The organism is Rhodovulum sp. ES.010 (assembly GCF_900142935.1).
Classification (GTDB): Bacteria; Pseudomonadota; Alphaproteobacteria; order Rhodobacterales; family Rhodobacteraceae; genus Rhodovulum.
Genome location: NZ_FSRS01000001.1, coordinates 783,873 through 892,764 on the forward strand (window position 1 = coordinate 783,873; position 108,892 = coordinate 892,764).

Sequence of the window (108,892 nt, forward strand, 5' to 3'; positions counted from 1 at the left end):
CCATCGCTTTCCGTGACATCTCGGTCCGGGCGAAAGGAGCGATCGGCCTCGTCGCGCGCCCCGGGCTCGACCAAGAGGCTGTGGACTCGGTTTGGGCCGAGCACGGGCGGGACTTGCTGTTGATGAACGAGTTGATGCACCTGAAGGTTCAGAACCTCCCCTATGCCTCGACCCGGCCGCCGCTGACCCCCCGCCAGCGCGAGGTCCTCGAATGGGTTGGCGACGGGAAGACGACGCAGGACATCGCGACAATTCTCGGCGTGACACCCGCCACCGTTGAAAAGCACCTGCGCCTTGCTCGCGAAACGCTAGATGTCGAAACGACCGCTCAAGCCGTCCTTAAGGCATGGTTTCAAAACCAGATTTTCAGCGCCCCGCCATGATGCACACGCGAATCGCGACGCGGACGGCTCGGCGCCTTAGGGGCGAGTAAGGATTCCCTGACTTTCTTTACCAAGCGTTAACCGGCAACAATCCGCTTGTTCCGTGAGTGGTGGCCTTGAGGCCAGGAACCGCGACCGGGAGGGAACTCGCCGCATTCTGCGAGCCTCCCGGTCGCCCGGGAAACCGGACGCGTCGCGGGCGGTCTATAGTCGGCCGTTCGTGGCGTCGCTTCTTGCACGCATGGCCTCAGGTTGGGGAAGCGGGAAGCGGAGGCGGTGCGGCGAAGGGGTGTCGCACCGCCTTTGCGTGCGGGCGGTCGCGCAGTTCGCAAAACGCGTTGGGCGGCGCGATGCCCGCGCCGCCCCGGATACTCAGATCGAGCCCTTAGTCAGCCTTGCGCAGCCTTGGCGACCTCGGCGGCGAAATCTTCCGCCTCCTTCTCGATCCCCTCGCCGACCTCGAGCCGGACAAAACCGGTGATCGTGGCGCCGGCTTCTTTGGCGGCGGCCTCGACCGTCAGGTCGGGGTTGACCACAAAAGCCTGGCCCAGCAGCGTGATCTCAGACAGGAACTTCTTCATCCGGCCTTCGATTATCTTCTCGATGACCTGCTCGGGCTTGCCGCTCTCGCGCGCGATGTCGACCTGAACCTGGCGCTCCTTCTCAAGCACCGCCGGATCAAGATCGTCCGCACCCAGCGACGCGGGGTTCGCGGCGGCGACATGCATCGCAATCTGGCGCCCGAATGCCTCGTCGCCGCCGGTCATTGCGACCAGCACGCCGATCTTTCCCATGCCGGGCACAGCAGCGTTGTGCATGTAGGACACGACCGTTTCGCCCTCGACCTTGGCCATCCGGCGCAGCGTCATGTTCTCGCCGATGGTCGCGATCTTGTCGGTCAAGGTGTCTTCGACCGACTTGCCGCCCAGATCGGCCGCCTTGAGCGCATCGATATCGTCGGCTTCCAGCGCCGCCTTCGCGATGCCGGCCACCATCTCTTGGAATTCGGCGTTCTTCGCGACGAAATCGGTTTCCGAGTTCACCTCGACGGCGACGCCTTTTCCGCCCGCGACCTCGACGGCCACGAGGCCCTCGGCAGCAGTACGGCCCGATTTCTTGGCCGCCTTGGCCAAGCCCTTGGTGCGCAGCCAGTCGACCGCGGCCTCCATGTCGCCGCCGGTCTCGGTCAGCGCCTTCTTGGCATCCATCATGCCCGCGCCGGTCTTGTCGCGCAACTCTTTCACCAGTGCAGCGGTGATTGCCATGGCTCGGCTCTCCTCGATTGTCCTTATCGCATACATGTGCCCGGCGCGGCCTTATCCGCGCCGGGTGTCAAACCCGTGACAGGCCGCCGGGTCAGGCGTCGGCCTTTTCCTCGGTGGTCTTCTCGCCTTCGCCGGCCTCCGCCAGCAGCTCCTCGGCCGGGGAGTCCTCCAGCGCGCCGATATCGACGCCCGCGGTCTCCATCTGCGCGCTCATACCATCAAGCGCAGCACGGCTGGCCAGATCGCAGTAGAGCCCGATGGCGCGGGCGGCGTCGTCGTTGCCCGGAATGATATAGTCCACCCCCTCGGGCGAGCAGTTGGTGTCGACCACCGCCACGACTGGGATGCCCAGTTTACGGGCCTCGGCGATGGCAAGGTCCTCCTTGTTCACGTCGATCACGAACAGAAGGTCCGGCAGCCCGCCCATCTCGCGGATGCCGCCGAGGCTCGCCTGAAGCTTGGCCTGCTCGCGCTCCATGCCGAGGCGTTCCTTCTTGGTCAGGCCCTCGGCGCCAGCGGCCATCTGCTCGTCGATGTCGTTCAGCCGCTTGATCGACTGGGACACGGTCTTCCAGTTGGTCAGCGTGCCGCCCAGCCAGCGGTGGTTCATGTAGTACTGGGCGCATTTCTCGGCCGCCTCGGCGATCGGTTTCTGCGCCTGGCGCTTGGTGCCGACGAACAGCACACGGCCGCCCTTGGCTACAGTTTCGCGGATGACGTTCAGCGCGGCGTCCAGCATTGGGACGGTTTGCGTCAGGTCGATGATGTGGATGCCGTTGCGGTCGCCATAGATGAACTCGCCCATGCGGGGGTTCCACCGCTGGGTCTGGTGACCGAAATGCACGCCAGCTTCCAGAAGCTGACGCATCGAGAACTCGGGAAGCGCCATAATCCTATCCTTTCCGGTTTGCGCCTGGGCGGGGCATTAAGGGCATCTGCCCAACCGGCGGACCGCAAGCGGGATGTCTCCCCGCAAGGGCCCAGCCCCGCCTGTCGAAGTGGCGCGCGGATAACGCGTTTGGCGCGCGAATGCAAGCCCCTGTGCGGACATACGGCGTGCTCAGACTGTTTCGGCCGAGACCAGCGACGCGAACACGCGTACGAAAAAAGAGCCGGTCCACCGACGCGACGCGCGAACTTTGTCCAGAAGCCCGTGCATGCACACGGTATCTCCGGCCCCACTGAGGACGGTCGAGCGCGAGCCTCTCGCGCCGCTCTGACCGGCAGGCCGACGACGGGCTGCACAGCAGGCGGGCCGCCGGACGGAAAGCGCGTCACGCGGCATGTTAACGAAGCTTGCGCTATTGTAGACGGGCCTGCCGCATCCTAGCTTTAAGGGGCAGACAGGATTGGGCCAATGTTCGAGACTCCCGACCCCCACCACGACGAGCCCCAGGACGGCCAGACCCGGCATTTCGGGCGCTCGATCCTAGCCAAGTTCAGGAACAACTTCCTGGCAGGGCTGGTCGTGATCGCGCCGGTCGGCCTGACCGTCTGGCTGATCTGGACGGTGACCGGTTGGATCGACGGGTTCGTGCTGCCACTGGTGCCCAACAAGTTCCAACCCGAGCAGTACATCGGCATCGACATCCGCGGGCTGGGTGTGATCTTCTTCTTGCTGTTCACCCTGCTGGTCGGCTGGACGGCCAAGGGCATGGTCGGCCGGTCCTTTATCCACTGGGGCGAGCGGGTGGTCGACAGGATGCCGGTGATCCGCTCGGTCTACAATGGGCTCAAGCAGATATCCGAAACAGTCTTCGCCCAGTCGGAGACGAGCTTCGACCGAGCTTGCCTGGTGGAATACCCGCGCAAGGGAATATGGGCGATGGCCTTCATCTCGACCCGGGCCAAGGGCGAGGTGAACCGGAAGATCCCGCGCGATGAAAAGATGATCTCGGTCTTCCTGCCGACGACGCCGAACCCGACCTCGGGCTTTCTGCTCTTCGTGCCGGAAAGCGACGTGATCGAACTCGACATGACCGTCGAAGAGGCCGCGAAGCTGGTGATCTCGGCCGGGCTTGTCGCCCCCGAGGACAAGGTGATCCCGGCGCCCGGGCCGCTGCAGGAAGTCGCGCGGCAGAAGATCGGCGCCTGATCTTTCGGTGCTTGCCGCCGCCGTCACCGGCTTTGCCACATCGCTTTCGCTGATCCTTGCGATCGGTGCCCAGAACGCCTTCGTGCTCCGTCAGGGATTGCTGCGCGCCCATGTGTTCGGGCTGTGCCTGTTCTGCGCGGCCTCCGACGCTGTGCTGATCGCCGCAGGGGTGGCCGGGTTCAGCGCGCTTTCGGGCACCCTGCCCTGGCTACCAGCGGCGCTGACCTTGGGCGGCGCGGCGTTCCTTCTCATCTACGGCGCGGTCAGGTTCCGTGCCGCCTGGGCGGGCGCACACGCGCTGGCAGCCGCCGGGCGGGCCGGATCGCAGTGGGCAGTACTGGGAACCGCGGCGGCACTGACCTGGCTCAACCCCCATGTCTACCTCGACACGCTGGGCTTGATCGGCGCAGTGTCGACCCGCTTTGGGGACGCGTCCGAGCGGCTTGCCTTTGGCAGCGGCGCGGTCGCCGCCTCTTTCGTGTTCTTCTTTGCGCTCGGCTACGGTGCCCGGCTTCTGGCGCCGGCGATGGCCGACCCGCGGGCGTGGCGGCTGCTCGATTTCGGCATCGGTGTTACGATGTGGACGATTGCCGGCGGGTTGATCGCGGGGTTTTGAACGGATCGGCCGGGCGCGGCCTGCGGCCGCGTGCCTCCGGCGGGAGTATTTCGGTCAAGACGCAGGCCGGGCGCGTCAGTCGCAAAGCCGATGCAGGTCCACAGTGCCGGCCCGGCCGAGGCGCGGCTTGACATCGGCGATGAAGCGGTCGGCCGCCGCCCGGCCCGCGGCCTTGAGCTCGGACAGGACGACCGGGCTGGGCACGAGTTTGGTCGCCACGTTCAGCTCGCGCATAACCCCGTCATCGGCGATCATGTGGATCCGCACGTCCTTCATCGAGCCGCCGGCGAGCTGGCCCTCGGCGATCATGTCCCGGACCATCTGGATCGCCCGCAACTCCCGCAGGAGCGAGGCGTTGAAGCTGATCTCGTTGATCCGGTTCTGGATCTCCTGACTGCTGACCGGAACCTCGTTGCGTTCAAGCGGGTTGATCGAGACCACCACGATGTCTTCGGGCAGGTCGGCCGCGAAAAGCGGGAAGAGCGCCGGGTTGCCGGTATAGCCACCGTCCCAGTAAGCGTCCGCCTCGCCGGTCTCGGGATCGGTCACTTCTACCGCTTGGAACAGCGTGGGTAGGCAGGCGGAGGCGAGGATTGCCTCCGTCGAGATCGCGTCGCCCTCGAAGATCTTGACCTTGCCGGTGCGCACGTTGGTGGCGCCGACGAAAAGCGCGGGCGCGATGTGTGCGCAAACCCGGCCGAAATCGAATCGCTCGACCACGCGCTCCAGCGGGTTGCGGTAGAACGGGCCGTAGACATAGGGGCTGACAATCCGGCTTGCGGCATCGGTCAGCGACCAGGGCAGGGCGAATTCCAGCATCCGGGCGACCGCGCCGGCCCCTGGCGTGAAAGCGGCCATCCAGTGGGTCAGGCGCAGATCGCCGACTGCGCCGACCTGGCCCCAGAGCCAATCGAGATTTTCGCGCGCGGCTTCTGCGCCCCCGGAGACCATCCCCGCCTTGAGCGCCGCGCCGTTGAGCGCCCCGGCCGAGGTGCCCGAGATGCCGGCGATCTCGATTTCGGGGTCTTCCAGCAGCCGGTCGAGCACCCCCCAGGTAAAGGCGCCATGGGCGCCGCCGCCCTGAAGCGCAAGGTTGATCGGCGTCACGCTCATGGCCAGCCCCCGGGGACGGATCGATCCGGCGCGCGCTTACAGCGCGGTCCAGCCGCCGTCGACGCTGATCGTGGTGCCGGTGATCTGGGTCGCGGCGTCGGAGCAAAGGAACACGGCGGTCCCGCCCAATTCTTCGACAGTGGCGAATTCCTTGGAGGGCTGACGCTCCAAGAGGACCTTCTCGATCACCTCGTCGCGCTCCATGCCGTACTCTTTCATCGTATCGGGGATTTGCGCCTCGACCAGCTGGGTCAACACGTAGCCCGGGCAAATCGCGTTGGCGGTGATCGGCTCGCGCGCGGTCTCAAGCGCGGTCACCTTGGTCAGGCCTACGATCCCGTGCTTGGCCGCGACATAGGCGGACTTGAAGGGCGAGGCGGTCAGGCCGTGCGCCGAGGCGATGTTGATCACCCGGCCCCAGCCCGCCTTGCGCATCAGCGGCAGCGCAGCGGCGGTGGTGTGGAAGGCCGAGGACAGGTTGATCGCGATGATGGCGTCCCACTTCTCGACCGGGAAGGCGTCGATCGCGGCGACATGCTGAATGCCCGCGTTATTCACCAGGATGTCGCAGACGCCCGCGCGCTCCACCAGCGAGCGGCATTCGTCCGGCTTGGACATGTCGGCCTTGATGTAGCGCGCCGACACGCCGTGCTCCTGGCTCAGATCATGGGCGAGTTTGTGGTCCTCATCACTGTCAGTGAAGGAATTCAGAACGACATCGGCGCCCGCGCGGGCGAGTTCATGGGCCACGCCGAGCCCGATGCCCGAATTTGAGCCGGTTACGATGGCAGTCTTGCCGGAAAGCGACATGGCGGAGTCCTTTTTGTTACAGAGGTCCAGACAGTGGCGAGCCTACATGCTGCACCTGCGGCGTGAAAGCGTGATGACGGGGGCGGGCTGCAGGGCCGGTTCCGACTCCTTGGCATCAACTTCGCCCCGAACTCCCGCGTCGAAGACCCCGCCCACTTCCCTGCGAATCGCCCAAACAACGGGGCAGCGGCGCGCCGGCCGCACACCCGTCGCCGCTCCGTCGCACCCAGTACTACCATGATCCCGCCAGCCGGCCCTGCATCGGACCGGATGGGTTTTGTGCTGGTCCTGCGACTCCGGTGGCGCCGACACGGGCCGTGATCGCGGAGCGTAGCGGCCCCGGAAGGCGGCAAAAAAAACGCCCGCACGAGGCGGGCGTTAAGTTATTGAGGCAGGTTTCATACAGGCAAGAAACCTATCGAGCAGTGAATTCTTTATACGCAATCCGGCGCGGAGGTCCAAGCTAAAAGTTTGAAAAACCTGGGCTGGGCGCCTAGGCTGACAGCCAGAAAAACAAGGCCCGAGCAGGATTGTCCCCCAGATGAGATCGGTGTTTTTCACTCGTTCGCCCGTGGCGTGTGTGGTGGCCATCTTACTCGCCTTCGCGCCCCATCTGCGTGCCGAGCCGAGCCATGGCATCGCTATGTATGGGGAGCCGGCGCTTCCACCTGATTTTGTGTCCCTGCCCTACGTGAACCCCGACGCCCCCCGCGGCGGGCGCCTCGTGTTGGGCGAGACGGGCGGCTTCGACAGCCTCAATCCGTTCATCCTGAAAGGCAACGCCCCATGGCCGCTGCGGATGCTCGGCTACGAAAGCCTGATGGGCCGGTCCTGGGACGAACCCTTCACGCTTTACGGCCTGCTCGCCGAATCGGTGGAGACCGGGCCGGATCGGACATGGGTGGAATTCACCCTCCGCGAAGAGGCGCGATTCTCCGACGGCAGCCCGGTCACGGTCGAGGACGTGCTGTGGTCGTTCGAGACGCTGGGCCGCGAGGGCCACCCCCGCTACCGCGGCGCCTGGGACAAGGTCGCGCGGGGCTACGCGACCGGCCCACGCAGCGTCCGCTTCACCTTCAACACCGAGGACCGCGAACTGCCGCTCATCCTCGGGTTGCGGCCCGTCCTGAAAAAGGCCCAATGGGCGGGGCGCGATTTCGGCGAAAGCGGGCTCGAAGCGCCGATCGGCACGGGGCCTTACGTCATTGCCGACCACGAACCGGGACGGTATCTCGTTTTGAAGCAGGACCAGGACTGGTGGGGGCGCGCGCTACCCTTCAACCGCGGCCAGCACAATTTCGCGGAAATCCGCTACGAGTATTTCGGAGATGGCGACGTGGTGTTCGAGGCGTTCCGCGGCGGCGCGATCGATGTCTTTCGCGAGTCGAGCGCGGCCAAGTGGGACAGCGCCTACGACTTCCCCGCCATCGCGTCGGGCGAGATCGTGGAGGCCGAGATCCCGCACGAGCGGCCCTCGGGCATCGCAGGGCTGGTGATGAACACGCGGCGCGCGATCTTCGCCGACTGGCGAGTGCGCGACGCGATGCTGCACGCCTTCAACTTCGAGTTCATCAGCGACACCCTGACCGGCGGCGAGCAGCCGCGCATCGCCTCGTTTTTCTCGAACTCGACCCTTGGCATGCGCGAGGGGCCGGCCGAGGGCCGCGTGCGCGCCTTGCTGGAGCCTTATGACGATCACCTGTTGCCCGGCGCGCTCGACGGCTACGCGCTGCCCGTCTCGGACGGCCGACCGTCGAACCGCAACAACCTGCGCACGGCCTTCGGGCAACTGGAGGCGGCCGGCTGGACCGTCGGCGACGGCGGCGTGCTGCGCGATGCGGACGGCGCGCCTTTCACCTTCGAGATCCTCCTGCGCCAAGGCGCGACCGAGACGGAGAAGATCGTGGACATCTTCGTCGAGGGCCTGAAACGGCTGGGCATCGCGGTGCGCGTCACCGCCGTGGACAGCGCGCAATATACCGAGCGCACTGACGCCTACGATTTCGACATGACCTTCTACACTCGCGCGCTTTCGCTCTCGCCCGGAAACGAGCAGCGGCTCTACTGGGGCGTCGAAGGTGTCGACCGTCCCGGCACGCGCAACTGGATGGGCATGGACAGCCCGGCGGCGGACGCGATGATCGACGCGCTGCTGACGGCCGAGACGCGCGAAGAGTTCGTCGCCGCGACCCGTGCACTCGACCGCGTGCTGACCACCGGGCGCTACGTGATTCCGATCTGGTATGCGCGGCACTCGCGCATTGCCCACGGTGCCGACCTGCACTATCCGGAAACGATCCCGATCTACGGCGACTGGATCGGATTCCTGCCCGACATCTGGTGGACCGAGGAGAACTGAGAGATGGGCCGTACCCTTCTTATCCTCATCGCGCTGACGCTGGCCGCCTGTGGCACCGTCGAGGGCATGGGTGAGGACATATCGGCCGGGGCACGGGCGGTGCGCAACGCGCTCTGAGGCGCGCGGGCGCCCGCGCTCGCGGCGTGTCAACGACCGAGCCGGTCGCCGAGGAAGTCGGTGAAAGCATCCCAACTTTCACGGTCGGCCGTCTCTCGGTAGCGGTCCGAGCCGAATACGGTGAAGGCGTGCGGTGCGCCGGAATAGACCTGCACTTCGTAGCGGGTTCCGGCAGCCTCCAATTCGTTCACCAGCGACACCAAGTCGGACATGGTAATCGAGGTGTCCGCGCCCCCGTGCAGGATCAACAGCGGCGGTTCGTCGCCCGTCCAGCCCTGCCCCTCGGGCGTCGACAGCCCACCATGGAAACTGGCGTAGCCCGCTGCCTCGCCGGCCAAGTCGCTGCGGGCCATTTCCAGCGTGACGGCGCCGCCGAAGCAATACCCCATCACCGCCATGCTGCCGGCGTCCGATAGCGCCCGCGCCTGCGCCACGCCCGCCTGGATCAGCGCGCGCATCTTCTCGCGGTCCTGGTAGAGCGCCCCGGTCGCGGCGCGGCGGTGGTCGACGGTTTCGGTCGGCGTGCCCGCGCCGAACATGTCCAGCGCGAAGGCGTCGTAGCCCATCTCGGCCAGCATGTCGGCGCGCTGCCGCTCGTAGTCGGTCAGCCCGTCCCAGTCATGCACGATCAGGACGAGTCCCGCCGCATCTTCGGCAGCGGCAAAATAGCCGGTATAGGCGGCGCCATCGACCTCGTAGCTTAGCTCCTCGGCCAGGGCGGGCAGCGCGGCCCCCGCGATGGCGCCGGTCAGAATGGAAATTCGCATTATGTTGTCCTCCCGCTGACAGAAGGTGCGCCGGCGCCTCGCGCCGACAGCGAGTGTTTCTACCCTGGTCGGAGCGCCCTCCTCTGGGCGAGAAGATGGCGCGGCCCGGCGCCGCGGCAAGTCTGGCCGTCAGTCCAGCGACGTGACCCAGAGGATCGTCGCATCCTCCTGGCTGACCGAAATCACGTTGTGTCCCATCGTCGCGTCGTAATAGGCGCTGTCTCCCCGGCGCATCTCGACCGGCGCGTAAAGTTCGGTATAGAGCCGGATCACCCCGGTCAGCACGTAGAGGAACTCTTCCCCCTCGTGGCGTACCCAGCCCTCGAACTCCGCGACGTCTCGTGCCCGCACCCGTGTACGATAGGGAAGCATCCGCTTGCGCGACAGCGCCCCGGCCAACAGCTCGTGCTCATAGGTGGCGGTGGCTTGCGCAGCGCCCTCGCCAGTGCGCGTCACCGCCATGCGTCCGCCCGTGCGCGGCCCGCGCATCGGTGTGAACAGCTGCGGCACCGACACGCCCAGGCCCGTGGCCAGCTTCTTTAACGCCTCGTAGGTGGGCGACATCTGGTCGTTCTCGATCTTCGAGAGGGTCGAGCGCGCAAGCCCGGCCCGGCGCGCGGCCTGTTCCAGCGTCCAGCCCCGCGCCGTCCGCAATTCGCGTACCCGCTGGCCCAGGTCCAGCGGCTCGGGCGTTTCCGCCTCGCCCTCCGCCCGGTCTATGCGGATGAGCCGGTGGTCGCGCGGCCGTCCCATGCCTTTGTGTGATAGAGCTTGGCCCTTGCAACCGCAAGGCACGGGGGCTAGCACCGCGTCCATGCACGCGATTTTCGACGAGGGCGCCCCGCCCCCCTGCCCCACGCCGTTCAACCTGGCGGCCTACGTCCTGTCCCCGGCATCCACCACGCCGGAAAAGGTGGCGCTTGCCGTCGTCGGGCCGCATGGCGCGGAGCGGTGGAGCTATGGCCGGCTGGAGGCTGCGGTGCGCGGGCTGGCGGGCGGCTTTTCCGCGATGGGGCTGGCGCCCGGGGCGCGGGTTCTCCTGCGGCTGGGCAACGGGGTGGAGTTTCCCATCGGCTATCTCGGCGCGATCGCCGCGGGGCTGGTGCCGGTGCCGACCTCGGCCCTGCTGACCGCGCCCGAGATCACCAAGCTTGCCCGTGAGATCGAGCCCGCGGCGATCCTTGCCGGCCCGAATGTCCCGCTGCCCGAAGACTGCCCCGCGCCTGTGCTCGACATCGACGCGCAGCGCGCCCGTTACGAAGGCGCACCAGCCGATTACGCGATGGGCGACCCACACCGGCCCGCCTATATCGTCTACACCTCGGGCACCTCGGGCAACCCGCGCGGGGTGATCCACGCCCATCGCGCGGTCTGGGCGCGGCGGATGATGTGGGAGGGTTGGTATGCTCTGCAGGAGGATGATCGCCTGCTGCATGCTGGCGCGTTCAACTGGACCTACACGCTGGGCACCGGGCTGCTCGATCCCTGGTCGGCCGGCGCGACCGCGCTGATCCCGGCCCCTGGGGTCCGGCCCGGGCAGCTTCCGCTGCTGCTAAAGCGGTTCGATGCCACGATCTTCGCCGCCGCGCCGGGCGTCTACCGCCAGATGCTGCGCGAGCACCCGCATCTGGTTCTGCCGAAGCTGCGCCACGGGCTGTCGGCGGGCGAAAAGATGCCCGAGGCGACCCGCGCAGCCTGGACCGAGACCACGGGCACCGCGGTCTACGAGGCGCTGGGCATGTCCGAATGCTCGACCTTCATTTCCGGCAGTCCCGCGCACCCCGCGCCGCCGCCCGCCTCGGGCTATCCGCAAACCGGCCGCCGCGTCGCGGTGCTTGGACCAGACCTTGCGCCGGTCGGCCGCGGCGAGGCAGGGCAACTAGCGGTGTCCAACCGCGATCCAGGCCTGATGCTCGGCTACCTCAAGGCCGAGGCCGAGACCGCCGAGCGCTTCCACGGCGAATGGTTCCTGACCGGCGACGTGGTCGACATGGCCGATGACGGGGCGATCACCTATCTCGGGCGATCCGACGACATGCTGAACGCCGGCGGGGTCAGGGTCTCGCCGCTGGAGGTCGAACGCGCGCTGCACGACCACCCCGCCATCCACGAGGTCGCGGCGACGGAAATCGCGGTAAAAGCCGACACCACCGTCATCGCCGCGTTCTATACCGGCGAGGCGGTTGCCGAAGACGACTTGCGGGCCTTCGCCGCCGAACGTCTGGCACGTTACAAGCAGCCGCGCCTTTACGTGCACATGGACCAGTTGCCCAAGAACCCGAACGGCAAGCTCAACCGCCGCCGTATCCGGGCGAACTACGAGGCCGCATATGGTGCCGCTTGACATCCTCGCCGACCCGATCTGTCCGTGGTGCCTTATCGGCAAGCGGCTGCTGAAAAATGCTCTGGCCAAACGCCCCGACCACCCTTTCGTAATCGCCTGGCACCCGTTCCAACTGAATCCCGACATGCCCGCGGGCGGCATGGACCGGCGCGCCTATCTCGAAGCCAAGTTCGGCGGTCGGGAAGCGGCCGCGAAGACCTATGCCGAGATCGACGAAAAGGCGCGGGCGGCGGGGCTGGACCTGAACCTTGCCGCGATAAGGCGCACGCCGAACACGCTGGACGCGCACCGGCTCATCCATTGGGCCGGCGTTGAGCATCGGCAGTCGGCCTTGGTCGATGCGCTGTTTGCGGCCTATTTCTTCGAGGGCCATGATATCGGTGACGTGGGCGTGCTGACAGACATCGCTGCGGCTGCGGGCATGGATCCGGACATGGTCGCGCGCCTGCTCGCCTCGGAGGCGGACGTGGAGGAGGTTCGCAGCCGCGACGCCCATGCCCGCGCACGCGGCGTTACCGGCGTGCCCACCTTCGTCGTGGCCGAGCGCCACGTGCTGGTCGGCGCCCAGCCCACCGCGCTGTGGGAGAAGGTGATCGCGGAACTGGCGGGCGATCCGGGGGCCGGACCGCTGCAATAGCCTCTGGACGCGGATCGCCGCCCGGCCCGGGCAGCGCGGGAAAAACCGCTGGCGCCTGCGCCGGTTCTCGCGCAAGAGGGGGCGATGTCTGAACTGCCGATCGACCAGCGCCCGATGACCGAGGCGCGCCGCCTGTCCCGCCCGGAATTCGTGGCGATGATGGCGCTTCTGTTCGCAACCGTCGCGTTCTCGATCGACGCGATGCTGCCCGCCCTGCCTCAGATCGGCCGCGAACTCACGCCCGAGAGCCTGAACCACGCCCAATACGTCATCACCGTCTTCGTCGCGGGTATGGGCCTGGGAACGCTGTTTGCCGGGCCGTTGTCAGACTCCTTCGGGCGCAAGCGCGTGATATTGGGTGGTGCGGCGCTCTATCTCGCGGGGGCGGTCCTGGCGGGCCTCGGCCAGTCGCTGGAACTGATGCTGCTTGGCCGAGCGGTGCAGGGTCTGGGTGCCGCGGCGCCCCGCGTGGTGGCGCTGGCGGTTGTGCGCGATCTCTATGCGGGCCGGGACATGGCGCGGATCGTCTCTTTCGTGATGACGATCTTCACGCTGCTGCCGGCCATCGCGCCGCTGATCGGTGCCGGCATCATCGCGCTGGCGGGCTGGCGCGCGATCTTCGGCGCCTTCCTCGTCTTCTCTCTGCTGTCCATAGGCTGGTACGCGCTGCGCCAGCCCGAGACCTTGCCCGTTGCCGGCCGCCGCCCACTGCGGGCTGCACCGCTCATCGAGGCCGCTCGCGAGGTGTTTGCCGACCCGGTGGCGCGTATCGCGGTGCTGGTGCAGACGCTGGTTTTCTCGGTGCTGTTCATGACCCTTACATCAATCCAACAGGTCTTTGACATACATTTCGAACGCGGCGACGGCTTCCCCCTATGGTTCGGGCTGATCGCGGTGATCGCAGGCAGCGCGAGCTTCACCAACGCGATGCTCGTCGGCAAGCTGGGGATGCGGTTCCTGATCCGCACGACGCTCATCGCGCAGATGGGCATTTCCGGCGTCATGGCGGTGATGTTCTGGGCCGGGCTGTGGCCGGACTGGGCGGCATTCCCGGCCTTCGTGCTCTGGGCCATCACGCTGTTCGGCATGCTGGGGCTGACGATCGGCAACCTGAACGCGCTGGCGATGGAACCGCTCGGCCATATCGCCGGGATGGCCGCCTCGATCATGGGGGCGCTTGCCACAGTCTTTTCCGCGATCCTCGCCGCGCCCGTCGGCCAGGCCTTCGATGGCACGCCGCGCCCGCTCGCGCTAGGCGTGTTTCTCGCCGTGACGGCGGCAGTGGCGCTCATGACCCGCTTGCCCGAGCGCTAATGCGCCGGTCAGAACGCCTCAGGCCGCGATAGGCCCCATCGCAGGCAGCACCGGGCTGTCGAACTCAAGAAGCCGCATGAGGAAGCCCGCCTGCGCGTATAGCACCTCCATCCGGTGCGATACCGCCTCGGGCGAGCCGGGGTGCTCGGCCAGAAGCCGGAGATTGGCGGCAAGCGCGGGCGCGAGCGGTTGGCCATCGCTCTGGCGCACCGCAATGTCGGTCTGCCAGTCGGCGGTGCGAAGCAGGTGCACTTGCGGGCCAAGTATGAGTTCGAGATGGCGCGGCGCGGCATCCGGCGCGTGAAACCCGGAAACATGCGGCGCGAGCGCGCCGAAGGCCAGGCAGCCCGGAGCGGCAACCAGTTGCTCCAAGCGCGCGAGTTCGCTTCGGCCCTCGGTTCCGAGCGCCGCGCCCGACAGTTGTACGGGCCGTCCATCGTATCCCATGACGATCATGGCATCGGCCTTGTGCCCCGTGATCGACCGGCGGCCATAGGCCACGAACCGTTTTACGATGCCCACGCATTCACCGGGCTGCGCCTCGGAAGCCGGGGCGAAGAGATCGGCCATGAGAGCGCCGGCGCGCTCGCTGACCAGACCGCGCGTCCAGGCAAAAGGGACCGGCGCGATTTCCGCGATGTTTTTCATGATTGCTGTCCTGCTCGACGTTTCTTTTTGTCTTGTGTCTCGACGGTAGAATCGCCTTTGCGCCCCCGGCAAGCCTGCGATTCAAGGCCCGAACACATATGCGCAGATGTGTTGCGGCGCGGTCCTGTCCGTCCCGGTGCCCCCAAATTCCGGCCCCGGACGGGGCACCCACCATAGTTTGTGTGCGTTGGCGATTGACGAATCGTATTCTGCGGCGACCCGGGAGGTACGCCCGCCAGTGGCCGCGCGCCTAGCTGTCTCCAGCCTGCGCGCGCTGCGCCCGCCGTTTGAATCTCGGCGTATTCGGCAGCGACACCGTCGCGCCGGAGCCTGGCGAATCGCGGACGCGGCCTGCGCCCTTTACGCCACCGCCTTGACCTTCTCAGCCAGATCGCGCGCTATGGCGAAGGCACCCTTTATCCGGTCGCTGTCCTTCGCCCAGTCGCGGCGGATGACGATCTTGTTGTCCTTGACCTTGGCCAGGCCGCGCTGGCCATGCACGAACTCGACCAACCCGGCAGGGTTGGCGAACTTGTCATTGTGGAACTGGATCGTCGCGCCCTTGGGGCCCCCGTCCAGCCGGGCGATGCCCGCGCGCTTGCACATCGCCTTGATGCGGACTACCAGCAGAAGCGTGTTGACCTCGCGCGGCAGCTTGCCGAACCGGTCTATAAGCTCGGCGGCGAAACCTTCGAGTTCCACCTTGGTGGTCAGGCCCGAAAGCCGCCGGTAAAGCCCCAGCCGCACGTCGAGATCGGGCACGTAATCGTCGGGGATCAGGACGGGAACGCCGAGGTTGATCTGCGGCGACCAATCCTCGTCGGTCTCGGCCAGCCCCTCCACCGCACCCGAGCGGATCTTGGCAATCGCCTCTTCCAGCATCGACTGGTAAAGTTCGAAGCCCACCTCGCGGACATGGCCCGACTGCTCTTCGCCGATGAGATTCCCGGCGCCGCGAATGTCTAGGTCCTGGCTGGCCAGCGTGAACCCCGCGCCGAGCGTGTCGAGCGAGCCCAGCACACGCAGCCGCTTCTGCGCCTGCGGCGTCAGCGGCGCGCGCGGCTTGGTCGTCATATAGGCATAGGCGCGCGTCTTCGACCGCCCCACCCGGCCGCGGATCTGGTAAAGCTGCGCCAGCCCGAACATGTCGGCGCGGTGGACGATCATCGTGTTCGCGGTCGGGATGTCGAGCCCCGATTCCACGATGGTCGTGGCCAGCAGCACGTCGTATTTCCCGTCGTAGAAGGCGTTCATCCGGTCGTCGAGCTCGCCCGCCGCCATCTGGCCATGCGCGACGACGAAGGAGACCTCCGGGACCTGGTCGCGCAGGAACGCCTCCATCTCGGGAAGGTCCTTGACTCGCGGAACCACGAAGAAGCTCTGGCCGCCGCGGAAATGCTCGCGCAGCAGCGCCTCGCGTACGGTCACCGCGTCGAACTCGCTGACATAGGTGCGGATCGAGAGGCGGTCGACGGGGGGCGTGCCGATGATCGAGAGATCGCGCACGCCTGTCAGGCTCATCTGCAGCGTGCGCGGAATGGGCGTCGCGGTCAGCGTCAGCACATGCACGTCACTGCGCATGGCCTTTAGCCGCTCCTTGTGGGCGACGCCGAAATGCTGCTCCTCGTCGATGATCAGCAGGCCCAGATTGCGGAAACGGATGCCCTTGGCCAGCAGTGCATGGGTGCCGACCACGATGTCCACCGTGCCCTCGGCCAGCCCGGCTCTGGTGGCCGCCGCCTCTTTCTGGCCGACGAAACGCGAAAGCTGGCGCACCTCCAGCGGGAAGCCGCGGAACCGTCCGGAGAAGCTTTTCGCGTGCTGGCGGGCGAGCAGCGTGGTCGGCGCGATCACCGCCACCTGCACGCCCGACATCGCGGCAACGAAGGCCGCGCGCATCGCCACCTCCGTCTTGCCAAACCCAACGTCACCGCAGATCAACCTGTCCATCGGTGTGCCGGAGGCCATGTCGGTCAGCACGTCCTCGATGGCGGCGAGTTGGTCGTCGGTCTCCTGATACGGGAAGCGCGCGGAAAACGCCTCCCACATGTGGTGGTTGGGTTCCAGCATCGGGGCGTTGCGCAGGTGGCGTTCGGCAGCCACCCGGATCAGCCGGTCGGCGATCTCGCGGATGCGTGCCTTCAGCTTGGCCTTCTTGGCCTGCCAGGCCCCGCCGCCCAGCTTATCGAGTAGCCCTTCCTCGTGACCGTAGCGGCTGAGCAGTTCGATATTCTCCACCGGCAGGAACAGCCGATCGCCGCCCGCGTATTCCAGCGCCAGGCATTCATGCGGTGCGCCGGCGGCAGTGATGGTTTCGAGCCCGTTGTAGCGTCCGACGCCGTGCTCGACATGGACGACCAGATCGCCGGGCGAGAGCGACTGCGTCTCGGTCAGGAAGTTCTCGGCCTTGCGGCGCTTCTTCGGGGCGCGGATCAGCCGGTCGCCGAGCACGTCCTGTTCCGAGATCACCGTCAGTTTCGGCCCCTCGAAACCGTGCTCCAGCGCCCACACGGTCAGGTAAAGGCCCCGCCCCTCAGCCACGTCGCGGATATCGGCGGCGAGTTGGGCATCGCTGACGCCCTCGTCCTCCAGAAGCCCCCTGAGCCGTTCGCGCGCACCCTCGGAATAGGAGGCGACGACCACCGGCCCCTCCTCTCGGCGCGCCTGAACATGGTCTTTCAAGGCGCTGAAAAGGCTGACCTGTTCCAGCTTGCGCTCGGGCGCGAAGTTGCGCCCGATGCGCCCGCCCGCGTCGATCACGCCCGGGCCCGTGCCCTGCGCCAGCGGCGAAAGCTGCACCACGCGGTGTCCGGCGATCGCAGCGGTCCAGGCGTCATCGTCCATATACATCAGAGCCGGCGGACATGGCTTGTAGACGCTGTCGATGCGCCCCTTCTGGGTCATCGCCTCGCGCCGGGCCTGGTACTGGTCGTCGATCGTCTCCCACCGCGAGAGCCGCGCGGGCGGCACCTGGTCATCGAGATAGACACTCGCGTCCGGCAGGTAATCGAACAGCGTCTCCAGACGGTCGTGGAAGAACGGCAGCCAGTGTTCGGCGCCCGCATGCTTGCGCCCGGCGCTGACGGCCTCGTAGAGCGGGTCGTCGGTGCCGGCGGCGCCGAACTCGATGCGGTAGTTCTGCCGGAACCGGGTGATCGCCGCGTCATCCAGGATCACCTCGGAGACCGGCGCCAGTTCCACTGTTTGCAGCGGTTCCGTGGTGCGCTGTGTCGCAGGGTCGAAGCGGCGCGCCCCGTCGAGGACGTCGCCGAAGAGATCGAGCCGCACCGGCCCCGACTCGCCCGGCGGGTAGATGTCGATGATCCCGCCCCGCACGGCGTAGTCGCCCGGCTCCAGCACCGTCGGCGCTTGGGTGAAGCCCATACGCACGAGAAACGCCTTAAGCGCCTCTTCGTCCACCTGCGCCCCCACCCGCGCGGTGAAGGACGCCGCGCGCAGGACCTCGCGCGCAGGCACGCGCTGGGTAACTGCGTTCAGGGTGGTCAGAAGGATGAACGGCGCCGGCATCCCGGCGACCAGCCCGGCAAGTGTGGCCATCCGCGCCGCCTCGACATCCGGGTTGGGCGAGACCCGGTCATAGGGCAGGCAATCCCAGGCGGGAAAATCCAGCACCACCGCATCGGGCGCAAAGAAGGCCAGCGCGGCGCGCATCGCAGACAGCCGCTTGTCGTCGCGCGCAACATGCATGACGGACTGCCCGGTGCGGTCCATCTCGCGCACCAGAAGGCGCGCGTCATAGCCCTCGGGGGCGCCGCCGGCGGTAATGTGGAGGAGATCGGCCATGGGCGCCGGAAATAAGGACGCGGGGGGCGGTGTCAACCGCCGAGCGCACCGATCGACATGTTCTGCCACATCCCCCACATCGCGGTAACGAAGATCGAGACGATCCCCAAGAGTTGCACGCCGAGCCGGTGCCAGGTCAACAGCCGGTAAAGCGCCTCGGCCCGGTGGCCGCCGCGCTCGTAGATCCGTGCCGTGCGGATCGACCATAGACCGACCAACGTCATCGGCGCGAACAACAGAAACACCGCCTGGCTGAACTCGTTTCCGTAATGGAACCCTATGATCGCCAACGTGCTGAGCAAGAAGCCCGCGAAACCGGTGATCCACAGCCCCGAGACGCGCGCGATGTACAGGTAGCGGCGCGCATTGATCCGCAGCAGGTCGGCCACGTCCTCGGCCGCCTCGCCGCCCGTACGGCGGGCGCGCCGGATCATGTCGTAGGGCACGCCCAGCACCCAGTGGCTGGAGGTGGACCACAGCACCGCAAGCGCGATCCAGTACCAGAGGTTCGAGAACGACCGCATGTCGATCAACTCGAAGACTTGCTGGTTCCAGTCCAAGGGCGCCGCTGCTCCATCCGGGGCCTCTGGGGCGGGGCGCCGCTGGGACGATTCCCGCTCTTGAGGTGTGCTCCGATCCGTGTAACGCAGTCGCAGGAAATGTTGAAGGAGCCGTTGCCATGCGCCCCACTCTCGCCCCATTCCCGATGACTCGCCTGCGCCGCACCCGCCGCACGCCGGCGCTGCGGGCGCTGACCTGCGAGACGGCGCTGGGCGTGGGCGACCTGATCTGGCCGATCTTCATCCGCGAGGGTGAAGACGTGGAAGAGTCGGTGCCCTCAATGCCGGGCGTGGCGCGCCGCTCGCTCGACCGGGTCGTCGAGGCGGCTCAGGAGGCGGCCGATCTGGGCATTCCGGCCATCTGCCTGTTTCCCTATACCGACCCTGCGCTGAAGACGGAAAAGTGCGAGGAGGCGTGGAACCCGGAAAACCTGTCCAACCGGGCGATCCGGGCGATCAAGCAGGCGGTGCCCGAGATCGCGGTGATGACCGACATCGCGCTCGATCCCTACAACGCCAATGGCCATGACGGGATCGTGCGCGACGGGATCATCGTGAACGACGAGACCGTCGAGGCGCTGGTGAAGATGGCGCTCGCCCAGGCCGAGGCCGGAGCGGATATCCTCGGCCCTTCGGACATGATGGACGGCCGCATCGGCGCGATCCGCAAGGCGCTGGAGGAGACCGGCCATTCGGACGTCACGATCATGTCCTACACCGCGAAGTACGCCAGCGCATTCTACGGGCCGTTCCGCGACGCTGTCGGGGCTTCGGGCGCGCTGAAGGGCGACAAGAAAACCTACCAGATGGACCCGGCCAATTCCGACGAGGCGATCCGGCTGGTCGAACGCGACCTAATGGAGGGCGCGGATATGGTCATGGTGAAACCGGGCATGCCCTATCTGGACATCTGCCGGCGGGTGAAGGACGCGTTCGGCATTCCGACCTATGCCTACCAAGTGTCGGGCGAGTACGCGATGCTGATGGCCGCGGCTCAGAACGGCTGGCTCGACCGCGAGAAGGTGATGATGGAAAGCCTGATGAGTTTCAAACGCGCGGGCTGCGACGGGATTCTCACCTATTTCGCGCCCGAGGCGGCGAAACGGCTGCGCGCGGGCTGACGCCGGTCGCTGGGCGCGCGCGTGTCTTCGCCGCATCTCGCGCCATGGGCCGGCCCGCCGGGCGCGCCGATCAGCGTGCCATGGCGACCTGCAAGGAATTGCCTAGACGGGCGCTCTTGGTGGTGACAGGGCGCGCGCGGACCTCTATAGTTTGTGGCAAGGGTCGAAAAGGCCACAACAAGAGGCACGGAGCAATGCAAGACGGCAAGAACACGAGCCTGTTCTCCCGCAGGGTTTTCCTGGGCGCCATGGGCGCAACAACGGCACTGGCGGCCTGCGGCAACGGCGTGGGCAGCCAGGGCGGCGCCGAGATCGACAGCCGGGTGGACTCGACGCGGAACTATCTCTTCAGCCGATATCCCGGCACGCGGGAACTGGCGGACAAGGCGCAGGGCATTCTCTGGATGCCGCTGATCACCAAGGCGGGCCTCTGGGTTGGTGGCGCCTATGGCCGCGGTGCCCTGCGAGTGAACAATGTCACGGTCGATTACTACTCCGCGACCTCGGCGAGCATCGGGTTCCAGGTTGGCGCGCAGCAATATGCGCATGCGCTGTTCTTCATGACGCCGGAGGCATTGCAGACCTTCCGCGCCGGGGCCGGATGGTCGGCGGGTGCCGATCTCGAATACGCCTTCATGGATGACGCGGGCGCGGTTTCGGCCGACACGATGACCTCGCTCGACCCGGTGATCGCAGTGATCTTCGGCCAGCAGGGGCTGATTGCCGGCGCCTCGCTGCAAGGGACCAAGTACACACGCATCATCCCCTAAGCCGCGCTGCCCGTGGCCTGGACCTCGGCCTCGCCGCCCTAGTCTGTCGCTGGGGCGAGCGAAACCGTTCGAAACGGATAGGAAGGGGTGATCAGGCTACGACGGGCGTCCGTCACACGACACATTCTGCTGGCAGCGGCGTTGCTGTTGGCTTGGCCCTTTTTGCGCTACTCGGTCGAATTCGGCGTTGGTGGACTGGCGGGCAACTTGGCCGAGCCGACCTATCTGTTCCGCGACGGCGCCTGGGCATCGAAAGGCGCGATTTTCCTGCACATGCTGGCCGGCGCGGCCATCACGATCCTGGCGCCGCTGTAACTGCTCGGTGCGCTCCGCCGCAGCTTGCCCGGCGCTCACAGGGCCGGCGGACATCTCCTTGCCGTGGGCGCTCTGATCGCGGGCGTCACGGGAACCGCCTACATCGTGCTGCGCGGCACGATCGGCGGGCCGGTCATGGACGCGGGATTTGCCGGCTATGGCGTCCTGCTCATGGTGGCGGCGGTTCAGACCCTGCGCAGCGGGCGCGCCGGAAACCTGGAACACCACCGCGACTGGGCGCTGCGGCTGTTCTGGCTCGCGCTCGGTTCTTGGCTGTACCGGGTGCATTACGGCGTCTGGTATGCCCTGACTGACGGGCTTTGGAGCAATGACGCCTTCACCGGCGCGGGCGACCCGCCAGGCGCTTATGATCTGTCCTAGGATCGGCCCAGGTGCCGCGGCGCCTCGTCAGCCCATCGCGCGCAGTCGCTTGATCAGGCTCGAGGTGTCCCAGCGGCCGCCGCCCATATTCTGCACGTCCTTGTAGAACTGATCGACCAACGCGGTAACCGGCAGGCTCGCGCCGTTCTCCTCGGCGGTAGCCAGGCAGATCGCAAGGTCCTTGCGCATCCAGTCGACGGCGAAGCCATGGTCGAACTGGTCGTCCAGCATCGTGCCGTGGCGGTTGACCATCTGCCAGCTTCCAGCCGCGCCGCCACCGATGACCTCTACCACCGCGCGCCCGTCAAGCCCAGCCTTCTGCGCGAGATGCAGCCCCTCCGCCAGCCCCTGCAGAAGCCCCGCGATGCAGATCTGGTTGACCATCTTGGTCAGTTGCCCTGCCCCGGTGCCGCCCATCCGCTTGGCGAGCTTTGCATAGGCGGCCATGACAGGCTCGGCCCGGTCGAACGCCTCCTGGGGGCCGCCGCACATTATGACAAGCTGGCCGTTCTCGGCCCCCGCCTGCCCCCCCGAAACCGGCGCGTCGACGAAGGCTACGCCCGACTCGGCTGCGGTTGCCGCCATCTCCTCGGTCACCTTTGACGAAACGGTCGTGTGATCGACGAAGACCGCCCCCTCGCCCATACCTGCCAAGGCGCCCCCCGGCCCCGTGCACACTGCGCGCAGATCGTCGTCATTGCCAACACATGCCATCACGAACTCCGCACCGGCGGCCGCGTCGGCCGGCGTGGGCGCGGCTCGCCCGCCATGTTGGGCCACCCAGGCCTCCGCCTTGGACCCCGTACGGTTATAGACGGTGACATCGCACCCCTTCGCGGCGAGATGCCCCGCCATCGGGTAACCCATCACCCCCAGTCCCAGGAACGCGACTTTCGCCATCGGCCTCTCCCCCCTCGTTGCATGCGCCGGCGTTTGCCCCTAACTAACGGCCCCATCCGGGGCGTCAACAACAGGGCGGACATGGCCGGGCTCTTCCGATGGCTTCTGCGGCTCTTCATGGCCGTCGTCATCCTGGCCGTGCTGGCCGGGGCGACCGTCTATTATCTCGCGTCGCGGTCCCTGCCCGACTACGATGCGACCCATCGCGTCGCGGGGTTGTCGCAGCCGGTGGAGATCGTGCGCGACAACGCCAACGTGCCGCATGTCTTTGGGGCGAGCGATGCCGACGTGTTCTTCGGGCTCGGCTTCGCCCATGCTCAGGACCGGCTGTGGCAGATGACGGTTCTAAGGCGCACCGCGCAGGGCCGGCTGTCAGAACTTTTCGGCGCCCGCACGCTGGAAATCGACAAGCTGATCCGCCGGCTCGACCTCTACGGGCTCGCGGAACGCTCGGTCGCGGTGCAGGATGCCTACACCACCGGCGCGCTGGAAGCGTATGCCCGTGGCGTCAATGCCTGGATCGGCACCGTCAATGCCGAGGCACGCGGCCGGGGCGCGCCGGAATTCTTCCTGTTCACGCCGGAAGTCCCCTACTGGCAACCGGCCGATTCGCTGGCCATCGCCAAGCTTATGGGGCTGACGGTCTCGACCCATCTCGATGCCGAGGTCTTGCGCGCGCGCGTCTCTCTGCTGCTCGATGAGGACCGCGTGCGCGACCTTCTGCCCGACGCCCCGGGCAGCGGGATCGCGGCGTTGCCCGACTACAGCGAGCTTGCACCGGGCGTCTCCCCTTCGACAACGCCACGCCACAAGGCCGCCGCCGGCCCGCTCTCGCCCTTTCCCGAGGGGCGGCCCTTCGCCTCCGCCTCGAATGCCTTTGCCGCCGCGCCTCGCCGCTCGGCGGCCGGCGGCACGCTTCTGGCCAACGACCCGCACCTGGGCTTTTCGGCCCCCTCGATCTGGTATCTCGCCCGGCTCGAGCTTTCCACGGGCGGCGTGATCGGGGGTACGGTGCCGGGGATGCCGGTGGTCCTTGCAGGCCGTTCGGCGCGGCTCGGCTGGGGCCTGACCACGGCCTATCTCGACGACCAGGACGTATTTCTCGAAGCCCTGAACCCCCAAAACCCGAATGAATACCGCACGCCCGAAGGCTACGCGCCTTTCGAGATGCAGCGCACGATCATCCGCGTGGCAGATGCACAGCCGGTGACAATCGAGATGCGCTGGACCGAGAACGGACCGGTGCTGCCCGCCACCCATCACGACCTCGCCTCTATCACACCCGCGGGGCACGTAGCCGCGCTCGGCTGGACGCTGCTGGATGCGGCCGACACCTCGATGAGTGCGGGGCTCAAGCTGATGCGGGCGGCCAGCGTGAACGAGGCGATCGAGGCCGGCCGGCTCCACGTCGCCCCGGCACAGAACCTGATGGTGGTGGACGAGGAGACGATCGCACTGCAGACCATTGGCGCCATGCCCGGGCGGCGTGCGGGCCACCAGAGCCAAGGCCGCCTGCCCGTGGCGGGCTGGAGACCGGAAAACCGCTGGCAAGGCCGATTGAACTATGCCGCGAACCCCCGCTTCGTCGCGCCGGCGAGCGGCATCCTGGGCAACACAAACAACAAGCTCGTCGACCGGCCGTTTCCGCTGCATGTCAGCTTCGACTGGGGCGACAGCCAGCGCATCCAGCGCTGGAAGCGCCTGATGGAAACCCGGGAGGTGCATACCCGCGAGAGCTTCATCGAAGCGCAGCTCGACACCGTGTCGTTCACCGCGCGCGCGCTCTTGCCGCTGATCGGCCGCGATTTGTGGTTCACCGGCGAACCCGCGCCGCTGGGCAGCCCCGAGCGGCGGCGCCAGACGGCGCTCGAACTACTGGCCGAATGGAACGGCGAGATGAACGAGCACCTGCCCGAACCGCTGATCTATGCCGCCTGGCTGCGGCGGTTGCAGGACCGGCTGATCCGCGACGAACTGGGCCCCCTCGCGAACGAGTTCACCCATGTCGAACCGCTTTTCATCGAGCGGGTCTTCCGCGACATCGACGGCGCGGGCGCATGGTGCGACATCCGCCAGTCGAGCGCGGTCGAGACCTGCACCGAGATCGCCCGTCGGTCGCTGGACGAGGCGCTGCTGTGGCTTGCCGAGACCTATGGCGGCTCGCTGGAGTCCCTGCGCTGGGGCGCGGCGCACCAAGCCCGGCACGACCACCCGGTGCTCGGCGACTCGGCGCTGAAGTGGTTCGTGAACATCCGCCAGCCGACCTCGGGGGGCGACAACACGCTCAACCGCGGCCTGACCCGCGGCACCGAGCCCCACCCCTTCGCCAATATCCACGGGGCAGGGTATCGCGGCGTCTACGACTTCGCCGACCCCGACAGTTCGGTCTTCGTCATCTCCACCGGCCAGTCAGGCCACCCGCTGAGCCGCCATTACGACGACCTGGGCGAATTGTGGCGACGCGGCGAGTACATTCCCATGAGCCTCGACCCGGACCTCGCCCGCGCCGCGGCGGTAGGCGTTACACGCCTGCTGCCGGAAGGCGACTGACGCGCCGCGGACCGGTTCGATGCCGGAAGCGATGCGAGCCCAGCACCCCTTGGTTTCGCCTTGCTTGCGCAAGGCGACCAGCCGGGGGCTGCGCCCCCGGGCCCCCGCGAGTATTCTGGCCAAGAAGAAGAACGCCGCAGCCCTGCGCTAGCCCGCGTCCAACGCCCGGAACCGTTGTTCCTGCCGGGCGGTCCAGTTGACCGTAAGGCGGATGCCTTCGTCGACCTGCGTCTCGGCCTCGACCACGCCCTGGTCGTAGAGCCAGGCGCGCTTGCGTCCTTCATCGAAGCCGAGCATCAGCGCGCGCCGCGTCCGGGCGTCATCGAGCGCCCGCGTTACAGCCGACAGAAGCGCCTCAAGCCCGGCGCCGGTCCAGGCCGACAGCGTTAGGACGCCGTCATGGCGCGCGGCGGCCGTTTCAAGCGCGGTACGGGCCGCCGGGTCCAGCAGGTCGGTCTTGTTCCAGACCTCTATCTGCGGCGTCTCGGCGGCAACTCCCAGATCGGCTAGGATAGCGCGCACGTCATCGGCCTGCTCCCCGGTCTCGGGGTGGGCGATGTCGCGCACATGCACGACGAGATCGGCCTCCAGCACCTCTTCCAGCGTCGCGCGGAACGCCGCGACCAGCTGCGTCGGCAGGTCGGAAATGAAGCCCACCGTGTCGGACAGAATGACTTTCAGGCCCGTCGGCAGCGTCACTGCCCGCATCGTTGGGTCGAGCGTGGCGAACAGCATGTCCTTGGCCATCACCTCGGCGCCGGTGAGCCGGTTGAACAGCGTCGACTTGCCGGCATTGGTGTAGCCCACCAGCGCCACCACCGGGAACGGCACCTTGCGCCGCGCGGCGCGGTGCAGGTCGCGGGTCTTGGCGACCTTTTCCAGTTGCCGGCGCAACCGGGTGATCGCCTCGTCTATGGCCCTGCGGTCGGCCTCGATCTGGGTTTCGCCGGGGCCGCCGACGAATCCCAGGCCGCCCCTCTGGCGTTCGAGGTGGGTCCAGGCGCGCACCAGCCGCGTGCGCTGGTAGCTAAGCGCGGCCAGTTCCACCTGCAGCACGCCCTCACGGGTGCGGGCGCGCTCGGCGAAGATCTCGAGGATCAGCCCGGTCCGGTCGAGGATTTTGACCTTCCAGTCGCGTTCCAGGTTGCGCTGCTGGACGGGCGTGACGGGGCCGTCGATCAGAACCAGCTCGATCTCGGCCTCGCCTAGGCGCTCAGCCAGTTCCTCGACTTTGCCCGGACCGAACAGCTGTCCCGGGCGGGCCTTCGACAACGGCACGGTCTCGGCGCCGACGATCTCCATGTCGGGCAGCGCCTGGGCCAGGGCCACCGCTTCCTCCAGCGCCGGGGCGGCCTCGCGCCGCGACCGGTCGCTGGCGATGTCGGGGTGCAGCACAAAGGCCCGGGTGACCCGGCGCGCAGACTCCTCACGCAGTTCGGAGCTCAATCCTCACCGTCGTAGAGGTTGATCGGTTGCGAGGGCATGATTGTGGAGATCGCGTGCTTGTAAACGAGCTGACTTTGCCCGTCGCGGCGCAGGAGCACGCAGAAATTGTCGAACCAAGTGATCACACCCTGCAACTTGACCCCGTTGATCAGAAAGATCGTCACCGGGACCTTGGTCTTGCGAACATGGTTAAGGAATGCGTCCTGCAAATTCTGGTTTTTTTCGGCAGCCATTCGGTTATTGCCCTTTTTTCTGGTTCTGCCCTTCCCCGGACAGCCGTCGTTCCGTGCGGGAGAGTATGTCGCGAGGTTTTCGGAGATTCCAGCCCTCTTAACCGGCCTTTACGCCGAAAATTGGCCGCTGCGCCTCAGGTGCGCCAGAAATCCGGGTTCAGCAACGCGATGATCGCCAGCGTCTCGAGTCGGCCCACCACCATCGCCGCGGCGAGGATCATACGTGCGCCATCCCCGAGCGCGGCGTAGGACAGCGCCGCCTCGCTGCCGGCAGAGGCCAGCGGCCCGGTGGTGGTGAGCGCGGCCACGGTCAGGACCATCGAGGCCTCGAATCCAAGCCCGGTCGCGGCAAGCGCGACCATGGTCACGGCAACCGACAATGCGAACAACATGAAGAACACGAAGGCGATCTGCGCGCCCTGCCGCCGCATGCGTCTGGCGAAGGCGCCCGCACCGCCCACCGAGGAGGGATGGACGAGCTTTTCCATCTCGCGCACGCCATGCTTGTAGAGCGCATAGATCCTGAGCAGCTTGACCCCTCCCGCGGTGGTTGCAACACCCCCGCCGAAGACGGCCAGCCCGACCAGGATCAGCCCCGGAGTCGCCAGCCCCGACCAGCTTTGCGCCGCCGCCCAGTCGGCAGATTCGAACCCGGTGGTGGTCAGATAGGAGGTCACCGTGAAGACCGCGCCCCAAAGCGCACGCAACGCCGCGAAAAGGTTCTCCTCGGCGGCCATGTCATAGGCGCCCAGCCAATGGCGGACGAAAAGGAACAACGTCACCGCCCAGGCGATCGCCACCCCCATCCGGATTTCCAGATCGCTCCTGAGCGCTCGCCAGCTTTCGGCGCGGAAATCAAACATGAAGGTGCGCCGCGAGAAGGCGAAGATGAAAAAGCCCCAGAGAAACAACTCGCCGGCAAAACCGCTCTGCCCGCCGGGCACACCGCCCACGGGCGAGATACCCGAGGTCGAGAGGATTGACATCGCGTGGCAAGCGGCGACCAGCGGTCCCTCGCCGGCGACAAGCATGAGCACCCACAGCGCGGCAGTAAGCCCCAGGTAGACAGGAGCGAGACGGCTTGCGAAACGCACAAGCCGGCCGCGCGGGTCCGCGCCCTTCCCGGTCTCGGCCCCGCCGCCAACCGGGTGCGGCGCCGTCGGCGTGCCCGCGCCGGCCCCGGCGGTCACCTCGAAGCCCCCAAGGTTCATTGGCGCCAGGATCGAGATCGCGGTGACCCAGATGAAGAAACCGCCAAGCCAGCCCACCATCGCCCGCCACAGATGAAGCGCGCCCGATACCTGCCCGGGCACATCGTAGAGCGTGGCCCCGGTCGTCGTCAGGCTCGAAACCATCTCGAAATAGCCGTCCAGGAAGCTTGCCCCCGGCACCGACTCCACAACGGGCACCGCCAGCATCAGCGGCAGCACCGTGTAGAAGCTGAGCATTGCCAAGAGGTGGCTACGGGCCTGGTTCGAGACGCGGTTACGGACAGTAGCCAGACCGATCAGCGCGGCCAGCACCGAGAACAGAAGCCCGGAATAGAGGAAACTGCGCGCCGTCAGCCAGTCGCGCTCTGCCAGCGCCACGCCCACGGGCAGGAACATCGCCCCGGCCCCCACGCCCATGAGGATCACCAGAAGCGGAAGGTCGTAGATCCGCCGCAGCATCGGCGCTCAGAAGAAGTCGATGGAGACCTGCAACAGGCGCTCCACTTCGGGGACGTCAGCCGACAGCGCGAAGATCACCACCACATCGCCCTCCTCTATCCGGGTCGAGCCGGTCGGACGGATCACCTTCTCGCCCTTCATCACCGCCCCGACCAGCGCGCCCTCCGGGAAGTCGATCTCCTGCACGCGCTGGCCGCACATCGGCGAGGTCGAGAGCACCTGCGCCTCCAGCACCTCGGCTTCAGCATCGCCGATCGAGTAGACGCCGCGCACCCGGCCGTGACGGACATGGCGCAGGATCGAGCTGACGGTCGTGGCGCGGGGGTTGATATAGGCGTCGATATCGAGGGGGCCCATCAGCGGCACCAGCGAGGGGTCGTTGACCAGGCAGATGGCCATCGGGCAGCCGGCCAGCTTGGCACGCACCGCGGCAAGCAGGTTGGTCTTGTCGTCGTCGGTAACCGCCAGAACGGCGTCGGCGCGCTCGATATTCGCCTCTTCCAGGAGGTTCACGTCGAGCCCGTCGCCGTTGAGCACGATGGTCCGTTCCAACGCATCCGCGGCAATCTCGGCGCGCGTCCGGTCCTTCTCGATGACCTTGGCGCGGATGCGGTCCTCGCGGTTCTCCAGCGCCTCGGCCACGGCCAGTCCGACATTGCCGCCGCCGATGATGACCACCCGCTCCTGCCGTTTCGTGGGCTTGCCGAAGATCTCCAGCGTGCGGTCGATGTCCTCAATATGGGAGAACACGTAGATCTGGTCTTCGGGAAAAAGCTGGTCGTTCGGCTCCGGCGCGAACAGCGTGCCCTCGCGGCGCACGCCCACGACGAGCGCGCGCAATGTCGAGAACAGGTCGGTCAACTGCCTCAGCGGCGTGTTCACCACCGGACAGTCCTCTTCCAGCGTAATCCCCAGCAGTTGCGCCTTGCCGCCAAGAAAGCTCTCGGTATCGAAGGCCGCGGGCGAGGACAGCCGCTGGAGCGCCGCCTCGGCCACCTCGCGCTCGGGGCTGATGACCACATCGATCGGCATGTGGTCGCGCCGGTAAAGGTCGGAATAGATCGCGGTCAGGTAGGATTGCGAGCGCAGCCGCGCGATCTTGCGCGGAATCGCGAAGACCGAATGAGCCACCTGGCAGGTGACCATGTTGACCTCGTCGGACTGCGTGGCCGCGATGATCATGTCGGCATCGCGCGCGCCCGCCCGTTGCAGGATATCGGGATAGGACGCGTGACCGGTGATGCCTTGCACGTCAAGCGCGTCCGTCGCCCGCCGGATCAGGTCGCCGTTGAGATCGACAACGGTGACGTCGTTCCGCTCGCCCGAGAGGTGGCGGGCGATCTGCCAGCCGACCTGGCCCGCGCCGCAGATGATGATCTTCATTCACGCTATCCGACACTGGGCAAAACGCGCCCCATGCATTGCAGAAGGCGCAAGGGGGGTCAATCTGCGGCGGTGTCGGCCTCTTCCTCGTCGTCGACATGGGCGACCCGAGACCCGGCCCGGGCCGAGGTGACGACGCCCAGCGATTTCAGCTTGCGGTGCAGTGCCGAGCGTTCCATGCCGACGAAATTCGCCGTCCGCGAGATATTGCCGCCGAAGCGGTTGATCTGGGTCAGCAGGTATTCGCGCTCGAACAGCTCGCGCGCCTCGCGCAAGGGCAGTGTTGCCAGCCCCGCCGACAGCACAACGCGGCCGTCCTCGGCCGGGCCGTCATTGCTCGCCGGCAGTTCGGCCGAGGCGATCGGCGCGGTGCCCTCGCCCAGGATCAGCACCCGCTCGATCACGTTCTTCAACTGACGCACGTTGCCGGGCCACCCCATTGTCTGGAGCAGCGCCTCGGCCTCGTCCGACAGCGGGCGCAGCGGCAGACCCTGAGACTTGTTGAAACTGGCGATGAAATGGGCGGCGAGCGCAGGGATGTCCTCGCGGCGGTCATCCAGCGCGGGCACGTCGATCGGCACCACGTTGAGCCGGTGATAAAGCTCTTCGCGGAACGTCCCGGCGGCGATCTCGGCATGCAGATCGCGGGTGGTCGACGAAATCACGCGGATGTCGACGCGCACCTTGTCGGTGCCGCCGGCGCGCTGGAACTGCTGGTCGACCAGCACCCGTAGTATCTTGGACTGGGTGCCAAGCGGCATGTCGGCTACCTCGTCGAAATAGAGAATGCCGCCATGGGCCTGTTCCAGCAGCCCGTGCTCGATCCCGCGGGTCGGGCTCTCGCGGCCGAACAGCACCTCCTCCATCCGTTCGGGCTCGATCGAGGCGGAGTTGACTACAACGAAGGGCCCGTTCGCGCGGTTGGACTGGGCGTGGATGTAGCGTGCGGCCACCTCCTTGCCCGACCCCGGCGGGCCTTTCAGCATCACCCGCCCGTTCGACCGGGTCACCTTGTCGAGCTGCGCCTTCAGCGCCTTGAAGATCGGGCTCGACCCGACCATCTCGGCCTGGCTGACATCCTTGCGCCGCAGCTCCTGGTTTTCGCGCCTGAGCCGCGCGGCCTCCATCGCGCGGCGGATCACCACCAGGAGCTGGTCGATGTTGAACGGCTTCTCGATGAAGTCGTAGGCGCCCTGCTTGATCGCCGCGACCGCGATCTCGATATTGCCGTGGCCCGAGATGATGACGATGGGGATGTCGGGGTTGTCGCGCTTGGCCCTGGACAGGATGTCGATCCCGTCCATGTTGCTGTCCTTAAGCCAGATATCGAGGATCATCAGCGCCGGCGGCTCGGCGTTGATCTCGGCCATGCAGGCATCGGAATTGGCGGCGAGCCGCGTGGTGTAGCCCTCGTCCTTGAGGATGTCCGAGATCAGTTCGCGGATGTCGCGCTCGTCGTCGACGATCAGGATATCGCCCATGGTCTACTCCCCAGTTACCGCTCGTTCTTTTGGTGACGTCGTGTCTTCCGCCGCGCCCGTCGGCCCGACGGGCAGGCGGATCCCGGCCCGCGCGCCGCGATGGGTGCCCGGGGCGAAGGGCTCGGCATCGGTCAGGTCCAGCGTGCCGCCATGCTCCTCGATGATCTTCTTGACGATCGGCAGCCCCAGCCCGGTGCCGGAATCGCGCGTCGTCACGTAGGGTTCGAACAGCCGCGCGCGGTCCTCGGGCAGGCCGATACCGTTGTCCTGGATCTCGATCAGCCCGGTTTCGTCGTCGCGCGAAAGTCGCACGCGGATCTCCGGCACGAACCCCTTGGGTGCACCGCGCTCCATAAATGTTTCAATGGCTTCGCCAGCGTTCTTCATTAAGTTCGTGAGCGCCTGGCTGATCATCGTCGCGTCGAGCTGCGCGGGAATTGCCGCCTCGGGCAGGTCGGCGGCGAAGCGCACGCCGGGCTGGCCGCTCTCCTGCAAGACGACCGCGTCCCGCACCAGCGCGGCAAGGTCGACGGGCTTGCGCTCGGGCTCGGGCATCCGGGCGAACTTCGAAAACTCGTCGACGATGCGGCGCAGATCGGCGGTCTGGCGCACGATCACGTCGGTATACTGGTCGAGCGTCTCGGCCTCGTCGCCCGCGGCCGCGCGGAACTTGCGCTTGATGCGTTCCGCCGAAAGCTGGATCGGCGTCAGCGGGTTCTTGATCTCGTGGGCGATGCGGCGGGCGACGTCGCCCCAAGCGGCCATGCGCTGCGCGGTCACGAGGTCGGTCACGTCGTCGAAGGCGATCACGTAGCCCTCGCGCCGACCGTCCGCGCCGCGCCGCGTGGCCATCCGCACCAGCAGGTTCTCCATCCTGCCGCCGCGGATCAGCCGGATCTCCTCCTGCGCGGTGCCGCGCCGGTCGCGGCGCAACCGGTCGAAAAGCGCTGCGAATTCCGGCACCGCGACCTTGAGCTCCTGCCCGCCGTCGCGCGCGTCGTCCAGTTGCAGATGGGTCAGCGCCGAGCGGTTCATGAATTCCACCCGCCCCTCGGCATCGAGCCCGATCACCCCCGCGGTGACCGAGGAGAGCACCGAATCGAACAGCCGACGCCGGCGCTCGGTCTGGCGGTTGTTCTCCAGAAGCGCCTCGCGCTGGCCCTTCAACTGGTGCGTCATCTGGTTGAAGATGCGCCCCAGCATGGCGATCTCGTCGTCGCCGTCCTCTTCCTTAACGCGCACGTCGAAATCGCCCGCGCCCACCCGCTGCGCCGCGCCCGCCAGCCGGCCGACGGGTCGCGACAGCCGCTCGGCGAACCACAGGCCCAGCCACACTGCCGCGAGGATCAGGATCACGGCGAAGCCGAGGTAGAGCAGGCCAAACTCGAACAGCACCCGCCCTCGCTCGCTTTCGAGCTGACGGTAGAGGCGCGAGGTCTCCTGGGTGTCGTCGAGCAGGCTCAGCAGGTCGCCATCCACGTTGCGCGAGATGTAGAGCAAGCGATCCGCATAGGCGTCGAGCGAGAGCAGAGCGCGGAACTCGTTGTTGTCCCAGTCCTCGAGGATGACGGTCTCGCCCTCGGCGGCGCGGGCGATCTCGGCCGGAGCGGGCTGTTCATAGTCGAAGAGATAGGAACGCTCGCCCCGCGCCTTGATCTCGCCGCCCCCGTCGATGACGTATGCCTCCTTCAGCCCGCGCTGAACCCGCGCCTGGGCCTGGGTCAGAAGCTGGCGCAACTCACCGTCCGACAGGAAGAACATCCCCTGCCGCGCGACGTTCAGATAGCCTGCCAGCGTGCGCGCATCGGCCGCAAGATCGCGGCGGTGTTCGTCCTCATAGGCTTCGGCCGCGGCGAGCGAGGCGCCCACGGCGTTGCGCACGCGCTCGGAAAACCATCCCTCGAGCCCGATATTGATGGTCAGACCGGCAAAGACCGCCACCAGCACCGTGGGCACAAGCGCGACCATGGCGAAGACGCCGGTCAGCCGCAGGTGCAGCCGCGAGCCCGCCGAATGCCGCCGCCGCGCGGCAACCATGCGAGCGATCCGGCGAAATACCAGCGTGGCGACGACCAGCGAATAGACGAGATCGGCCAGCAGCAGTGCGCGCAGCCCGGTAGAGGTCGCGCCCTGGTCGAGCGGGCCGAGCAGGAGGAACGTGCCGACGGCAAGCAGCGGGCCCAGAACGACGAGCCCCAATGTCGCCGCGTTCTGCGCGCGCCGCGACGGCCGCCACTGGAAGAACCGCTCGAGGGCCATCCGGCCCGTGGCGCTTGCCACTTGTCGCCTCTTTCGCTAAGGCCGCGCCTGGCGCGCGGACTGCTCCCCGTTGAGGCGGCGAATCTGCGCTTTCGCCGCCACGTTCTGTTGCGAAATTACATCAATTTGCGGCGACGTGTCACGCGAATATCGAGGTCGGTGATCTTCTTGCGCAGCGTATTCCGGTTGATTCCCAGTAAATCCGCACACTTGGCCTGGTTTCCCCCTGTGGCGTCCAGCGCGATCTCGATCAGCGGAAACTCCACCTCGCGCAGGATCCGGGCGTAAAGGCCCGGTGGCGGCAGCACGCCGCCATGCAGGTCGAAATAGCGCCGCAGATGCTTGGCGACCGAGGCAGACAGCTTTTCGCCGTCGCCGCCGCCCACCAGTGGCTCGATTTCGGGCTGGTTGCCCAGCACCGCCTCGACCTCTGCGCGGGTGATGACCTCTTCCGGGCTGGTGACCACGAGGCGGCGGATCGTGTGCTCCAGCTGGCGCACGTTGCCCGGCCAGCTATAGGCGCGGATCAGGTCCATCGCGTCGGAGGCGAGCACCCGCGGCTGGGCCCCATCACGCTCGCCCCGCGCCAGGAAGTGCTCGGCGAGCAGCGGGATGTCGTCGACCCGCTCGCGGAGGGACGGCACGGCGATGGTCACGCCGCCGAGGCGGTAGAACAGATCCTGCCGGAACTCGCCGGCCTCCATCCGCGCCATCAGGTCCGTCTGGCTGGTGGCCATGGCGCGCGGGGCATTGTCGCCGAACGCGTCCAGCATCCGCACGATGCGCCCCTGCGCCTCTTCGTCCAGATCGGAAACCTCGTCGAACAGGATCGAACCGCCCTTGGCGCGTGAGACCAGTGCCGAGGGGCCGTCGACGCCTTCGAGATCGGCGGCAGCGGCGATCACGAAGGGCAGTGAACGGCGGTCGGAGAAATCGTGGATCGCACGGGCGATCAGCGACTTGCCGGTGCCCGACTCCCCGGTGATCAGCACCGGCAGGTCGGCGTTCATCACCCGCGCCACCAAACGATAAAGCGCCTGCATCTGCGGTGTGCGCCCGACAAGCGGCAGGTCGTCCTGCTCGTCCGGCGGCTCGGGCACCTCGCGGGTCGGACGCACGCGGCGCTTGGTCTCCAGCGCGCGGGCCGCCCGCTTCATGAGGTCGGGCAGGTCGAACGGCTTGGGCAGATAGTCGTAGGCCTCCGCCTCGGCAGCCTGGATCGCGGTCATGATCGTGTTCTGGGCCGAGATCACGATCACGGGCAGGCCGGGGCGTTCCTCGCCGATCTTGGGCAGCATTTCCAGACCGTTGCCGTCGGGCATGACCACGTCCGAGATCACCAGGTCGCCCTTGCCCTCGCCCACCCAGCGCATCAGCGTCGTCAGCGACGAGGTCGCGTGCACCTTGCAGCCCGCGCGGGTCAGCGCTTGCGTCAGCACGGTGCGGATCGTGCGGTCGTCGTCGGCGACAAGAACGGTTCCGTCCATCAGGTCTCATCCTCTCGGGGTTTGGGGGCGACGGGCAAAGAGATGCGGAAGACGGTGCGCCCGGGCACCGAGTCGACCGCAATCCAGCCGCCGTGGTCGGAGACGATCTTGGAGACCAGCGCGAGGCCCAGCCCGGTGCCGTTCTCGCGGCCCGAAACGAAGGGCTCGAAAATGTCGCCGGCGATCTCGGTGGGCAGGCCGGGGCCGTCGTCGATGATCTCGACCTGCAGCGGCACCGGCACGCCCGAGCCGTCCGGGTGACGCAAGCGTAGCGACTGTTCGTAGAAGGTGTGCAGCCGGATCGTGCCGCCATCTGGCCCAGCCGCCTGGGCGGCGTTGCGGATGAGGTTGGAAAACACCTGCATCAGCTGGTCGGGATCCGCCCAGGTGGGCGGCAGCGAGGGGTCGTAATCCTCCTCGATCTTCATATGCGCGGCATAGCTGACCGTCGCCGATTTCCGCGCCCGGTCCAGGACATCGTGGATGTTGACCGCCCGGCACTTGGGCGGGCTGAGGTTGCCGAACTGTTCCACCTGGTCGAGCAGCGCCACGATCCGACGGCTTTCGGCGACGATCAGGTCGGTCAGCTCCAGGTCGCTGCCGCTGAGGTTCATCGACAGGAGTTGCGCCGCCCCGGTGATGCCGGCGAGCGGGTTCTTGATTTCGTGGGCCAGCATCTCGGCCATGCCGATGGCGGATTTCGCCGCCGTCTTCACCGAATGCGCCCGCCCCAGCCGCCCGGCCAGTTCACGCGGCGAAACCAGCAAAAGCACATGCTTGGCCTGGTCGTTCATCGGCGCGATCTGCAGGTTGCACTGCACCGGCGCCCGCGCCCCGGCCGTCACGTCGACATCGTTGATGAACAGCGCCGCGTGGTTTGCGCGAACCCGCGCGAAGGCCTCGTCCAGCGGCGCATCCACGGCGAGCCGGTCGAAGACAGGCATGTCGCGCAGTGTCCTGAGCGTGGCGTTCATGAACAGCTCGGCGGCGGGGTTGATCGCGGCGATGCGGTCCTCGGCGTCCAGAAGGAAGGCCGGGATCGGCAGCGCAGTCCAGATCGCGTCATGGCCAAGGCTCATGCGGCCACCCGCTCGCCGCGCGCGCCGAGCGCCTCCGGCAGGTACGCCAGCACGCAGGCCGGGTCGTGCGCAGTCAGCACCGTGCGGCGCATATCGTTCGGGGTGCCTGCTTCGGCCATGTACCAGCCCAGGTGCTTGCGGATCACCCGCGCGCCCAGCTCCCGACCGTAGAACGCAAGTGCGGACTCGTAATGGCCGCAGACCATGTCGGCGAAGGCTGCGCCTTTCGGAGCGTCGGGGAAAGGACGGCCCTCCAGCGCGGCGGCAATCTGCGCCAGGAGCCACGGCCGCCCCTGCGCGCCGCGGCCGACCATAACGCCATCGGCACCCGATTGCGCGAGCGCACGGCCTGCCGTTGCACCGTCGACGATGTCGCCATTGGCGATGACAGGCACGTCCACCGCCCGTTTCACCGCGCGGATCGCGGCCCAGTCGGCCACCCCCTTGTAGAATTGGCAGCGGGTGCGGCCATGAACGGTGATCATCCGCACGCCGGCCGCCGCCGCACGCCGCGCAAGCTCCGTTGCGTTCCGCATGTCGTCGTCCCAGCCGAGCCGCATCTTGAGCGTGACCGGTACGCGGACCGCGCCCACCACCGCCTCGATCAGCCGAAGCGCCCGGTCTGGGTCGCGCATCAGCGCCGAGCCCGACAGGCCGCCCGTCACCTTCTTGGCCGGGCAGCCCATGTTGATGTCGATGATACGCGCGCCCTGGTCGGCGACCATGGCAGCGGCCCGCGCCATCCAGGCGGGGTCGCGCCCAGCCAGCTGGACCGCGGTCGCCGATCCGTCGAGACCAAGCGCGGCCCGCTCGCGCACGCCGGGCTTGGCCTGCACCATCTCCTGGCTTGCCACCATCTCCGAGACGACCAGGCCGGCGCCGAAGGAGGCCACCAACCGCCGAAATGGCAGATCGGTGATCCCGGCCATCGGAGCCAGCAGCACCGGCGGGGCGAGCGTCATGTTTGCCAACTGAATGGACAAGTGATTAAACCTTGTGCATTTCTCTCGGATGTAGAACGCGCTTGTCGGAAATACAATTCATGGCCTGCCAGTGCGACGCCCGAAACACGAATTGCTTGAAATTTAAGCAGGTCATACCGCCACATTGCCCCATTGCCCCGCAGCGCCGCCCCGCCTAAGAAGCCAGCGACGGTGTGAGAGAGGCAGATGACAGTCACGGCGATCATCGTGGCCGCGGGGCGCGGCACCAGGGCGGGCGGTGACCGTCCCAAGCAATATCAGACGCTTGCGGGGCGCCCAATGCTGGCGCACACCTTGGCCGCCTTTATGGCGCATCCCCGAGTCGACGCGCTGGTGGCGGTGGTTCATCCCGAGGATGACGCGTTTTTCACCGATGTGGCGGGGGTGTTGGCGGCCGAGGTCACCCCGGTTCGAGGCGGCGCCACCCGCGACGCCTCGGTCATGGCCGGGGTCGACGCCGTGCCCGGAGGCACGACGCGGGTTCTGATCCATGACGGCGCGCGGCCTCTGGTGAATGCGGACCTGATCGACCGGGTGATCGACGCGCTGGACACCCATCCCGGCGCCGCCCCCGCGCTGCCGGTGACCGATGCGCTCTGGCGGGGCGCGGAGGGCTTGGTCGAGACCCCCCACCCGCGCGACGGGCTCTATCGCGCGCAGACGCCCCAAGGATTCCGGCTGGATGCAATTCGCGCTGCCCATGGCGCGCATCCGGGCGGCGCAGCCGACGATGTCGAGGTGGCTCTGGCCGCCGGGCTGTCCGTGGCGATCGTCGCGGGCGACGAAGACAACATCAAGATCACCCACGGCCCGGATTTCGCCCGCGCCGAACGGGTCCTCAGGGAGAGGGACATGGATATTCGCACCGGCAACGGTTTCGACGTGCACGCCTTCTGCGAGGGCGACGGAGTGATTCTCTGCGGCGTAAAGGTGCCGCACGACAAGGCGCTCAAGGGCCACTCGGACGCCGATGTCGGCATGCATGCGGTGACCGACGCGATCTACGGGGCGCTGGCCGAGGGCGATATCGGCACGCATTTCCCGCCTTCCGACCCGCAATGGAAGGGCGCGGCTTCCGACATCTTCCTCAAGCATGCCGTTGGCCGGGTGGCCGAGCGCGGCTTCCGCATCGCCAATGCCGATCTCACTCTGATCTGCGAACGGCCCAAGATCGGTCCCGTGGCAGGCGCGATGCGAACCGAGATGGCGCGACTGATGGGACTCGACGAGGACCGGATCAGCGTGAAAGCCACGACCTCGGAACGGCTTGGCTTCACCGGGCGCGAAGAAGGGATCGCGGCGCTTGCCACCGTGACGCTGGTGCGACCGTGATGCTGGCCCGCATGGTCGCAACCCTATTCGGCGTGGGCTTCCTGCGGCCGGCTTCGGGCACCTGGGGGTCGCTGGCCGCGTTGCCGCTGTTCTGGGCGCTCCACGTCCTCGGCGGGCCGTGGCTGGCCCTGGGCGCCACTGCGCTGGTCACGCTAGCGGGCTGGTGGGCGGTGCGCGACGCCTCCCGCGGCACCACCGACCCGGATCGCAGCGAATATGTAATCGACGAAGTGGCAGGCATGTGGCTCGCGCTCATGCCGGTCTCGTTCGGGGCAGCGGTGGCCGGTGTCGGCGTTCTCGACCTCTATCCCGGCTGGATCGCGGCGTTCCTCGGCTTCCGCCTCTTCGACATCTGGAAGCCGGGCCCCATCGGCTGGGCGGATCGCCAGAACACGCCCCTCGGCGTGATGCTGGACGACGTGCTGGCCGGGTTTGCCGCCGGGCTTTTGGTCATTGCGCTGGCGGCCGTGTCGCATATTTTCCTGCTATGACCATTCGACCCGACACCCTCGTTGCCCTCGCCCGCGAGCGCGGCATCACGATCGCCGCCGCCGAAAGCTGTACCGGCGGCATGCTCGCGGCGGCCATCACCGACATACCCGGCGCGTCCAAGATGTTCGACTGCGGGTTCGTCACCTATTCCAACGCGGCCAAGCAGGCGTTGCTGGACGTGCGGGCCGAGACGCTGGCGGCGCATGGCGCGGTGTCGGAGGCGGTCGCCACCGAGATGGCGCAAGGCGCGCTCGATCGCTCGGCGGCGGATTTCGCCGTGGCCATTACCGGCATCGCGGGGCCCGGCGGCTCGGACCACAAGCCCGAAGGCCGGGTCTGCTTTGCCCTTGCCCGCCGCGGCGCGGAGGTCGAGACCGAGATGGTGGATTTCGGCCGGCTCGGGCGGGACCGGGTCCGCGCGGCGAGCCGGGACCACGCGCTCTCGATGCTGACCGAGGCTATCGGCGAGGCCGAATAACCGCGCGGCTTGCCGCGCTTCGGGAGATCGGTGCCCAAAGGCTTCCCCCAGCGCTGCCGGGCGTTCCCCTATGCTCAGGCCTCCTCGGTGAGGCCAAGCCCCGCCAAGGTGGCGCCAAGCGCTTCCGGGTCCGGCCCCTCGCTAGCCATGCAACTCTCCCACAGTCGCGCCGCGCGACCCGGCCCGAGCAGGCTCTCGGCCTTCGCCCGCAGCCTCTGTGCGCGGGTGTCTATCGCCAGCGGCGCATCGAGGTCATGCGACGCCTCCGCAGCACCGGTCGCGGTCTCCACGATCACACGCGCCGCGGTCTCGGGCATGGACTCGTCCACCGCCACCGTCACCCGGTCTCGCAGGGCGACCAACGCGGGGTCAACGCAGGCCGCGTCGGAAAACGTGGCGAGCGCGGCGGTGTCGCGTCCCGCAAGCACCATCGCCGCGATCAGCCGATAACTGAACTTGGCGCCAAGCCCAGTCTGCGGGGCGGGCTGATTACAGACCTTCAGCCAGCGCGGATGAGTTAGAACGGTCACCCCGCGCACGGTCGCCGGATCCAGCGGGGTCAGGGTCTTCAGCGCCTCGATCATCGCTTGCGTGCCATGGCAGCATGCATGGAACTTGTGGCTCACGCCTTCGAACAGCCAGTGGCGGCCCAGACCGTCCAGCGCATCCCGCGCGGCGCTGCCCCCATGGGTTTCACCGAAGCCCTGCGTGCCGTCGAACCCGTCGGGTGTCGAAACGAAGCCGCGGGCCGCCAGTTGCGCCGCCTCGGCGCCATTCGCGGCGGCAATGCCGGCGTTGTAGGGCTTGCCCATGGTACCGAACTGCGATTTCAGTCCAGAGGCGCGGGTGGAGACCAATCCCACAGCCTGCGCCCCGTCGGCGCCCAGAAGCCGCGCACCGGCCAGCGCCGCCCCGAAGGCGCCCGCTGTCGCCGTCTGGTGAAATCCGGCCTGGTAATGACTGCGCCCCAGCCAGATGCCGACACGGATCGACGCTTCGACCCCGACCAGCGCCGCCTCGAGAAAGGCCCGTGCGTCCGCGCCCGTCTTCTGCGCAAGCGCCAGCGCGGCAGGGACCACGGCCACCGACGGGTGGCCGATATGGGCGAAATGGGTGTCGTCGTAGTCGAGCGCGTGGGAGACCGCGCCATTGGCCAGCGCCGCCGCCCGCGCCGGCACCCGCGCCGCGGCGCCGACCAGCCCGGCCTGCGCCGCCCCGCCTTCCTCGCGCACCATGTCGCGCACCAGACGCGCGACGGGTTCGTCGGCACCGGCCAGCGCGCAGGCCGCCCAGTCGAAGACCGACAGACGCATCATCCGCTCGGACGCTTCGGTGCCGCGCGCCGAGTCCGCGAATTCGGCCAGTTCTTCGGTGATCCTGCCCATGCGCCCCTCCTCTCGCGCCAGACTGCCCCGGCCTCGCGGCACCTTCAAGGGCCATGAGCGGAGGTCAGCAGTGTGCTGTGCCGTAAAGCTCTTCGGCGCGCTCCTCGAAGGCGCGCACGATGCGCTGCATCGCCTCGTTGAACACCGCCCCGATCACGCTTTGCAGCACCCGGTTCTTGAACTCGAAATCGACGAAGAAATCGACCTTGCAACGCCGTTCGCCGATATCTTCGAACTTCCAGTGCGACTTGAGGTAGCGGAACGGCCCGTCGAGATACTCGGTGTCGATCCGGTAGAGGTCTGGCCAGAGGGTCACCCGGCTGCCGAAGCGCTCGCGGAACACCTTGAACGAGATCACAAGGTCGGCCTCCATGACCTCGTGATCTCCGAACGGGGTGCGTGAGCGGATGCGCGCCGCTGCCGTCCAGGGGAGGAATTTCGGATAGGAGGCGACATCGGCGACGAGGTCATACATCTCCTGCGCCGAATACGGCATCTCGCGGTTCTCGGAATGTCTCGGCATGATCCCGCTTTGCTGCTGACAGTGGGCTGCCATTTCTGCTAGTGAGCAGCCGAAATCAAGGGGGAAGGCATGGGCAAGCGACCCTATGTCATAGACGAGATGCTCTCGGCCAAGACGATCGCCGCCCGGGTCGAGGCGCTGGCCGCCGAGATCGCCCGGCATTTCGCCGACAGCGACAAGCTCGTGGTCGTCGGACTCCTGCGCGGCTCCTTCGTGTTCATTGCCGATCTCGTGCGCGAGTTGCGCCGGCCTGTGGAGGTCGATTTCATCGAGACCTCGTCCTACGGCAATGCCACCGAAAGCTCGCGCGAAGTGCGCATCCTCAAGGACCTTCGCGGCAAGATCGAGGGGCGCGACGTTCTGGTGGTCGAGGACATCGTCGATACCGGGCACACGCTGTCGCACGTTCTGCACTTGCTGCAGGCGCGCGCGCCGCGTCGGCTTGAATGCTGCGCGCTACTCGACAAGCCCTCGCGGCGCGAGGTGGGCGTTAAGGCGACCTGGGTCGGGTTCGAGATCCCCGACGAGTTCGTGGTTGGCTACGGCATCGACTATGCCCAGCTCAACCGCAATCTGCCCTTCATCGGCGCGGTGCGGTTCACCGGGTAACGCTGCACTGGCTGCAGCGGGCAAGGCGTTGGGTGCACACCCCGCCAAGCGCGCGGCGGGTGGCTTTCATCCTTGCCGTCTTGGCGCTCTGCCTTAGGCTGGCCTTGGTGGACCGGCTGCTTGGCTGGCCCGACTGGCTGACGGTCAGTTCGGGCGGGCGTGGCCGGATCGGGATGTGAGGCTCGCAGCGCCCTTGCCGTCGTCCCGCCCGGCCCTAGCCTTGCCGCCGGGAAAGGAGGCCGTCATCAGTACATTCGCGAACCGCTCGCTTGCGCCCGTCACGGTCGTACAGCTCATTGCCGGCATGGCGCTTTTCGGCTCGGCCACGCCGATGAGCAAGATCATCGGCGACGCGTTTCCGGTCTTCACGGCGTCCTTCGCGCGGATGGTGATCGCGAGCGCGGTACTCGCGCCAATCGTCTGGCTGACAACCGCGCGCTTCACCGAGATGCGGCGGTCGGACCTGTGGGTGATGATGGGGATCGCTGCGGCCGGCATGGTGGGCTTCACCGCGACGATGCTGTTCGGGATGCGCCTGACCACCGGCGTGATCGGCGCGACGATCATGAGCTCGACCCCCGCGGTCACGGCGCTGGCCGCCGTTCTGTTCCTCGGCGCGGCCATGAACTGGCGCAAGGCCGGCGCACTGTCGCTGGCCGTGGCGGGCTGCGTCGCGATCAACCTGCTGCGTGATCCCGGAGCGGGCGACGGTGACGCGGTGGCGCTGGGCGCAATACTCGTGGCACTCGCCGTTTGCCTTGAGACCGCCTTCACGCTTCTCTCGCGCCGTCTGTCGGAGGGGATCACGTCGCTCGAGGCGACGCTTGGCGCCTCGCTCATGGCGATGCCGCTGTTCGTGGCGCTGGCGCTGATATTCGACTCCGCGCCTTTCCAGCCGCTTGACGCAGGGGCCTGGGATTGGGCTGCGCTGGTCTACTGGGGCGCGGCCACCGGGGGCCTGGCGCCGGTTCTATGGTATCGCGGGGTGCGCAGCGCGCCCGGGGCGTTGACCGCCGCCAGCATGGCGGTGATGCCGCTGACCGCCCTCGGGCTGTCCTACCTGCTGCTCGGCGAGGCGTTCCGCTGGGTGCACCTTCTGGGCTTCGGGCTGGTCTTTGCCGGGCTCGCCCTGATGATCCTGGAACAGGCTACGCGGGACTGAGCCCGCCGGCACAACGAAAAAGGGCCGTGCCACGGCACGGCCCCTTTCCATGGATCGAGAAACGCCTCAACGCTTGGAGAACTGGAAGCTGCGGCGAGCCTTCCGGCGGCCGAACTTCTTGCGTTCGACCACGCGGCTGTCGCGGGTCAGGAACCCCGCGGCCTTGAGCGGCGCCCGCAGGCTGGGATCATAAAGCTGCAGCGCCTTGGAGATGCCGTGCTTGACGGCCCCGGCCTGGCCCGACAGCCCGCCGCCCTTGACGGTGGCCTGCACGTCGAACTGGTCTTCCACGCCGGCCACAGTGAAGGGCTGACGCAGGATCATCTGCAGCACCGGGCGCGCGAAGTACTTGTTGATTTCCTTGCCGTTGACCGAGACCTTGCCCGAGCCCGGCTTGATCCAGACGCGGGCCACCGCGTCTTTGCGCTTGCCGGTGGCGTAGGACCGGCCCAACTCGTCGCGGACGGGTTCGCGCGGGGTTTCCGCTTCGGCGACGACCGCGGCCTCGCCCGAGACGACCTCGTTCAACTGATCGAGGGATTTCACTTCTTCGGCCATCATGCGCTCCGGGTATTCTTGGCGTTCAGGGACTTGACGTCCAGCACTTCGGGCTGCTGCGCCTCGTGCGGGTGTTCGGCCCCGGCATAGACGCGCAGGTTGGTCATCTGCTTGCGCGACAGGCGGTTGCCCGGCAGCATCCGCTTCACGGCCTGCATCACCACGCGTTCGGGGTGCTCGCCGTCCAGGATCTGCTCGGCGGTGCGGTGCTTGATGCCACCCGGGTAGCCGGTGTGCCAGTAGTACTTCTTGTCCCAGCGCTTCTTGCCAGTCATCTGCACCTTGTCGGCGTTGATGACAATGACGTTGTCGCCCATGTCCATGTGGGGCGTGAAGGTCGCCTTGTGCTTGCCGCGCAGGCGCATGGCGACGATCGAGGCGAGACGGCCCAGCACGACGCCTTCGGCGTCGATGAGGATCCATTTCTTTTCGATCTCCGCCGGGGTCGCGGTGTAGGTTTTCATGGTGCTGCCCTATCGGCTGAATGGTCCTGGACGGGCGCGGTTGCCCCGTCCCCTCGGATGGCGCAGTTCTAAGGATTTCGCACGTCCAGTCAAGCGCACCAGTCATGAATTTCCCGTGGATTATCAGTGTGCTGCAATTTAGGTATTATACTACCTCATCTTTTCATCCACGACGTGCGGCGCATTCGAATGGTTTGCGCAGACCAGTAACATTTGATTTTTCGGCCGGCCCGCCCCACCACACTCTCGCTGGATGGAGCGCTTTTCGCCGTCGTGATCACCGACGCGGACCCGGACATTCGGAATGTGTCTCGACAGACGAAAGCTTTCCAACAAAAGACAGCTTCCATGAACCTGGCAAGACTTCGACTCGCCGCCCGGATGCTGCTGGGTGCGCCGCCAGCGTTCTGAGTGCATTCTCTGCCGATGAAGACACCGCAACGGCGGTGACGGCAACGGTCGATGGCCTCCGCATGGCGCTTGGCACCCTGAACGCCAATGCCTCTGTCCAAGGCGACCCGAACGGGCGCAGCGAGATCAACTTGAACGCGGCGTCCGATGCGGTCTCGGGCCGCAACGCGTTTCCAGGCAATTCCTTCAATGCGGAGGTCGCTCTAAGCGCCGGCAGCCTCCGACGAGCCCATGCAGCGCGGCTTGTCCGGCGGTTTCTCCGGCGGCTTCGACTTCTTCAGCGCCGAGATCCTGTTCACCCCGATCGGGAACACGGTGTTCCACGTCGTCTTCTTCGCCCTCGCGGACAAGGACACGCCGGCCATGACCCGCGGGCTTTGCATGGCGGTCCACCGATGTGCAAACGGATACCGGGGGCACCCATGTCGTTCTTCGACAGCGCCGACGCGCTGCGTTTCGGGCACTCCATTGCGCCCGGAGGCAACGCGCCCTGTCCTTTCTCGGCGTGACCTTAACCGAGGCCGAGGTCGCTCGGGAGGGGATCGACGCGGGACTGGACGGGTTCGCCTCGATCGGACGGACGGTTCCAACTACGGCGAACCCGTGGCCGCAATCCCCGCGGTGCCGCTACCGGCCTCTCTGGCGGTGCTGCCGCGCGGCCTGGCCGGGGCCTGGGCCTCATGCAACGACGCAAACGCCACTGAACGGATCCGATGAAGGAGAGCCCAAGGCGCGGCAGATCCGCAACGCCGCGCCCGTTCGGGAGAATTCGGGGCCGCGCGACCGAAAATCTCTTGATCGACTCAACCGAAACCCCTAGGTGCGCTCCACACGATCGGAACCGATCCCAACTTCGGATTTCCCGGGGGGGCGCTAAGGGACCGACTGGATTCAATCTGCTGGTCAGAAGGGGAGCGCCATGAAAGACGCCAACCTCTTCCAACTGGGGATCGGTCTGGAGACAGGCGCCCATGCGGAAGACACCCGCAGCCACTCGGCTGCACCCATAACCCGCGACGTGTTCGACGACACCCGCGACGATCACTTCATCCGCCGTGACGGCCGCGTGTTCGCCGGCACCCATCTCATCATCGAGGTGGTGAACGGTCACGGGCTCGACGACGAGACGCGCATCCAGAACGCATTCCGCGACTGCGTGGATGAATGCGGCGCAACGCTGCTGCACATCCATACGCACAAGTTCAGCCCCCAGGGCGTGAGCGGCGTGGCGGTGCTGGCCGAAAGCCACATCTCCGTCCACACCTGGCCCGAAATCGGCTATGGTGCCTTCGACGTGTTCATGTGCGGCGATGCAGAGCCATGGCGGGCTGTCGACGTGCTGGCCCGCGCCTTCGGGACCGAGGATGTCCGCGTGAAGGAACTGCTGCGCGGCGACGGCCTGGTGAGCGAAGAACAGGCGGCATGACCGACTGGGTCCGCGAAACGCTGCACCGCGACTACGCGCAATCCCTGCGCGTGGAGCGCATGCTTTATGACAGCGAAACCGACCATCAGCGGCTGAAAGTGTTCGAGAACGGCACCTTCGGCCGCGTGCTCACGCTGGACGACGTGGTGCAGACTACCGAGGGCGACAATTTCATCTATCACGAGATGATGACCCATGTGCCGATCCTGGCCCATGGCGCGGCACGGCGCGTGCTGATCGTCGGCGGCGGCGATGGCGGCATGGCGCGCGAGGTGTTGCGACACGAGAGCGTCGAGCATGTCACCATGGTCGAGATCGACGGCGGTGTTGTCGAGTTCTCGAAGGACTACCTGCCGATGCTCAGCAAGGGCGCCTTCGACGATCCGCGCCTGACACTGGTGATCGACGACGGCGCGGCCTTCATGAAGAGCACCGGCGACAAGTTCGATGTCATCATCGTCGACTCCACCGACCCGATCGGGCCGGGCGAGGTGCTGTTCACCGACACATTCTACGGCCACGCCAAGCGCGCCCTGACGGAACGCGGTATCCTCGTCACGCAGAACGGCGTGCCCTTCCTGCAAGGCGAAGAACTGACGAACACGATGCGCGCCTTCAAGGCGTTGTTCGCCGACTGGGGCTGCTATCTCGCCACCATTCCTACCTATGCCGGCGGCCCGATGGCCTTCGGCTGGGGCACCGATGGCGATGCGGGGGCCGTTTCGGCAGAGGTTCTCGCCGACCGCTTCGCCGCCGCCAGGATCGAGACTGCGTACTACACCCCCGAGGTACACAAGGGCGCCTTCGCGCTGCCCGGTTACGTCAAGCGGCTGATGCCCTGACAGCCCCGCCTTTCCGTGCGATGATGGGCCAGCCCGACCATCCACGCTGAGGAGGAGCCATGCCCGCACGATCCAAGGCCCAGCAAAAAGCCGCCGGCGCCGCGCTCGCGGCGAAGCGCGGAGAGATGAACCCCTCCGCGCTGCAGGGCGCGTCGAAGGACATGCATGACACCATGAGCGAGGCGGAGCTGGAAGACGTTGCCGCGACCGCGCGCGAGGACTTGCCCGACCGGGTCAAAGGCGACGACTGAGCGCTAGCGCGGCGGGATCGAATACGTCAGCCCAGCCCGCGCCACCGCGCCCTCCATCCCGTCGGAAAAGATCAACGCATCGCCCACGGCAAGCGCCCGGCCCAGCTTCAGCAGCCGCGCCTCGCAGACGAGGTCGCGACCCGCGACGGGCTTGCGCATGAAGTCGATGGAGCAGTTCGTCGTCACCGCCAGCGCCTTCGGCCCGATCATTGCCAGCACCGCAAGGTAGATCCCGACGTCGGCCAGCGCGAACATCGACGGCCCCGACACCGTGCCGCCGGGCCGCAGGTGACGCTCGGCCACCGGCATCCGCATCCGGACCCGCATGGGGGCCACCTCCTCGATCACGAAATCATCGCCGACCTGCGGAAACTCGCGCGCAAGGAACGCCTCGAGTGCATTCCGGTCCATCACCACGTCCATGGGCTTTTCCCTCGTCCCTTTGGCGCGTAGTCTTCGCGGCAAACGGGAGGAGAGACAAGATGACCGAGATCCTGTCACGCAAGGATGCTGGCGGCATTGCCACGCTGACCCTGAACGCGCCCGACCGGCTGAACGCCCTGTCGGATGCCATGCTGGCCGCGCTTCAGACCCAGATCGACGCGCTTGCCGACGACCCTGCGACGCTGGTGGTGATCCTGAAAGGCGCCGGCAAGGCGTTCTGCGCGGGCCACGATCTGAAAGAGATGCAGGCTGGACGGCAGGCCGAGGATGGCGGCCAGGCCTATTTCGCCGACCTCTTCGCGCGCTGCACCAAGGTGATGACCGGCCTCATCCGCCTGCCCCAGCCCGTGATCGCCGCGCCCCACGGCATCGCCACCGCGGCGGGCTGCCAGCTCGTGGCCTCCTGCGACCTTGCAATCGCGGCCGAGGGCACGCGGTTCGGGGTGAACGGGGTGAATATCGGGCTGTTCTGCTCCACGCCAATGGTCGCGCTGTCGCGAAACATCCCACGCAAGCAGGCCTTCGAGATGCTGACGACAGGCGAATTCATCGAATGCGACCGGGCCGAGGCGCTGGGACTGATAAACCGGGCGGTGCCTCATGAGCGGCTTGAGACCGAAAGCCGCGCCCTCGCCGAAACGCTGGCGAAGAAACTCAACCCGGCGGTGCGCATCGGCAAACGGACTTTCTACGAACAACTCGAGATGAGGCTCGATGCCGCCTATGCCCATGCGGGGTCCGTGATGGTGGAGAACATGATGTGGCGCGATACCGACGAGGGAATCAGCGCCTTCCTGGAAAAACGCCCGCCGAACTGGCGGACGTGATGATCGCGATCGGGGCCGGGCAAGAGGTCGCCCGGCCCTGATCCGTGGGCCTGTTACTCGGCGGCAATGGCTTCGCGCGCTGCGGCGGCCTCGGCCTTGCGCTTGCGGCTTTCCGCGAGCTGGTCCTCGGTCTGGCGCATGTTGATGTAGGCGAACACGATGACGAAGCCGATCGTGCCGAGCATAAGGGGGCCGATGATATCCATGTTTCCAGTTCCCTGTATTAACGTTGGTTGTGCATGGAATACGCGCGTTCTTGGAAACCGGATCACCGCCACTGGAAAGATTCTTCGATTTCATGTGCATACATTGGCATACCGCAACGTAAGCGCTTATGCAGACTCAGAAATTCGCGCCGCAGCCCCGGTCTTCACAGGGTCGTGAAGCCGCTTACCGGATCAGGATGATGACGATCAGGAAGAAGATCAGAATGCCGATGACGCCGGCATTGGCGAACAGCAGGCTGGCGAACAGAAGCCCCAGAAGCGTCGCCAGGACGATGACGGTCTGCTCGCCGGGTGAGCGGCGCGAGACGCGCTCTTCGATCTCCTCGGGCGAATAGCGGCGGATCACTCCGGCGAGAATGGCAAACGCCACCCGCCGCGCACTCTGCCACAGCTCGCCAAAGAGTGTGTCGCGCCGCATCATTTCGCCTTGTAACAGCGCGCACGCGCCGATTCTACCCCCGAGACCGGGTGTCACAGACCGTAGAGCGCCTCGAACTTCGCGTCGAGGTAATCGAGCAGCGGGCCTTCGTGCGGAGCGAAGCCGCAGGCCCGCTCGATCACCTCGGCCGGCTCGTAAAGCCCGCCATGCCTTTGCAGACTCTCGCGCAGCCAAGCGGTGGCGCGCTCGGCATGGCCGCGGGCGAGGTCGTCGTCGAGCGTCGGCACTGCGGCGCGCAGCGCGGTATAAAGGCAGCCTGCGTAGATATTGCCCAGGCTGTAGGTCGGGAAATAGCCGAACAGCCCAACCGACCAGTGCACGTCCTGCAGAACGCCGTTCGCGGGCCGGTCGACCTTTACGCCGAAATCCGCTTCGAAGCGCGCGTTCCAAGCCTCCTCCAGGTCGCTCACCTCCAGCCGTCCGGCGATCAGGTCACGCTCCAGGTCGAAGCGCAGCATGATGTGCAGATTGTAATGCACCTCGTCCGCCTCGGTGCGGATATAGCCCGAATGCACGCGGTTAACGGCAGCGTGGAACGCCTCCGCGTCCGGTGCGCCCGCCGCGCCGAAAAGGTCGGTCATCCGACCGAACAGCCAATCGCAGAACGCGCGCGAGCGGCCCAACTGGTTCTCGTAGATGCGGCTCTGGCTCTCGTGGACGCCCATCGAGACGCCGCTGCCCAAGGGCGTCAGCAGATAGGCCGGGTCGATTCGCTGTTCGTAGGCGCCGTGACCGACTTCATGCAGCGTGGAATAGAGACAACCCAGGGGCTCTTGCTCGTCGACCCGCGTGGTGATGCGCACATCGGTGCCCGCACCGCTGGTGAAGGGATGCACCGACCGGTCGAGCCGCCCGTGCCGCCAGTCATAGCCGAAATGGGTGGCGACCTCGCGGGCCAGAGCCCACTGGCCGTCCGCGTCGAACCGCCCCGCCAGCGCCGCAGGGGTGCGCTCGGCCCCCATGATCCGTTCGCGCAGTTCCACCAGGCGCGGGCGCAACCGGTCGAAGATCGCGGCGATTCCCTCGGCGGTCGCCCCCGGCTCGTAATCGTCGAGCAGCGCGTCGTAGGGATCGCCACCCTCGGCAAGCGCAGCCGCCGCTTCGCGCTTCAGCCGCACGACGTCGGTCAGCGCAGGCAGGAAATGGCCCACATCGTCGGCGGCCCGGGCCTCGGCCCAGATGCCCTGGGCACGGCTCGTGACGCGTGCGATCTCGGCCGAGAGGGTTTCGGGCAGGCGCACCGCGCGCGCATAGCTGCGGCGGATGTGGCGCAGTTGCGCACGCCCCACATCGTCCAACGCCGCCGGATCCACCGCCCCAAGCCAGTCGCCGATCCGCGGGTCGGTGCGCCGGGCGTGCAACACCGATTCGAGCGCGCCCAACTCGTCGGCGCGCTGCTGGGCGGCGCCCTTGGGCATGACCGTTTCCTGGTCCCAGTTCAGCCGGCCCATCACCTGTCTCAGCGCTTCCGTCTCGCGCTGGAAGGCCATCAACTCGTCATAGGCGGGCATGCTCATCACCGTATCGTGGAATGCTGGACGGGATATTGTGCAAGGAAACGGGCGCGCAACACCAGCGTCCAGAGGGTGATCGCCCCGATCTGGTGGGCGACAGCGATCGGCCAGGCCGAGGCGAAGAGGATCGTCGAAATCCCCATCGCGGCCTGCGCCAACGCCATCAGCCCGACAAGGTCGAAGGCGCGCCGCGTGCCGCGATAGGCGCTCCTGCGGCCGATGAACCACGCAGTCAGCGCCAGGAACGCCACCAAGTAGCCGTTCATCCGGTGGAGGAATTGCACGAGCCCGTGATTCTCGAAGAAATTGCGCCAGACCGGCTCGATGTAGAAGGGATTGGGGGGCAAGAACCCGCCCGCCATCAACGGCCAGTCGGTATAGGTGCGTCCGGCGTAAAGCCCGGCCACCTGGGAACCCAGCAGGATCTGCAGGAACACCAGCAGCATCAGCACCGTCGCGACGCGGAACGCACCCGCATCGCGTACCCGCCGGGCCTGGATCATGTCGGCCTCGCTGCGGCCCAGCTTGAAGACGAACCACGCCGTCACACCCAGCAGCGAAAAGCCGAATGCCAGGTGCAGCAGCATCCGGTACGGCAGGTAGTCGAACGGCGGCGGCGCGATGCCGCCCCCGCCGAGCAGCCAGTCGGCGCTGCCCAGCAGCAGGATCAGCAGGCCCAGCCATACCAACCGCAGAGTCCAACCCTTCGGCAGCTTGCGTGCGGCGAGGAAGCCCGCAAATCCCACGAGCCACAGGAAGAACGCCGTGGGGGCAAGCTGTTGTGACCCCCAGCCCCACCAGAAGGCCTGCTGGAACTCGGTCAGCCCCATCCCGTGGGTCTCGCCGCGATAGGCAGGGCTTTGCCGAAACCACTCGAACGTCGCCAGCCAGTCGCCTGGGTCCAGCGGCGGCAAGCTGCCGAACAGCGGGTTCCAGTTCGGCATCGGCAGCAACACCTCGGTCAGGCGCGCGAAGGCGCCGAGCACAAGCATTGCCGCGACCAGCAGGAACAGCAGCATCAGCCAAAGGCGCACCGCGCCGCGCGCGCCGCGCCGGGCAGCGCGGTCGATCCCGCCGGGACGGGCGACCGGACGTTCGCGTGGGGCCTCGGTCCCGACCTCTTCGAAGATGTTGCGCTTCTTGGTCATGGGCTGTGATCCTCTTGCCGGGGGCGTCCCGGCCCGTGCGGGATGACGCGAACACTAGGGCCCGCGCCCCCGGCCTTCAAGTCAGGGGCGCGGGCCACGCCCCCGCGTCAATTGCCGCAGCATCCCGTGGAAGACCTGCACGTCGGCCCGCGTCAGCGGCATTCGGCTCCACAGGTTGCGCAGGGTGAGTTTCATGCCCGGCGCCTTGGTTTCCGGGAAGAAGAACCCCGCCGCGTCCAGTCGTGCCTCGTAGTGCTCGGCCAGCTTCTCGACCTCCAGCGCGGTGGCGGGCTCGGCTCCCGCCATCTCCATCCGTTCGGCCACGATTTCGGTGGTCTGCCGGCGCCATTCATAGGCGGTCAGGAGCACGCATTGCGCAAGGTTCAGCGAGAAGAACTCGGGATTCACCGGGACCGAGATGATGGCGTTCGCCCGCGCGATGTCGTCGTTCTCGAGCCCCGCGCGCTCGGGCCCGAACAGCACGGCCACCCGACGGCCCTGCCCGATCAGCCCGCGCGCCTCTTCCATCGCGCGTTCCGGCGTCACCACGGGCTTGGTCAGCCCCCGCGGGCGGGCCGTCGTGGCGTAAACATGGTCGCAATCGCCGATGGCCGCGGCGGTGGTCTCGAATATCCCGGCGTGATCGAGCAACCGCCCCGCCCCGCTGGCCAGCGCAACGGCGCGCGGGTTCGGCCAGCCGTCGCGCGGGTCGACCATGCGCATCCGGTCGAGCCCGAAATTCCACATCGCCCGCGCCGCGGCCCCGATGTTCTCGCCCATCTGCGGGCGGACGAGGACAAAGACGGGCTGGTCTGGCATGCGGGGCTCCCTGTGGATCGCTGGGCCTGATACGCGTGCTGCGCGCGCCGTGCAAGCGATGGTCAACGCCCCCGAAGCCCGCTAAGAGTGGCCGAAACGACGAAGGAGCCCGGACATGGCCGAGATCGAGCGCCCGCAGATCTACCTCGTGACGCCCCCTGCCTTCGAGCTTTCGGAATTTCCCGACCGGCTCGCGGCCGTGCTCGACGCCCATCCCGTTGCCTGCCTGCGGCTCGCCCTTGCGACGGCCGATGCCGATGCGGTATCCCGCGCCGCCGATGCGCTGCGCGAACTGGCCCATGCGCGCGACGTGCCCTTGGTGATCGAGTCGCATGTGGCGCTTGTCGAACGGCTGGGTCTCGACGGCGTCCACCTGACCGACGGCGCGCGCAGCGTGCGCAATACGCGCAAGGCGCTTGGCACGGACGCGATCATCGGCGCCTTCTGCGGTGCCTCGCGCCATGACGGCATGACCGCCGGCGAGGCCGGGGCCGATTACGTATCCTTCGGCCCCGTCGGCGCGACGGCGCTGGGCGACGGCACGGTGGCCGGGCGCGATCTCTTCGAATGGTGGTCGCAGATGATCGAACTCCCGGTGGTGGCCGAAGGTGCGGTAGATGAAGAGGCCGTAAGTACCATCTCGCCGGTCACGGATTTCTTCGCAATCGGCGAGGAAATCTGGCAGGAGGACGACCCGGCCGCGGCACTTGGGCGAATGACCGCGGCGATGGGATAAATCCCGCCCGTACGCCCGGCCGTGCAGACCCTTGCGGTCAGGTTTCGGCCGACACGTCCGCCATACCCGTCCGCACCGCCTCTTCGCAGGCTTTGGCAAGCGCCTTGCGGTCGGGGAAATCCGCGACCCGTAGCGGCGCTTGGTAGACCAGCGTGACCCCGCCCTGCGCCCGCGCCGCCAGCACCTTCAGCAGATGGGCCCCGAATCCCATCTCCGCCCACCAGCCGTAAAAGCCCGGGTGTTCGCCCGGCGGCGCCGAGTAGATCACCGTTACCGGTTGAACATGCAGGATGTCGCGCAGTTCTTCCGTAAAGAACGCCGCAAAAAGCGTTGTCTTGAATGGCAAAACCCTGCACCCATCCGTCGAGGTGCCCTCAGGGAAGAACAACAGCTTGTGGTTCGCCTTCAACCGCTCTTCGAACAGGTCGTTATGCGCTTTCGCCTCGCGCCGGTCGCGGTTGATGAAAACCGTACCGGTGGCCCGCGCCAACCAGCCGATTCCCGGCCAGCCCGCGACCTCGGCCTTCGAAACGAAGTAGACCCGTTTGCGCGCGTTCAGCGCGAAGATGTCGAGCCAGGAGGCATGGTTCGCGACCACCGCGCCCCGCGCGCGCATCAGTTGACCCCGCACCGTATAGCGCATGCCGAGGATCACGAAGGCCATCCGGCAGACGAATTGCGTGATGAAGGGTGTCACCGGACGGTGCCAGCCGAAGAGAGGCCGCTCGATCAGGCGGACCAGCAGCAGCAGACCCAGGCAGCCGAAAGTCACAACCGCCAGCGCCCCTCCGCGCAGCAACGCCCGCGCCCAGGCCGCAGCGGTCATCGGCGGCACGGGCGGCGGCTCCGCCCCGTTCCACGGCGTCATGCGCGCCCCCGCGTATAGCGCGACCGCGCCTGCGCATTCATCCGACCGGTATCCATCAAGAGGCAGACGTCGACCGTGTTGAAGGCCCGGTCGACATAGGCGCCCTCGCCCACGAACCCGCCCAGTCGCACATAGGCCTTGATGAGATGCGGCATCGCGAGCATCGCCCGCTTGCGGTCGATCCGCCCGGCCGGCATCAGGTCCATGCTCTGGAAATGGTCCGGCACGACGCGAACACGCAAATCCTCGGGCGCGAGAAACCGGTGATGCAGGTGGGACAGCGGTTCGGCCAGCGCCACCACATCGGTACCGTGAAAGCTCGCAACGCCGAAGAGGATCTCGATCTCGCGCTCCAGCACGTAGGCGGCAAGCCCGTTCCACAGGTGGAAAAGCGCCGTGCCGCCCCGATAGTCGCGATGCACGCAGGACCGGCCCAGTTCCAGCAGCTTGCGGCCGCTGCGCTTGAGCGGCGCGAGGTCGTATTCGTCCTCGCCGTAGAACCGCCCCACCGCGGCGGCGCGCTCCGAGGTCATCAGCCGATAAACGCCGACGACGTGGTCGAGCGCGGCCGCGTCGCGGCGCCGGTCGACCAGGATCAGGTGGTCGAAATGCGGATCGAACGCATCCCGCTCGAACCGCCCCGCGTGATCGACGAGCGGCCCGTCGCCGCCCAGTTCCGCCACGAAAACCTCGTAACGCAACCGCTGGGCCGCGGCCAGGTCCGCCCCGGTCTCGGCAAGACGCAGCTCGAAATGGTCGTCGGGCGGTTGCACGTCCAAGGCTCCCGCGCCCCTCATCCGGGCGCACTCGGGGCCTTCTAGGGGCAGCCGCGCCCAAGCGCAACCGCGCGTCCCGCCGCGCCCGTTAACAGCGCGTTAACCATCTTGCGCCAGCCTGCAAACGCATTTTCCTTCAGGACTCATATACCGGCATGAGCTCGATCCGCCTCCCGTCGATGACCACCTTGCCCGCTTCGGGGAAATTCACCGTGATCCGACCCTCGATCACCGACTGCACCTGGCCAACGCCCCAGTCGGGCGCGCCGGGATGGCGGACCAGCATGCCCGGCTCGAGGATGGAATTCATCGGCTTCATCGGCTCTCTCCTGTCGCCGCGGTGGCGGAGGCGTCCATGACCGACCTTACCGCGCTTGTCGGCTCGCGCATCTGCCACGACCTTATTAGCCCGCTCGGCGCGATCGGCAACGGGATGGAACTGATCGAGATGTCGCCTGGCGCGCCGGGCAAGGACGAACTCGCGCTGATTGCCGACAGCGTGGCGCGGGCCAATGGCCGCATCCGCCTGTTTCGCCTGGCCTTCGGCGCCGCCGCCCACGACGCCGAGGTCGGGGCCGAGGAACTAACCGCTATTCTCGCGGACTACTACGGCGGTAGCCGGATCGAAATCGTGATACACCCGCCGCCGCGCCTGCCGCGCAGCCTTGCCAAGGTCGCGCTCCTCGCCACGCTCTGCGCCGAACTCGCCCTCCCACGCGGCGGGCGGATCGCGATCGAAGCGCCGGGAGGCACCCTGCGGATTACCGCCGAAAGCAATCGGCTGGCCGCCGATCCCCGGCTCTGGGACCCGCTCGCCGACCGGCGCCCGCACGACCCAGACCTCAGCGCCGCCGAGGTGCAGTTCGCCCTCCTCCAGATCGCCGCCGCCGAGGCGGGGTGCACGTTGTCGCTCAGCCGGCAGGATACCTGGCTGGAAATAGCCCTATAAGCCCCGGGCTTCTTCTTGGCCCAATACTCCGGGGGAGCCGCCCGACCGGGCGACGGGGGCAGCGCCCCCGCGCGGCCGTCAGGCCGCGCCACACCCAAAGTCGGACAAGCGGGGCAACGCGCCCCGCGCCGGCCGGGGCGGGAGTGCTCCGGTCTCAGACCCGCACGGTGCCCGCACCCTCGACCAGGTACTTGAAACTTGTCAGTTGCTCGGCCCCCACCGGCCCGCGGGCGTGCAGCTTGCCGGTCGCGATGCCGATCTCCGCGCCCATCCCGAACTCGCCGCCATCGGCGAATTGGGTCGAGGCGTTGCGCATGAGGATCGCGCTGTCGAGCCGGGCGAAGAACCGGGCCGCCGCCGCGTCGTCCTCGGTCAGGATCGCGTCCGTATGACCCGAGCCATGCGCGCGGACATGCGCGATGGCGGCGTCGATGTCGTCGACGACCTTCGCGGCGATGTCCATGTCGAGATACTCGCGCCCCCAATCGTCGTCGGTCGCGGGCACGGTGCCGGGCAGCCTGGCCAGCGCCTCATCGGCATGCACCCGCACACCCGCGGCGACCAACGCCGCCACCAGGTCGGCGCCCAGCGTCCCGGCCACGTCGCGATGCACCAGCAGGCATTCCGCCGCGCCGCAGATGCCCGTGCGCCGGGTCTTGGCGTTCAGCACCACGTCAAGCGCCTTTTGCGCGTCCGCGGCCTTGTCGATATAGACATGCACGATGCCTTCAAGATGGGCAAAGACCGGCACCCGTGCCTCGCGCTGCACCAGGCCCACCAGCCCCTTCCCGCCGCGCGGCACGATCACGTCGATGAACTCGGTCATGCCCAGCATCGCGCTGACCGCCGCGCGGTCCCGCGTCGGCACCCTAAGGATCGCGTCTTCGGGCAGGCCCGCCGTGCGCAGCCCCGCCACGAGGCAGCCATGTAGCGCGCCCGAGGAGTGGAAACTCTCCGAGCCCCCCCGCAGGATCACCGCGTTGCCCGCCTTGAGGCACAGCGCCCCGGCATCCGCGGTGACATTCGGCCGGCTTTCATAGATCACGCCGACGACGCCCAGCGGCGTGCGCACCCGGCGGATATTCAGCCCCGAGGGCATGTCCCACGCGGCCATCACCGCGCCCACCGGGTCGGGCTGGGCAGCGACGGCGCGCAGGCCCGCGGCGATGCCCGCGATCCGCCCCGGGTCGAGTTTCAGCCGGTCGAGCATTGCCAGGCTCAGGCCCTTGTCGCGGCCGAAGGCCATGTCCTGCTCGTTCGCAGCGAGGATCTCGGCCTCGCGCGCCGCCACGGCGTCCGCGGCCGCCTCCAGCGCGCGGGTCTTGGCCGCCGGATCGGCGAACGCCAGTTCGGCCGCTGCGGCCTTCGCCCGCGCGCCCAGTTCGGCCATCAGGCCGGGAATGTCGGTCTCGTCCCTCATGTCGCCATGTCGTCCCTGTGGATGAGCGCTGCCCGTCCGGGGTAGCCCAGCACGCCCTCGATGTCACCCGAGCGGCAACCGCGGATCGCGCGCGCCTCGCTCGCGGTATAGCGCGCCAGCCCCGTGCCCAACCCCTGCCCCTGCGGCCCGAGGATCGAGACCGGGTCGCCGCGGCCGAATTCGCCGCTGACGGACACGACGCCAGCGGGCAACAACGACTTGCCCCGGGCAAGGGCCGCCACCGCGCCCGCGTCGACCGTGATCGCGCCGCGCGGCTTCATCGCAGCGATCCAGCGCTTGCGGGCCACCTGCGGGTCGCCCTTGGGCCGGAACCAGGTGGCCGGCGCGCCCTCTTCCAGGGCCTCGATCGGCCGCATCCGCGCGCCTTCGGTGATCGCCAGCGCGCAGCCCGCCCCGGTCGCCGTCTTGGCCGCCATCAGCTTGGTCTTCATGCCGCCCTTCGACAGCCCGGACCCTGCGTCCCCTGCCATCGCCTCAATCTTGGGCGTGATCTCCTCGATCAGGTCGAAGCGCCTGGCCGTTGGGTCGGCCAGCGGGTTGGCGCTGTAGAACCCGTCGACATCCGAAAGCAACACGCAGGCATCCGCCCCAACCGTCACTGCCACCTGGGCGGCCAGCCGGTCGTTGTCGCCGTACCGGATCTCGTCGGTGGCGATGGTATCGTTCTCGTTCACGATGGGCACGACGCCGAGCGAGAGCATCGTCTCCATCGTCGCCCGCGTGTTGAGATAGCGCCGCCGGTCGGCGGAATCCTCCAGCGTCACAAGCACCTGGCCGGTGGTGATGCCATGCGGCGCGAGCGCCTCTTCATAGGCGCGCGCGAGCCTTATCTGACCCACGGCGGCGGCGGCCTGCGACTGTTCGAGGGCAAGCGTGCCGAGCCCGAGACCGAGCACGCCGCGCCCCAGCGCGATGGACCCCGACGAGACCAGGATGACCCCAGCGCCCCGCGCCTTCAGCATGGCGACATCCTCGGCCAGTGCCCGGAGCCAATCGCCCCGCAGCGCACCCGTCGCCCGGTCGACCAGAAGCGCGGAGCCGATCTTGACGACGATCCGGCGCGCCGCCGTCAGGGACGCCACGGCACGACCTCCTCGCTCTCGGCCCGCTGCACCGGGTTGGCGTCGATCTCGCCCTTCAGTGCGCGTAGCACCTCGGTCACGCCCTCGCCCGAGACGCCCGACATCTCGAACACCGCCCCCCCGGCCTCGGCTTCCAGGGCCGCACGTTTTTCGGCGCGAGTCTCGGCATCCAGGGCATCGACCTTGTTCAGCGCCGTGACCCGCGGCTTGTCAGCGAGGTGCCCGCCATAGGCCTCCAACTCATGCAGGATGATCCGGTGGTCCGCGACCACGTCCACCGAGGTACCATCGACCAGGTGCAAAAGCACGGAACACCGCTCGACATGGCCGAGGAACCGGTCACCGATCCCACGACCCTCATGCGCGCCCTCGATCAGGCCCGGAATGTCCGCGATCACGAATTCCGCGCCGTCCACCCCAACGACGCCCAGATTCGGGTGCAGCGTCGTGAAAGGGTAATCGGCGATCTTGGGCCGGGCGTTCGAGGTGGCGGCGAGGAAAGTGGACTTGCCCGCGTTCGGCAGGCCCAAGAGCCCCGCATCCGCGATCAGCTTGAGCCGCAGCCAGATTGTGCGCTCCACCCCCGGCTGGCCGGAGTTGGCACGGCGCGGCGCCTGGTTCGTCGAGGTCTTGAAATGCAGGTTGCCGAACCCGCCATTCCCGCCCCTGGCCAGCAGCACCCGCTGGCCGACCTCGGTCAGGTCGGCGATCACGGTTTCCTCGTCCTCGTCGAGGATCTCGGTGCCCACGGGCACACGCAGCACGATGTCGTCCCCGCTCGATCCGGTCTTCTGGCCGCCCTGTCCGGCCTTGCCGTTCTTGGCGAAGAAATGCTGCTGGTAGCGGAAATCGATCAGCGTATTCAGCCCGTCTACCGCCTCGGCCCAGACATCGCCGCCACGGCCGCCATCGCCCCCGTCGGGACCTCCGAACTCGATATATTTCTCGCGGCGAAAGCTGATACAGCCGTTTCCGCCGCTGCCCGAGCGGATGTGGACTTTCGCGAGGTCAAGAAATTTCATGGGCGGCCTCGAATACAGCGCGAAACAGGCGATAGTGGATATTCGGCGCGGGCTCAAGCCGCGCCAACGAACGCCCCGTTCCGCCTCCGGTGCGACGGAAGCCGAGCTTTTCCAGCACCCGCGCCGAGGCCGGGTTGTCGGCGAAATGGTCCGCCGCGATCACGTCGAGCCCGGGGAATCGGGCGAAGGCGTCTGCGACGAGCGCCTGCGCCGCCTCGGTGGCGTACCCCCGACCCCATTGTGCGGCGTCGAGGAAATAAGCCAGCGACGCCGGCGCCCCGCCCAGCCCCGTGGCCCCGATCAGCCCACCCGCGTTCAGCGCGACCGCCACCCGGAAAGCCGGAAACCCACGGAACCGCGATTTCGCCACCCAGCGGCGCATCTCGGCCTCGGGCCAGGGCACAGGGATCGTTCCCATCATGGGGGCGACACGCGGGTCCGCACCGATCCGGGCGAGCGCCGGGAAATCGGTCTCGACGAATGGCCTCAGCGTCAGGCGGGGCGTACGCACCAGATAGTCGACCGCCCCGGCCATGGCCTCAGGTCAGCCGCTTGAGATAGGTCCAGGTGGCGACCTTCGCGTTGCGCGCCACCGAGAACGCTTCGGCATCGCCGATATACTCGAAGCCCGCATTGGTCAGCACCCGGGCCGAACCAGGGTTATCCTGGAATACCTCGGCAAAGATCGTCTTGGCTGCTTGCGGGTTCGCCTCGAGCAGCGCGGTGACCGCCTCGGAGGCGATGCCGGTGTTCCAGAAAGCCGGCGCCACCCAATAGCCGATTTCCGACTGGTTGCGCTCCATCCGGTCGAGCGCGATCACGCCGAGAAGCTCCGACAGGCCCTGCTCGGCGCCGTCGATCACCCATACGTCCTCGGAGCGCTGCGGGTCCTGCGCGCGCTCGACGAACGCCTCGATTGCGCCGGGCGGCAGCGGGTGCGGAATCGACCGTGTAAACCGCGCCACACGCTCATCACCGGCATAAAGACGCAGCAGGCCCGCATCCGACCGTCGAACGGGGCGCAGCACGAAGCGCCCCGCGGCAATGACAGGCTGGTGCGCTACGGTCTCGATCGTCATGGCTGTCCTCCTCGCAACCCGTTGGAGACAAGGGACCCTTCCCCTCCCGACGGCACCAAATAGACCCCGCTGCAGCACCCAACCGGGCCGGCCCCGTAGGGCCTGCAACAGGATTCCATTTGCATCGGCGTTCCTCGTCGCCAGAAATGAAACGGGGGACCGGCCGCGTGCCGATCCCCCACCGAATTTTATCATGCCTCGTGGTGTCGGCTTATTCTGCGGCCTCGCCTACCGGGAGCACCGAAATGAAGGTGCGGCCCTTCAGCCCCTTGTGAAAGGTCACTGCGCCCTCGCAAGTTGCAAAGATCGTGTGATCCTTGCCCATGCCGACGCCGTCGCCCGGCCAGTACTTCGTGCCGCGCTGACGTACGATGATGTTGCCCGGAACGGCTGCCTGGCCGCCGTAGAGCTTTACGCCGAGGCGGCGGCCAGCGGAGTCGCGCCCGTTGCGCGAGGAGCCGCCTGCTTTCTTGTGTGCCATTTCCCGTTCTCCTCTCGCTTAGCCCTTGGCCAGGGTCTTGGCTTGCTCGACCCAGCCTTCCTTCTCGATCTTGCCCTTGGCGCCCAGCCTGGCGTCCATCGCCGCGACCTGCTCGGGCGTCCATGCCGCGATCTGCGCAAAGCGGGTCACGCCCGCCTCGTGGAATTTCTTCTCCATCGCCGGACCGACGCCGGAGAGCTTCTTGAGGTCATCCCCGGCGGCGGGTTTCGCCTCCGCCTTGGGTTCGGGCGCGCTCTCGACCTTGGCCGCCGCCTTCTTCGGCGCGGCCGGCTTGGGGGCTACGGCGCCTGCCGCGGCGGACGACACGGAGCCCGCCCCCTCGGCGGCCTTCACACCCGTCTTGTCGGCACCCGATTGCAGGATATCGGTGACGCGCAGCAAGGTAAGCTGCTGGCGATGGCCCTTCTTCCGCTTCGAGCTGTGCTTGCGGCGACGCCGCACGAAATGGATGAGTTTGTCGCCCTTGATCTGTTCGATCACCTCGGCCTGCACGGCCGCACCGGCGACCGTTGGCGTGCCGATCGTGTCGCCGACCATCAGGATCTCGTTGAACTGAACCGTTTCACCGGCATCGGCGGCCAGCTTTTCCACGCGCAGCACGTCGCCAGACTGCACCTTGTACTGCTTGCCACCGGTCTTGAGGACCGCGAACATGGGCCGTTTCCTTCTTTTCTACCGCGTCCTGTGGCCCCGCCCCTCGGACGGCGTTCCCGCACATGCGCCTCGGACTGCGCGCCCCGGCCGGGGCTGATGTCAAAAACAGGGGGCCCCGGGCAGAACCCGGGGCCGGAGCCGTGGATATCCTAGATTTCCGTCCCCAAGTCAAGGGCTGCGGCCCGGTATCGCGCCCTAGATGTCCTGGCCCGCGATGAACCGCGCCGCGGCAAGACCCAGATCCCGCGAAATGCGGGTGAAGACCTCGTCGAACCCGGCAAAGAGCGCGCGGTTCAGCGCCTTGCCCTGGGACGTTTCGGACAGCTCGATATACGCCTCGAGCGCCTCGTCCGAAAGCGGCGCGTACGCCATGGCGAGATAGGAGAACAACCACGCGCGGGTCTCGTCCCTGATTTCGGGCTCCTGACTCCAGACGTCGGCAAGCATCTGCTCTTCGGTCAGCTCGAAATCGAACGCCTTGCCATCGGCGAGCCCTGTGTAGAAGGCGTAGTTCGAGTTGAGCGCGCCGGCCACGTTGGCCTCGACCAGGTTGTTGGCCTCCACGAAGTCCTCGATCAGGTCGAGCCGCGGCGCGCTGTCGGCCTGCATTTCTTCCAGCCGCGCAATGCTGGCCTCTTCCACTTCCGGGTCCAACAGCGCGCGGCGCGCCGAAATCTCCAGCGCGATGATCCGTGCGCCCCGTTCGGAGGTGAAGAACTCCACCAGCGGGCCGATATCGCGGTCCCCGAGTTCCGCGCCGAGTGTGTCGCGCAGGGTCCCGGCCATTCTTCCGCCATCGTAGATCCGGGCGACCGCCGCGTCCCAGCGGTCGCCGCCGCGTCCGGGGAACAGGTCCGCCTGGAGTTCGTCGCCGTAATCGAGCCCTTCCTGGCGCATGATCGCGATGAGTTCGTCAAGCGCGAGCGCACGCGCCAGGGTATCGACTTCCTCCGACGGCTCGGCCCGCACGGGCAACGCGACCGTTAGAAAGAGCATTGCAGGGATCAGGACGGACCGCAGCATGGGCGACCTCCGGCGTTGCGCGACTTTCGTAGAGGTAGGCGTGAGGCGCACTGAATCCAACGATAGAGCGGGCACGACATGAAACCTCGTGCGCGGCGGAAAAACGGTTGCATGGGCCGCGGCTTCGCACTAGATGACCGTCCCACAAGGCCACTGGCTTGCGGAGAGGTGCCGGAGTGGTCGAACGGGGCGGTCTCGAAAACCGTTGAGCCTTCACGGGCTCCCAGGGTTCGAATCCCTGTCTCTCCGCCACTTTTCTTAGCAATCGTGTCCCCAATTCCAGAAGCCACCGTCGGCCAGCCCGGAGTGTCCCCTGAAAACCGTGAGGCACGCGCCCCAATCCGGTGCCGTCCAAGGGCGGCGCCGCGCCACATTCTTGCCGCAATCGGCAAGCTGCCCCCGCACCGTTGCCGCCGCCGCAACGATTCCACGTGGAATTCGACTTTCGCGGCCGCATCGTGCGATGATTGTGGCGTTATGTGGGGGTGATGGTCATGAGTCCGATCGAACGGGTGCGGGCGCGCGCCGCCGCGGTGGCGGTGCTCGGTCTTGGGTATTACGCAACGGAAAACGAAATCAGGCAGGCGTGGCATCGCATCGCGCTGGAATGCCACCCGGACCGCGACCGGACGCAGATGGAGCGGTTTACCGCCGCGAAGCATGCCCGTGACAGCCTTCTCGGTCCGGACGCGCAGGTCGAAGGCGCCGAAAGAAGCGAGCAAAGTATGGGCGCCGTGATGCCCCGCCGGGTGTGCGGCCAATCCCCGGCGCGCGGCCCGGCCACGCGCCGGCCGCAAATGCAGCGGTTCTGACGCCGCCCAACCCGGCCGGGCGCTCACGGGATCAGAACGCTCGCGCCCGTCGTCTCGCGCGCTTCGAGGGCGCGGTGGGCCTCGGCGGTGTGGGCCAGCGGCCAGCGCTGGCCCACGCGGGGCGTAAGCGTCGAATCCGCGATTGCGCCGAAGAGATCGCCGGCCCGGGCGCGCAGCTCGTCGGTGGCAGCAATGAAATCGAACAGAACCGGACGGGTGGCGGTGAAGCTGCCCTTGGCCAGATCGGCGAACTCGAATCCCTCGATCGCCCCCGACGACTGCCCGAAGTTCACGAAGCTGCCACGCTTTTTCAGGCAGGCGAGCGAACCGCGCCAAGTGTCGCGCCCGACGCTGTCATAGACCGCGTCCACCCCCAGCCCCTCCGTCGCCTCCATAACGGGGTCGATGAAATCGCGCGCGCGGTAGTCGATGGCAAGGTCGTAACCGTGCCTGCAGGCCAGTTCGCATTTCTCCGCACCGCCCGCGGTGCCGAGGGCGCGCACCCCCTTGGCCCGCAGCCACTGGCCGAGCAGCAGCCCCACGCCGCCCGCCGCCGCGTGAACGAGGACCGTGTCGCCGTCGGTCGCCGGGTAGCTGTCATGGATGAGGTAATGCGCCGTCAGCCCCTTGAGCATGACGCTGGCCGCGACCTCGTCGCTCACAGCGTCGGGCAGCTTCACCAGCCGGTCGGCGGGCATGACGCGGGCGGTGCAGCAGGCGCCGTTGGGCGTGGTATAGGCCACCCGGTCGCCGACCTGCAGGTCCTCCACGCCCGGCCCCAGCGCCTCGACCACGCCCGCAGCCTCGCCTCCGGGGATCAGGATCTCGCCGGGCCAGGGGTAAAGGCCCGAGCGGAAATAGGTATCTATGAAGTTGAGACCCACGGCGCTGTGGCGCACCAGCACTTCGCCCTCGTCGGGATCGTGGACCTCCCACTCCACCCAGTCCAGCGCCTCGGGTCCGCCGGGCTCGCGCGCGATGATGGCGTGTTCCATGGATTTACACCTCGAATTCGGGATCCACCGGCACCTGAAGGGCGGTGACCAGCGCATTGGTTGTGGACGCGAGGCCGACCACCGCCAGCAGGTCCTCGTATTGCGCCTCGGTCATGCCCTTGGCGCGCGCGGACGCGGTGTGGGAATGGACGCAGTATTCGCAGCCATTGGCGATGGAAACCGCCATGTACAGCATCTCCTTGGTCAGCGGGTCGAGCGCCGAGTCCCGCGCCATCACTGCCTTGACCTGCGCCCAGGTGCTTTCCAGCACGCACGGCTGGCTGGCGAGCGCCCGCCAGACATTATTGACGAAATCCGTCTTTCGGGTGGCGCGGATGTCGTCGAACACCGCCTTGACGCGGGGGTCTCGCTCCACCTCCGCGTCGGTCCAGATCTTCACCGTGGCCATGGGTCCTCCGTCAGGCATGCGGCCGGGGCATGCGCCCCGGCCATGCCCTTACACCATCGCAAAAAGCCGCGCGGGTCCACCCGTACCGCCCCGCACCTTGGGCGCGCCCACGATCAACGTGGCCCCAGCGGCCGGCAGCCCGTCCAGACCCGCGATACACTCTATCCCGTAACGCCCCGCCGGCAGCCAGGCATAATGCGTCGCGAAATCGCCCGACGGCCCGTAATCGAGCGAGAGCGTATCCACTGCGATGGCCGCGGCATTCGTTTCCTCCAGCAGCATTTGCGTGGCCTCAATGTGGAAACCGGGGAAATGCAGCCCGCCCGGCCGCGCAGAGTCGGCGCCGCGGAAATCCTGCGTGCCGACCTTGTCGGCCCAGCCCGAGTTCATCGCCACGCAGGCCCCGGCAGGAATATCGCCGTGCTCGGCGATCCAGGTCTTCAGGTCGTCGGGCGTCAACTGCGTGTCGCGGTCATCGGCAGCCCGGGCGCGGATGTCGACGACGCAGAGCGGGCAGACAAGGTTGCCCACCGGGATCTCGTCGACCGAAGCCCCGTCCGCGGAGAAATGCAGCGGCGCATCCAGATGGGTTCCGGTATGTTCGTTCACCGTCAGCGAGTAGAGATTGTAGCCATCCGCGGCGAAGTCGAACTGCTTTTCATAGGCGATGCCGGGCGAGCCGCCGAAGGTCGGGAACTCTTCCGACAGGGTATGGGTCAAATCGGCGATCTCCGACGCGCCCTGGGCCAGCGCCGCGGGCGTCGTGGCGACGCCGCCCACCGTCGCGACCGCCGCCGTGGCCGCCCCGGCCCGGAAGAAATCGCGGCGCGACAGCATCCGCTTCTTCACAGAATTCATCACGCAGATATCGCACATGGGTCCACTCCCTGGTCAAAGGCCGATCTTGCCGCCGGCAATGGATCGAGCCTACGGGGCGCGGCGCTTCTGTCAAATGGCGTGGCGGCCACAGGCCGCCACGCGCGCGCATTTTCGGCTGTTTCTCCGCGGACGGCCATGGAACTATGCAGCCAAAGGAGGCAGAGATGGGCAAGACGATCCACATCCTGAACGGGCCGAACCTGAACCTGCTGGGCCAGCGCGAGCCCGAGCTTTACGGCCACGAGACGCTCGCCGATGTCGAGGCCGCCTGCCGCGCGGTCGCGGCCGGGGACGGTCATGAGGTCGCGCTGTTCCAGTCGAACCACGAGGGCAAGATCGTCGACCGCATTCATGCCGCGCGCGAGACGGCCGCGGCCATCGTCATCAATCCCGGCGCCTACACCCATACCTCGATCGCGTTCCTCGACGCGCTCAATGCCTTCGCGGGGCCGGTGATCGAGGTGCACGTCTCGAACATCCACAAGCGCGAGGCGTTCCGCCACCGCTCTTACGTGTCGCTGCGCGCCGACGGGGTGATCGCCGGCTGCGGGGTCGAGGGTTACGCGCTCGCGGTGCGGCGGGTCTGTTCGCTGCTGCGGAACTAGGACGGACCGGACCGGGTATGTCGCCTTGCCAACCGGCAAGGCGACCCGCCGGGGGCTCCGCCCCCGGACCCCCGGAGTATTTTTACCAAGAAGAAGCCCCCACACACTCCGGGGCTTACATGCAGGCCTCGAACAGCGCGCGGGTGTTCGCCTCGGTCATCTCCACCGGGTTGCCGCCGACCGAAGGGTCCTTGAGCGCGTCGGCGACCAAGCGGTCCAGATCGGGATTCGACACGCCCAGCGCCGTGAGAGTTTCGGGAATGCCAAGTTCGGCGTTCAGGCGAGCCACGAAATCGCAAACGCCCTCGAAGTTGCCCTCGATCCCCAGATAGGCCGCCGCGCGGGCGAGCGGTTCCTCGACGGCCGCGCGGTTGAAGCGCAGGACCGCCGGCATCACCACGGCGTTCGTGGTGCCATGATGGGTGCCGTAATGCGCACCTATCGGGTGCGACAGCGCGTGGATGGCGCCAAGCCCCTTCTGGAACGCGACCGCGCCCATCGCCGCGGCCGCCATCATGTGCGTGCGCGCCTCGATGTCGGTGCCGTCGTGGAAGGCCCGGGGCAGGTTCTCCTTGACCAGTCGCATACCCTCCAACGCGATCCCCTGACTCATCGGGTGGTAATGGGGCGAGCAATAGGCCTCCAGGCAATGAGCAAGCGCATCCATCCCGGTGCCGGCGGTAATCGCAGGGGGCATGCCCACCGTGAGTTCGGGGTCGCAGATCGTGACCGCGGGCAGCATCCTGGGGTGGAAGATGATCTTCTTCTCGTGAGTTTCGCGGTTCGTCAGGACGCCCGCGCGGCCGACTTCGGACCCCGTTCCGGCAGTCGTCGGCACGGCAATGATGGGCGCGATGGCGTCTGCGTCGGCGCGGGTCCACCAGTCGCCGATATCCTCGAAATCCCAGACCGGGCGCGATTGACCGGCCATTAAGGCCACGCATTTGCCGAGGTCGAGCCCCGACCCGCCGCCAAAGGCAATGACGCCGTCATGGCCACCCTCGCGAAACAGGGCGACGCCGGCTTCCATGTTCTTTTCGGTCGGGTTCGGGTCCACCTCTGCGAACATTGCCCGGCCGAGTCCGGCGGCGTCGAGGATGTCCAGCACCTGCCCGGCGATGGGCAACTGCGCCAGGCCGCGGTCGGTGACAAGCAGCGGACGCTTGATGCCCGCGGCAATGCACGCCTCGGGCAATTCGGCGATGCGCCCGGCCCCGAAGCGCACGGCGGTGGGGTAGGACCAGTTGGCGGTGAGGCTCATGTTTCAGCCTTTCTTGAGGTGGTAGGATTTCGGACGGGTCAGCGCGTGGTAGCCGAGCACCGACAGTCCCACGCCGCGGCCGGTGTTCTTGCACCCGGTCCAGCACAGCGCCGGGTCGAGATAGTCGCAGCGGTTCATGAATACGGTGCCGGTCTCGATCCCGTCGCCCACCCGGGCCGCGCGCGCGGCATCGCGCGTCCAGAGCGAGGCGGTCAGGCCGAACTCGGAATCGTTCATCTTTTCGATCGCATCCGCGTCGTCCCTCACGCGCATGATGCCGACGACGGGGCCGAAGCTTTCCTCGCGCATCACCCGCATGGAGTGGTCCACGTCCACCAGGATCTGCGGCATCAGGTAGGCGCCGTCATCGTTGGGAAAGAGCGCGCGGTCGATCAGCGGAGTCGCCCCTGCCGCGACGGCCTCCTCGGTCTGCGCGCGCACCAGATCGGCGAACCGCGTCTGCGCCATCGGGCCCATGGTCGTCTCGGGGTGCAGCGGGTTACCGAGCTTGGCCTTGGAAACGATCTCGACGCATCTGTCGACAAAGGGCTCGTAGACGCTGTCGGCGACATAAATCCTCTCGATCCCGCAGCAGCACTGGCCGGAGTTGAACATCGCCCCGTCCATCAAACCGTCGGCCGCCACCTCAAGATCGGCATCTTCCATAACGTAACCGGGGTCCTTGCCGCCGAGTTCCAGCCCCAGACCGGTGAAGGTGCCCGCTGCGGCGCGTTCGATCGCCTTGCCGCCACCGACCGATCCGGTGAAGTTCACGAAATCGAAGGCGCCCGCGGCGATGAGCTTGGACGTGGTGTCGTGGCCGAGGAACACGTTGCGCACGATGTCGTCGGGCACCCCGGCCTCGCGCAGGGCGTTCACGATGCGCTCCCCCACCAGAGGCGTCTGGCTCGCGTGCTTCAGCATCACCGCATTGCCGGCGATCAGGGCTGGCGCGACGGTGTTGATCGCGGTCATGTACGGGTAGTTCCAGGGCGCGACGACCAGCACGAGGCCCTGCGGCAAGCGACGGACGTAGCGGGCGAACGTCGCGGTCTGCTCGATCTCGATATCGGCCAGCGCCGCTTCGGCGATGTCCGCCATGTAGAGCGCGCGTTCCTGGAACCCGCCGAACTCGCCGCCATAGCGGACCGGGCGGCCCATCTGCCAGGCGAGTTCGGGCACGATCTCGTCATTCGCCTCGCCGATCAGCGCAACCGCCTTGCGCACGATCTCGGCGCGTTCCGCGATCCGGCGCGCGGCCCAGGCGGGCTGCGCGGCGCGCGCCAGCGCCACCGCGTCGACCGCCTCGTCGAGAAGCATCAATCTGCGCTCGGCAAAAACGCTCCCGTCGACGGGAGAGATGCATTTCAGACTTTCAGTCATGTCAGGCCCTTTCGAAGCCGCGGGCCACTTCCCAGTCGGTCACGCGGCGGTCGTATTCGGATTGTTCCCAGCGAGCGGCGTGGACGTAGTGGTCGATCACGTCGTCGCCCAACGCGGCACGGAGCATGGCGGAGCCGTCGGCGGTCTCGATGGCGGCGCGTAATGTCTTGGGTATTTCGCGAATGCCCTCGCCGGTATAGGCGTCGCCGGTGAATTCGGGCTCCAAGTCCAGCCCTTCCTCGATGCCCGCAAGCCCCGCGGCGATCTGGGCGGCGAAGGCGAGATAGGGGTTGAGATCGGCGCCCCCCACCCGGTTCTCGATGCGGATCGCCTTGGAGTTCTCGCCCACCAGCCGGTAGCCCGCCGTGCGGTTGTCGCGCGACCAGACGGCCTTGGTCGGCGCGAAGGTGCCCGCGACGTAACGCTTGTAGCTGTTGATGTTGGGCGCGAGGAACAATGTGAAGTCGGAGGCGTATTTCAACAGCCCCGCCACATAGGCGCGCATCGTGTCGGCCATGCCGTGCGGGTCCCCCTCGTCGAGGAACAGCGGCACGCCGTCCGAAGACCAGATCGACTGGTGGATGTGGCAGGAGGATCCGGCCGGATCGTCGGCATATTTTGCCATGAAGGTCACGGCGTGGCCCAGCTTCAGCGCGATCTCCTTGACCGCCTGCTTGGTGATGACATGAGTGTCGGCGCTGTCGAGCGCATCGGAGTACTTGACGTTGATCTCGTGCTGTCCGGCCCAGGCCTCGCCCTTGGAGTTCTCGACAAGGATGCCGGCGCCGTAGAGCCCGTTGCGCACGGCGCGCATCAGGGTTTCCTCGCGCGCCGTCGTGAACAGGTGGTAGTCCTCGTTGTAAGGACTCGTCGGCGTGAGGTCGCGATAGCCGCCGTCATGGGCCTCTTCGAAGCCCTGGCGGAAGACGTAGAACTCCAGTTCCGAAGCCACCTTGCAGTCCATGCCCTTCTCGGCCAGTCGGGCCAGTTGCGCCTTCAGGATCGCCCGCGGCGAAACCGCGATCGGCCGGCTGCCGTCATGTTCCAGCGTGTCGCAGATCACCAGCGCCGCGCCGGGGGCCCAGGGGGTGAGGCGCAGCGTCGAGAGGTCGGGCTTCATCATGTAGTCGCCGTAGCCCTGCGCCCAGCTGGCCGACGCGTACCCTGGCACCGGCTCCATCTCCTGGTCGACGGTCAGCAGATAGTTGCAGGAATGAGTCTCGTGCACACCGTGTTCCACGAAATGCCGCGCATGGAAGCGCTTGCCCATCAGCCGGCCCTGCATGTCGATCTGGGCCATCATCACGGTATCGATCTGGCCGTCGTCGACCAGCTTGGTCAGCGCGTCAAGGGTCAGGTTGCCGGGCATCGGGGCCTCTTTGGTCTTGCGGTGACGGAAAGGGGGCGCCCCGGCCGGGGCGCCCCCTCAGGCTTACGCCTGGCTGTAGCGGTAAGGCCGGCCGGCCTTCTGCATGTCAGCGTTGTACTGCTTGAAGATCTCGACGACGCGGGCCTTGGTCTCGGACTCCGCGGCGATCTCGTCCCAGAAGGTCCGGGCCGCCTCCTCGACCTGGTCCCATTCGGAATCGGGGATCGAGGTCAGCTCCATCTTCTCGCCGTCGACGCGCAGCCGCGCCTCGCCGCCCCAGTACCACCACTGGCGGTAGTAATGCGACTGCTCGAAGCAGACCCGCATCAGCGCCTGAAGCCGTTCCGGCACCTCGTTCCAGCGGTCCTGGTTGGCGAAGAAATGGCCGATCCAGGCGCCCGAGATGTTGTTGGTGAGGAAGTAGTTGGTCACGTCGGCCCAGCCCACCGTGTAATCCTCGGTGATGCCCGACCAGGCGACGCCATCGAGTTCGCCGGTCTGCACCGCGACCTCGATATCCTCCCAGGGGAGCGTCACCGGCACCACGCCGAACTGCGACAGGAACCGCCCCGCGGTCGGGAAGGTGAAAACCCGCTTGCCCTTGAGGTCCTCGAGCGAGCGGATCGGGTCCTTGGTGGCGAAATGGCACGGGTCCCAGGCGCCGGCCGAGATGTGCTGAACCCCGACCTTGGCGTATTCTTCGGCCCAGATGTCGTTCAGGCCGTACTGGTTGAACAGCACCGGCACGTCGAGCGAGTAGCGCGAGGCGAAGGGGAAATAGCCGCCGAACACCGTCACCTCGGTCGGCGAGGCCATCGAGTCGTCGTCGGACTGCACCGCGTCGATCGTGCCCGACTGCATCGCGCGGAACAGCTCGCCCGTGGGCACCAGCTGGTCGGCGGTGTAGAGTTCGATCTCCATCTCGTCGCCGGCGATCTTGTTGAAGGTGTCGATCGCGGGCTTGATCACATGCTCGGCGAGCGCCGGGCCGGCATAGGTCTGCATCCGCCAGCGGATCGTCGATTGCGCGATGGCGGGCGCGGCAAGGCCGGCGGCGGCGGCGCCGACGCCGGCGGCGGCAAGGAACTTGCGTCTTGTGGTCATCGTCTCACTCCTTGTTGGTGGGGCGTCCCTGCCCCGTTTTCGGGCCCCTTTGCCGGGGCTCTTGTCATCTCGAATAGACCAGTTCCGGCAGCCACAGCGCGATCTGGGGGAAGGCCATGATCGTCGCCAGCGCCACGATCATCACGCCGACGAAGGGAATGATCGAGGCGTAGATGTCCTTGAGCCCGATCTCCTTGGGCGCCATCGCCTTCATCAGGAACAGGTTGTAGCCGAAGGGCGGCGTCATGTAGGCGATCTGCGTGGTGATCGTGTAGAGCACCCCGTACCAGATCAGGTCGAAGCCGAGCGCGTCGACCAGCGGGATGTAGAGCGGCGCCACGATCACCAGCATCGCGGTGTCGTCGAGGAAGGTGCCCATCAGCAGGAAGCTGAGCTGCATCAGGATCAGGATCATCCAGGGGTCGAGGCCCAACTGCTCGGTGAACAGGTTCTCGATCGCCCGGACCGCCCCCAGCCCGTCGAACACCGCGCCGAAGGCCAGGGCCGCGAGGATGATCCACATGAACATGCAGGAGACGGCAAGCGTCTGGCGGACCGAGTTCTCGAACACCTCGCGCGTCATGCGCCCCTTGACCACCGCCGCGACGAACGCGGTCAGCGCCCCGATGGCCGAGCTTTCCACCAGCGAGGTCCAGCCGTTGACGAAAGGCACCATCATCACCGCGAAGATCACCAGCGGCAGCAGGCCCGCGAACAGCAGCCGGTATTTCTCGCGCATGAAGATGTCGAGATGCAGGAAGGACAGCTTGCGGGTCAGCCAGGCGGCAAGCCCGAGGCCCAGCCCCGCCAACAGCGCGTTCTCAGGCAGCAGGACGCCCGCGTAGACCAGCGCCGGCAGACCGATCAGCGCGCCGATCACCAGGAAGTTGATCTGCACCGGGCGGTCCGAGACCCGGTCGTATTCGGCCAGTTCGTCATGGCTCATCGCCGGACCGAGCCTGGGCGTGATCCGGCAGCGCAGATAAATGTAGATGATGAACATCGCCGCCATCATCAACCCCGGCAGGATCCCCGCCAGCCACAGTTGCCCGACCGGCTGACGCGCGATCATCGCATAGAGCACAAGCACGACAGAGGGCGGCACGAGGATCCCGAGCGACGATCCCGCCTGGATCACGCCGGTCACCATCCGCTTGTCATAGGCGCGTTTCAGCAGTTCCGGCAGCGCGATGGTCGCCCCGATCGCCATGCCCGCGACGCTGAGGCCGTTCATCGCCGAGATCAGAACCATCAGCCCGATGGTCCCGATCGCCAGGCCGCCCGAGACTGTGCCCATCCAGATATGGAACATCCGGTAGAGGTCGTCCGCGATCCGGCTCTCGGACAGGATGTAGCCCATGAAGATGAACATCGGCAGCGTCAGCAGCGGATACCATTTCATCAACTTCATCGCCGAGGAGAACGGGATGTTCGACCCGCCCGTCCCCCACAGCGTTAGCGCCGCGATCGCCGCCACAGCGCCGATGGCGCCGAACACCCGCTGGCCGGTGAACAGCATCAGCATCATCGACGCGAACATCAGAAGGGCGATCATCTCGTAGGACATCAAATCTCGATATCCCTGATATGCGCGATGTCCTTGAACAGCTCCGAGATCGCCTGCAGCAGCATCAGCCCGATACCGATGCACATGATCGTCTTGATCGGCCAGAGCACGGGGCGCCAGGCGGTCGGGCTGCGCTCGGTGTATTGCAGGCTGTAAAGCAGGCTGTCGATGCCGCCATAAAGCAGCACGCCGAGAAAGAAGATCAGAAACAGCACCGTGAAACTGTCCACCCAGGCGCGCGTGGTGACCGACCAGCGGCCGTAGAACAGGTCCATCCGGACGTTCGAGCCGAGCTGCATCGAGTAGGGCCCGCCCATGATGTAATAGGCGACCATGGCGAACTGGGCCATCTCCAGTGTCCAGAGCGAAGGCAGGAAGTAGGTCTTTGAGATCGACGACCAAAGCAGGATCGCCGCCATCACGAAGATGCCGTACATCATCACCCGGCCGATGTGATAGTTCGCACCATCGACGATGCGGACATAGGCACGCATGAAGGCGGTCATGCCCCCGCCCCCTGTCCCAGATCGGCCCGCGCCGCGGCGACCCACTCGGCCAGCATCCGCCCCATCGCGGCCTCGGCCTCCGCATCGGCGACAAGGTCGTTGCGGATCTCCAACATGACGTTGAGGCGCCCCCTCTCCACCCCGTGCCGACGAAGTGTATGGGTGACCCCGTGTTCCGGTCCATAGGGATCGTTGCGCCCGGCGCGGCGCCCGGCGGGCGGCCGGGCCAGCATCGCATCCGCAAGGCGGCTGTCGCTATCGTGAACGATGCCGATTTCCACCGCGCGCCGCGTCCCGTGCCAGACCGGGGTGAAGCTATGCACCGTGACCAGCGCCGCCTTTGGCCGCGCGGCGTAAACCTCTTCGATGGCGGCATGGAACGGCACGTAGTACCGCCGCCCACGCGCGGCCCGGTGCGCCATGGTCAAGCCGGCATTGCCCGGTATGGTAACGGTTTCCGTGCGCTTCGGCATCGCCTCGGCCGAGCCCTCGGGGCGGTTCACGTCATGGACCAGACGCGAAACGGCAGCCGCCACCAGCGGCGCGTCCAGCGCACCCGACAGGGCGCGTGCAACACCCAACGCGCCGGGGTCCCAGGCGGCGTGGCTCGCCTCGTCGCCGGGCGCAAGGCCCAGCCGGGCGAGCCCGGGCGGGATGGCGTTTGACGCATGGTCGCACACCACGACGAACGGACCCGCACCGCCGGCATTCTCCACCAGCGGCCGATGCTCCGACGCGTCGCTCCCATGTTCGGGCATGCAAGACTCCCTGTTGCCCGAACAGGTTTCTTCACCGCCTACACACCTGTCAATTCCTTTCCTGAAACTTCCTCTTCAACCATTTTCGACCTGACGCTATATTGAGCAAAAGAGGTCCGATCTTGCCCGGAGACGCCCCAACCATCGCCGACCGCCTGCAGGCGCGGCTCGACGAGCTGACCCGCGCCGAGTGTCAGCTCGCCCATGCGATTCTCGAAAGCTACCCGGTCTCCGGCCTCGGCACGATCACGGAGCTGGCCCAGGCCGCCGAGGTCTCGACCCCGACGGTGGCGCGCATGGTGCAGAAGCTGGGCTTCAAGGGCTATGCCGAGTTCCAGCGCGCGCTGAGATCCGAACTAGAGGCGCGGATATCCGGCCCCGTCGCCCGGCGCGAGACCTGGGCCGAGGGCGCGCCGGGCGGGCACGCGCTCAACCGCTTCACCGAGGCAGTGATCGGCAATATCCGTCACAGCCTCGCCCAGATCGACACCGCGTGCTTCGACACCGCCTGCGATCTGATCGCCGACCCCGCACGCCGGGTCCATGTCGTGGGTGGTCGGATCACCCGGACGCTCGCCGATTACCTGTTCCTGCATCTGCAAATGGTCCGCCCCGGCGTGGTGCCCTTTCATGGCCAGCCCAACGCCTGGGCGCATTCCCTGCTCGATCTGGCGCGCGGCGACGTGCTGGTGATCTTCGACGTGCGCCGCTACGAGAACGCCACGCTGCGCCTTGCCGAGATGGCCGCCGAGCGCGGCGCCGAGATCGTGCTGTTTACCGATCAGTGGCGCTCGCCCGTCCACCGACTGGCGCGGACGGTGCTTACCAGCCGCACAGTGGTCCCTTCGGCCTGGGACTCGTCGGTCACGACGCTGCTGCTCGTCGAGACGCTGATCGCCGCGGTGCAGGAACGCGGCTGGGGCGAGACGCGGACGCGGATGGAGGGGCTGGACGAGATGTTCGATCGAACCGGATTGTTCCGAAAGTTCACCTGAGCCGAAGGGAACGGGGCGCATGAGGTCACACCTCGTCTGCCCCGTGGCGGGGTGACGCGATAGTTGTCGCATAATCCACACGCGCGGCAATGTTATACGCACGGAAAGAGGCGATGCCTTGTTTGCACCCGACGCATGTGTTTCTCTCGGTCACGAGGGGCAGTGAGATCAAATCCCGACTCCAGAAAGGGAGTGTCTCACGATGACGAAACTGACAGCGACTGCAGTTCTTCTTTTGTCGACCACCGGCGCAGCCTTTGCCGCCGGCCCCGAACCGATGCCGCCGCAACCGATGGTGGCAGCGCCGGCGTCGGCGCCGGCCGTCTCCTGGGACGGCCCGTATGCCGGCGGCCAACTGGGCTATGCCTTCGGCGATTTCAGCCTCGATCCGGGCGATTTCGACGATGACAGCATCATCGGCGGCTTCCACATCGGTTATCGCTTCGGCCTCGGCAATGGCTGGTATCTCGGTCCCGAGTTCCAGTACGACTGGGCCGACCTGACCGTCGAAAGCCTCGGACAGAACGTCGATTTCGACGAGATGGCGCGGCTGAAGCTGGTCGCGGGCCGCGAAGTCGGCCCCCGCGGCCTGATGTACGGCAGCATCGGCTATGCCTATGGCGATTACGGCGACCCCGGCGACCTGCTGGACGCCAGCAACGACAGCTGGCTCGCCGGCTTCGGCTACGACTACAGCCTCGGCAACAACTGGACCATCGGTGGCGAGTATCAGTACCACGACTTCAACGATGTCGAGGTGCAGACGATCCACCTCAAGGTGGGCTTCCAGTTCTAGGCCAGCCTACAAACCGGACGGCGACGGCCGCGGCAAGACCTGCCGCGGCCGTCGCTTTCAGAACGCCGCTCTCCGCGCGCCGATCGCGGGCGGGCCGATCACGCTGCCCCCCGGAATCCCGTCGCGACCACGAACTTTTCCGAACTGTCCGACCGGCTCGCCGGCGGCTTGACATTCGCGACCTTGTCGAAACGCCGCTTCAGAACCGTCTGCAACTCGCTCTCGGCGCCGCCAGCCAGCACTTTGGCGACGAAGGTGCCGCCCTCTTCCAGGACATCGAAGGCAAGCTCGGCCGCCGCCTCGCACAGCGCCACGATCCGCAAATGGTCGGTCTGCTTGTGGCCCGACGATGCCGCCGCCATGTCGCTCATCACCACGTCCGCCTTGCCGCCCAGCCAGTCTTTCACCTTGTCGTCGGCGCCTTCCTCCAGGAAATCCAGACGGTGGATCTCGGCGCCCGGCACCGGCTCCACCTCCTGCAGGTCGATGCCGAGGACACGACCCACCGCCTTGCCGGGTTTCTCCCCCAGCGCGTTCACCCGCTTCACCGCGACCTGGCACCAGCCGCCCGGCGCGCAGCCGAGGTCCACCACCCGCGCGCCGGGGATCAGGAAGCGGTACTTGTCGTCGAGTTCGAGGATCTTGTAGGCCGCCCGCCCGCGATAACCGTCGGCCCTCGCGCGTTTTACGTAAGGGTCGTTCAGTTGCCGCTCCAGCCAGCGCGTGGACGACAGCCGCCGCCCCCGCGCCGTCTTGACCTTGACCTTCAGATCGCGCTGCCCGCGCCCGCTCGACCCGCGCTTGCCTGCCATGCCTGCCACCCGCGCCCCGGCGCGGCCCCTGTCTTCTTCTTGGTCCAAATACTCCTGCGCACCGCCTCGGCGGTGTCAGAACGGCCCGTCCTCCAGCACGCCGTCGGCGCTCATCTGCGCGTAGAGCAGTCCCTCGCGCAAGCCCCGGTCGGCCACCGACAGCCGATCTGTCGGCCAGACCCGCATCAGCGCCTGCAGGATCGCGGCCCCCGACATGATCAGCGCGTGCCGGTCGCGGCCGATCCGCGGGTCCGCCCGGCGCCCCGCGGGCCCGAGATCGAGATAGCTGCGGATCACCGCGTCGATCTGGGCCGTGGTCATCCTGAGCCCGTCCACCTTGGTCCGGTCATAGCGGCGCAGCCCCAGATGGCTCGCGGCCACCGTCGTGACCGTTCCGCTGGTGCCGATGATCTGGAACCCCTCGGTCTCCTGCACGGCGCTGTAGGGCGCGAACTCGGCGAGGTTTTCCTCGAAGAACCAGCTCATCAACGCGAAGCGCGCGGCGTCGTCCTCGACATCGTCGAACTGCTCGCGCAGCGTGGCCACCCCCAGCGGCACCGAGATCCAGTCCACGACGCGCGCCGCCGGGAACGGGCTGTCGGCCATGTGGAAACCCGCGTGAAGCCGCATGATCGCCCGTGGCCGTTCCGCCCGCGGCACCGCCGAGATGTCGATCCAGACGAGCTCCGTCGAGCCGCCGCCGATATCGACCACCAGAAGCTGCTGGGTGCGGGTCGAGACAAGGGGCGCGCAGGACACGACGGCCAGCCGCGCCTCTTCCTCGGGCTCGATGATCTCCAAGGCAAGCCCGGTCTCGCGCTTGACCATGCGGATGAACTCGCGCGCATTGGTGGCCCGCCTGCAGGCCTCGGTCGCGACCAGCCGCATCCTTGCCACCGAGTGCTTTTCCAGCTTGCCCTTGCAGATGCGCAGCGCCTGCACCGTGCGGGCCATCGAGGCGCGGCTGAGACGGCCGGAGCTTTCCAGCCCGGTGCCCAGTTGCACCGATTTCGAGAAGCTGTCGACCACATGGAACTGGTTGCCCTTCGGCTGGGCAATCAGCATGCGACAACTGTTGGTGCCGAGATCGAGCGCCGCATAGAGCGAAGCCGGATCTGGCGGGGGTGGCGCGGAGGTTGCAACCGCCTTGGGGAACGCGCCCGCGCCAGTCGGACGCCTGGGCGCCATCAAATCGCCCTCCGGAACTGGTTGTCCCAAACGTAGCGGCAGAGCCGCGACGTTGCAACGCGGTTCAGCCGGGCTTGCGCCGCAATCCCGCCAGGGCCGCAATTCCGCCGAGCAGAAGAATCAGACCAGGCGGCAAGGGCACCACCGCAGGGCCGCTCGCGGGCGGCGCAATGTCGGTCGCCAGCGCCTCCGGCCCGGCGCCCGACGCGTCGGGCAGCCAGGCGACAGGACCCGAGGGACGACCGCCCCCGGGACCGGAGGTGCCCCAGACGGGTGGCCCGGCCGTCACCGGCGCGAGCGCCCAGCCGGGGATCGTCACCGGCGCCGCGTCGGCGACCCGCTCGGGCACCGCCTCGGCCGGACCAGCGGGCAAGGGCGGGCAGATCGCGGCGCCAGCCTCGGCGGGCGCATGGCACTGACCGGCCCCCGGCGCCATGCAAAGCCCGTGGCCCGGACGCAGGCACAGGCCGGTTGCCAGGGCGCTGAGCCGCCCGCGCGCGCCGGACCAGCGCGTCGCGGACACCGCCCGCGCGCTGTCCCCGCCGACCAACGGGCGCGCGTCGAGCCACGCCGTCGACGGCGCGGCGCCCGTCATGCAAAGAAGCAGAATCACCGCCGCTGCGGCGGTCTTGGAGCTCGGTTTCATATGTTACCCCCAGTGGCCGGCCCGACGCCCCTTCGGACGCCCGGCCGGCCCGACATTCGGCCGCACCCCCACGCAAACGGCCCCGCGGCTCGCCCCCACGATCACCGCGCCCAAGGTCGTCGCACAAATGCCCCGATCCTGCCATTTTCGCGATTTATCAGCGTTAATCCGTCCCCTTTGGGCGAACAGTCGCGGCCAACACGTCGAGCGTCGCCGAGGGCGCACCAATCGTACCGCATTGCGGCCCCGGTCCTGCGCCCACGGCAACGCGATTCGGCCCCGCCCGGGCGCCCTTGCGCAGGCCGCGCCCCCGTCACCCGCCCGCGCGAGCCCCCACGACCGGGCGTCAGGTCGCAAGCCCGATCCATTCTGTCGGAAACCGGCGCCGCCGCACGACTTCGAAGAATTACAAGCGGCTTACGGAAGAAGGGGAATCAGATGCCCGACCTCACCATCGTCTACTGGCGCGACATTCCCGCCCAGGTGATCGTGGGCAAGGGCCGCCGGGCGGAAAAGCGTGTGCTGTCCGAGCGCTTCGAGCAGGCGATCGACCGCTGCGCGATGCAGGTGGGGGCACGGGACACCGACGCCTACCTCGCCGAGTGGCGGCGCGCTGCCCCGGTCGAACGCGAGGGCGAGGCAGCCGCGCTGGCCGAGGCCGAGGCGGCCCGGCTGGAGGCGGATTACGACACCGCCCGGCTCAAGGCGCTGATCGCGGCTTCCGGATGGGATCACGCGTGAACGGGCTTTGGGAGACCGCCATGGGACTGCTGCAATTCAGAAAGCGCGCGCCGCTGGCCGCGACGCCGGGGCCGCTCGCGGAGTTCGTCCGTGGTTACTCGATGGAGGTCATGCCCCGGACCGCCGAGAAGATTGCCGATTTCCGGGAATTGCTGCCCCAGGGCACGCGGGTCTATATCGCCCATCTTGACGGTACGCCGATCGAGGACATGGTGGCGACGGCCGCGCGGCTGCGCGCCGAGGGCTTCGAGCCGATGCCGCATTTCCCCGCCCGCTCGATCCCCGACCGGACAACGCTCGCGGACTGGATCGACCGCTACCGCGGAGAGGCGGACGTCCGCCAGGCGCTGGTGCTCGCCGGCGGTATCCCGACGCCCCGCGGCGCGTTCCATTGCTCGATGCAATTGCTGGAAACCGGGCTGTTCGATGCCGCCGGGTTCGACCGCCTGCACGTCGCCGGCCACCCCGAAGGCTCGCGCGACATCGACGCCGACGGCAGCGACCGGCTGGTGATGGAGGCGCTGCACTGGAAGCAGGCGTTCAACGCGCGCACCGACGCCGAAATGGCCATCGTCACCCAGTTCGCGTTCGAGGCGGAGCCGGTGATCGCCTGGGCCGACCGGTTGCGGGCCGAGGGGGTCGACCTGCCGATCCATATCGGCGTGGCCGGCCCCGCCAAGCTGCAGACGCTTGTGAAATTCGCCATCGCTTGCGGCGTCGGACCCTCGCTCAAGGTGCTGCAGCGGCGCGCCCGCGACGTCTCCAAGCTGGTGCTGCCCTTCACGCCGGACGAGTTCCTGACCGACCTCGCCACCGCCGCCGCCCGGCGCCCGGACGACTTCCCGATCCAGGGCATGCATTTCTTCCCGCTCGGCGGGATCAAGACCAACGCGGCCTGGCTTGCCGAGCACGGCCTCGCCCCCGCCCAGGAAAGCTGAGAGACCATGACCCGTACCGTTGTCGAGTCCAAGTCAAAGACCGTCACCATCGGTTTCGACGAACCGTTCTGCGTGATCGGCGAGCGTATCAATCCCACCGGCCGAAAGAAGCTGGCCGCGGACCTGGAGGCCGGCGATTTCTCGACCGTCGAGAAGGACGCGCTGGAGCAGGTGGCCTGCGGGGCGATGGTTCTCGATGTGAATGCGGGGGTCGTCTACAACTCCAACCCGAACCCGAACGAGACCGAGCCGCCGCTCATGCGCAAGATGATCGAACTTGTGCAGGGGCTGGTCGACGTGCCGCTCTGCATCGACAGTTCGGTGCCCGCGGCGCTGGAAGCGGGGCTCGCGGCGGCCGAGGGACGGCCCCTGCTGAACTCGGTCACCGGCGAAGAGGAGCGGCTGGAGCGCGTTCTGCCGCTGGTCAAGAAGTACGGCGTGCCCGTGGTGGCCATCTCCAACGACGACTCCGGCATCTCGGAGGACCCGGACGTGCGTTTCGCCGTGGCCAAGAAAATCGTCGAGCGCGCCGCAGATTTCGGCATCCCGGCCCATGACATCGTGGTCGACCCGCTGGTCATGCCCGTGGGCGCGATGGCGAGCGCCGGCCAGCAGGTCTTCACCCTTGTCCGCCGGCTCCGCGACGAGCTCGGCGTGAACACCACCTGCGGTGCATCCAACATCTCCTTCGGGCTGCCGCACCGGCACGGGATCAACGCGGCCTTCCTTCCGATGGCGATCGGCGCGGGCATGACGTCCGCGATCATGAACCCGATCCGCCCGGTCGAGATGGAGGCGGTGCGCGCAGCGAACTTCCTCATGAACCACGACCCGAACGGCGGGGCGTGGATCGGGTTCTCCCGCGTGCTCGACCAGGTGGCCGAGGGCATGCCCTTCGCCGAGGCCTCGAAAGCGGCTGCCGAAGCCGGCGCGGGCCGCGGCGGACGGCGGCGGCGGCGCGCGTAAGGCGACGGCGCGGGGCGCGCACGCGCCCCGCCAGCAGGCCGGAGGAGCGATGACCGAGACCGATCCCCTCGTGATCTTCACGCCTTCGGGCAAACGCGGGCGCGTTCCTGCGGGCACGCCCGTGCTGGAGGCCGCGCGGATGCTGGGCGCGGATCTCGAAAGCGTCTGCGGCGGCCGCGGAATCTGTTCCAAATGCCAAGTGTCGCCTGGCATGGGGCAGTTCCCCAAGCACGGGGTCACGGTCGCAGAGAATGCCCTTTCGCCCGTCAACGCGGTCGAACGGCGCTACGACGAGAAGCGCGGTTTGAAGCCCGGGCGCCGGCTGGGTTGCCAGGCGCAGATCCTCTCCGACACGGTGATCGACGTGCCGCCCGAAAGCCAGCTTCACCGCCAGGTCGTGCGCAAGGCTGCCGACGCACGCGCGGTCGAGATGGACCCGGCCACAAGGCTGCTGATGGTCGAAGTCGCCGCGCCCGACATGCACGCGCCCTCGGGCGACCTGGAACGTCTGAACGCCGCCCTCGCCGCGCAGTGGGAGGTTCCGTCCGCGACCGCCCCCCTGCCCGTCCTGGGCCGCTTGCAACGGGCGCTGCGGCAGGGCGGGTGGCAGGTGACGGTCGCGCTGCACCAGGGCCGCCGGGATGCGGCGCCACGTCTTCTGGACACCTGGCCCGGCTTCTTCGCCGGGCCGCTCCACGGGCTGGCGATCGATCTCGGCTCCACTACGATCGCGGCGCACCTCACGGATCTTTCCACCGGCGCTGTCACGGCCTCGGCTGGCGTGATGAACCCCCAGATCCGGTTCGGCGAAGACCTGATGAGCCGGGTGTCCTACGCGATGATGAACCCCGGCGGCGCGGCCGAGATGACGGCGGCAGTGCGCGCCGCGCTGGGCGATCTCGCCCGCGACATCGCCCGAGAGGCACGCATCGAGCCGCGCGCCATCGTCGAGGCGACGCTGGTCTGCAACCCGGTGATGCACCACCTCGCCCTCGGGATCGATCCCGTGGAACTGGGTCAGGCGCCCTTCGCGCTGGCAACCTCGGATGCCGTATCGTTGGACGCCGCCGACCTTGGGCTGACGGAAATCAACCCCGCTGCGCGGGCCTATGTGCTACCGCTGATCGCGGGCCATGTGGGCGCGGACGCGGCCGCCGTGGCGCTGTCGGAGGCTCCCGAGACATCCGACGATCTCGCGCTGATCGTGGATGTCGGCACCAACGCCGAGATCATCCTCGGCAACCGCGCGAAGGTGCTGGCCTGTTCCTCGCCCACCGGGCCGGCCTTCGAAGGCGCGCAGATCAGTTCCGGCCAGCGCGCCGCCCCCGGCGCGATCGAGCGGGTGCGGATCGACCCCGAGACGAAACAGCCGCGCTTCAAGGTGATCGGCTGCGACCTGTGGTCGGACGAGACAGGCTTTGCCGAGGCCGTAGGCCGGGGCGGCGTGACCGGCATCTGCGGCTCGGGCATCATCGAGGCGGTGGCCGAGATGCGGATGGCGGGCCTGCTGGACGCTTCGGGCCTGATCGGCTCGGCCGCGCAGACGGAGTCGGAGCGCTGCATCGCCGACGGTCGCACCCATGCCTACCTTCTGCATGCCGGACCGGATGCCGCCAGCCCGGCGATTTCCGTCACCCAAGGCGACATCCGCGCGATCCAGCTGGCGAAATCCGCCCTCTACGCAGGCGCGCGGCTCCTGATGGACCGGATGGGCGTGGACCGGGTCGACCGGGTGGTGCTGGCCGGCGCCTTCGGCGCGCATATCAGCCCGCTGCACGCGATGGTCCTGGGCATGATCCCCGACGTCCCGCTCGACCGGGTGCGCTCGGCGGGCAATGCCGCAGGCACCGGGGCGCGCATCGCGTTGTGTTCGCGGGCGGCACGGGCGCTGATCGAGGCGAACGTCCGGCGGATCGAAAAGGTCGAGACCGCGGTCGAACCCCGGTTCCAGGACCATTTCGTGGCCGCGAACGCCCTGCCCCATGCCACCGATCCGTTCCCCGAACTCTGCAAGGTCGCGCCGCTTCCGGCGGTCGATTTCGGGGCCGGGGCCGACAGCGGTCGGCGCCGCCGGCGACGGGGCGGCGACGCGAACTGAGCGTTTTCGCGGACCTGCCACCCCCGCGAACCCCCCGGCCGTTCGGGACTTGACGGCCGGGCGGCCTTTGTCTACCTCCGACGATACCCGGGCGGGTGTAGCTCAATGGTAGAGCAGGAGCTTCCCAAGCTTAAGACGAGGGTTCGATTCCCTTCACCCGCTCCACGGCTTACCCTCTGAAAGCGACGTGATTTCAACGACATGCTCGCGGATATCCGCGCAGCTTGGCTTGCGGCAGGTCGGCGAAGAGCGAAACATTTCAGAGGCTTCGTAGCCGCGTCCCCCAGAAACGCCCGAAGTTGCCCGCAGATGGAATGGGAGAGCCGCCGGGCCGACCGACCCCCGCAAAGACACGCAGCCTTATAGCCTCATGGCGCGGAGCACCTGCGGAGCCGCGCTACTTTGACGGCGCCCATACGCGGTGCGTGCGCCAAGATCCCTTGCGACAGCGCAATCGGACCGGAAAAAAACGGAAATACGGGGGGAAGGGCCGCGCCCGACAGCCATCGACGGGAAACGCGCGAAAGGGCGGTCAGGCCGCGCCCTTGTCCCCGTCCTCGGGGCGTTCCCAGACCGCCTTGGCGATCTCCTCGTGGGACAGCCCCTCGTCCTCGAGCGCCTTGATGCGATGGAACATCTGTTCCGCCTCTTGGATCAGGGCGCAGTTCTCGCACAGGGTTTCGGAGGAAGAACCGAACAGTCCCAGCACTTTACCGCAGTCTCGACAGGTTGCCATCTTGCACACTCCAGGCTCGCGATGACGCTAGCCGCGAAATCTTAACAAAGGCTTCCGGGCTCAGTCCTGGGATGCGACAAATTCGATCAACTGGCGCGTGGATGCGTCCAATGCCTCATCCGGCATCCCGCCCGACAGCACCGGCTCGAGCGACTTGGCGAGTTCCTTGCCCAGTTCCACCCCCCACTGGTCGAAGGAGTTGATGCAGAGGATCGTGCCCTCGGTGAACACCCGGTGCTCGTAAAGCGCCACGATCCGGCCCAACAGTCCCGGCGTGAGCAGCGGATAGATCAGCGTGGTCGAGGGCCGGTTGCCGGGAAACACCCGGTGCGCAGCCTGGCGGTCCAGTTCGTCGCCCTCGACCCCCTGCGCGGCCGCGACATCCCGCGCCTCCTCGCGGTCCCGGCCCCGCATCAGCGCCTTCGACTGGGCCAGCGCGTTGGCAAGCAGCAGCCGGTGCTGGTGCGCAAGGTCGGGCTCGTGGCCCTTCGCCGCGACGAGGAATTCGCAAGGCACCACCTGCGTGCCCTGGTGGAGAAGCTGAAAGAAGGCGTGCTGGCCATTGGTGCCGGGTTCGCCCCAGACCACAGGGCCGGTCGGGCGCGGCACGGGCGCACCGGCCATGGTGACGCCCTTGCCGTTCGATTCCATCTCGAGCTGTTGCAGATAGGCCGGCAGCCGCCCAAGCCGCTGGTCGTAGGGCAGAACCGCGCGCGTGGCATGGCGCAGGACCTGCGCGTGCCAGAGCCCGACGAGGGCCAGCATCACCGGCATGTTCTCGCCCAACGGCGCGGTGCGGAAATGCGCGTCCATCGCGCGGCCGCCGGCAAGGAATTCGTCGAAAGCCTCCGCCCCGATGGCGATCATCAACGACAGCCCGATCGGCCCCCACATCGAATAGCGCCCGCCGACCCAATCCTCGAAGCCGAAGACACGGGATTCGTCGATGCCGAAGGCGGCAGTCTTCTCCAGCGCCGAGGAGAGCGCTGCGAACTGTGCGCCCGGCTGCGCCACGGCCTCGGCCATCCAGGCGCGCGCGGCCTCGGCATTGGTCATCGTCTCGACAGTGGTGAAGGTCTTGGACGCCACGATGACCAGCGTCGTCTCGGGGTTCAGGCCCTTTAGCGTGTCGGCGATATGCGCCCCGTCCACGTTCGACACGAAATGGCAACGCGGCCCGTCATGGTAGGGGGCAAGCGCGCGGCACCCCATCGCCGGGCCCAGATCGGACCCGCCGATCCCGATATTGACCACGTCGCTGATGCGGCCCCCCTGCCCCCGGAAGGTTCCGTCGCGCACCGCGCCGGCAAAGTCCCGCATCCGTGCCAACGTCGCGCGCACTTCCGGCATAACGTCCTTGCCGTCGACGGTGACCGGGCCCTCCGTGGCGCGAAGAGCGGTGTGCAACACCGCCCGCCCCTCGGTCTCGTTGATCTTCTCGCCCACGAACATCGCCTCGCGCCGGGTCTCGACGCCGGCCGCGCGGGCCAGTTCCAGCAGAAGCTCCCGCGTCTCGGCATCGATATTCGTCTTGGAATAGTCGAAGAGCATTCCCTCGGCCCGGACCGAGAAGGCGGCCGCACGGTCGCCCGCCTCGAACAGCGACAGGATCGAACGGTCCCTCACCGCATGCGCCTTGGCATCAAGGCGCCGCCAGGTCTCCGCGGTCACCGTCCTACTCCGCCCAGTGGACCGTCGCCGATTTCAGCACCGTCGAGACGGGCGCCAGGCGCGGGTCGTTCAGTTCTGCGGCGCGCTCCAGCGCCGCGCGCTTCTCCGCCCCGCTGATCAGGATATGAATCGACATGGCGCCCTTCAGCGCCGGGGCGGTCAGGGTGATGCGCGTCTCGGGCTGGCCGGGGGCCGTGATCTCCATCACCGGCGGCGCGTCCGACCGAAGCGCCGCCTCGAGTTCGCGCGCGCCGGGAAAGAGCGAGGCGACATGCATGTCCGCGCCCATGCCGAGCACCAGTATGTCGATGGGCAGCGCGCGCTTCACCCGTTCGACCAGCCCCGGCATGCCGTCCGCACCGGGCCGCAACCCGATCAATCGCGCGCTCGCGGCCTCGCCCGTGACCAGCCGCGCCTTGATCATCCCCTCGTTCGAGCGGGCATGATCGGGCGGCACGAGGCGTTCGTCCGTCGGCATCACCCGCACCCGGTCCCAAGGCAGCGTCGTTCCGCAGAGATCGTCGAACAGCGGCCCCGGCGTCGTGCCGCCCGGCACCGCCAGCGTCACCCGCTCCTGGTGGAACAGCGCGTTGTTCAGTTCGCCCGCCAGCACGTTGGCAAGGTCGATCATCATCATCTCGGTATCCGGGTAGGTCACGAGTTTCATGGGCGCACCTCCCGCCAGCGGCGTCCGTCGCGATGCATCAGCATGAGCGCATCCTCGGGCCCGGAACTGCCCGGGTCATAGGGTTGCGGCCGGTCGCCCTTCGCCTCCCATGCCGCGACGATGGGGTCGGTCCAGGCCCAGGCGGCCTCGACCTCGTCGCCGCGCATGAACAGCGTCTGGTTGCCCCGGATCACGTCCATCACCAGCCGCTCATAGGCGTCTGGAATGTCCGCCGCCTCCGGCCCCAGCGCCTCGGCGAACGACATGTCGAGCGGCACCTCGATCAGGCGCATGCCGCCCGGCCCGGGTTCCTTGATCGTCACCTTCAGCTTGATCCCCTCGTTCGGCTGCAGCCGGATCACCAGCGCGTTCGACTTCTGCCCCTCCTGCTCGCCGAAGATCGAATGCGGCGGGTCCTTGAAGGTAATCGCGATTTCCGAGGTCCGGGCGCGCAGCCGCTTGCCGGTGCGCAGGTAGAACGGCGTGCCCTTCCAGCGCCAGGACGAGACATGGGCCTTGAGCGCGACGTAGCTTTCGGTGCGGCTGTCGGGGTTCTCGGCATCGTCGAGATAGCTTGCCTGCCCGTTGCCCGCCGCATACTGCCCGCGCACGATGTCCCCGGGCGCCACCGGATCGAGCGCGCGGATCACCTTGAGCTTCTCGTCGCGCACCGCGTCGGGTTCGAAGGCATAGGGCGGCTCCATCGCGATCAGGCACAGAAGCTGCATCATGTGGTTCTGCACCATGTCCCGCATCGCGCCGGACCGGTCGTAGTAGCCGCCGCGGCCCGCCACGCCCACCGTCTCGGCCACGGTGATCTGGATGTGATCCACGTATTGCGCGTTCCACAGCGGCTCGAACAGCATGTTGCCGAAGCGGACCGCCATCAGGTTCTGGACCGTCTCCTTGCCGAGGTAATGATCGATCCGGTAGATCTGGTGTTCTTCGAAATGGGCGGCGAGCGTGGCGTTCAGGGCCTTCGCCGAGGCGAGGTCATGGCCGAACGGTTTTTCCACCACGATCCGGCAGTCCTCGCGGTTCATGCCGTGGCGGTGCAGGCGCTCGGCGAGCGCGCCGAACAGCGAAGGCCCCACGGAAAAGTAATAGGCCTGCACGACGTCGGGGCGCACCCGGTCGGCCAGCGCCTGCCAGCCCGCCTCGCCGGTCGCGTCGACCTGCAGATAGCCGAGCCGCGCGAGGAACCGGTCGAGCGCCGCGCCGTCCTGCCGGTCGGCCGGCACGTGTTCCTCGATCGCCGCGCGAATCTCGTTGCGCCACGCGCCGTCGGACAACTCCGAGCGCGCCGCACCGAGGATGCGCGCCTCGTCCGGCAACTGCCCGGCAAGGTCGCGCCGGTAGAGCCCGGGCAGGATCTTGCGCCGGGCCAGATCCCCGGTCGCGCCGAAGATCACGAGGTCGAACGGATCGACCGGGATGACGCGTGAGACCATCTGGACACTCGCCGGTTCCATGCGCGCGGCCGCACCGGACCGCCGCACTCCTGTCTAGCACGCCACGGCCTGCGTGCAACGGGCGGCCCCGCGATCAGGCTTCGAGCTCCGCGTCCCAGTAAAGGAAGTCGATCCAGGTTTCGTGCACGTGGCCCGGAGGGAACTTGCGCCCGACATTGCGCAGCTCCTCCGCCCCCGGCCGGCGCGGCGGACGGCGCAGCGCCATCCCGGCCTGGCGCAGGCTTTTGGAGCCTTTCCTGAGGTTGCAGCGCGCGCAGGCCGCCACGACGTTTTCCCAGCTCGTCACGCCGCCCCGCGCGCGCGGCACCACGTGGTCGAAGGTGAGGTCGCCCCTCGTGCCGCAATACTGGCAGGTGAATTCGTCCCGCAGAAAAAGATTGAAGCGCGTGAAGGCCACGCGCTTCTGGGGTTTCACGTAATCTCTGAGCACCACCACCGAGGGTATTCGGATCTCCATCGACGGGCTGCGGACGGTCTGGTCGTACTCGGCGACGATGTCGACCCGGTCGAGGAAGGCCGCCTTGACCGCCTCCTGCCAGGGCCAGAGCGAGAGCGGGTAGTAGGAGAGCGGGCGGTAATCCGCGTTCAGCACGAGCGCGGGGTGATGTTTCAGACAGCCCGGTTCCCTGACGAATGTGCTCCTGAAATCGCCGTCCATCCTGCTCGCGGCCTCCGCGCCCCGACTGCCTCTGCTAGGCCCCGGGGCGGGACGCCCCGCCCCATACCTGAATCTCACTATATATGGCGTTCGCCTTCTGGCAAGCCCCGCTAGATGCGGTGGCTGCACGGCTATCGACTACCGTTTCTCGGTAACGCTCATGTGACGTTATCCACAGCGCGGCAAGCGCCCCTGACAGCGCCGCGCCCGGCGCGCTATGCTGGGCCCATGGATGACGCCGCTCTGCCCCCCGCCCCGCCGCTCGCCGCCGTTCTGGAGGCCGCGCTCTATGCCGATGATCTCGACGACGCCGAGGCGTTCTACGGCGGGGTGCTGGCGCTTGAGAGGATCGTGCGGGTGGGCGACCGGCACGTGTTCTACCGTGTCGGGCCGACGATCCTTCTGGTGTTCAATCCCGCCGAGACGCGCAAACCGCCCACCAATCCCGACCTGCCGGTGCCGCCCCATGGCGCCGACGGACCGGGCCACCTGTGCCTGGCCGCCGCGCGCATCGAGATCGACGCCTGGCGCGCCCGGCTCGACGCCGCCGGCCATCCGGTCGAGGCCGATTTCCTGTGGCCTAACGGCGCGCGCTCGATCTATTTCCGGGACCCGGCGGGAAACTCGCTGGAGATCGCCGAGCCGGCGCTTTGGGCAGGCGATTGAGGGGCCGCGCTCACCCCGGGCAAAGGCTGTGCATGCGCCACCCAGATCGGCTGCCGGTCAGCCCAGCGCCGTCGATTTCGCCCAGCTCGGACGCCGCGTCGCCTGAAGCAGGCTGACCCTCGGCGCGTAGCGGCCGCCCAACGCCAAGGTCGCCTGGCGCAGCATCTCGATACCATCTTCGGACTTCACAGGCAGGGCGCCCGGCGCGATCGGCTCGCCCACCGTCATCCGGTACGGCTGACGGTCCTTGTTCAGCGTCTCGTGGAACAGGGTGATATCGCGCAGCGTCGGGTGGATCAGGTCGAACAGGTAGAATAGCAGCGAGTTGCGCGACTGGATGTTGACCGGGATCACAGGCAGGTCGAACTTGCGCGCGATCATCGCGGCCGACGCCATCCAGGGGCGTTCATGCAGCGAAAGCCCGCGGCGCTTGGCCAACCGGCCCGAGGGGAAGATGATGCCGATCCGGCCCTTGTCGATCGCCGCGCGGGTATAGGCCATCGTCTCCCGCATCTTGGAATGGCTGCGCTTTTCCTCGCGCCATTCCACCGGCGCGATCATCTCTTCCATCTGCGGCAGCACGCGCAGGATGTCGCGGTTGGCGTAGAAGAACATGTCGGGCCGCCGTTCGCGCAACAGGCTCCACAGCATGATGCCGTCGGCGATGCCGGTGGGATGGTTGCACACGATCAGCGCCGGCCCCGAGCGCGGGATGTTGTCGAGCCCGCTGCCCCCGACATCCTGCGCCAGCAGACGCGCCATCTCGTCCATGATGACCGGCGCGGGGTGCTTCTGCAGCACCTCGCCCAGCGCGAGGGTACGCGGATAGCCCAACAGCCCGGTGAGGATGCGGCGGGACGGGGCGCTCCACGGATGGTCGGCGAAAAGCCAGGGCGCCCGTTCCTCGATCAGGGGGTCGATTCGTTCCTTCATGCGCCTTCCCACCATACCCGAATGACGATCCCGTGACACCTGACCCGATTCGCACCGTGCCGGTCAAAGCGATTCCCGTGGCGGCGGCGGCTTACCGCCCGGCCCCCAGCAGGCGCGAGATCATTTCGCCCATGTCGCGGCTCAGCCCTTCGCGCGCGGCGATTCGTTCCATGGCGGCACGCATCCGCGCGCGCCGGTCCGAATCGTAGCGCGTCCAGGTTTCGAAGGCGGTCGACATCCGCGCGGCGGTCTGCGGATTGACCCCGTCGAGCCGGATCAGCCAGTCCGCCACCAGGTCGTAGCCGGCCCCCGACGGATCGTGAAAGCCCGCCGCGTTCATCGTCAGCCCGCCGATCACCGCCCGGAACCGGTTGGGGTTCTGCCATGTGAAATCGGGATGTTCGGTCAGCGCCGCCGTGGTGGCCGCGGCGCGGTCGGGCGCGGCAAGCGAGGTCTGCAGCGCGAACCACTTGTCCATCACGAGCCGGTCGTCGCCCCAACGCCTCTCGAACCGGGCGAGTTCCTCTTCGCCGGACCCGATCTCGAGCAGGACAGACAGCGCGCCGATCTCGTCGGTCATGTTGTTGGCTTGCAAAAAATGCGCCCGCGCCTTCTCGCCCGCGTCGAGCCGCGCCATGTGACCCAGCGCGGCAAGCCGCAGCGCGCGCCGCCCGGCATCGGCCGCGCCGGGCGAATAGGGTCCGGGGCAGGTCATCTGGTCGTAGAGCGGCCCCCAGAGGCCGCCCAGATGCGCGGCGACCGCCGATTTCAGCTGCTCGCGCGCAGCGTGGATCGCCAGCGGGTCGGGCGTGTGGCCGCGCGAATGCAGTTCCTCGGCCATCTGGTCCTCGCCCGGCAGCCGCAGCGCCAGCGCGCGGAAGGCCGGGTCCAGCGCCTCGTCCCGCGCCATCGCGGCCAACGCGTCCAGATAGGCCGGCGCCGGGGCCGCGCTCTCCGCGATCATCGCCGCCAGCACGTCGCGGGCCAGCGCGCGCCCCGCCTCCCACTTGTTGAAGGCGTCGGTGTCATGGGCCAGCAGGAAGGCGCGTTCCTCGGCGCTCGTCTCGCGGTTCAGGATCACCGGAGCGGAAAAGCCGCGCAGAAGCGAAGGCACCGGTTTAGCCGCAAGCCCCTCGAACGTGAAGGACTGGCGCGTCTCCGTCACCTCCAGAACCGTGGTCGGCACCACCTCGTCGCCGTTGGGCGAGAGCAGCCCCACCGCCAGCGGGATCACCTGCGCGTGCTTCTCGGGCTGGCCGGACGTGGGTGGCGTTTCCTGTTCGACGTGAAGGGTATAGGTGCCGTCCTCGAAACCGTCCGTGACCGTCAGCCGCGGCGTGCCCGCCTGGGCATACCAACGCTTGAACTGGCTGAGATCGCGGCCCGTGGCATCCTCGAAGACGGTCAGCCAGTCCTCGATGGTCGCCGCATCGCCGTCATGCCGGTCGAAATAGAGCGCGAGCGCCTTGTCATAGCCTTCGGGCCCGACCAGGCGGCGCAGCATCCCGATCACCTCGGCGCCCTTCTCGTAGACCGTCGCGGTGTAGAAGTTGTTGATCTCGGTATAGCTTTCGGGCCGAACCGGGTGCGCCAGCGGCCCGCCATCCTCGCGGAACTGGCGGCTGCGCAGCGCGATCACGTCCTCGATACGCTTGACCGCGTGGGACCGCGCGTCGCCCGCGAATTGCTGGTCGCGGAACACCGTCAGCCCCTCTTTCAGGCAAAGCTGGAACCAGTCGCGGCAGGTGATGCGGTTGCCCGTCCAGTTGTGGAAATACTCATGCGCGATGATCCGCTCGATATTCTCGTAATCGCGGTCGGTCGCGGTTTCGGGGCTGGCCAGCACATAGCGCGAGTTGAAGATGTTCAGACCCTTGTTCTCCATCGCGCCCATGTTGAAATCGTCCACGGCGACGATGTTGAACACGTCCAGGTCGTAGGCCCGGCCATAGGCATCCTCGTCCCATTTCATCGACCGGATCAGACTGTCCAGCGCGTAGTCGGCTTTGCCCTGGTCCACCGGACGCACCCAGATGTTCAGGTCGACCTCGCGCCCCTCGCAGGTGGTGAAGGTGCCGGAGGTCGCCACCAGGTCGCCCGCGACAAGCGCAAACAGGTAGGCGGGCTTCGGCCACGGGTCGTGCCACTCTCCCCAGCCAGCGCCCGCGCCCACCGGGTTGCCGTTCGACAGAAGCACCGGCAGGTCGCTCTCGATCCGCACCTTGAACGGCGCCATCACGTCTGGGCGATCCGGGTAATAGGTGATCTTGCGGAAGCCCTCCGCCTCGCATTGGGTGCAGTACATGCCGCCCGACATGTAAAGCCCCTCCAGCGCGGTGTTCTTCTCGGGCGCGATCTCGACCTCCGTCTCCCATGTGAACGGCGCATCGGGCACCTCCGCCGTCAGCCCCTCGGGGGTGACCTCCGGCGTGACGGGGGTGCCGTCGATCGTGGCCGAAAGCAGGATAAGGTCCTCGCCATGAAGGAAGAATCGCCGGTCGGTGGTGTCCGGGTTCGGCCTGAACGCGATGCGCGCGCGCACCCGCGTCGCGGTGGGATGCAGACGGAAGGTCAGTTCCACCCCGTCGACGAGATAGGCCGGCGGCGTGTAGTCGGCGAGGTGGACCGGTTGCAGGCGGGCGTCTTTCATCTCTGTCTCCCCTTGGCGCCCCCAAGACCTATCCTGTTGAACGGCAGGCGCAAGACGAGGTTCCGATGGGTGTCACCCTCCTCTGGTTCAAGCGCGACCTTCGCGTCGCCGATCACCCGGCGCTGGCCCGCGCCGCGGCGGGCGAGGATGCCGTGCTGCCGGTCTATATCGCGGAACCCGGCTACTGGGCGTTGCGCGACACGTCGGCCCGGCAATGGGCGTTCACCGCGGAGTGCCTGGCGGAGTTGTCCGAGGCGTTGGCCGCCCTCGGCGCGCCCCTGCAGGTCGAGACCGGCGAGGCGGTCGCGGTGCTGGACCGGCTGGCCGGCACCCATGGCGTCACGCGGCTCGTCAGCCGTGAGGAAACGGGCAACGCCTGGACCTATGCGCGCGACCGGCGCGTTGACGCCTGGGCGCGGGCGCGCGGGATCGACTGGGTGGACCTGCCGCAATCGGGCGTGGTGCGGCGGCTGAAGGGACGCGACGGCTGGGCCGCGGCGCGCGACCGGTTCATGGCGCGGCCCGTACTGCCCCCGCCCGGCGGTTTGCGCGGGCTGCCGGGCCTTGTGCCACGCACGCTTCCGGCGGCATGCGACCTGGGCCTTGGCGCCGATCCCTGCCCGGCCCGCCAGCGCGGCGGCCGCGCCGAGGGCACGCGCCTGCTGGAGTCGTTCCTGCGCGAGCGTGGGCAGGCGTATCGCCGCGCCATGTCCTCGCCGCTTGCAGGCGCGGATGCCTGTTCGCGGCTGTCGCCGCATCTCGCCATGGGCACCCTGTCGGCGCGCGAGGTGGAGCAGGCCGCGGCGCGACGCCGGGCCGAGGTTCGGGGCGCGCGATCGGGCTGGTCGGGCAGCCTGAAGAGCTTTTCCGCCCGCCTCGCCTGGCGCGACCACTTCATGCAGAAGCTCGAAGACGCGCCCGCGATCGAGAGCCGCTGCCTGCACTCGGCCTATGAGGGGCTCAGGCCGGCCGAACCCGACGCCGCGCGGCTGGCGGCCTGGGCGACGGGCGAGACCGGCCTGCCCTTCGTCGATGCCTGCATGCGCTCGCTGATCGCGACCGGGTGGCTCAATTTCCGGATGCGCGCGATGCTGATGGCGGTCGCCTCCTACCATCTCTGGCTCGACTGGCGCGCGACCGGTCCGGTCCTGGCGCGCTACTTCACCGATTACGAGCCGGGCATCCACTGGCCGCAGGTGCAGATGCAGTCGGGCACGACGGGGATGAACACGATCCGCATCTACAACCCCGTCAAGCAGGGCCACGACCAGGACCCCACCGGCGCCTTCACCCGCCGCTGGGTGCCGGAACTCGCCCAGGTGCCCGACGCCTGCCTGCAGGAGCCCTGGAGGTGGGAGGGCGCAGACCGGCTTCTGGGACGCGGCTATCCCGAACCGGTGGTCGATGTCGCCGCAGCGGCCCGCGCCGCGCGCGAGGCGGTCTGGGCGGTGCGCCGGGGGCCCGCGTTCCGCACCGAGGCAGACCGGATCGTGGCGCGCCATGCCTCGCGCAAGGACCGGGCGGGGCGGTTCGTCAACGATCGGGCGCCGCGCCCCCGCCGGGAGGATGCGCGGCAACTGCGCCTCGATCTGGGCGACAGCCAGGCCGAGGACGGCAAGCACACCCGCTGACCGTGCCGCGCGCCAGGGCCTCAACCGGATGGGGCGTGGTAGGTGACGGCCGGTAACGCGGTGCCTCAGGCGGCCCGCTCGTGGCCCGGCGCGGGGAACACGAAGCAGCGGTCGCGCCGGATCATCAGCCACATCGGCGTGCCGGGCTTCGGCAGGAACACCGCCGGCACCGTCGCCTTGAGGCGCGTGCCGTCGTAGTCCATGCGGAACTCCACCAGGCTTTCCGATCCCATGAACCGGGCGCGCTCCACCACCGCGCGGGCGGCCACGCCGTCCTCGGGCGTGGGGTTCGGCCCCCGCCCGTTGCGGTCGAAGTCGATCTTGACGTGCTGGGGCCGGATGATGATCTCCACCTCCGAGCCGTCGGGCATCGCCGGCGTCAGGAACTGGCCGAACGCGGTTTCGGTCAGCAGGTTCTGCACCTTGCCCCGGATCACGTTGATATCGCTGAAGAACGCCGCCGCCGCCCGGTCCACCGGCGCGTTGTAGACGTTGTAGGGCGCGCCCTGCTGCACGATCCGCCCGCCGCGCATCAGCGCGATCTCGTCGGCCATGCGCATCGCCTCGTCAGGCTCGTGGGTGACCAGAAGGACCGCGGTGCCTTCGTCTTTCAGAACTGCCAGCGTTTCGTCGCGGATCTCGTCGCGCAGCCGGTTGTCGAGGCCGGAGAACGGCTCGTCCATCAGCATGATCTTGGGCCGGGGCGCCAGCGCCCGCGCCAACGCCACCCGCTGCTGCTCCCCCCCCGACAACTGGTGCGGATAGTCGTCGATGAAGCGCAAGAGTTCCACCCGCAGCAGCAGTTCCTCCACGCGCCGGCGCTTGGCGCCCCGCGCGCCGGTCAGACCGAAGGCCACGTTCTCGGCCACGGTCAGATGCGGGAACAGGGCGAAATCCTGGAACATCAGCCCCACTGCGCGCCGTTCCGGCGGTACGCGGAAAAGCGTGTCGCAGATCAGTTCGCCGTCGATGAAGATGCGCCCCTCGTCCTGCATGTCGACGCCGGCGATGATCCGCAGCGTCGTGGACTTGCCGCAGCCCGAAGGTCCCAGCAGGCAGGTCACCTGCCCCGGCATCACCGTGAGCGACACGTCGTCCACCACCCGGCGGCCGCCGAAGGCACGGGAGATGTTCTGGATCTCCAGACGGGGGATCGGGGTGCTCAAGACTGCCTCGCGCGCGATTTCCGATGGAAACTATCGGATTTCCCCCGCAGATAGCAACGCCGCGGAACGGTCGCAAGGCACGCCTGCGGCGGTCCTGCCGCAAGGTCGGGCACCTGCCCGGAAACACGGCTACGACCGGGTCAGCCGCCGCAATAGGGCTGGGCGCGGGTCCAGGCGGCGATCTCGGCGCGTTTCGAGGCCACGGTCATCGGCCCCCAGTCGGCCGCCACGCCGCCCCCGCCCGCGGCCACCACCCCGTCGCGGGGGACGGTGCGCGCCGCGATCCGGATCGCGCATCCAATGTTGGCCGCGCCATCCTTCAGCGCCTCGCCGCTTTGCGCCGCGCAGCCATATCCCCGTGCGGTCGCCGGGGCGATCTGCATCAGCCCGAACCAGCGCCCGCCGCCGCCGACGGCCTCGGGGTTCCAGGTGCTTTCGTGCTTTGCGAGGGCCGAGAACAGCCCCGCCCAGAAAGCCCGCCGTTGCCGCAGGTCGGCCTGCGCATAGGTCGGGCACCAGTTCGCGATATCGGCCGGCACCGTCTCGGCGAGCGGTGCGCCCTGGGCGCGCAGCGCGGCCAGGCTCGCCTCGGTCCAGCGCGGCGCCTCGGGCCTGTGGTCCCAGCGCATCGTGGGAAGCCCGGAGGTGCTGATCTGGGCGCGCCCGGGCGGCTCGGCATGGCTGCAGCCCATCGGCAGCGCGAGGACCAGGGCAAGGAGGGCAAACCGCATCGACCGACCGCAAGAAGCGCCGGGCACAGGACCCGGCGCACACTTATCGCCGATGCCGGGCCGGACGGGCAAGCCCGGCCCGGCCGGTTGGCAAGGCTCCGCCTACGCGGCGCGGCGGGAGTGTTTTCCTTCCTCGACCTCCTCGACGATCTTGCCGACGAAGGCCGGCAGGTCGCCGGGGTTGCGGCTCGTGATAATGCCGTTGTCGATGGCGATCTCCCGATCGACCCAATCGGCGCCGGCATTCTTCAGGTCGGTCTTGATCGAGGGATAAGAGGTCATCTCGCGCCCCTTCACCACATCGGCCTCAACCAGCATCCAGGGTCCGTGGCAGATCGCGGCGACGATGCGGCCCTGGTCGACGAAATCCTTCACCAGCTGCACGGCCTCCGGCTTCGTGCGGAGGATGTCGGGGTTGATCTGCCCGCCGGGCAGGACGAGTCCGTCATAGTCCTCGGCCCGGACGTCCTTGAGGTCCTTGTCGGCCTCGACCTTGTTGCCCCAATTCGCCTTGTCCCAGCCGGTGATCGCCGCGCCGCCCGGCGTGGCGACATGCACGGTGGCGCCCTTCTCGCGCAGATCGTGCAGCGGGGTTTCGAGTTCGGATTGCTCGAACCCGTCGGTCGCGAGGATCAGGATGCGCGTGTCGGTGATCTTCGGCATGACGATCTCCTTTCATGTGATGACTGTCTCCATGGTCCAACGGCCCGGCCGCGCCCGCGTTCCCGTGCCGCGATCCCGATCGCGTGAGGCCCCGCCGGGTCTTGCCCCGGCCCCGGGCCTCGCCTAGAACCCGGTCCAGCCCGCCGAGGAGACTGCCCCATGCTTGACCTGACCTTCGAGCCCCCGAAACCCAAGCTGATCGCCGGCGCCAAGGCCGATTGGGAACTGGTAATCGGGCTGGAGGTGCATGCCCAGGTCGCGTCGAAGGCCAAGCTGTTTTCCGGCGCCTCGACCGCGTTCGGCGCCGAGCCCAATTCCAACGTGGCCTTCGTGGACGCGGCGATGCCCGGCATGCTGCCGGTGATCAACGAGGTCTGCGTGGCCCAGGCGGTCAGGACGGGCCTGGGGCTCAAGGCCGCGATCAACCTGAAATCGGCCTTCGACCGCAAGAACTACTTCTACCCCGACCTCCCGCAGGGCTACCAGATTTCCCAGCTTTATCATCCGATTGTCGGCGAGGGCGAGGTGCTGGTCGACATGGCGCCGGGTGTCGCGCGGCTGGTGCGGATCGAGCGTATCCATATCGAGCAGGACGCCGGGAAGAGCATCCACGACATGGACCCGACCATGTCCTTCGTGGACCTCAACCGCACCGGTGTGGCGCTGATGGAGATCGTCTCGCGCCCCGACATCCGCGGGCCGGAAGAGGCCGCCGCCTATGTCGGCAAGCTGCGCCAGATCATGCGGTACCTGGGCACCTGCGACGGCAACATGCAGAACGGCAACCTGCGCGCCGACGTGAACGTGTCGGTCTGCGAACCGGGCGCGTATGAGAAGTACCGCGAGACAGGCGACCATTCGGTGCTGGGAACCCGCTGCGAAATCAAGAACATGAACTCGATGCGCTTCATTCAGCAGGCCATCGAGTACGAGGCGCGGCGCCAGATCGCCATCGTCGAGGATGGCGGCCAGGTGGTGCAGGAAACCCGGCTTTACGACCCGGACAAGGGCGAAACCCGCTCCATGCGGTCGAAGGAAGAGGCGCATGACTACCGCTACTTCCCTTGCCCCGACCTGCTGCCGCTGGAGATCGAACAGGGCTGGGTGGACGATATCAAGGCCAGCCTGCCCGAGCTGCCGGATGAGAAAAAGGCCCGCTTCGTCAATGACTTCGGCCTGACAGAATACGACGCCTCCGTGCTGACCGCCGAGGTCGATTCCGCCGCTTATTTTGAGGTGGTGGCCGCGGGGCGGGACGGGAAGATGGCCGCCAATTGGGTCATCAACGAACTGTTCGGGCGTCTCAAGAAAGATGACCGGGAGATTACCGACAGCCCGGTGCGGCCGGAACAGCTGGGAAAGATCATCGACCTGATCGCGTCCGATGCCATTTCCGGCAAGATTGCCAAGGACTTGTTCGAGGTTGTTTATGTGGAGGGCGGCGACCCGGAAGAGATCGTCGAGGCCCGTGGCATGAAACAGGTCACCGATACCGGGGAAATCGAGAAGGTCGTGGACGAGATCATCGCCGCCAACCCCGCGCAGGTGGAAAAAGCCCAGCAAAACCCGAAACTTGCGGGCTGGTTCGTGGGCCAGGTGATGAAGGCCACCGGCGGCAAGGCCAACCCCAAGGCGGTGAACGAGATCGTCGCGGGGAAGCTGGGCGGTTAACCTTTCCGGCCCGCTCGGCCGGATCGGAATTCCATCGGATTTCCATCGGACTTCCATCGGACTTTTGTCGGACCCGCGGCTTGATCGGCGGGGCGGGGCCGGCCTAGGCTCGGCCCATAGACGTGTCGATTTGGGCCGCGCCGCATGTCCGACCCCCTCAGGAACGGGATCAAGCTGATCGTCGCGATCGGCGGGTTCGCGGCGAAGCCCGGCGTCCTGAGCGGGCTGAAGGCGGGCGGCGACGTCCACGACATCGCGCGCAAGATGCTGGCCAAGGCGCCGCCGGGGCTGATGACGATGGCCGATACCCTGACCGCCGAGGCCGAAGCCACCTTCAGGGCCATGGCGCACGAACTCCCGCCCGAGGCGCCAGTGCTCTTCGAGCAGATGGTGGAGGTCGCCCTGCCCGACCCGCGACGCATCGTGACGGACGCGATGGACGCCGAGCGGATCGTGGCGGGCATGCTCGCCCGGCATACCGAGATCGAACACACCCGCGCCCCGATGCCCCGACTGTTCCGGGCCATCGTCGCGCCGGCCTTCCGCAGACTGCTGGACAACCGCAGCTTCGCCGACGAACTGACCCCGGCCTTCATGGCCGAGGTGCTGGGCGACCTGGACGACCTCAAGACCGGACAGGCGACCCAGACCGAGATGCTGGCCGAACTGCTGCGCCGGACGCAGGGCTTTCCCGGCGCGGTGGCGCAGGCCGAGGCGCTGACGCTGGACGACCTCAAGACCCTCGCGGCGGCCTTCGGCGAGACGTCATTGAATACCAAGCCGGACCTGCTGGACTTCCTGACCAAGAAGGCCGCGGAATACGGGGAGTACCGCGCGCAGATCGACGCGCTGGACGAACGCGTGGCGGCGATTTCGAACCTGAAGGGGGCGGCGCAGGACGCGGCGGAACGGCTGGATTTCGAGGAGGTGGAAAACCTGCTCTCCCGCGTCGATCAGGTGGAAACCGAGATCGCCGCCGAGACCAAGGAAGCGCGCGCGCGGAACGCGCTGATGCGCGGGCGGGTGGAGGACGCCTACCGGATGCTGTCGAGTGCCGCCGACAGTTTCTCTTCGGTCGATCCGCTGGAACCGGCGCGGCGGCGCATTTTGAAATACAGCGACCTGCTTCAACAGCATGGCGAACGTTTTCCCGGGCGTGCCAATCACTTCCTGATAACAATGATCGAACATGCGCTTTCGGACGCCTTACGGTCATCCGAACCCGTTACATTCGGGCAAGGAAAGCACTTCATTGCCTGCGCTTGCGGAGCAATCGCCACAAGGGCGCGCGAACCAGAAATGCGAAGCCTTTTCCCGAGAGCAATCAAAGAGTTTCGATCTGCACTGGAGATTTTTGAAGAGCAACAGCATGCCGGCCAATATTTCAATGACCTGACCAATCTCGGCAGAGCGCTTCATGATTTCGGCGACAGAACTCCGGAAGTGGCTGGCGAAAACCTACTGTGCGATTCAATTGTCGTCGGTCGCGAGGCCGTCGGCTTTTACGAGCAACACGAGGAGTTTGCCCGGACGATCCCTAACAAGCTCTTCGGCGCCAAACTAAGCTTGGCGAGTTCGCTCCGCACGTTGGGTGGGAGACTTCCGAGGGAGTTGGGGATGCCTCTTCTGGAAGAGGCAAGATGGCATCTCGAACACAGTCAGGCGCGCTTGTCCACGGACGACGAACCGCGCCTCTGGGCCTGGGCAACCGGAGGCTTGTCTTCTGTACTTTCCGACCTGGCCGCAAGAACCCCAGGCAACGCTGGAAAAGCGCTTTTCAAGGCCGCTTTCGATTATCGAACACGTGTCCAGTCCGTGTTCACCAAAGACGCGTACCCGATCGAGTGGGCCAAGTCCCATGCGAATCTTGCACTTCTGGAAGAAGAATGGGCGGCGCATGACAGCACCGTTGATCCGCAGCCACATCTGAAGAACGCGCTGAAACACATTGCTGCCGCACTCACGGTCTTTGGCCCGGAGCACACGCCATACCATTTCAGACGGGAGGTTGCCGACCGCGACCGCATCGCCGCAAAGCTGACCGCGCTCGACACGGCGTGATGGGCGTTGGCGGGCGAATCGGCTAGGACTTTCCCGAGATCAGCGGGATCGCGGACATGGCGTTTGAATACAGGGTGCTGCCCGCCCCCGCGCGGGGGGCGAAGGCGAAGGGGGCGAAGGGAACCGCGGAGCGGTTCGCCGTCGCGCTCGGCGAGGTCATGAACGCGATGGGCGCCGAGGGCTGGGAATACCTGCGCGCCGAAGCCCTGCCCTGCCTGGAGCGCAAGGGGCTGACCGGCAGCACCGAGGTCACGCAGCACGTGCTGGTGTTCCGCCGCGCCCTGCGCGAGGCGACGGCGGAGGCCGGCCCGCCCGAGAGCCCCGAGGCGATCGCCGCCGAGGCCGCCGCCTCGCTGGAGGCCGAGACCGAGCCGGCCTTTGCCCGCAGCCTGGGCCCGGCGCGGCGCGCGCCCGACGCGCCCCCGCGCCCGGCGCGCCCGCTGGGCCCCGCCCGCGAGGAGTGATCAGACGAATTTCAGGCTGAGCGCGTGGATGCGGCCGACGAGGTCGGGGCCCAGCGCGCGGTGGACGGCGCGGTGCCGCTCGATCCGGCTCATGTCGCGGAAGGCGTCGGCCGAGACGGTCACGCGGAAATGCGTCTCGCCCCCCTCGCGCCAGCCCGCATGGCCCCGGTGGCGTTCGCTGTCGTCGACGACGTCGAGCCGGTCCGGGGCGAAGCTGTCCTCCAGCCGCGTGCGGATTTCCTCTTGAACGCTCATTTTTCGCCCTCGCCCCCCTTCATTCTTACGTCCAAGTGACTAAACTCTCTCGTCCGAGTCGCAAAGGTGGCAGGCCATGACGAAAAACGATCCGTTCGGGTTCGACATTTCCGTCTCCGCGGACAAGAAGCGGCGTACGCGGGGCCGACGCGGCATGTCGGGGGCGTTCGAGACCTCCCTGCGGGTGTGCGAGCATCCGGGCTGCAACGAGGCGGGGCAGTATCGCGCGCCCCGCTCGCCCGACCATCTGGACGAGTATCTGTGGTTCTGCAAGGATCATGTGCGCGAATACAACCTCAAGTGGAACTTCTTCTCGGGCGCGACCGAGGAGGAACTGGAGGCGCAGTTCGACAAGGACCGCGTCTGGGGCCGCGAGACCAAGCCGTTCGCCACCCGCGACGAGCAGCGGGCCTGGGCGCGGCTGGGGGTGGACGACCCCCACCAGGTGCTGGGCGAGAACGCGACGCGCAACCCCGGAAAGACCGGCACCACCACCCGCCGCCTGCCGCCGACCGAGCGCAAGGCGCTGGAGATCCTCGGCTGCGAGGACAGCTGGTCGAAGGCGGAAATCCGCAAGCAATACAAGTCCCTGGTGAAGGACCTTCACCCGGACATGAACGGCGGCAACCGCGCCGACGAGGACCGGTTGCAGGAGGTCGTCTGGGCCTGGGACCAGCTCAAGGACAGCCGCAGCTTCCGCTAGGGCCGCGCCGCCGGCGCGCCCGGTGTTGGCCGCCCAACCCGGCGGCCTGCATCGCCGCGGGGCGCGCAGGGCCCGCGGGCGCCGGCCATGCGGCCGGTCGTGTCGATGGCGGACCGGCCCCGCGGTCGGGGCCGGTCACGCCGCGCGGGGGCCGCGCGGGCGGGTCAGTTGCCCTCGGTCACGCCGCCCTCGCCCTGGTCCGACGGCGCCCTCAGGCACCGCTCGGGCGCGTCGATGGAGGTGGCGTTGGGGAACATGTCGAGGAACGGAATCCGCAACCCGTAGCCGTTCACGGTAACGGCCTGTTCGGGGCATTCCCGGGTGACGCGGCTTGCGACGGATTGCAGGTTCGCCGAGTCGAACTTGAAATAGGGCGGCAGGAACCCCGCATCGGCGTTCTTGAAGATCAACGTGTCGGACGTGCCCGCATAGACCGTCTCGATGCGATACTGCACGTCGCGCCCGTCGCCGGTGGTGCCGGTGATCTGGACCTCCCAGGAATCGGGGCCCCAGCGCACCCACAGGAAGGCCACGACCACCAGGGCGATCAGGCCCAGGATGATCTTCAGCTTGGTTTTCGGGCCCATGCCCGCCTCGTCCGTGTGACGTTCGTCTTGCTGACTCATGATTCTCCTTTCCCCGAATGACAGCCGGGCCGCGCGACATGCGCCGCGCGCCCGGCGAGGTTCTATGTCAACGTCTCTGCGGGGAAGCTGTTGCGGAGCGCGCGCACGAAACGCCGCACGGGCGCCGGCCCCGCACGCACGGGTCCGCGCGGCGGGAGCGGGGACGGTCGCCCGGCCCGGACCGGTGCGCTCAGGCGCCCTGGGCCGGCCGGAAGGTCAGGCTGACGCCGTTGATGCAGTGCCGCTTGCCGGTGGGCGGCGGGCCGTCGTCGAAGATGTGGCCCAGATGGCTGCCGCAGCGCCGGCAATGCACCTCGGTCCGCACCCAGATCAGCTTGCGGTCGGGTTTCGTGGCCACCGCCTCGGACAGCGCCCGGTAGAAGCTGGGCCAGCCGGTGCCGCTGTCGAACTTGGTCTCGGAGGAGTAGAGCGGCAACGCGCAGCCCTTGCACAGGAAGGTGCCCGCGCGCTTCTCGTCGTTCAGGGGGCTGGTGAAGGCGCGTTCGGTGCCCTCCTTGCGCATCACCTCGTATTCGAGGTCGGTCAGCATCGCCTTCCACTCCGCCTCGGTGCGGGTGATCTCGAAGCTTTCGGCGGCGCGGACGGCGGGGGCGGCAAGCGCGAGCGCGGCGGCCCCGGACAGAAACTGACGTCGGATCATGGCGTCCTCCTTTGCCCCGAAGATAGGCAGGAACCGGGCGGGACGCATTCACAATGGCGCGCGTATCGGCGCGGGGACGGTCACGAAACCGCAAGCGGGCACGGCAAGTCCCCGCCCGCCGGGCACCGGCAGGCGGGGTCCGCGCCCCGGACCCGAGCACGGGCGGGCACGCGGCGGTCGCCATTATGACTCGTTACGCGCGAAACTCGTTTCCCGGCGACACGTGTCTTCTGCCCGTGTGCCTTGACCGCGGCTCCGGGCGCGCGGGAGGCGCCCCCTGTCCGATCGGCCGGCTGAACCGCTGACGCGCCCGTTTTGGGCCGCCACCCGGGCAGTTCGCCTTGGGGCCGACAATCGCCGCGAAAGATTGAGAATCCGTTTCCATCGGCCGGGACCGCCGCCCAACCCGCGCCGCCCCTTCCCCTTGCACGCCGGGGCGATATGATCCACTACGTCACGCGGGTCCCGCACCCGCCGCGAACCAGGCCTAGAGACGGATCGAGAATGAGCAGCGTAGTGAAACCCACCGAGGACATCTCGGTGCGCGAGGTCTTCGGGATCGACACCGACATGACGGTGCGGGGATTCGAGGAAAAGACCGACCGGGTGCCCGACCTCGACACCACCTACAAGTTCGACCCGGACACCACGCTCGCGATCCTGGCGGGCTTCGCGCATAACCGCCGGGTGATGATCCAGGGCTATCACGGCACCGGCAAGTCCACCCATATCGAACAGGTGGCCGCCCGGCTGAACTGGCCCTGCGTGCGGGTGAACCTGGACAGCCACATCAGCCGGATCGACCTGATCGGCAAGGACGCGATCAAGCTGAAGGACGGCAAGCAGGTCACCGAGTTCCAGGAAGGCATCCTGCCCTGGGCGCTGCGCCATGCCTGCGCCATCGTGTTCGACGAATACGACGCCGGCCGCGCCGACGTGATGTTCGTGATCCAGCGGGTGCTGGAGGTGGACGGCAAGCTGACGCTGCTGGACCAGAACGAGGTGATCACGCCGCACCCCTATTTCCGGCTGTTCGCCACGGCGAACACGGTGGGCCTGGGCGACACCACGGGGCTGTATCACGGCACCCAGCAGATCAACCAGGGCCAGATGGACCGCTGGTCGATGGTGGCGACGCTGAATTACCTGTCGCATGATGCGGAAACCGCGATCGTGCTGGCCAAGTGCCCGCATTACAACACCGAGAAGGGCCGCAAGACGGTGGGCCACATGGTCACCGTCGCCGACCTGACGCGCACCGCCTTCATGAACGGCGATCTGTCCACGGTGATGAGCCCGCGGACGGTGATCGCCTGGGCGCAGAACGCCGAGATCTTCCGCGACGTGGGCTATGCGTTCCGGGTGACCTTCCTCAACAAGTGCGACGAGCTGGAACGGTCCACCGTGGCCGAGTTCTACCAGCGGCTGTTCGACGAGGAACTGCCCGAAAGCGCGGCGAGCCTGAGCCTGGCGTGATCCGCGCCGCGGCGCTGTTCGCGGCGCTCGCCGCCCCGACCGCGGCCGGGGACGACCCGACATTCCCCGCCACCGATTGCGCGGCGCTCTGGTCCGCGACGGCGGCGTTCCGCGCGACCTACGCGATCGACAGGGCGCCGCCCGCGGAGGCGGAGGCCATGGCCGCGGCGTTCCGCGAGGCGGCGCTGGCGCTTGGCGCGGGCCCGGCCGCGGCGCTGGACCGGCGGATCGCCGAGCTGCACCGCGTCTATTTCGTGCTGCTGCAACGCGCGATCCTCGATGGCGACCGCGAGGCGCGCGACCGGCACGAGGGGCTGGCCGAACTCTGCGGCGCCTTCGCGGAGGCGCGGGGGCTCGCGGGGCATTGAGGCCCCGGCGCCCAGCAATCCTACAGCATTTGTATATACGGGATTGACCCGACTCGCGGCTGTCATACACTTGTTACATGGCAGGCATGACGACGCGCATCCTGGGCGGTGCGCTGGCCGTGGCGCTCCTGGCCCCGGCCGCCCGCGCCGCCCCCGACACCCCCGGCACGCCGTGGAAACGGGCCGAGGTCTTCGCGACCTGCTCGGGCCGGCTGGCCGCCGTGGCCACGCGCCAGCAGGCCGACGGCAACCCGGCCTGGAGCGAGACCCGCGCCCACCGCGAGATGTTCGACCTGATGCTGGAGGCGACACTGCCCTCGGCGATGGAATTCGGCGTGCCGCGGGACGAGCCGGTGCGCTGGCGCTCGGCCGGCTGGGTCGAGATGGCGGGGCTGCTGGCCGACATGGTCTATAGCGGCGACGCGGGCCGCACGGCACGGGCGCAGGACGCGCTGACGGCGCGGATGGCCGACTGCACCGGGCTGCTGCTGGGCGGCTGAGCGGGCCGCTGCGCGGCGGGGGGGCTCTGCCCCCCGTCCTGCGGACTCCCCCCGGAGTACTTGCCCCAAGAAGAAGGCGCGGCCCTGCTTCTTCCTGGCCGAAATACGCCGGGGGGTCGCCATGGCTGCGACCGGCAATGGCGACGGGGCGACGCCCCCGGCCGGTCGCGCCGGCGGCAGCCGGGGCGAAACGGGCGGGGCCGCGCCCGGCCCCGCCGGCACTGGCCATTCCCCCGCAACATCCCTAGATTGACCCGCGCCACCCACCGGACCGAAGCCCCGCATGACCGCCAAGCCCACCGACAACCCCGCCGATCCGTTCAAGAAGGCGCTGGCCGAGGCGACCAAGGTGATCGCCGACGACCCCGACCTGGGCGTGTCCTACTCGGTCGACCCGCCGGGCATGACACCCGACACCATGCGCCTGCCCCAGGTCACCCGCCGGATGACCCGCGAGGAGGTTCTGCTGGCCCGCGGCACGGCGGATGCCTATGCGCTGCGCCACAAGTATCACGACGCGCCCACCCACACGCGGTATCGGCCCGCGGGCCAGATGGCCTGCGACCTCTACGAAGCGATGGAGACCGCCCGCTGCGAGGCGGTGGGGGCGCGCGCGATGCCCGGCACCGCCAGCAATATCGACGCGATGATCGCCGCCGAGGCCGCGAAGCGCGGCTATGGCGGCGCGCGCGAGGCCGGCGAGGTGCCGCTCTCGGTCGCGGCCGGCTACATGGTGCGCCAGCTGGCCACCGGCCGCCCCCTGCCCGAGGGCGCGGAGAACGCCATGGAGCTGTGGCGCGGGTTCATCGAGGAGCAGGCCGGCGGCACGCTGGAGGGGCTGGAGGACGTGCTGGCCGACCAGGCGGCCTTCGCCCGCTTCGCGCGCCAGGTCATCACCGATCTGGGCTATGGCGACCAGCTGGGCGAGGACCCCGATTTCGACGAGGAGGAAGACCGGGAGGACAGCGCCGAGGCCGAGGACGACGCCCCCGAAGAATATGGCGAGGAGCAGGGCGAGGAGAACGAGGAGGCCGACGCCAGCCCCGAGCAGTCGCAGGACGAGATGCAGGACGCCGCCCAGGCCCATGTCAGCCCCGACGACATGGCCGACATGGAGACGGGCGAGGAAACCGAACGGCCCGAGGGCGAGGCCCCGCTGGAGCCCCCGCCCCCGCCGCCGCATTCCGAAGCCGATCCCGACTACAAGGTCTTCGACTCGGCCTTCGACGAGGAGATCAGGGCCGAGGAGCTGGCCGAACCCGCGGAACTGGCGCGGCTGCGCGCCTATCTCGACCAGCAGCTCGACCCGCTGAAGGGCGCGGTGGGGCGGCTGGCCAACAAGCTGCAGCGGCGGTTGCAGGCGCAGCAGAACCGGAGCTGGGAGTTCGACAAGGAAGAGGGCGTGCTGGATGCCGGGCGGCTGGCGCGCGTGGTGGCGAACCCGACGACGCCCCTGTCGTTCAAGGTCGAGAAGGACATGGAGTTCCGCGACACGGTGGTGACGCTGCTTCTGGACAATTCCGGCTCGATGCGCGGGCGGCCGATCTCGATCGCGGCGATCTGCGCCGACGTGCTGGCGCGCACGCTGGAACGCTGCGACGTGAAGGTGGAAATCCTGGGCTTCACCACCCGGGCCTGGAAGGGCGGGCAGGCGCGCGAGAAATGGCTGGCCGAGGGGCGGCCGCAGGCGCCGGGGCGGCTGAACGACTTGCGCCACATCGTCTACAAGTCGGCCGATGCGCCCTGGCGCCGGGCGCGCGAGAACCTGGGCCTGATGATGAAAGAGGGCCTGTTGAAGGAAAACATCGACGGCGAGGCGCTGGAATGGGCGCATCGGCGGATGGCGGGGCGGCCCGAGGCGCGCCGGATCCTGATGGTGATTTCCGACGGCGCGCCGGTCGACGATTCCACCCTTTCGGTGAACACCGCGAACTACCTGGAAAAGCACCTGCGGGACGTGATCGCGATGGTCGAGCGGCGCAAGCTGGTGGAACTGATCGCCATCGGCATCGGCCATGACGTGACGCGCTATTACGACCGCGCGGTGACGATCACCGATGTCGAGCAGCTGGCCGGCGCGATGACCGAGCAACTGGCCGGCCTGTTCGACAAGGACCCGCGCGCGCGGGCCCGAATGGTGGGGATCAGGAAGGCAAGCTAGATGTTCCAGAGCTTCGAGAGCACGACCCGTCCGCAGGACGGCCCGCCACGGCTGGCCGCCCTGCGCGCGGAGATGGAGAAGGCGGGGCTGGCGGGGTTTCTCGTGCCCCGCGCCGACGCGCACCAGGGCGAATACGTCGCGCCCCATGACGACCGGCTGGCCTGGCTGACGGGCTTCACCGGCTCGGCCGGGTTCGCCTGCGTGGTCATGGACCGCGCGGGCGTCTTCGTCGACGGACGCTACCGCGTGCAGGTCAAGGCGCAGGTGGCGCTCGACCATTTCACGCCCGTGGACTGGCCCGAGGTGACGCTGGCCGACTGGCTGAGGGAGGCGCTGCCCGAGGGCGGGGCGGTGGGGCTCGACCCCTGGCTGCACACGCCCGAGCAGGTGGAGAAGCTGGCCGCGGCGCTGGAGGGCAGCCGGATCGCGCTGCGCGAGGTCGAGAACGCGGTCGATCGCATCTGGGCCGACCAGCCCGCCCCGCCCGCGGGCGCCATCGCGCCCTACCCCGAGGCGCTTGCCGGCGCGTCCCATGCCGAGAAGCGGGCGCGCATCGCCGAGGCCCTGCGCAAGGCCGGGCAGCGCGCGGCGGTCCTCACCCTGCCCGACTCCATCGCGTGGCTGTTGAACGTGCGCGGGTCGGACATCCCCCGCAACCCGGTGCCGCATGCCGTCGCGGTGCTGCATGACGACGGCCATGTGACGCTCTATGCCGCGTCGGCCAAGGTCACGGACGCGCTGCGCGCCCATCTGGGCGACGAGGTCACGCTGCGCCCCGAGAGCGCCGTCGGGCCGGGGCTGCGCAGCCTTGTCGGGCCGGTGCGGCTGGACCCGGCCAGCGCGCCGCTCTGGGTGCTGCGGCAGCTGGAAGAGGCCGGGATCGAGGTGGCGCGGGGCGCGGACCCGTGCCTGTTGCCGAAGGCGCGCAAGACCGGGGCCGAGCTTGCCGGCGCGCGGGCCGCCCATGCGCGCGACGCCGCGGCGATGGTGGAATTCCTGGCCTGGCTGGACGCCGAGGCGCCGGGCGGCGGGCTGACCGAGATCGACGTGGTCAAGCGGCTGGAGGGGTTCCGCCGCGCGACCGGCGCCCTGCGCGACATC

110 protein-coding genes and 2 tRNA genes (2 of these 112 only partly in view) are annotated in these 108,892 nt (G+C 67.8%); 45 read left to right on the forward strand and 67 right to left on the reverse strand.

Annotation, left to right across the window (positions count from 1 at the left end; translation table 11 throughout):
- Window positions 1–383, forward strand: partial view of a LuxR family transcriptional regulator gene (locus BUR28_RS03955; protein ID WP_074218942.1) — the 3' portion only. 370 nt of this gene lie to the left of the window's left edge; the window shows 383 of its 753 coding nt (coding positions 371–753); its start codon lies beyond the left edge, outside the window; the stop codon is at window positions 381–383.
- Window positions 384–772: 389 nt separating this feature from the next.
- On the opposite strand, the gene tsf is transcribed toward BUR28_RS03955, so the two are convergent.
- Window positions 773–1,648 (reverse strand): translation elongation factor Ts, encoded by an 876-nt coding sequence (gene tsf / locus BUR28_RS03960; protein ID WP_074218943.1) that lies wholly within the window; start codon window positions 1,646–1,648, stop codon window positions 773–775.
- A gap of 91 nt (window positions 1,649–1,739) precedes the next feature.
- Window positions 1,740–2,537, reverse strand: a complete 798-nt coding sequence (gene rpsB / locus BUR28_RS03965; RefSeq protein ID WP_074218944.1) for a 30S ribosomal protein S2 — start codon at window positions 2,535–2,537, stop codon at window positions 1,740–1,742.
- A gap of 468 nt (window positions 2,538–3,005) precedes the next feature.
- Here rpsB and BUR28_RS03970 point away from each other — a divergent pair, with 468 nt between their 5' ends.
- Together BUR28_RS03970 and BUR28_RS03975 are read left to right on the forward strand one after the other, a co-directional pair.
- Window positions 3,006–3,743 carry a DUF502 domain-containing protein gene (locus tag BUR28_RS03970; protein ID WP_074218945.1) on the forward strand — a complete coding sequence of 246 codons (738 nt, stop codon included), beginning with the start codon at window positions 3,006–3,008 and terminating at the stop codon, window positions 3,741–3,743.
- A 7-nt stretch (window positions 3,744–3,750) separates the two neighbouring features.
- Window positions 3,751–4,359 carry a LysE/ArgO family amino acid transporter gene (locus BUR28_RS03975; RefSeq protein WP_074218946.1) on the forward strand — a complete coding sequence of 203 codons (609 nt, stop codon included), beginning with the start codon at window positions 3,751–3,753 and terminating at the stop codon, window positions 4,357–4,359.
- Between the two features lie 75 nt (window positions 4,360–4,434).
- Here BUR28_RS03975 and BUR28_RS03980 read toward each other — a convergent pair whose 3' ends face one another.
- Together BUR28_RS03980 and BUR28_RS03985 are read right to left on the reverse strand one after the other, a co-directional pair.
- The gene (locus BUR28_RS03980; protein WP_074218947.1) at window positions 4,435–5,472 is read right to left on the reverse strand and encodes a patatin-like phospholipase family protein; all 1,038 of its coding nucleotides are present in this window, start codon (window positions 5,470–5,472) and stop codon (window positions 4,435–4,437) included.
- Window positions 5,473–5,508: 36 nt separating this feature from the next.
- Window positions 5,509–6,282, reverse strand: coding sequence for a 3-hydroxybutyrate dehydrogenase (locus tag BUR28_RS03985; protein ID WP_074218948.1), 774 nt, complete (start codon window positions 6,280–6,282; stop codon window positions 5,509–5,511).
- A 541-nt stretch (window positions 6,283–6,823) separates the two neighbouring features.
- Here BUR28_RS03985 and BUR28_RS03990 point away from each other — a divergent pair.
- The gene (locus tag BUR28_RS03990) at window positions 6,824–8,641 is read left to right on the forward strand and encodes an extracellular solute-binding protein (protein ID WP_074218949.1); all 1,818 of its coding nucleotides are present in this window, start codon (window positions 6,824–6,826) and stop codon (window positions 8,639–8,641) included.
- Window positions 8,642–8,644: 3 nt separating this feature from the next.
- Window positions 8,645–8,758: an entericidin A/B family lipoprotein gene (locus BUR28_RS19240; protein ID WP_139307478.1), complete on the forward strand. Its 114-nt coding sequence runs from the start codon at window positions 8,645–8,647 to the stop codon at window positions 8,756–8,758.
- Between the two features lie 29 nt (window positions 8,759–8,787).
- Here the strand turns inward: BUR28_RS19240 and BUR28_RS04000 are convergent, their stop codons facing one another.
- Window positions 8,788–9,525: a dienelactone hydrolase family protein gene (locus BUR28_RS04000; RefSeq protein WP_074218950.1), complete on the reverse strand. Its 738-nt coding sequence runs from the start codon at window positions 9,523–9,525 to the stop codon at window positions 8,788–8,790.
- A gap of 129 nt (window positions 9,526–9,654) precedes the next feature.
- Complete coding sequence (locus tag BUR28_RS04005; RefSeq protein ID WP_074218951.1) at window positions 9,655–10,278, reverse strand: helix-turn-helix domain-containing protein; 624 nt, start codon at window positions 10,276–10,278, stop codon at window positions 9,655–9,657.
- A 61-nt stretch (window positions 10,279–10,339) separates the two neighbouring features.
- On the opposite strand from BUR28_RS04005, the gene BUR28_RS04010 reads away from it, so the two are divergent.
- The 3 genes from BUR28_RS04010 (at window position 10,340) to BUR28_RS04020 (ending at window position 13,820) form a co-directional block, all read left to right on the forward strand.
- On the forward strand, window positions 10,340–11,869 hold the full coding sequence (locus tag BUR28_RS04010; protein ID WP_074218952.1) for a class I adenylate-forming enzyme family protein: 1,530 nt from the start codon (window positions 10,340–10,342) through the stop codon (window positions 11,867–11,869).
- A complete protein-coding gene (locus BUR28_RS04015; protein WP_074218953.1) occupies window positions 11,856–12,506 on the forward strand; it encodes a DsbA family oxidoreductase in 651 nt (216 codons plus the stop codon). Before BUR28_RS04010 ends, BUR28_RS04015 begins: the two co-directional genes overlap by 14 nt.
- An 84-nt stretch (window positions 12,507–12,590) precedes the next feature.
- A complete protein-coding gene (locus BUR28_RS04020; RefSeq protein ID WP_254813681.1) occupies window positions 12,591–13,820 on the forward strand; it encodes a multidrug effflux MFS transporter in 1,230 nt (409 codons plus the stop codon).
- Between the two features lie 18 nt (window positions 13,821–13,838).
- On the opposite strand, the gene BUR28_RS04025 is transcribed toward BUR28_RS04020, so the two are convergent.
- From BUR28_RS04025 to BUR28_RS04035, 3 genes are all read right to left on the reverse strand, one after another.
- Window positions 13,839–14,468, reverse strand: a complete 630-nt coding sequence (locus tag BUR28_RS04025) for a hypothetical protein (protein ID WP_074218954.1) — start codon at window positions 14,466–14,468, stop codon at window positions 13,839–13,841.
- Between the two features lie 360 nt (window positions 14,469–14,828).
- Window positions 14,829–18,272: a transcription-repair coupling factor gene (gene mfd, locus BUR28_RS04030; RefSeq protein ID WP_074218955.1), complete on the reverse strand. Its 3,444-nt coding sequence runs from the start codon at window positions 18,270–18,272 to the stop codon at window positions 14,829–14,831.
- 32 nt (window positions 18,273–18,304) lie between these two features.
- Window positions 18,305–18,832, reverse strand: coding sequence for a component of SufBCD complex (locus BUR28_RS04035; RefSeq protein WP_074218956.1), 528 nt, complete (start codon window positions 18,830–18,832; stop codon window positions 18,305–18,307).
- Window positions 18,833–18,951: 119 nt separating this feature from the next.
- On the opposite strand from BUR28_RS04035, the gene hemB reads away from it, so the two are divergent.
- From hemB to BUR28_RS04050, 4 genes are all read left to right on the forward strand, one after another.
- Window positions 18,952–19,953 carry a porphobilinogen synthase gene (hemB, locus tag BUR28_RS04040; protein WP_074218957.1) on the forward strand — a complete coding sequence of 334 codons (1,002 nt, stop codon included), beginning with the start codon at window positions 18,952–18,954 and terminating at the stop codon, window positions 19,951–19,953.
- Between the two features lie 194 nt (window positions 19,954–20,147).
- On the forward strand, window positions 20,148–20,723 hold the full coding sequence (locus tag BUR28_RS04045) for a lipid-binding SYLF domain-containing protein (protein WP_074218958.1): 576 nt from the start codon (window positions 20,148–20,150) through the stop codon (window positions 20,721–20,723).
- Between the two features lie 87 nt (window positions 20,724–20,810).
- Window positions 20,811–21,038 (forward strand): hypothetical protein, encoded by a 228-nt coding sequence (locus tag BUR28_RS19245; protein ID WP_139307479.1) that lies wholly within the window; start codon window positions 20,811–20,813, stop codon window positions 21,036–21,038.
- Window positions 21,039–21,101: 63 nt separating this feature from the next.
- Window positions 21,102–21,419, forward strand: coding sequence for a hypothetical protein (locus BUR28_RS04050; RefSeq protein WP_254813682.1), 318 nt, complete (start codon window positions 21,102–21,104; stop codon window positions 21,417–21,419).
- A gap of 27 nt (window positions 21,420–21,446) precedes the next feature.
- Here the strand turns inward: BUR28_RS04050 and BUR28_RS04055 are convergent, their stop codons facing one another.
- Window positions 21,447–22,319, reverse strand: coding sequence for an NAD(P)-dependent oxidoreductase (locus tag BUR28_RS04055; RefSeq protein WP_074218960.1), 873 nt, complete (start codon window positions 22,317–22,319; stop codon window positions 21,447–21,449).
- 81 nt (window positions 22,320–22,400) lie between these two features.
- On the opposite strand from BUR28_RS04055, the gene BUR28_RS04060 reads away from it, so the two are divergent.
- Entirely contained in the window at window positions 22,401–24,869 is a 2,469-nt protein-coding gene (locus BUR28_RS04060) for a penicillin acylase family protein (protein ID WP_074218961.1), read from the forward strand.
- Window positions 24,870–25,016: 147 nt separating this feature from the next.
- Here the strand turns inward: BUR28_RS04060 and hflX are convergent, their stop codons facing one another.
- From hflX to dusB, 9 genes are all read right to left on the reverse strand, one after another.
- The gene (hflX, locus tag BUR28_RS04065) at window positions 25,017–26,315 is read right to left on the reverse strand and encodes a GTPase HflX (RefSeq protein ID WP_074218962.1); all 1,299 of its coding nucleotides are present in this window, start codon (window positions 26,313–26,315) and stop codon (window positions 25,017–25,019) included.
- Window positions 26,312–26,548, reverse strand: a complete 237-nt coding sequence (gene hfq / locus BUR28_RS04070; protein ID WP_074218963.1) for an RNA chaperone Hfq — start codon at window positions 26,546–26,548, stop codon at window positions 26,312–26,314. The genes hflX and hfq overlap by 4 nt, the downstream gene beginning before the upstream one ends.
- A 134-nt stretch (window positions 26,549–26,682) precedes the next feature.
- Window positions 26,683–28,218, reverse strand: coding sequence for a TrkH family potassium uptake protein (locus tag BUR28_RS04075; RefSeq protein ID WP_074218964.1), 1,536 nt, complete (start codon window positions 28,216–28,218; stop codon window positions 26,683–26,685).
- Between the two features lie 6 nt (window positions 28,219–28,224).
- A complete protein-coding gene (trkA, locus tag BUR28_RS04080; RefSeq protein WP_074218965.1) occupies window positions 28,225–29,601 on the reverse strand; it encodes a Trk system potassium transporter TrkA in 1,377 nt (458 codons plus the stop codon).
- Window positions 29,602–29,660: 59 nt separating this feature from the next.
- Complete coding sequence (locus BUR28_RS04085; RefSeq protein WP_074218966.1) at window positions 29,661–31,082, reverse strand: nitrogen assimilation response regulator NtrX; 1,422 nt, start codon at window positions 31,080–31,082, stop codon at window positions 29,661–29,663.
- Between the two features lie 3 nt (window positions 31,083–31,085).
- Entirely contained in the window at window positions 31,086–33,341 is a 2,256-nt protein-coding gene (locus BUR28_RS04090) for a sensor histidine kinase NtrY-like (RefSeq protein ID WP_074218967.1), read from the reverse strand.
- Between the two features lie 116 nt (window positions 33,342–33,457).
- Window positions 33,458–34,828, reverse strand: coding sequence for a response regulator (locus BUR28_RS04095; protein WP_074218968.1), 1,371 nt, complete (start codon window positions 34,826–34,828; stop codon window positions 33,458–33,460).
- On the reverse strand, window positions 34,828–35,907 hold the full coding sequence (locus BUR28_RS04100; protein WP_074218969.1) for a two-component system sensor histidine kinase NtrB: 1,080 nt from the start codon (window positions 35,905–35,907) through the stop codon (window positions 34,828–34,830). The genes BUR28_RS04095 and BUR28_RS04100 overlap by 1 nt, the downstream gene beginning before the upstream one ends.
- Window positions 35,904–36,869 carry a tRNA dihydrouridine synthase DusB gene (dusB, locus tag BUR28_RS04105; protein ID WP_074218970.1) on the reverse strand — a complete coding sequence of 322 codons (966 nt, stop codon included), beginning with the start codon at window positions 36,867–36,869 and terminating at the stop codon, window positions 35,904–35,906. Before dusB ends, BUR28_RS04100 begins: the two co-directional genes overlap by 4 nt.
- Before the next feature lie 207 nt (window positions 36,870–37,076).
- On the opposite strand from dusB, the gene BUR28_RS04110 reads away from it, so the two are divergent.
- From BUR28_RS04110 to BUR28_RS04120, 3 genes are read left to right on the forward strand one after another with little or no spacing between them, the layout of a single operon-like run.
- The gene (locus tag BUR28_RS04110; RefSeq protein ID WP_074218971.1) at window positions 37,077–38,222 is read left to right on the forward strand and encodes a bifunctional 2-C-methyl-D-erythritol 4-phosphate cytidylyltransferase/2-C-methyl-D-erythritol 2,4-cyclodiphosphate synthase; all 1,146 of its coding nucleotides are present in this window, start codon (window positions 37,077–37,079) and stop codon (window positions 38,220–38,222) included.
- An 11-nt stretch (window positions 38,223–38,233) separates the two neighbouring features.
- Window positions 38,234–38,713, forward strand: coding sequence for a phosphatidylglycerophosphatase A family protein (locus BUR28_RS04115; RefSeq protein WP_254813683.1), 480 nt, complete (start codon window positions 38,234–38,236; stop codon window positions 38,711–38,713).
- Window positions 38,710–39,192, forward strand: a complete 483-nt coding sequence (locus BUR28_RS04120; protein ID WP_074218973.1) for a CinA family protein — start codon at window positions 38,710–38,712, stop codon at window positions 39,190–39,192. The genes BUR28_RS04115 and BUR28_RS04120 overlap by 4 nt, the downstream gene beginning before the upstream one ends.
- Window positions 39,193–39,266: 74 nt before the next feature.
- On the opposite strand, the gene BUR28_RS04125 is transcribed toward BUR28_RS04120, so the two are convergent.
- Window positions 39,267–40,577, reverse strand: coding sequence for an MmgE/PrpD family protein (locus BUR28_RS04125; RefSeq protein ID WP_074218974.1), 1,311 nt, complete (start codon window positions 40,575–40,577; stop codon window positions 39,267–39,269).
- Window positions 40,578–40,641: 64 nt separating this feature from the next.
- Window positions 40,642–41,100 (reverse strand): type II toxin-antitoxin system RatA family toxin, encoded by a 459-nt coding sequence (locus tag BUR28_RS04130; protein ID WP_074218975.1) that lies wholly within the window; start codon window positions 41,098–41,100, stop codon window positions 40,642–40,644.
- Window positions 41,101–41,169: 69 nt separating this feature from the next.
- On the opposite strand from BUR28_RS04130, the gene hpt reads away from it, so the two are divergent.
- A complete protein-coding gene (gene hpt, locus BUR28_RS04135; RefSeq protein ID WP_074218976.1) occupies window positions 41,170–41,709 on the forward strand; it encodes a hypoxanthine phosphoribosyltransferase in 540 nt (179 codons plus the stop codon).
- Window positions 41,710–42,013: 304 nt separating this feature from the next.
- Window positions 42,014–42,871, forward strand: coding sequence for a DMT family transporter (locus tag BUR28_RS04140; protein ID WP_256370872.1), 858 nt, complete (start codon window positions 42,014–42,016; stop codon window positions 42,869–42,871).
- A 66-nt stretch (window positions 42,872–42,937) separates the two neighbouring features.
- On the opposite strand, the gene rpsI is transcribed toward BUR28_RS04140, so the two are convergent.
- The 3 genes from rpsI to BUR28_RS19860 all read right to left on the reverse strand — a co-directional run bounded on the left by rpsI (window position 42,938) and on the right by BUR28_RS19860 (window position 44,669).
- Window positions 42,938–43,429 (reverse strand): 30S ribosomal protein S9, encoded by a 492-nt coding sequence (gene rpsI / locus BUR28_RS04145; protein WP_074218978.1) that lies wholly within the window; start codon window positions 43,427–43,429, stop codon window positions 42,938–42,940.
- Complete coding sequence (rplM, locus tag BUR28_RS04150; protein WP_074218979.1) at window positions 43,429–43,893, reverse strand: 50S ribosomal protein L13; 465 nt, start codon at window positions 43,891–43,893, stop codon at window positions 43,429–43,431. Before rplM ends, rpsI begins: the two co-directional genes overlap by 1 nt.
- A gap of 614 nt (window positions 43,894–44,507) precedes the next feature.
- Window positions 44,508–44,669 carry a hypothetical protein gene (locus BUR28_RS19860; RefSeq protein ID WP_175566888.1) on the reverse strand — a complete coding sequence of 54 codons (162 nt, stop codon included), beginning with the start codon at window positions 44,667–44,669 and terminating at the stop codon, window positions 44,508–44,510.
- A 554-nt stretch (window positions 44,670–45,223) separates the two neighbouring features.
- Between BUR28_RS19860 and speD the strand changes: the two genes are divergently transcribed.
- Genes speD through BUR28_RS04165 form a run of 3 tightly spaced genes read left to right on the forward strand, consistent with a single transcriptional unit; the run spans window position 45,224 to window position 46,823 of the window.
- Window positions 45,224–45,730: an adenosylmethionine decarboxylase gene (gene speD / locus BUR28_RS04155; RefSeq protein ID WP_074218980.1), complete on the forward strand. Its 507-nt coding sequence runs from the start codon at window positions 45,224–45,226 to the stop codon at window positions 45,728–45,730.
- Window positions 45,727–46,572 (forward strand): polyamine aminopropyltransferase, encoded by an 846-nt coding sequence (speE, locus tag BUR28_RS04160; protein ID WP_074218981.1) that lies wholly within the window; start codon window positions 45,727–45,729, stop codon window positions 46,570–46,572. The genes speD and speE overlap by 4 nt, the downstream gene beginning before the upstream one ends.
- Before the next feature lie 59 nt (window positions 46,573–46,631).
- A complete protein-coding gene (locus tag BUR28_RS04165) occupies window positions 46,632–46,823 on the forward strand; it encodes a DUF3008 family protein (RefSeq protein WP_074218982.1) in 192 nt (63 codons plus the stop codon).
- A gap of 3 nt (window positions 46,824–46,826) precedes the next feature.
- Here BUR28_RS04165 and BUR28_RS04170 read toward each other — a convergent pair whose 3' ends face one another.
- Complete coding sequence (locus tag BUR28_RS04170) at window positions 46,827–47,246, reverse strand: PaaI family thioesterase (RefSeq protein ID WP_074218983.1); 420 nt, start codon at window positions 47,244–47,246, stop codon at window positions 46,827–46,829.
- A 59-nt stretch (window positions 47,247–47,305) separates the two neighbouring features.
- Here BUR28_RS04170 and BUR28_RS04175 point away from each other — a divergent pair, with 59 nt between their 5' ends.
- Window positions 47,306–48,094, forward strand: coding sequence for an enoyl-CoA hydratase (locus tag BUR28_RS04175; protein ID WP_074218984.1), 789 nt, complete (start codon window positions 47,306–47,308; stop codon window positions 48,092–48,094).
- Between the two features lie 53 nt (window positions 48,095–48,147).
- Here BUR28_RS04175 and BUR28_RS19865 read toward each other — a convergent pair whose 3' ends face one another.
- The 5 genes from BUR28_RS19865 to BUR28_RS04195 form a co-directional block, all read right to left on the reverse strand.
- Entirely contained in the window at window positions 48,148–48,300 is a 153-nt protein-coding gene (locus BUR28_RS19865) for a hypothetical protein (protein ID WP_175566889.1), read from the reverse strand.
- A 184-nt stretch (window positions 48,301–48,484) separates the two neighbouring features.
- Window positions 48,485–48,739, reverse strand: coding sequence for a hypothetical protein (locus BUR28_RS04180; protein ID WP_074221505.1), 255 nt, complete (start codon window positions 48,737–48,739; stop codon window positions 48,485–48,487).
- 53 nt (window positions 48,740–48,792) lie between these two features.
- A complete protein-coding gene (locus tag BUR28_RS04185; protein WP_074221506.1) occupies window positions 48,793–50,271 on the reverse strand; it encodes a carboxypeptidase M32 in 1,479 nt (492 codons plus the stop codon).
- Window positions 50,272–50,276: 5 nt separating this feature from the next.
- Window positions 50,277–51,422: a COX15/CtaA family protein gene (locus BUR28_RS04190; RefSeq protein ID WP_074218985.1), complete on the reverse strand. Its 1,146-nt coding sequence runs from the start codon at window positions 51,420–51,422 to the stop codon at window positions 50,277–50,279.
- 81 nt (window positions 51,423–51,503) lie between these two features.
- Window positions 51,504–52,241: an RNA methyltransferase gene (locus tag BUR28_RS04195; protein ID WP_074218986.1), complete on the reverse strand. Its 738-nt coding sequence runs from the start codon at window positions 52,239–52,241 to the stop codon at window positions 51,504–51,506.
- Window positions 52,242–52,356: 115 nt separating this feature from the next.
- Between BUR28_RS04195 and BUR28_RS04200 the strand changes: the two genes are divergently transcribed.
- Window positions 52,357–52,977, forward strand: coding sequence for a thiamine phosphate synthase (locus BUR28_RS04200; protein ID WP_074218987.1), 621 nt, complete (start codon window positions 52,357–52,359; stop codon window positions 52,975–52,977).
- A gap of 37 nt (window positions 52,978–53,014) precedes the next feature.
- On the opposite strand, the gene BUR28_RS04205 is transcribed toward BUR28_RS04200, so the two are convergent.
- The 3 genes from BUR28_RS04205 to BUR28_RS04215 all read right to left on the reverse strand — a co-directional run bounded on the left by BUR28_RS04205 (window position 53,015) and on the right by BUR28_RS04215 (window position 54,940).
- Entirely contained in the window at window positions 53,015–53,845 is an 831-nt protein-coding gene (locus BUR28_RS04205; protein WP_074218988.1) for a lyso-ornithine lipid O-acyltransferase, read from the reverse strand.
- Window positions 53,842–54,642, reverse strand: coding sequence for an L-ornithine N(alpha)-acyltransferase (locus BUR28_RS04210; RefSeq protein ID WP_074218989.1), 801 nt, complete (start codon window positions 54,640–54,642; stop codon window positions 53,842–53,844). The genes BUR28_RS04205 and BUR28_RS04210 overlap by 4 nt, the downstream gene beginning before the upstream one ends.
- 115 nt (window positions 54,643–54,757) lie before the next feature.
- Window positions 54,758–54,940, reverse strand: a complete 183-nt coding sequence (locus tag BUR28_RS04215; RefSeq protein WP_074218990.1) for a DUF3553 domain-containing protein — start codon at window positions 54,938–54,940, stop codon at window positions 54,758–54,760.
- Between the two features lie 36 nt (window positions 54,941–54,976).
- Here BUR28_RS04215 and BUR28_RS04220 point away from each other — a divergent pair, with 36 nt between their 5' ends.
- A complete protein-coding gene (locus tag BUR28_RS04220) occupies window positions 54,977–55,570 on the forward strand; it encodes a histidine phosphotransferase family protein (protein ID WP_074218991.1) in 594 nt (197 codons plus the stop codon).
- A gap of 154 nt (window positions 55,571–55,724) precedes the next feature.
- On the opposite strand, the gene BUR28_RS04225 is transcribed toward BUR28_RS04220, so the two are convergent.
- The 8 genes from BUR28_RS04225 to BUR28_RS04260 all read right to left on the reverse strand — a co-directional run bounded on the left by BUR28_RS04225 (window position 55,725) and on the right by BUR28_RS04260 (window position 62,373).
- The gene (locus BUR28_RS04225) at window positions 55,725–56,990 is read right to left on the reverse strand and encodes a glutamate-5-semialdehyde dehydrogenase (RefSeq protein ID WP_074218992.1); all 1,266 of its coding nucleotides are present in this window, start codon (window positions 56,988–56,990) and stop codon (window positions 55,725–55,727) included.
- The gene (proB, locus tag BUR28_RS04230) at window positions 56,987–58,093 is read right to left on the reverse strand and encodes a glutamate 5-kinase (RefSeq protein ID WP_074218993.1); all 1,107 of its coding nucleotides are present in this window, start codon (window positions 58,091–58,093) and stop codon (window positions 56,987–56,989) included. Before proB ends, BUR28_RS04225 begins: the two co-directional genes overlap by 4 nt.
- Window positions 58,081–59,115: a GTPase ObgE gene (obgE, locus tag BUR28_RS04235; RefSeq protein WP_074218994.1), complete on the reverse strand. Its 1,035-nt coding sequence runs from the start codon at window positions 59,113–59,115 to the stop codon at window positions 58,081–58,083. The genes proB and obgE overlap by 13 nt, the downstream gene beginning before the upstream one ends.
- Window positions 59,102–59,650 carry a GNAT family N-acetyltransferase gene (locus tag BUR28_RS04240; RefSeq protein WP_074218995.1) on the reverse strand — a complete coding sequence of 183 codons (549 nt, stop codon included), beginning with the start codon at window positions 59,648–59,650 and terminating at the stop codon, window positions 59,102–59,104. The genes obgE and BUR28_RS04240 overlap by 14 nt, the downstream gene beginning before the upstream one ends.
- 4 nt (window positions 59,651–59,654) lie before the next feature.
- Window positions 59,655–60,194 carry a GNAT family N-acetyltransferase gene (locus tag BUR28_RS04245; protein ID WP_074218996.1) on the reverse strand — a complete coding sequence of 180 codons (540 nt, stop codon included), beginning with the start codon at window positions 60,192–60,194 and terminating at the stop codon, window positions 59,655–59,657.
- Between the two features lie 211 nt (window positions 60,195–60,405).
- Complete coding sequence (rpmA, locus tag BUR28_RS04250) at window positions 60,406–60,675, reverse strand: 50S ribosomal protein L27 (protein ID WP_074218997.1); 270 nt, start codon at window positions 60,673–60,675, stop codon at window positions 60,406–60,408.
- Window positions 60,676–60,693: 18 nt separating this feature from the next.
- Window positions 60,694–61,350 (reverse strand): 50S ribosomal protein L21, encoded by a 657-nt coding sequence (locus BUR28_RS04255; RefSeq protein WP_074218998.1) that lies wholly within the window; start codon window positions 61,348–61,350, stop codon window positions 60,694–60,696.
- A 195-nt stretch (window positions 61,351–61,545) separates the two neighbouring features.
- Entirely contained in the window at window positions 61,546–62,373 is an 828-nt protein-coding gene (locus tag BUR28_RS04260; RefSeq protein WP_074218999.1) for a DUF2059 domain-containing protein, read from the reverse strand.
- A gap of 162 nt (window positions 62,374–62,535) precedes the next feature.
- Between BUR28_RS04260 and BUR28_RS04265 the strand changes: the two genes are divergently transcribed.
- Window positions 62,536–62,625 (forward strand) — tRNA-Ser (locus tag BUR28_RS04265).
- Window positions 62,626–62,867: 242 nt separating this feature from the next.
- Complete coding sequence (locus BUR28_RS04270) at window positions 62,868–63,185, forward strand: J domain-containing protein (RefSeq protein ID WP_175566891.1); 318 nt, start codon at window positions 62,868–62,870, stop codon at window positions 63,183–63,185.
- 23 nt (window positions 63,186–63,208) lie between these two features.
- Here the strand turns inward: BUR28_RS04270 and BUR28_RS04275 are convergent, their stop codons facing one another.
- Genes BUR28_RS04275 through BUR28_RS04285 form a run of 3 tightly spaced genes read right to left on the reverse strand, consistent with a single transcriptional unit; the run spans window position 63,209 to window position 65,465 of the window.
- A complete protein-coding gene (locus BUR28_RS04275) occupies window positions 63,209–64,180 on the reverse strand; it encodes a quinone oxidoreductase family protein (RefSeq protein ID WP_074219001.1) in 972 nt (323 codons plus the stop codon).
- A 4-nt stretch (window positions 64,181–64,184) separates the two neighbouring features.
- Window positions 64,185–64,589: a carboxymuconolactone decarboxylase family protein gene (locus BUR28_RS04280; RefSeq protein ID WP_074219002.1), complete on the reverse strand. Its 405-nt coding sequence runs from the start codon at window positions 64,587–64,589 to the stop codon at window positions 64,185–64,187.
- 48 nt (window positions 64,590–64,637) lie between these two features.
- Window positions 64,638–65,465 (reverse strand): cyclase family protein, encoded by an 828-nt coding sequence (locus BUR28_RS04285; RefSeq protein WP_074219003.1) that lies wholly within the window; start codon window positions 65,463–65,465, stop codon window positions 64,638–64,640.
- 167 nt (window positions 65,466–65,632) lie between these two features.
- Here BUR28_RS04285 and aroQ point away from each other — a divergent pair, with 167 nt between their 5' ends.
- Window positions 65,633–66,073: a type II 3-dehydroquinate dehydratase gene (gene aroQ, locus BUR28_RS04290; RefSeq protein ID WP_074219004.1), complete on the forward strand. Its 441-nt coding sequence runs from the start codon at window positions 65,633–65,635 to the stop codon at window positions 66,071–66,073.
- Window positions 66,074–66,188: 115 nt separating this feature from the next.
- On the opposite strand, the gene BUR28_RS04295 is transcribed toward aroQ, so the two are convergent.
- From BUR28_RS04295 to BUR28_RS04325, 7 genes are all read right to left on the reverse strand, one after another.
- On the reverse strand, window positions 66,189–67,334 hold the full coding sequence (locus tag BUR28_RS04295) for an iron-containing alcohol dehydrogenase (protein ID WP_074219005.1): 1,146 nt from the start codon (window positions 67,332–67,334) through the stop codon (window positions 66,189–66,191).
- A 3-nt stretch (window positions 67,335–67,337) separates the two neighbouring features.
- Window positions 67,338–68,717, reverse strand: a complete 1,380-nt coding sequence (locus BUR28_RS04300) for an aldehyde dehydrogenase family protein (RefSeq protein ID WP_074219006.1) — start codon at window positions 68,715–68,717, stop codon at window positions 67,338–67,340.
- Between the two features lies 1 nt (window position 68,718).
- A complete protein-coding gene (locus tag BUR28_RS04305) occupies window positions 68,719–70,086 on the reverse strand; it encodes a glutamine synthetase family protein (protein WP_074219007.1) in 1,368 nt (455 codons plus the stop codon).
- A 63-nt stretch (window positions 70,087–70,149) separates the two neighbouring features.
- Window positions 70,150–71,190 carry a TRAP transporter substrate-binding protein gene (locus tag BUR28_RS04310; protein WP_074219008.1) on the reverse strand — a complete coding sequence of 347 codons (1,041 nt, stop codon included), beginning with the start codon at window positions 71,188–71,190 and terminating at the stop codon, window positions 70,150–70,152.
- A gap of 64 nt (window positions 71,191–71,254) precedes the next feature.
- Complete coding sequence (locus BUR28_RS04315; protein WP_074219009.1) at window positions 71,255–72,757, reverse strand: TRAP transporter large permease; 1,503 nt, start codon at window positions 72,755–72,757, stop codon at window positions 71,255–71,257.
- Window positions 72,757–73,263 (reverse strand): TRAP transporter small permease subunit, encoded by a 507-nt coding sequence (locus BUR28_RS04320; RefSeq protein WP_074219010.1) that lies wholly within the window; start codon window positions 73,261–73,263, stop codon window positions 72,757–72,759. Before BUR28_RS04320 ends, BUR28_RS04315 begins: the two co-directional genes overlap by 1 nt.
- A complete protein-coding gene (locus BUR28_RS04325; RefSeq protein ID WP_074219011.1) occupies window positions 73,260–74,021 on the reverse strand; it encodes an N-formylglutamate amidohydrolase in 762 nt (253 codons plus the stop codon). Before BUR28_RS04325 ends, BUR28_RS04320 begins: the two co-directional genes overlap by 4 nt.
- Before the next feature lie 122 nt (window positions 74,022–74,143).
- Here BUR28_RS04325 and BUR28_RS04330 point away from each other — a divergent pair, with 122 nt between their 5' ends.
- Both BUR28_RS04330 and BUR28_RS04335 read left to right on the forward strand, forming a co-directional pair.
- Entirely contained in the window at window positions 74,144–75,016 is an 873-nt protein-coding gene (locus BUR28_RS04330; protein WP_074219012.1) for a MurR/RpiR family transcriptional regulator, read from the forward strand.
- 202 nt (window positions 75,017–75,218) lie between these two features.
- Window positions 75,219–75,812 carry an outer membrane protein gene (locus BUR28_RS04335; RefSeq protein WP_074219013.1) on the forward strand — a complete coding sequence of 198 codons (594 nt, stop codon included), beginning with the start codon at window positions 75,219–75,221 and terminating at the stop codon, window positions 75,810–75,812.
- Between the two features lie 98 nt (window positions 75,813–75,910).
- Here the strand turns inward: BUR28_RS04335 and BUR28_RS04340 are convergent, their stop codons facing one another.
- The 3 genes from BUR28_RS04340 to BUR28_RS04350 form a co-directional block, all read right to left on the reverse strand.
- Window positions 75,911–76,624 (reverse strand): RlmE family RNA methyltransferase, encoded by a 714-nt coding sequence (locus BUR28_RS04340; RefSeq protein WP_074219014.1) that lies wholly within the window; start codon window positions 76,622–76,624, stop codon window positions 75,911–75,913.
- A gap of 75 nt (window positions 76,625–76,699) precedes the next feature.
- Complete coding sequence (locus BUR28_RS04345) at window positions 76,700–77,812, reverse strand: Ppx/GppA phosphatase family protein (protein WP_074219015.1); 1,113 nt, start codon at window positions 77,810–77,812, stop codon at window positions 76,700–76,702.
- A 64-nt stretch (window positions 77,813–77,876) separates the two neighbouring features.
- Window positions 77,877–78,458: a hypothetical protein gene (locus tag BUR28_RS04350; RefSeq protein ID WP_074219016.1), complete on the reverse strand. Its 582-nt coding sequence runs from the start codon at window positions 78,456–78,458 to the stop codon at window positions 77,877–77,879.
- A gap of 438 nt (window positions 78,459–78,896) precedes the next feature.
- Here BUR28_RS04350 and BUR28_RS04355 point away from each other — a divergent pair, with 438 nt between their 5' ends.
- The 5 genes from BUR28_RS04355 to BUR28_RS04375 all read left to right on the forward strand — a co-directional run bounded on the left by BUR28_RS04355 (window position 78,897) and on the right by BUR28_RS04375 (window position 83,366).
- Window positions 78,897–79,199, forward strand: coding sequence for a virulence factor (locus BUR28_RS04355; protein ID WP_074219017.1), 303 nt, complete (start codon window positions 78,897–78,899; stop codon window positions 79,197–79,199).
- Between the two features lie 20 nt (window positions 79,200–79,219).
- A complete protein-coding gene (locus tag BUR28_RS04360; protein ID WP_074221507.1) occupies window positions 79,220–80,137 on the forward strand; it encodes a methylenetetrahydrofolate reductase in 918 nt (305 codons plus the stop codon).
- 6 nt (window positions 80,138–80,143) lie between these two features.
- The gene (locus tag BUR28_RS04365) at window positions 80,144–81,103 is read left to right on the forward strand and encodes a methyltetrahydrofolate cobalamin methyltransferase (protein WP_074219018.1); all 960 of its coding nucleotides are present in this window, start codon (window positions 80,144–80,146) and stop codon (window positions 81,101–81,103) included.
- A 49-nt stretch (window positions 81,104–81,152) separates the two neighbouring features.
- Window positions 81,153–83,201 carry an ASKHA domain-containing protein gene (locus BUR28_RS04370; RefSeq protein ID WP_074219019.1) on the forward strand — a complete coding sequence of 683 codons (2,049 nt, stop codon included), beginning with the start codon at window positions 81,153–81,155 and terminating at the stop codon, window positions 83,199–83,201.
- Between the two features lie 91 nt (window positions 83,202–83,292).
- Window positions 83,293–83,366: transfer RNA gene (locus tag BUR28_RS04375), tRNA-Gly, on the forward strand.
- A gap of 367 nt (window positions 83,367–83,733) precedes the next feature.
- Here the strand turns inward: BUR28_RS04375 and BUR28_RS19250 are convergent.
- The 5 genes from BUR28_RS19250 to BUR28_RS04395 form a co-directional block, all read right to left on the reverse strand.
- Complete coding sequence (locus BUR28_RS19250; protein WP_139307482.1) at window positions 83,734–83,937, reverse strand: hypothetical protein; 204 nt, start codon at window positions 83,935–83,937, stop codon at window positions 83,734–83,736.
- A gap of 60 nt (window positions 83,938–83,997) precedes the next feature.
- Window positions 83,998–85,608: a glucose-6-phosphate isomerase gene (pgi, locus tag BUR28_RS04380; protein ID WP_074219020.1), complete on the reverse strand. Its 1,611-nt coding sequence runs from the start codon at window positions 85,606–85,608 to the stop codon at window positions 83,998–84,000.
- Between the two features lie 4 nt (window positions 85,609–85,612).
- Entirely contained in the window at window positions 85,613–86,275 is a 663-nt protein-coding gene (pgl, locus tag BUR28_RS04385; protein WP_074219021.1) for a 6-phosphogluconolactonase, read from the reverse strand.
- Window positions 86,272–87,726, reverse strand: a complete 1,455-nt coding sequence (gene zwf / locus BUR28_RS04390; RefSeq protein WP_074221508.1) for a glucose-6-phosphate dehydrogenase — start codon at window positions 87,724–87,726, stop codon at window positions 86,272–86,274. Before zwf ends, pgl begins: the two co-directional genes overlap by 4 nt.
- Window positions 87,727–87,820: 94 nt before the next feature.
- Complete coding sequence (locus tag BUR28_RS04395) at window positions 87,821–88,405, reverse strand: HNH endonuclease (protein ID WP_074219022.1); 585 nt, start codon at window positions 88,403–88,405, stop codon at window positions 87,821–87,823.
- A gap of 228 nt (window positions 88,406–88,633) precedes the next feature.
- Between BUR28_RS04395 and BUR28_RS04400 the strand changes: the two genes are divergently transcribed.
- On the forward strand, window positions 88,634–89,071 hold the full coding sequence (locus BUR28_RS04400; RefSeq protein ID WP_074219023.1) for a VOC family protein: 438 nt from the start codon (window positions 88,634–88,636) through the stop codon (window positions 89,069–89,071).
- Between the two features lie 57 nt (window positions 89,072–89,128).
- Here the strand turns inward: BUR28_RS04400 and BUR28_RS04405 are convergent, their stop codons facing one another.
- Together BUR28_RS04405 and pepN are read right to left on the reverse strand one after the other, a co-directional pair.
- Window positions 89,129–90,004 (reverse strand): 1-acyl-sn-glycerol-3-phosphate acyltransferase, encoded by an 876-nt coding sequence (locus tag BUR28_RS04405; RefSeq protein WP_083626437.1) that lies wholly within the window; start codon window positions 90,002–90,004, stop codon window positions 89,129–89,131.
- 91 nt (window positions 90,005–90,095) lie between these two features.
- Window positions 90,096–92,654, reverse strand: coding sequence for an aminopeptidase N (pepN, locus tag BUR28_RS04410; protein ID WP_074219025.1), 2,559 nt, complete (start codon window positions 92,652–92,654; stop codon window positions 90,096–90,098).
- 65 nt (window positions 92,655–92,719) lie between these two features.
- Between pepN and BUR28_RS04415 the strand changes: the two genes are divergently transcribed.
- Window positions 92,720–94,285, forward strand: coding sequence for an FAD-binding domain-containing protein (locus BUR28_RS04415; RefSeq protein WP_074219026.1), 1,566 nt, complete (start codon window positions 92,720–92,722; stop codon window positions 94,283–94,285).
- 65 nt (window positions 94,286–94,350) lie between these two features.
- On the opposite strand, the gene BUR28_RS04420 is transcribed toward BUR28_RS04415, so the two are convergent.
- The 3 genes from BUR28_RS04420 to BUR28_RS04430 all read right to left on the reverse strand — a co-directional run bounded on the left by BUR28_RS04420 (window position 94,351) and on the right by BUR28_RS04430 (window position 96,845).
- Window positions 94,351–95,451, reverse strand: coding sequence for an ABC transporter ATP-binding protein (locus BUR28_RS04420; RefSeq protein ID WP_074219027.1), 1,101 nt, complete (start codon window positions 95,449–95,451; stop codon window positions 94,351–94,353).
- A gap of 140 nt (window positions 95,452–95,591) precedes the next feature.
- The gene (locus tag BUR28_RS04425) at window positions 95,592–96,182 is read right to left on the reverse strand and encodes a transglycosylase SLT domain-containing protein (protein WP_074219028.1); all 591 of its coding nucleotides are present in this window, start codon (window positions 96,180–96,182) and stop codon (window positions 95,592–95,594) included.
- 102 nt (window positions 96,183–96,284) lie between these two features.
- The gene (locus BUR28_RS04430) at window positions 96,285–96,845 is read right to left on the reverse strand and encodes a type 1 glutamine amidotransferase domain-containing protein (RefSeq protein WP_074219029.1); all 561 of its coding nucleotides are present in this window, start codon (window positions 96,843–96,845) and stop codon (window positions 96,285–96,287) included.
- Between the two features lie 159 nt (window positions 96,846–97,004).
- On the opposite strand from BUR28_RS04430, the gene gatB reads away from it, so the two are divergent.
- The 3 genes from gatB (at window position 97,005) to BUR28_RS04445 (ending at window position 101,041) form a co-directional block, all read left to right on the forward strand.
- On the forward strand, window positions 97,005–98,516 hold the full coding sequence (gatB, locus tag BUR28_RS04435) for an Asp-tRNA(Asn)/Glu-tRNA(Gln) amidotransferase subunit GatB (RefSeq protein ID WP_074219030.1): 1,512 nt from the start codon (window positions 97,005–97,007) through the stop codon (window positions 98,514–98,516).
- Window positions 98,517–98,660: 144 nt separating this feature from the next.
- Window positions 98,661–100,577 (forward strand): hypothetical protein, encoded by a 1,917-nt coding sequence (locus BUR28_RS04440; protein ID WP_074219031.1) that lies wholly within the window; start codon window positions 98,661–98,663, stop codon window positions 100,575–100,577.
- A 56-nt stretch (window positions 100,578–100,633) separates the two neighbouring features.
- Window positions 100,634–101,041 (forward strand): hypothetical protein, encoded by a 408-nt coding sequence (locus BUR28_RS04445; protein ID WP_074219032.1) that lies wholly within the window; start codon window positions 100,634–100,636, stop codon window positions 101,039–101,041.
- Here the strand turns inward: BUR28_RS04445 and BUR28_RS04450 are convergent, their stop codons facing one another.
- Window positions 101,042–101,296, reverse strand: a complete 255-nt coding sequence (locus BUR28_RS04450) for a BolA family protein (RefSeq protein ID WP_074219033.1) — start codon at window positions 101,294–101,296, stop codon at window positions 101,042–101,044.
- Between the two features lie 76 nt (window positions 101,297–101,372).
- Here BUR28_RS04450 and BUR28_RS04455 point away from each other — a divergent pair, with 76 nt between their 5' ends.
- On the forward strand, window positions 101,373–101,999 hold the full coding sequence (locus BUR28_RS04455) for a J domain-containing protein (RefSeq protein WP_074219034.1): 627 nt from the start codon (window positions 101,373–101,375) through the stop codon (window positions 101,997–101,999).
- Window positions 102,000–102,163: 164 nt separating this feature from the next.
- Here the strand turns inward: BUR28_RS04455 and BUR28_RS04460 are convergent, their stop codons facing one another.
- Together BUR28_RS04460 and msrB are read right to left on the reverse strand one after the other, a co-directional pair.
- Window positions 102,164–102,625 (reverse strand): DUF1523 family protein, encoded by a 462-nt coding sequence (locus BUR28_RS04460; RefSeq protein WP_217693505.1) that lies wholly within the window; start codon window positions 102,623–102,625, stop codon window positions 102,164–102,166.
- 190 nt (window positions 102,626–102,815) lie between these two features.
- A complete protein-coding gene (msrB, locus tag BUR28_RS04465) occupies window positions 102,816–103,286 on the reverse strand; it encodes a peptide-methionine (R)-S-oxide reductase MsrB (RefSeq protein ID WP_074219035.1) in 471 nt (156 codons plus the stop codon).
- A gap of 504 nt (window positions 103,287–103,790) precedes the next feature.
- On the opposite strand from msrB, the gene cobS reads away from it, so the two are divergent.
- The 5 genes from cobS to BUR28_RS04490 all read left to right on the forward strand — a co-directional run.
- On the forward strand, window positions 103,791–104,762 hold the full coding sequence (cobS, locus tag BUR28_RS04470) for a cobaltochelatase subunit CobS (RefSeq protein WP_074219036.1): 972 nt from the start codon (window positions 103,791–103,793) through the stop codon (window positions 104,760–104,762).
- The gene (locus tag BUR28_RS04475) at window positions 104,759–105,130 is read left to right on the forward strand and encodes a hypothetical protein (protein WP_074219037.1); all 372 of its coding nucleotides are present in this window, start codon (window positions 104,759–104,761) and stop codon (window positions 105,128–105,130) included. Before cobS ends, BUR28_RS04475 begins: the two co-directional genes overlap by 4 nt.
- A 77-nt stretch (window positions 105,131–105,207) precedes the next feature.
- Window positions 105,208–105,630: a hypothetical protein gene (locus BUR28_RS04480; RefSeq protein ID WP_074219038.1), complete on the forward strand. Its 423-nt coding sequence runs from the start codon at window positions 105,208–105,210 to the stop codon at window positions 105,628–105,630.
- Window positions 105,631–105,913: 283 nt separating this feature from the next.
- Window positions 105,914–107,791, forward strand: coding sequence for a cobaltochelatase subunit CobT (gene cobT / locus BUR28_RS04485; RefSeq protein ID WP_074219039.1), 1,878 nt, complete (start codon window positions 105,914–105,916; stop codon window positions 107,789–107,791).
- Window positions 107,792–108,892 carry the 5' portion of an aminopeptidase P family protein gene (locus tag BUR28_RS04490; protein ID WP_074219040.1) on the forward strand. It continues 705 nt past the right edge of the window, so the window shows 1,101 of its 1,806 coding nt (coding positions 1–1,101); the start codon lies at window positions 107,792–107,794; the stop codon falls past the right edge of the window.

What these genes read in the sequence shown, in the direction of transcription:
- BUR28_RS04320 (WP_074219010.1), bottom strand. Translation starts at nt 73,263, where the DNA reads ATGACCGCCTTCATGCGTGCCTATGTCCGCATCGTCGATGGTGCGAAC.
- BUR28_RS04005 (WP_074218951.1), bottom strand. Translation starts at nt 10,278, where the DNA reads ATGGGACGGCCGCGCGACCACCGGCTCATCCGCATAGACCGGGCGGAG.
- speD (WP_074218980.1), top strand. Translation starts at nt 45,224, where the DNA reads ATGAAAGACGCCAACCTCTTCCAACTGGGGATCGGTCTGGAGACAGGC.
- BUR28_RS04120 (WP_074218973.1), top strand. Translation starts at nt 38,710, where the DNA reads ATGACCATTCGACCCGACACCCTCGTTGCCCTCGCCCGCGAGCGCGGC.
- BUR28_RS19860 (WP_175566888.1), bottom strand. Translation starts at nt 44,669, where the DNA reads ATGGCCGGCGTGTCCTTGTCCGCGAGGGCGAAGAAGACGACGTGGAAC.
- gatB (WP_074219030.1), top strand. Translation starts at nt 97,005, where the DNA reads ATGCTTGACCTGACCTTCGAGCCCCCGAAACCCAAGCTGATCGCCGGC.
- BUR28_RS04460 (WP_217693505.1), bottom strand. Translation starts at nt 102,625, where the DNA reads ATGAGTCAGCAAGACGAACGTCACACGGACGAGGCGGGCATGGGCCCG.
- BUR28_RS04220 (WP_074218991.1), top strand. Translation starts at nt 54,977, where the DNA reads ATGACCGACCTTACCGCGCTTGTCGGCTCGCGCATCTGCCACGACCTT.
- hemB (WP_074218957.1), top strand. Translation starts at nt 18,952, where the DNA reads ATGCGCCCCACTCTCGCCCCATTCCCGATGACTCGCCTGCGCCGCACC.
- BUR28_RS04045 (WP_074218958.1), top strand. Translation starts at nt 20,148, where the DNA reads ATGCAAGACGGCAAGAACACGAGCCTGTTCTCCCGCAGGGTTTTCCTG.
- BUR28_RS04085 (WP_074218966.1), bottom strand. Translation starts at nt 31,082, where the DNA reads ATGGGCGATATCCTGATCGTCGACGACGAGCGCGACATCCGCGAACTG.
- BUR28_RS04000 (WP_074218950.1), bottom strand. Translation starts at nt 9,525, where the DNA reads ATGCGAATTTCCATTCTGACCGGCGCCATCGCGGGGGCCGCGCTGCCC.
- BUR28_RS04180 (WP_074221505.1), bottom strand. Translation starts at nt 48,739, where the DNA reads ATGCGGCGCGACACACTCTTTGGCGAGCTGTGGCAGAGTGCGCGGCGG.
- BUR28_RS04340 (WP_074219014.1), bottom strand. Translation starts at nt 76,624, where the DNA reads ATGGCAGGCAAGCGCGGGTCGAGCGGGCGCGGGCAGCGCGATCTGAAG.
- BUR28_RS04190 (WP_074218985.1), bottom strand. Translation starts at nt 51,422, where the DNA reads ATGACCAAGAAGCGCAACATCTTCGAAGAGGTCGGGACCGAGGCCCCA.
- mfd (WP_074218955.1), bottom strand. Translation starts at nt 18,272, where the DNA reads ATGGCCGATCTCCTCCACATTACCGCCGGCGGCGCCCCCGAGGGCTAT.
- BUR28_RS04110 (WP_074218971.1), top strand. Translation starts at nt 37,077, where the DNA reads ATGACAGTCACGGCGATCATCGTGGCCGCGGGGCGCGGCACCAGGGCG.
- rplM (WP_074218979.1), bottom strand. Translation starts at nt 43,893, where the DNA reads ATGAAAACCTACACCGCGACCCCGGCGGAGATCGAAAAGAAATGGATC.
- BUR28_RS04285 (WP_074219003.1), bottom strand. Translation starts at nt 65,465, where the DNA reads ATGTGCGATATCTGCGTGATGAATTCTGTGAAGAAGCGGATGCTGTCG.
- BUR28_RS04430 (WP_074219029.1), bottom strand. Translation starts at nt 96,845, where the DNA reads ATGCCGAAGATCACCGACACGCGCATCCTGATCCTCGCGACCGACGGG.
- BUR28_RS04400 (WP_074219023.1), top strand. Translation starts at nt 88,634, where the DNA reads ATGGATGACGCCGCTCTGCCCCCCGCCCCGCCGCTCGCCGCCGTTCTG.
- BUR28_RS04140 (WP_256370872.1), top strand. Translation starts at nt 42,014, where the DNA reads ATGGCGCTTTTCGGCTCGGCCACGCCGATGAGCAAGATCATCGGCGAC.
- BUR28_RS04275 (WP_074219001.1), bottom strand. Translation starts at nt 64,180, where the DNA reads ATGGAACACGCCATCATCGCGCGCGAGCCCGGCGGACCCGAGGCGCTG.
- BUR28_RS04075 (WP_074218964.1), bottom strand. Translation starts at nt 28,218, where the DNA reads ATGCTGCGGCGGATCTACGACCTTCCGCTTCTGGTGATCCTCATGGGC.
- BUR28_RS04245 (WP_074218996.1), bottom strand. Translation starts at nt 60,194, where the DNA reads ATGACGATCGAGACCGTAGCGCACCAGCCTGTCATTGCCGCGGGGCGC.
- msrB (WP_074219035.1), bottom strand. Translation starts at nt 103,286, where the DNA reads ATGATCCGACGTCAGTTTCTGTCCGGGGCCGCCGCGCTCGCGCTTGCC.
- BUR28_RS04395 (WP_074219022.1), bottom strand. Translation starts at nt 88,405, where the DNA reads ATGGACGGCGATTTCAGGAGCACATTCGTCAGGGAACCGGGCTGTCTG.
- BUR28_RS04185 (WP_074221506.1), bottom strand. Translation starts at nt 50,271, where the DNA reads ATGCCCGCCTATGACGAGTTGATGGCCTTCCAGCGCGAGACGGAAGCG.
- BUR28_RS04310 (WP_074219008.1), bottom strand. Translation starts at nt 71,190, where the DNA reads ATGACCACAAGACGCAAGTTCCTTGCCGCCGCCGGCGTCGGCGCCGCC.
- zwf (WP_074221508.1), bottom strand. Translation starts at nt 87,726, where the DNA reads ATGGTCTCACGCGTCATCCCGGTCGATCCGTTCGACCTCGTGATCTTC.
- BUR28_RS04255 (WP_074218998.1), bottom strand. Translation starts at nt 61,350, where the DNA reads ATGTTCGCGGTCCTCAAGACCGGTGGCAAGCAGTACAAGGTGCAGTCT.
- BUR28_RS04125 (WP_074218974.1), bottom strand. Translation starts at nt 40,577, where the DNA reads ATGGGCAGGATCACCGAAGAACTGGCCGAATTCGCGGACTCGGCGCGC.
- pepN (WP_074219025.1), bottom strand. Translation starts at nt 92,654, where the DNA reads ATGAAAGACGCCCGCCTGCAACCGGTCCACCTCGCCGACTACACGCCG.
- pgl (WP_074219021.1), bottom strand. Translation starts at nt 86,275, where the DNA reads ATGAAACTCGTGACCTACCCGGATACCGAGATGATGATGATCGACCTT.
- BUR28_RS04020 (WP_254813681.1), top strand. Translation starts at nt 12,591, where the DNA reads ATGTCTGAACTGCCGATCGACCAGCGCCCGATGACCGAGGCGCGCCGC.
- trkA (WP_074218965.1), bottom strand. Translation starts at nt 29,601, where the DNA reads ATGAAGATCATCATCTGCGGCGCGGGCCAGGTCGGCTGGCAGATCGCC.
- BUR28_RS04015 (WP_074218953.1), top strand. Translation starts at nt 11,856, where the DNA reads ATGGTGCCGCTTGACATCCTCGCCGACCCGATCTGTCCGTGGTGCCTT.
- BUR28_RS04440 (WP_074219031.1), top strand. Translation starts at nt 98,661, where the DNA reads ATGTCCGACCCCCTCAGGAACGGGATCAAGCTGATCGTCGCGATCGGC.
- BUR28_RS04480 (WP_074219038.1), top strand. Translation starts at nt 105,208, where the DNA reads ATGGCAGGCATGACGACGCGCATCCTGGGCGGTGCGCTGGCCGTGGCG.
- rpsB (WP_074218944.1), bottom strand. Translation starts at nt 2,537, where the DNA reads ATGGCGCTTCCCGAGTTCTCGATGCGTCAGCTTCTGGAAGCTGGCGTG.
- BUR28_RS04260 (WP_074218999.1), bottom strand. Translation starts at nt 62,373, where the DNA reads ATGCTGCGGTCCGTCCTGATCCCTGCAATGCTCTTTCTAACGGTCGCG.
- BUR28_RS04090 (WP_074218967.1), bottom strand. Translation starts at nt 33,341, where the DNA reads ATGGCCCTCGAGCGGTTCTTCCAGTGGCGGCCGTCGCGGCGCGCGCAG.
- BUR28_RS04225 (WP_074218992.1), bottom strand. Translation starts at nt 56,990, where the DNA reads ATGAGGGACGAGACCGACATTCCCGGCCTGATGGCCGAACTGGGCGCG.
- BUR28_RS04405 (WP_083626437.1), bottom strand. Translation starts at nt 90,004, where the DNA reads ATGAAGGAACGAATCGACCCCCTGATCGAGGAACGGGCGCCCTGGCTT.
- BUR28_RS04165 (WP_074218982.1), top strand. Translation starts at nt 46,632, where the DNA reads ATGCCCGCACGATCCAAGGCCCAGCAAAAAGCCGCCGGCGCCGCGCTC.
- BUR28_RS04100 (WP_074218969.1), bottom strand. Translation starts at nt 35,907, where the DNA reads ATGAGCCTTGGCCATGACGCGATCTGGACTGCGCTGCCGATCCCGGCC.
- BUR28_RS03980 (WP_074218947.1), bottom strand. Translation starts at nt 5,472, where the DNA reads ATGAGCGTGACGCCGATCAACCTTGCGCTTCAGGGCGGCGGCGCCCAT.
- BUR28_RS04300 (WP_074219006.1), bottom strand. Translation starts at nt 68,717, where the DNA reads ATGACTGAAAGTCTGAAATGCATCTCTCCCGTCGACGGGAGCGTTTTT.
- cobS (WP_074219036.1), top strand. Translation starts at nt 103,791, where the DNA reads ATGAGCAGCGTAGTGAAACCCACCGAGGACATCTCGGTGCGCGAGGTC.
- BUR28_RS03990 (WP_074218949.1), top strand. Translation starts at nt 6,824, where the DNA reads ATGAGATCGGTGTTTTTCACTCGTTCGCCCGTGGCGTGTGTGGTGGCC.
- BUR28_RS04215 (WP_074218990.1), bottom strand. Translation starts at nt 54,940, where the DNA reads ATGAAGCCGATGAATTCCATCCTCGAGCCGGGCATGCTGGTCCGCCAT.
- BUR28_RS04325 (WP_074219011.1), bottom strand. Translation starts at nt 74,021, where the DNA reads ATGCCCGAACATGGGAGCGACGCGTCGGAGCATCGGCCGCTGGTGGAG.
- BUR28_RS04210 (WP_074218989.1), bottom strand. Translation starts at nt 54,642, where the DNA reads ATGAGGGGCGCGGGAGCCTTGGACGTGCAACCGCCCGACGACCATTTC.
- BUR28_RS19250 (WP_139307482.1), bottom strand. Translation starts at nt 83,937, where the DNA reads ATGGCAACCTGTCGAGACTGCGGTAAAGTGCTGGGACTGTTCGGTTCT.
- BUR28_RS03970 (WP_074218945.1), top strand. Translation starts at nt 3,006, where the DNA reads ATGTTCGAGACTCCCGACCCCCACCACGACGAGCCCCAGGACGGCCAG.
- BUR28_RS04170 (WP_074218983.1), bottom strand. Translation starts at nt 47,246, where the DNA reads ATGGACGTGGTGATGGACCGGAATGCACTCGAGGCGTTCCTTGCGCGC.
- speE (WP_074218981.1), top strand. Translation starts at nt 45,727, where the DNA reads ATGACCGACTGGGTCCGCGAAACGCTGCACCGCGACTACGCGCAATCC.
- BUR28_RS04355 (WP_074219017.1), top strand. Translation starts at nt 78,897, where the DNA reads ATGCCCGACCTCACCATCGTCTACTGGCGCGACATTCCCGCCCAGGTG.
- BUR28_RS04240 (WP_074218995.1), bottom strand. Translation starts at nt 59,650, where the DNA reads ATGGCCGGGGCGGTCGACTATCTGGTGCGTACGCCCCGCCTGACGCTG.
- BUR28_RS04450 (WP_074219033.1), bottom strand. Translation starts at nt 101,296, where the DNA reads ATGAGCGTTCAAGAGGAAATCCGCACGCGGCTGGAGGACAGCTTCGCC.
- BUR28_RS04280 (WP_074219002.1), bottom strand. Translation starts at nt 64,589, where the DNA reads ATGGCCACGGTGAAGATCTGGACCGACGCGGAGGTGGAGCGAGACCCC.
- obgE (WP_074218994.1), bottom strand. Translation starts at nt 59,115, where the DNA reads ATGAAATTTCTTGACCTCGCGAAAGTCCACATCCGCTCGGGCAGCGGC.
- BUR28_RS04060 (WP_074218961.1), top strand. Translation starts at nt 22,401, where the DNA reads ATGGCCGGGCTCTTCCGATGGCTTCTGCGGCTCTTCATGGCCGTCGTC.
- BUR28_RS04335 (WP_074219013.1), top strand. Translation starts at nt 75,219, where the DNA reads ATGACGAAACTGACAGCGACTGCAGTTCTTCTTTTGTCGACCACCGGC.
- dusB (WP_074218970.1), bottom strand. Translation starts at nt 36,869, where the DNA reads ATGACGCTCGCCCCGCCGGTGCTGCTGGCTCCGATGGCCGGGATCACC.
- BUR28_RS04350 (WP_074219016.1), bottom strand. Translation starts at nt 78,458, where the DNA reads ATGAAACCGAGCTCCAAGACCGCCGCAGCGGCGGTGATTCTGCTTCTT.
- rpsI (WP_074218978.1), bottom strand. Translation starts at nt 43,429, where the DNA reads ATGGCCGAAGAAGTGAAATCCCTCGATCAGTTGAACGAGGTCGTCTCG.
- aroQ (WP_074219004.1), top strand. Translation starts at nt 65,633, where the DNA reads ATGGGCAAGACGATCCACATCCTGAACGGGCCGAACCTGAACCTGCTG.
- BUR28_RS19865 (WP_175566889.1), bottom strand. Translation starts at nt 48,300, where the DNA reads ATGGATATCATCGGCCCCCTTATGCTCGGCACGATCGGCTTCGTCATC.
- BUR28_RS04130 (WP_074218975.1), bottom strand. Translation starts at nt 41,100, where the DNA reads ATGCCGAGACATTCCGAGAACCGCGAGATGCCGTATTCGGCGCAGGAG.
- rpmA (WP_074218997.1), bottom strand. Translation starts at nt 60,675, where the DNA reads ATGGCACACAAGAAAGCAGGCGGCTCCTCGCGCAACGGGCGCGACTCC.
- cobT (WP_074219039.1), top strand. Translation starts at nt 105,914, where the DNA reads ATGACCGCCAAGCCCACCGACAACCCCGCCGATCCGTTCAAGAAGGCG.
- BUR28_RS04445 (WP_074219032.1), top strand. Translation starts at nt 100,634, where the DNA reads ATGGCGTTTGAATACAGGGTGCTGCCCGCCCCCGCGCGGGGGGCGAAG.
- BUR28_RS04195 (WP_074218986.1), bottom strand. Translation starts at nt 52,241, where the DNA reads ATGCCAGACCAGCCCGTCTTTGTCCTCGTCCGCCCGCAGATGGGCGAG.
- BUR28_RS04095 (WP_074218968.1), bottom strand. Translation starts at nt 34,828, where the DNA reads ATGGACGGAACCGTTCTTGTCGCCGACGACGACCGCACGATCCGCACC.
- tsf (WP_074218943.1), bottom strand. Translation starts at nt 1,648, where the DNA reads ATGGCAATCACCGCTGCACTGGTGAAAGAGTTGCGCGACAAGACCGGC.
- BUR28_RS04055 (WP_074218960.1), bottom strand. Translation starts at nt 22,319, where the DNA reads ATGGCGAAAGTCGCGTTCCTGGGACTGGGGGTGATGGGTTACCCGATG.
- BUR28_RS04305 (WP_074219007.1), bottom strand. Translation starts at nt 70,086, where the DNA reads ATGCCCGGCAACCTGACCCTTGACGCGCTGACCAAGCTGGTCGACGAC.
- BUR28_RS04025 (WP_074218954.1), bottom strand. Translation starts at nt 14,468, where the DNA reads ATGAAAAACATCGCGGAAATCGCGCCGGTCCCTTTTGCCTGGACGCGC.
- BUR28_RS04345 (WP_074219015.1), bottom strand. Translation starts at nt 77,812, where the DNA reads ATGGCGCCCAGGCGTCCGACTGGCGCGGGCGCGTTCCCCAAGGCGGTT.
- BUR28_RS04175 (WP_074218984.1), top strand. Translation starts at nt 47,306, where the DNA reads ATGACCGAGATCCTGTCACGCAAGGATGCTGGCGGCATTGCCACGCTG.
- hfq (WP_074218963.1), bottom strand. Translation starts at nt 26,548, where the DNA reads ATGGCTGCCGAAAAAAACCAGAATTTGCAGGACGCATTCCTTAACCAT.
- BUR28_RS04270 (WP_175566891.1), top strand. Translation starts at nt 62,868, where the DNA reads ATGAGTCCGATCGAACGGGTGCGGGCGCGCGCCGCCGCGGTGGCGGTG.
- BUR28_RS04360 (WP_074221507.1), top strand. Translation starts at nt 79,220, where the DNA reads ATGGGACTGCTGCAATTCAGAAAGCGCGCGCCGCTGGCCGCGACGCCG.
- BUR28_RS04200 (WP_074218987.1), top strand. Translation starts at nt 52,357, where the DNA reads ATGGCCGAGATCGAGCGCCCGCAGATCTACCTCGTGACGCCCCCTGCC.
- BUR28_RS04295 (WP_074219005.1), bottom strand. Translation starts at nt 67,334, where the DNA reads ATGAGCCTCACCGCCAACTGGTCCTACCCCACCGCCGTGCGCTTCGGG.
- BUR28_RS04115 (WP_254813683.1), top strand. Translation starts at nt 38,234, where the DNA reads ATGGTCGCAACCCTATTCGGCGTGGGCTTCCTGCGGCCGGCTTCGGGC.
- BUR28_RS04455 (WP_074219034.1), top strand. Translation starts at nt 101,373, where the DNA reads ATGACGAAAAACGATCCGTTCGGGTTCGACATTTCCGTCTCCGCGGAC.
- BUR28_RS04370 (WP_074219019.1), top strand. Translation starts at nt 81,153, where the DNA reads ATGACCGAGACCGATCCCCTCGTGATCTTCACGCCTTCGGGCAAACGC.
- BUR28_RS19240 (WP_139307478.1), top strand. Translation starts at nt 8,645, where the DNA reads ATGGGCCGTACCCTTCTTATCCTCATCGCGCTGACGCTGGCCGCCTGT.
- BUR28_RS04415 (WP_074219026.1), top strand. Translation starts at nt 92,720, where the DNA reads ATGGGTGTCACCCTCCTCTGGTTCAAGCGCGACCTTCGCGTCGCCGAT.
- BUR28_RS04365 (WP_074219018.1), top strand. Translation starts at nt 80,144, where the DNA reads ATGACCCGTACCGTTGTCGAGTCCAAGTCAAAGACCGTCACCATCGGT.
- BUR28_RS04425 (WP_074219028.1), bottom strand. Translation starts at nt 96,182, where the DNA reads ATGCGGTTTGCCCTCCTTGCCCTGGTCCTCGCGCTGCCGATGGGCTGC.
- BUR28_RS04205 (WP_074218988.1), bottom strand. Translation starts at nt 53,845, where the DNA reads ATGACGCCGTGGAACGGGGCGGAGCCGCCGCCCGTGCCGCCGATGACC.
- BUR28_RS04010 (WP_074218952.1), top strand. Translation starts at nt 10,340, where the DNA reads ATGCACGCGATTTTCGACGAGGGCGCCCCGCCCCCCTGCCCCACGCCG.
- BUR28_RS03985 (WP_074218948.1), bottom strand. Translation starts at nt 6,282, where the DNA reads ATGTCGCTTTCCGGCAAGACTGCCATCGTAACCGGCTCAAATTCGGGC.
- hpt (WP_074218976.1), top strand. Translation starts at nt 41,170, where the DNA reads ATGGGCAAGCGACCCTATGTCATAGACGAGATGCTCTCGGCCAAGACG.
- BUR28_RS04315 (WP_074219009.1), bottom strand. Translation starts at nt 72,757, where the DNA reads ATGTCCTACGAGATGATCGCCCTTCTGATGTTCGCGTCGATGATGCTG.